General features: G+C 37.2%; 104 protein-coding genes, 2 tRNA genes and 1 riboswitch (2 of these 107 only partly in view). Of the genes, 58 read left to right on the plus strand and 48 right to left on the minus strand.

Annotation, left to right across the window (positions count from 1 at the left end; translation table 11 throughout):
- The 4 genes from WG904_RS02945 to WG904_RS02960 all read left to right on the plus strand — a co-directional run.
- On the plus strand, window positions 1-1,205 hold the 3' portion of the coding sequence (locus tag WG904_RS02945; RefSeq protein ID WP_339577789.1) for a TonB-dependent receptor. The gene continues 1,006 nt to the left of window position 1, outside the view; the window shows 1,205 of its 2,211 coding nt (coding positions 1,007-2,211); its start codon lies off the left edge, out of view; its stop codon occupies window positions 1,203-1,205.
- A 153-nt stretch (window positions 1,206-1,358) separates the two neighbouring features.
- Window positions 1,359-4,484 carry a SusC/RagA family TonB-linked outer membrane protein gene (locus tag WG904_RS02950; RefSeq protein ID WP_339577790.1) on the plus strand — a complete coding sequence of 1,042 codons (3,126 nt, stop codon included), beginning with the start codon at window positions 1,359-1,361 and terminating at the stop codon, window positions 4,482-4,484.
- 11 nt (window positions 4,485-4,495) lie between these two features.
- On the plus strand, window positions 4,496-5,941 hold the full coding sequence (locus WG904_RS02955) for a SusD/RagB family nutrient-binding outer membrane lipoprotein (protein ID WP_339577791.1): 1,446 nt from the start codon (window positions 4,496-4,498) through the stop codon (window positions 5,939-5,941).
- Window positions 5,942-6,030: 89 nt separating this feature from the next.
- Window positions 6,031-8,121, plus strand: coding sequence for a prolyl oligopeptidase family serine peptidase (locus tag WG904_RS02960; protein WP_339577792.1), 2,091 nt, complete (start codon window positions 6,031-6,033; stop codon window positions 8,119-8,121).
- 141 nt (window positions 8,122-8,262) lie between these two features.
- On the opposite strand, the gene WG904_RS02965 is transcribed toward WG904_RS02960, so the two are convergent.
- The 7 genes from WG904_RS02965 to WG904_RS02995 form a co-directional block, all read right to left on the minus strand.
- The gene (locus WG904_RS02965) at window positions 8,263-8,487 is read right to left on the minus strand and encodes a CDGSH iron-sulfur domain-containing protein (RefSeq protein WP_339577793.1); all 225 of its coding nucleotides are present in this window, start codon (window positions 8,485-8,487) and stop codon (window positions 8,263-8,265) included.
- Between the two features lie 104 nt (window positions 8,488-8,591).
- Window positions 8,592-9,080 (minus strand): acyl-CoA thioesterase, encoded by a 489-nt coding sequence (locus tag WG904_RS02970; RefSeq protein ID WP_339577794.1) that lies wholly within the window; start codon window positions 9,078-9,080, stop codon window positions 8,592-8,594.
- A 32-nt stretch (window positions 9,081-9,112) separates the two neighbouring features.
- Entirely contained in the window at window positions 9,113-9,709 is a 597-nt protein-coding gene (locus WG904_RS02975; RefSeq protein ID WP_339577795.1) for a TetR/AcrR family transcriptional regulator, read from the minus strand.
- A gap of 144 nt (window positions 9,710-9,853) precedes the next feature.
- Window positions 9,854-11,305 (minus strand): M14 family zinc carboxypeptidase, encoded by a 1,452-nt coding sequence (locus WG904_RS02980; RefSeq protein WP_339577796.1) that lies wholly within the window; start codon window positions 11,303-11,305, stop codon window positions 9,854-9,856.
- Between the two features lie 24 nt (window positions 11,306-11,329).
- Complete coding sequence (locus WG904_RS02985) at window positions 11,330-12,013, minus strand: GNAT family N-acetyltransferase (protein WP_339577797.1); 684 nt, start codon at window positions 12,011-12,013, stop codon at window positions 11,330-11,332.
- 7 nt (window positions 12,014-12,020) lie between these two features.
- Entirely contained in the window at window positions 12,021-13,055 is a 1,035-nt protein-coding gene (locus WG904_RS02990; RefSeq protein WP_339577798.1) for a glycoside hydrolase family 43 protein, read from the minus strand.
- Entirely contained in the window at window positions 13,048-14,442 is a 1,395-nt protein-coding gene (locus tag WG904_RS02995) for a sulfatase (RefSeq protein WP_339577799.1), read from the minus strand. Before WG904_RS02995 ends, WG904_RS02990 begins: the two co-directional genes overlap by 8 nt.
- Before the next feature lie 170 nt (window positions 14,443-14,612).
- Between WG904_RS02995 and WG904_RS03000 the strand changes: the two genes are divergently transcribed.
- Window positions 14,613-16,652 (plus strand): PAS domain S-box protein, encoded by a 2,040-nt coding sequence (locus tag WG904_RS03000; RefSeq protein ID WP_339577800.1) that lies wholly within the window; start codon window positions 14,613-14,615, stop codon window positions 16,650-16,652.
- On the opposite strand, the gene WG904_RS03005 is transcribed toward WG904_RS03000, so the two are convergent.
- From WG904_RS03005 to WG904_RS03050, 10 genes are all read right to left on the minus strand, one after another.
- Window positions 16,645-17,907, minus strand: coding sequence for a sensor histidine kinase (locus WG904_RS03005; RefSeq protein WP_339577801.1), 1,263 nt, complete (start codon window positions 17,905-17,907; stop codon window positions 16,645-16,647). The two genes, WG904_RS03000 and WG904_RS03005, sit on opposite strands and share 8 nt — an antisense overlap.
- Window positions 17,891-19,264: a sigma-54-dependent transcriptional regulator gene (locus tag WG904_RS03010; RefSeq protein ID WP_339577802.1), complete on the minus strand. Its 1,374-nt coding sequence runs from the start codon at window positions 19,262-19,264 to the stop codon at window positions 17,891-17,893. Before WG904_RS03010 ends, WG904_RS03005 begins: the two co-directional genes overlap by 17 nt.
- Window positions 19,265-19,284: 20 nt before the next feature.
- Window positions 19,285-20,469: an ABC transporter permease gene (locus tag WG904_RS03015; RefSeq protein ID WP_339577803.1), complete on the minus strand. Its 1,185-nt coding sequence runs from the start codon at window positions 20,467-20,469 to the stop codon at window positions 19,285-19,287.
- 16 nt (window positions 20,470-20,485) lie between these two features.
- A complete protein-coding gene (locus tag WG904_RS03020) occupies window positions 20,486-21,724 on the minus strand; it encodes an ABC transporter permease (RefSeq protein WP_339577804.1) in 1,239 nt (412 codons plus the stop codon).
- An 8-nt stretch (window positions 21,725-21,732) separates the two neighbouring features.
- Complete coding sequence (locus tag WG904_RS03025; protein WP_339577805.1) at window positions 21,733-22,398, minus strand: ABC transporter ATP-binding protein; 666 nt, start codon at window positions 22,396-22,398, stop codon at window positions 21,733-21,735.
- 17 nt (window positions 22,399-22,415) lie between these two features.
- Window positions 22,416-23,906, minus strand: a complete 1,491-nt coding sequence (locus tag WG904_RS03030) for a TolC family protein (RefSeq protein ID WP_339577806.1) — start codon at window positions 23,904-23,906, stop codon at window positions 22,416-22,418.
- Window positions 23,907-23,911: 5 nt separating this feature from the next.
- Window positions 23,912-25,159, minus strand: a complete 1,248-nt coding sequence (locus tag WG904_RS03035) for an efflux RND transporter periplasmic adaptor subunit (RefSeq protein ID WP_339577807.1) — start codon at window positions 25,157-25,159, stop codon at window positions 23,912-23,914.
- A 177-nt stretch (window positions 25,160-25,336) separates the two neighbouring features.
- On the minus strand, window positions 25,337-26,581 hold the full coding sequence (locus WG904_RS03040; RefSeq protein ID WP_339577808.1) for a hypothetical protein: 1,245 nt from the start codon (window positions 26,579-26,581) through the stop codon (window positions 25,337-25,339).
- A gap of 17 nt (window positions 26,582-26,598) precedes the next feature.
- Window positions 26,599-26,940, minus strand: coding sequence for a hypothetical protein (locus WG904_RS03045; RefSeq protein WP_339577809.1), 342 nt, complete (start codon window positions 26,938-26,940; stop codon window positions 26,599-26,601).
- A 20-nt stretch (window positions 26,941-26,960) separates the two neighbouring features.
- A complete protein-coding gene (locus WG904_RS03050; RefSeq protein WP_339577810.1) occupies window positions 26,961-28,295 on the minus strand; it encodes a serine hydrolase domain-containing protein in 1,335 nt (444 codons plus the stop codon).
- Window positions 28,296-29,093: 798 nt separating this feature from the next.
- Between WG904_RS03050 and WG904_RS03055 the strand changes: the two genes are divergently transcribed.
- From WG904_RS03055 to WG904_RS03090, 8 genes are all read left to right on the plus strand, one after another.
- Window positions 29,094-29,915, plus strand: a complete 822-nt coding sequence (locus WG904_RS03055) for a type IV toxin-antitoxin system AbiEi family antitoxin domain-containing protein (RefSeq protein WP_339577811.1) — start codon at window positions 29,094-29,096, stop codon at window positions 29,913-29,915.
- Complete coding sequence (locus WG904_RS03060; protein WP_339577812.1) at window positions 29,912-30,715, plus strand: nucleotidyl transferase AbiEii/AbiGii toxin family protein; 804 nt, start codon at window positions 29,912-29,914, stop codon at window positions 30,713-30,715. The genes WG904_RS03055 and WG904_RS03060 overlap by 4 nt, the downstream gene beginning before the upstream one ends.
- A gap of 7 nt (window positions 30,716-30,722) precedes the next feature.
- Complete coding sequence (gene hsdR, locus WG904_RS03065) at window positions 30,723-33,116, plus strand: EcoAI/FtnUII family type I restriction enzme subunit R (RefSeq protein ID WP_339577813.1); 2,394 nt, start codon at window positions 30,723-30,725, stop codon at window positions 33,114-33,116.
- Between the two features lie 4 nt (window positions 33,117-33,120).
- Window positions 33,121-34,539 (plus strand): class I SAM-dependent DNA methyltransferase, encoded by a 1,419-nt coding sequence (locus WG904_RS03070; protein WP_339577814.1) that lies wholly within the window; start codon window positions 33,121-33,123, stop codon window positions 34,537-34,539.
- A 1-nt stretch (window position 34,540) separates the two neighbouring features.
- Window positions 34,541-36,526 (plus strand): restriction endonuclease subunit S, encoded by a 1,986-nt coding sequence (locus WG904_RS03075; RefSeq protein WP_339577815.1) that lies wholly within the window; start codon window positions 34,541-34,543, stop codon window positions 36,524-36,526.
- A gap of 208 nt (window positions 36,527-36,734) precedes the next feature.
- Window positions 36,735-39,542, plus strand: coding sequence for an N-6 DNA methylase (locus WG904_RS03080; RefSeq protein WP_339577816.1), 2,808 nt, complete (start codon window positions 36,735-36,737; stop codon window positions 39,540-39,542).
- Window positions 39,535-40,404 (plus strand): response regulator, encoded by an 870-nt coding sequence (locus WG904_RS03085; RefSeq protein WP_339577817.1) that lies wholly within the window; start codon window positions 39,535-39,537, stop codon window positions 40,402-40,404. Before WG904_RS03080 ends, WG904_RS03085 begins: the two co-directional genes overlap by 8 nt.
- A 1-nt stretch (window position 40,405) precedes the next feature.
- Window positions 40,406-41,254 (plus strand): GIY-YIG nuclease family protein, encoded by an 849-nt coding sequence (locus WG904_RS03090; RefSeq protein WP_339577818.1) that lies wholly within the window; start codon window positions 40,406-40,408, stop codon window positions 41,252-41,254.
- 129 nt (window positions 41,255-41,383) lie between these two features.
- Here WG904_RS03090 and WG904_RS03095 read toward each other — a convergent pair whose 3' ends face one another.
- The 3 genes from WG904_RS03095 to WG904_RS03105 all read right to left on the minus strand — a co-directional run bounded on the left by WG904_RS03095 (window position 41,384) and on the right by WG904_RS03105 (window position 43,031).
- Entirely contained in the window at window positions 41,384-42,598 is a 1,215-nt protein-coding gene (locus WG904_RS03095) for a site-specific integrase (RefSeq protein ID WP_339577819.1), read from the minus strand.
- Between the two features lie 254 nt (window positions 42,599-42,852).
- A tRNA-Glu gene (locus tag WG904_RS03100) sits at window positions 42,853-42,924 on the minus strand.
- Between the two features lie 31 nt (window positions 42,925-42,955).
- Window positions 42,956-43,031 (minus strand) — tRNA-Met (locus WG904_RS03105).
- A 109-nt stretch (window positions 43,032-43,140) separates the two neighbouring features.
- Between WG904_RS03105 and era the strand changes: the two genes are divergently transcribed.
- The 3 genes from era (at window position 43,141) to der (ending at window position 46,064) form a co-directional block, all read left to right on the plus strand.
- The gene (gene era, locus WG904_RS03110) at window positions 43,141-44,031 is read left to right on the plus strand and encodes a GTPase Era (RefSeq protein WP_339577820.1); all 891 of its coding nucleotides are present in this window, start codon (window positions 43,141-43,143) and stop codon (window positions 44,029-44,031) included.
- 30 nt (window positions 44,032-44,061) lie between these two features.
- Window positions 44,062-44,574, plus strand: a complete 513-nt coding sequence (locus WG904_RS03115) for a TlpA family protein disulfide reductase (RefSeq protein WP_339577821.1) — start codon at window positions 44,062-44,064, stop codon at window positions 44,572-44,574.
- A 188-nt stretch (window positions 44,575-44,762) separates the two neighbouring features.
- Window positions 44,763-46,064: a ribosome biogenesis GTPase Der gene (gene der / locus WG904_RS03120; RefSeq protein WP_339577822.1), complete on the plus strand. Its 1,302-nt coding sequence runs from the start codon at window positions 44,763-44,765 to the stop codon at window positions 46,062-46,064.
- A 58-nt stretch (window positions 46,065-46,122) separates the two neighbouring features.
- On the opposite strand, the gene WG904_RS03125 is transcribed toward der, so the two are convergent.
- From WG904_RS03125 to WG904_RS03140, 4 genes are all read right to left on the minus strand, one after another.
- Window positions 46,123-46,320, minus strand: a complete 198-nt coding sequence (locus WG904_RS03125) for a hypothetical protein (protein ID WP_339577823.1) — start codon at window positions 46,318-46,320, stop codon at window positions 46,123-46,125.
- Window positions 46,321-46,383: 63 nt separating this feature from the next.
- A complete protein-coding gene (locus WG904_RS03130; protein WP_339577824.1) occupies window positions 46,384-47,694 on the minus strand; it encodes an ATP-binding protein in 1,311 nt (436 codons plus the stop codon).
- 81 nt (window positions 47,695-47,775) lie between these two features.
- Complete coding sequence (locus tag WG904_RS03135) at window positions 47,776-48,456, minus strand: response regulator transcription factor (RefSeq protein WP_339577825.1); 681 nt, start codon at window positions 48,454-48,456, stop codon at window positions 47,776-47,778.
- A gap of 9 nt (window positions 48,457-48,465) precedes the next feature.
- Window positions 48,466-50,073, minus strand: coding sequence for a S41 family peptidase (locus WG904_RS03140; RefSeq protein ID WP_339577826.1), 1,608 nt, complete (start codon window positions 50,071-50,073; stop codon window positions 48,466-48,468).
- 288 nt (window positions 50,074-50,361) lie between these two features.
- On the opposite strand from WG904_RS03140, the gene murQ reads away from it, so the two are divergent.
- The 9 genes from murQ to WG904_RS03185 all read left to right on the plus strand — a co-directional run bounded on the left by murQ (window position 50,362) and on the right by WG904_RS03185 (window position 59,883).
- Complete coding sequence (gene murQ, locus WG904_RS03145; RefSeq protein WP_339577827.1) at window positions 50,362-51,168, plus strand: N-acetylmuramic acid 6-phosphate etherase; 807 nt, start codon at window positions 50,362-50,364, stop codon at window positions 51,166-51,168.
- A gap of 152 nt (window positions 51,169-51,320) precedes the next feature.
- A complete protein-coding gene (locus WG904_RS03150; protein ID WP_339577828.1) occupies window positions 51,321-51,887 on the plus strand; it encodes a hypothetical protein in 567 nt (188 codons plus the stop codon).
- 35 nt (window positions 51,888-51,922) lie between these two features.
- The gene (locus tag WG904_RS03155; protein WP_339577829.1) at window positions 51,923-52,681 is read left to right on the plus strand and encodes a Bax inhibitor-1/YccA family protein; all 759 of its coding nucleotides are present in this window, start codon (window positions 51,923-51,925) and stop codon (window positions 52,679-52,681) included.
- A gap of 114 nt (window positions 52,682-52,795) precedes the next feature.
- Window positions 52,796-52,900, plus strand: a riboswitch (SAM riboswitch).
- A gap of 170 nt (window positions 52,901-53,070) precedes the next feature.
- The gene (metH, locus tag WG904_RS03160; RefSeq protein ID WP_339577830.1) at window positions 53,071-56,772 is read left to right on the plus strand and encodes a methionine synthase; all 3,702 of its coding nucleotides are present in this window, start codon (window positions 53,071-53,073) and stop codon (window positions 56,770-56,772) included.
- 84 nt (window positions 56,773-56,856) lie between these two features.
- Complete coding sequence (locus tag WG904_RS03165) at window positions 56,857-57,216, plus strand: four helix bundle protein (RefSeq protein ID WP_339577831.1); 360 nt, start codon at window positions 56,857-56,859, stop codon at window positions 57,214-57,216.
- Window positions 57,217-57,244: 28 nt separating this feature from the next.
- The gene (locus tag WG904_RS03170) at window positions 57,245-58,195 is read left to right on the plus strand and encodes a methylenetetrahydrofolate reductase (RefSeq protein ID WP_339577832.1); all 951 of its coding nucleotides are present in this window, start codon (window positions 57,245-57,247) and stop codon (window positions 58,193-58,195) included.
- A gap of 119 nt (window positions 58,196-58,314) precedes the next feature.
- Window positions 58,315-58,584 carry a hypothetical protein gene (locus tag WG904_RS03175; RefSeq protein ID WP_339577833.1) on the plus strand — a complete coding sequence of 90 codons (270 nt, stop codon included), beginning with the start codon at window positions 58,315-58,317 and terminating at the stop codon, window positions 58,582-58,584.
- 45 nt (window positions 58,585-58,629) lie between these two features.
- Complete coding sequence (locus WG904_RS03180) at window positions 58,630-59,043, plus strand: hypothetical protein (RefSeq protein ID WP_339577834.1); 414 nt, start codon at window positions 58,630-58,632, stop codon at window positions 59,041-59,043.
- 225 nt (window positions 59,044-59,268) lie between these two features.
- Window positions 59,269-59,883 carry a GIN domain-containing protein gene (locus WG904_RS03185; protein ID WP_339577835.1) on the plus strand — a complete coding sequence of 205 codons (615 nt, stop codon included), beginning with the start codon at window positions 59,269-59,271 and terminating at the stop codon, window positions 59,881-59,883.
- Window positions 59,884-59,904: 21 nt separating this feature from the next.
- On the opposite strand, the gene thrC is transcribed toward WG904_RS03185, so the two are convergent.
- From thrC to thrA, 3 genes are read right to left on the minus strand one after another with little or no spacing between them, the layout of a single operon-like run.
- On the minus strand, window positions 59,905-61,260 hold the full coding sequence (gene thrC / locus WG904_RS03190) for a threonine synthase (RefSeq protein WP_339577836.1): 1,356 nt from the start codon (window positions 61,258-61,260) through the stop codon (window positions 59,905-59,907).
- Between the two features lie 7 nt (window positions 61,261-61,267).
- Window positions 61,268-62,197, minus strand: a complete 930-nt coding sequence (locus tag WG904_RS03195; RefSeq protein ID WP_339577837.1) for a homoserine kinase — start codon at window positions 62,195-62,197, stop codon at window positions 61,268-61,270.
- Window positions 62,197-64,653: a bifunctional aspartate kinase/homoserine dehydrogenase I gene (thrA, locus tag WG904_RS03200; RefSeq protein ID WP_339577838.1), complete on the minus strand. Its 2,457-nt coding sequence runs from the start codon at window positions 64,651-64,653 to the stop codon at window positions 62,197-62,199. Before thrA ends, WG904_RS03195 begins: the two co-directional genes overlap by 1 nt.
- A 565-nt stretch (window positions 64,654-65,218) precedes the next feature.
- On the opposite strand from thrA, the gene rsgA reads away from it, so the two are divergent.
- The 3 genes from rsgA (at window position 65,219) to WG904_RS03215 (ending at window position 67,026) form a co-directional block, all read left to right on the plus strand.
- Window positions 65,219-66,139, plus strand: a complete 921-nt coding sequence (gene rsgA, locus WG904_RS03205) for a ribosome small subunit-dependent GTPase A (protein ID WP_339577839.1) — start codon at window positions 65,219-65,221, stop codon at window positions 66,137-66,139.
- 84 nt (window positions 66,140-66,223) lie between these two features.
- Entirely contained in the window at window positions 66,224-66,682 is a 459-nt protein-coding gene (gene dtd, locus WG904_RS03210; protein WP_339577840.1) for a D-aminoacyl-tRNA deacylase, read from the plus strand.
- 17 nt (window positions 66,683-66,699) lie between these two features.
- Complete coding sequence (locus tag WG904_RS03215) at window positions 66,700-67,026, plus strand: nucleotide pyrophosphohydrolase (RefSeq protein WP_339577841.1); 327 nt, start codon at window positions 66,700-66,702, stop codon at window positions 67,024-67,026.
- Between the two features lie 43 nt (window positions 67,027-67,069).
- On the opposite strand, the gene WG904_RS03220 is transcribed toward WG904_RS03215, so the two are convergent.
- Both WG904_RS03220 and greA read right to left on the minus strand, forming a co-directional pair.
- Complete coding sequence (locus WG904_RS03220; RefSeq protein WP_339577842.1) at window positions 67,070-67,459, minus strand: HIT family protein; 390 nt, start codon at window positions 67,457-67,459, stop codon at window positions 67,070-67,072.
- A gap of 106 nt (window positions 67,460-67,565) precedes the next feature.
- The gene (gene greA, locus WG904_RS03225) at window positions 67,566-68,039 is read right to left on the minus strand and encodes a transcription elongation factor GreA (RefSeq protein WP_339577843.1); all 474 of its coding nucleotides are present in this window, start codon (window positions 68,037-68,039) and stop codon (window positions 67,566-67,568) included.
- A 407-nt stretch (window positions 68,040-68,446) separates the two neighbouring features.
- Between greA and WG904_RS03230 the strand changes: the two genes are divergently transcribed.
- The gene (locus tag WG904_RS03230; RefSeq protein WP_339577844.1) at window positions 68,447-70,324 is read left to right on the plus strand and encodes a M1 family metallopeptidase; all 1,878 of its coding nucleotides are present in this window, start codon (window positions 68,447-68,449) and stop codon (window positions 70,322-70,324) included.
- A 4-nt stretch (window positions 70,325-70,328) separates the two neighbouring features.
- On the opposite strand, the gene WG904_RS03235 is transcribed toward WG904_RS03230, so the two are convergent.
- From WG904_RS03235 to rsmA, 4 genes are read right to left on the minus strand one after another with little or no spacing between them, the layout of a single operon-like run.
- Window positions 70,329-70,802: an OsmC family protein gene (locus tag WG904_RS03235; protein ID WP_339577845.1), complete on the minus strand. Its 474-nt coding sequence runs from the start codon at window positions 70,800-70,802 to the stop codon at window positions 70,329-70,331.
- A gap of 41 nt (window positions 70,803-70,843) precedes the next feature.
- Entirely contained in the window at window positions 70,844-71,773 is a 930-nt protein-coding gene (locus WG904_RS03240) for a 2-hydroxyacid dehydrogenase (protein WP_339577846.1), read from the minus strand.
- Window positions 71,773-72,933 carry a S41 family peptidase gene (locus WG904_RS03245; protein WP_339577847.1) on the minus strand — a complete coding sequence of 387 codons (1,161 nt, stop codon included), beginning with the start codon at window positions 72,931-72,933 and terminating at the stop codon, window positions 71,773-71,775. Before WG904_RS03245 ends, WG904_RS03240 begins: the two co-directional genes overlap by 1 nt.
- A 21-nt stretch (window positions 72,934-72,954) precedes the next feature.
- Window positions 72,955-73,740 (minus strand): 16S rRNA (adenine(1518)-N(6)/adenine(1519)-N(6))-dimethyltransferase RsmA, encoded by a 786-nt coding sequence (rsmA, locus tag WG904_RS03250; protein WP_339577848.1) that lies wholly within the window; start codon window positions 73,738-73,740, stop codon window positions 72,955-72,957.
- A gap of 180 nt (window positions 73,741-73,920) precedes the next feature.
- Here rsmA and pdxA point away from each other — a divergent pair, with 180 nt between their 5' ends.
- The 14 genes from pdxA to WG904_RS03320 all read left to right on the plus strand — a co-directional run bounded on the left by pdxA (window position 73,921) and on the right by WG904_RS03320 (window position 88,340).
- A complete protein-coding gene (gene pdxA, locus WG904_RS03255) occupies window positions 73,921-75,000 on the plus strand; it encodes a 4-hydroxythreonine-4-phosphate dehydrogenase PdxA (protein ID WP_339577849.1) in 1,080 nt (359 codons plus the stop codon).
- Entirely contained in the window at window positions 74,987-75,706 is a 720-nt protein-coding gene (locus WG904_RS03260; protein WP_339577850.1) for a DUF4412 domain-containing protein, read from the plus strand. Before pdxA ends, WG904_RS03260 begins: the two co-directional genes overlap by 14 nt.
- A gap of 77 nt (window positions 75,707-75,783) precedes the next feature.
- A complete protein-coding gene (locus tag WG904_RS03265) occupies window positions 75,784-76,308 on the plus strand; it encodes a YceD family protein (protein WP_339577851.1) in 525 nt (174 codons plus the stop codon).
- A 15-nt stretch (window positions 76,309-76,323) separates the two neighbouring features.
- On the plus strand, window positions 76,324-76,515 hold the full coding sequence (gene rpmF / locus WG904_RS03270; RefSeq protein WP_339577852.1) for a 50S ribosomal protein L32: 192 nt from the start codon (window positions 76,324-76,326) through the stop codon (window positions 76,513-76,515).
- A gap of 78 nt (window positions 76,516-76,593) precedes the next feature.
- A complete protein-coding gene (gene plsX, locus WG904_RS03275) occupies window positions 76,594-77,532 on the plus strand; it encodes a phosphate acyltransferase PlsX (RefSeq protein WP_339577853.1) in 939 nt (312 codons plus the stop codon).
- A gap of 15 nt (window positions 77,533-77,547) precedes the next feature.
- Entirely contained in the window at window positions 77,548-78,543 is a 996-nt protein-coding gene (locus WG904_RS03280; protein WP_339577854.1) for a beta-ketoacyl-ACP synthase III, read from the plus strand.
- 132 nt (window positions 78,544-78,675) lie between these two features.
- Complete coding sequence (gene accB / locus WG904_RS03285) at window positions 78,676-79,143, plus strand: acetyl-CoA carboxylase biotin carboxyl carrier protein (protein WP_339577855.1); 468 nt, start codon at window positions 78,676-78,678, stop codon at window positions 79,141-79,143.
- 56 nt (window positions 79,144-79,199) lie between these two features.
- Window positions 79,200-80,540: an acetyl-CoA carboxylase biotin carboxylase subunit gene (gene accC, locus WG904_RS03290; RefSeq protein WP_339577856.1), complete on the plus strand. Its 1,341-nt coding sequence runs from the start codon at window positions 79,200-79,202 to the stop codon at window positions 80,538-80,540.
- A 127-nt stretch (window positions 80,541-80,667) separates the two neighbouring features.
- On the plus strand, window positions 80,668-81,552 hold the full coding sequence (gene tatC / locus WG904_RS03295) for a twin-arginine translocase subunit TatC (protein WP_339577857.1): 885 nt from the start codon (window positions 80,668-80,670) through the stop codon (window positions 81,550-81,552).
- Window positions 81,553-81,604: 52 nt separating this feature from the next.
- A complete protein-coding gene (rpiB, locus tag WG904_RS03300) occupies window positions 81,605-82,045 on the plus strand; it encodes a ribose 5-phosphate isomerase B (RefSeq protein ID WP_339577858.1) in 441 nt (146 codons plus the stop codon).
- 23 nt (window positions 82,046-82,068) lie between these two features.
- Entirely contained in the window at window positions 82,069-83,718 is a 1,650-nt protein-coding gene (locus tag WG904_RS03305; RefSeq protein ID WP_339577859.1) for a M28 family peptidase, read from the plus strand.
- Between the two features lie 177 nt (window positions 83,719-83,895).
- Complete coding sequence (locus WG904_RS03310) at window positions 83,896-85,284, plus strand: LutB/LldF family L-lactate oxidation iron-sulfur protein (protein ID WP_339577860.1); 1,389 nt, start codon at window positions 83,896-83,898, stop codon at window positions 85,282-85,284.
- 60 nt (window positions 85,285-85,344) lie between these two features.
- A complete protein-coding gene (locus WG904_RS03315; protein WP_339577861.1) occupies window positions 85,345-87,321 on the plus strand; it encodes an alpha-ketoacid dehydrogenase subunit alpha/beta in 1,977 nt (658 codons plus the stop codon).
- A gap of 212 nt (window positions 87,322-87,533) precedes the next feature.
- A complete protein-coding gene (locus tag WG904_RS03320; protein ID WP_339577862.1) occupies window positions 87,534-88,340 on the plus strand; it encodes a hypothetical protein in 807 nt (268 codons plus the stop codon).
- Here the strand turns inward: WG904_RS03320 and WG904_RS03325 are convergent.
- The 6 genes from WG904_RS03325 to gcvH form a co-directional block, all read right to left on the minus strand.
- Complete coding sequence (locus tag WG904_RS03325; protein WP_339577863.1) at window positions 88,292-88,903, minus strand: SprT-like domain-containing protein; 612 nt, start codon at window positions 88,901-88,903, stop codon at window positions 88,292-88,294. The two genes, WG904_RS03320 and WG904_RS03325, sit on opposite strands and share 49 nt — an antisense overlap.
- 112 nt (window positions 88,904-89,015) lie before the next feature.
- Window positions 89,016-91,124, minus strand: a complete 2,109-nt coding sequence (gene feoB, locus WG904_RS03330) for a ferrous iron transport protein B (protein WP_431844417.1) — start codon at window positions 91,122-91,124, stop codon at window positions 89,016-89,018.
- 12 nt (window positions 91,125-91,136) lie between these two features.
- The gene (locus WG904_RS03335) at window positions 91,137-91,352 is read right to left on the minus strand and encodes a FeoA family protein (RefSeq protein ID WP_339577865.1); all 216 of its coding nucleotides are present in this window, start codon (window positions 91,350-91,352) and stop codon (window positions 91,137-91,139) included.
- A gap of 259 nt (window positions 91,353-91,611) precedes the next feature.
- Window positions 91,612-94,413: an outer membrane beta-barrel family protein gene (locus tag WG904_RS03340; RefSeq protein ID WP_339577866.1), complete on the minus strand. Its 2,802-nt coding sequence runs from the start codon at window positions 94,411-94,413 to the stop codon at window positions 91,612-91,614.
- A gap of 262 nt (window positions 94,414-94,675) precedes the next feature.
- Window positions 94,676-95,083 (minus strand): VanZ family protein, encoded by a 408-nt coding sequence (locus tag WG904_RS03345; RefSeq protein ID WP_339577867.1) that lies wholly within the window; start codon window positions 95,081-95,083, stop codon window positions 94,676-94,678.
- A 1-nt stretch (window position 95,084) separates the two neighbouring features.
- Window positions 95,085-95,465: a glycine cleavage system protein GcvH gene (gcvH, locus tag WG904_RS03350; RefSeq protein WP_339577868.1), complete on the minus strand. Its 381-nt coding sequence runs from the start codon at window positions 95,463-95,465 to the stop codon at window positions 95,085-95,087.
- Between the two features lie 282 nt (window positions 95,466-95,747).
- Between gcvH and WG904_RS03355 the strand changes: the two genes are divergently transcribed.
- From WG904_RS03355 to WG904_RS03365, 3 genes are all read left to right on the plus strand, one after another.
- Window positions 95,748-96,056 carry a hypothetical protein gene (locus WG904_RS03355; protein WP_339577869.1) on the plus strand — a complete coding sequence of 103 codons (309 nt, stop codon included), beginning with the start codon at window positions 95,748-95,750 and terminating at the stop codon, window positions 96,054-96,056.
- A 2-nt stretch (window positions 96,057-96,058) separates the two neighbouring features.
- Window positions 96,059-96,703, plus strand: coding sequence for a heavy metal-binding domain-containing protein (locus WG904_RS03360; RefSeq protein WP_339577870.1), 645 nt, complete (start codon window positions 96,059-96,061; stop codon window positions 96,701-96,703).
- Window positions 96,704-96,793: 90 nt separating this feature from the next.
- Window positions 96,794-97,540 (plus strand): hypothetical protein, encoded by a 747-nt coding sequence (locus WG904_RS03365; protein ID WP_339577871.1) that lies wholly within the window; start codon window positions 96,794-96,796, stop codon window positions 97,538-97,540.
- Window positions 97,541-97,664: 124 nt separating this feature from the next.
- Here the strand turns inward: WG904_RS03365 and WG904_RS03370 are convergent, their stop codons facing one another.
- On the minus strand, window positions 97,665-98,393 hold the full coding sequence (locus WG904_RS03370) for a hypothetical protein (protein WP_339577872.1): 729 nt from the start codon (window positions 98,391-98,393) through the stop codon (window positions 97,665-97,667).
- A 536-nt stretch (window positions 98,394-98,929) separates the two neighbouring features.
- Between WG904_RS03370 and WG904_RS03375 the strand changes: the two genes are divergently transcribed.
- The 3 genes from WG904_RS03375 (at window position 98,930) to WG904_RS03385 (ending at window position 100,146) form a co-directional block, all read left to right on the plus strand.
- A complete protein-coding gene (locus WG904_RS03375; protein ID WP_339577873.1) occupies window positions 98,930-99,628 on the plus strand; it encodes an SOS response-associated peptidase in 699 nt (232 codons plus the stop codon).
- Complete coding sequence (locus WG904_RS03380; protein WP_339577874.1) at window positions 99,628-99,837, plus strand: hypothetical protein; 210 nt, start codon at window positions 99,628-99,630, stop codon at window positions 99,835-99,837. Before WG904_RS03375 ends, WG904_RS03380 begins: the two co-directional genes overlap by 1 nt.
- A gap of 153 nt (window positions 99,838-99,990) precedes the next feature.
- Window positions 99,991-100,146 (plus strand): hypothetical protein, encoded by a 156-nt coding sequence (locus WG904_RS03385; RefSeq protein WP_339577875.1) that lies wholly within the window; start codon window positions 99,991-99,993, stop codon window positions 100,144-100,146.
- A gap of 181 nt (window positions 100,147-100,327) precedes the next feature.
- On the opposite strand, the gene WG904_RS03390 is transcribed toward WG904_RS03385, so the two are convergent.
- Both WG904_RS03390 and WG904_RS03395 read right to left on the minus strand, forming a co-directional pair.
- Window positions 100,328-101,443, minus strand: a complete 1,116-nt coding sequence (locus WG904_RS03390) for a hypothetical protein (protein WP_339577876.1) — start codon at window positions 101,441-101,443, stop codon at window positions 100,328-100,330.
- Window positions 101,444-101,446: 3 nt separating this feature from the next.
- A complete protein-coding gene (locus WG904_RS03395; protein ID WP_339577877.1) occupies window positions 101,447-101,665 on the minus strand; it encodes a hypothetical protein in 219 nt (72 codons plus the stop codon).
- A gap of 905 nt (window positions 101,666-102,570) precedes the next feature.
- Between WG904_RS03395 and WG904_RS03400 the strand changes: the two genes are divergently transcribed.
- Window positions 102,571-103,581: an IS110 family transposase gene (locus WG904_RS03400; RefSeq protein WP_339577878.1), complete on the plus strand. Its 1,011-nt coding sequence runs from the start codon at window positions 102,571-102,573 to the stop codon at window positions 103,579-103,581.
- 401 nt (window positions 103,582-103,982) lie between these two features.
- On the opposite strand, the gene WG904_RS03405 is transcribed toward WG904_RS03400, so the two are convergent.
- On the minus strand, window positions 103,983-104,129 hold the full coding sequence (locus WG904_RS03405; protein WP_339577879.1) for a hypothetical protein: 147 nt from the start codon (window positions 104,127-104,129) through the stop codon (window positions 103,983-103,985).
- Window positions 104,130-104,842: 713 nt separating this feature from the next.
- Here WG904_RS03405 and WG904_RS03410 point away from each other — a divergent pair.
- The 3 genes from WG904_RS03410 to WG904_RS03420 all read left to right on the plus strand — a co-directional run bounded on the left by WG904_RS03410 (window position 104,843) and on the right by WG904_RS03420 (window position 106,048).
- Window positions 104,843-105,208 carry a YopX family protein gene (locus WG904_RS03410; RefSeq protein WP_339577880.1) on the plus strand — a complete coding sequence of 122 codons (366 nt, stop codon included), beginning with the start codon at window positions 104,843-104,845 and terminating at the stop codon, window positions 105,206-105,208.
- Between the two features lie 71 nt (window positions 105,209-105,279).
- Window positions 105,280-105,567: a hypothetical protein gene (locus WG904_RS03415; RefSeq protein WP_339577881.1), complete on the plus strand. Its 288-nt coding sequence runs from the start codon at window positions 105,280-105,282 to the stop codon at window positions 105,565-105,567.
- A 61-nt stretch (window positions 105,568-105,628) separates the two neighbouring features.
- Window positions 105,629-106,048, plus strand: coding sequence for a hypothetical protein (locus WG904_RS03420; protein ID WP_339577882.1), 420 nt, complete (start codon window positions 105,629-105,631; stop codon window positions 106,046-106,048).
- Window positions 106,049-106,308: 260 nt separating this feature from the next.
- On the opposite strand, the gene WG904_RS03425 is transcribed toward WG904_RS03420, so the two are convergent.
- Together WG904_RS03425 and WG904_RS03430 are read right to left on the minus strand one after the other, a co-directional pair.
- Complete coding sequence (locus tag WG904_RS03425) at window positions 106,309-106,656, minus strand: hypothetical protein (protein ID WP_339577883.1); 348 nt, start codon at window positions 106,654-106,656, stop codon at window positions 106,309-106,311.
- A 695-nt stretch (window positions 106,657-107,351) separates the two neighbouring features.
- On the minus strand, window positions 107,352-108,944 hold the full coding sequence (locus tag WG904_RS03430) for a hypothetical protein (RefSeq protein WP_339577884.1): 1,593 nt from the start codon (window positions 108,942-108,944) through the stop codon (window positions 107,352-107,354).
- Between the two features lie 352 nt (window positions 108,945-109,296).
- On the opposite strand from WG904_RS03430, the gene WG904_RS03435 reads away from it, so the two are divergent.
- Together WG904_RS03435 and WG904_RS03440 are read left to right on the plus strand one after the other, a co-directional pair.
- Complete coding sequence (locus WG904_RS03435) at window positions 109,297-109,914, plus strand: hypothetical protein (protein ID WP_339577885.1); 618 nt, start codon at window positions 109,297-109,299, stop codon at window positions 109,912-109,914.
- Between the two features lie 89 nt (window positions 109,915-110,003).
- Window positions 110,004-110,699, plus strand: coding sequence for a hypothetical protein (locus WG904_RS03440; RefSeq protein WP_339577886.1), 696 nt, complete (start codon window positions 110,004-110,006; stop codon window positions 110,697-110,699).
- Window positions 110,700-110,702: 3 nt separating this feature from the next.
- Here the strand turns inward: WG904_RS03440 and WG904_RS03445 are convergent, their stop codons facing one another.
- The gene (locus WG904_RS03445; RefSeq protein WP_339577887.1) at window positions 110,703-111,116 is read right to left on the minus strand and encodes a hypothetical protein; all 414 of its coding nucleotides are present in this window, start codon (window positions 111,114-111,116) and stop codon (window positions 110,703-110,705) included.
- A 131-nt stretch (window positions 111,117-111,247) separates the two neighbouring features.
- Between WG904_RS03445 and WG904_RS03450 the strand changes: the two genes are divergently transcribed.
- Genes WG904_RS03450 through WG904_RS03460 form a run of 3 tightly spaced genes read left to right on the plus strand, consistent with a single transcriptional unit; the run spans window position 111,248 to window position 114,304 of the window.
- Complete coding sequence (locus WG904_RS03450; RefSeq protein WP_339577888.1) at window positions 111,248-111,505, plus strand: hypothetical protein; 258 nt, start codon at window positions 111,248-111,250, stop codon at window positions 111,503-111,505.
- Window positions 111,505-112,074 (plus strand): hypothetical protein, encoded by a 570-nt coding sequence (locus WG904_RS03455; protein ID WP_339577889.1) that lies wholly within the window; start codon window positions 111,505-111,507, stop codon window positions 112,072-112,074. Before WG904_RS03450 ends, WG904_RS03455 begins: the two co-directional genes overlap by 1 nt.
- Before the next feature lies 1 nt (window position 112,075).
- Window positions 112,076-114,304 carry a putative phage tail protein gene (locus WG904_RS03460; RefSeq protein ID WP_339577890.1) on the plus strand — a complete coding sequence of 743 codons (2,229 nt, stop codon included), beginning with the start codon at window positions 112,076-112,078 and terminating at the stop codon, window positions 114,302-114,304.
- Between the two features lie 235 nt (window positions 114,305-114,539).
- Here WG904_RS03460 and WG904_RS03465 read toward each other — a convergent pair whose 3' ends face one another.
- Window positions 114,540-114,878 carry a hypothetical protein gene (locus WG904_RS03465; protein ID WP_339577891.1) on the minus strand — a complete coding sequence of 113 codons (339 nt, stop codon included), beginning with the start codon at window positions 114,876-114,878 and terminating at the stop codon, window positions 114,540-114,542.
- Between the two features lie 7 nt (window positions 114,879-114,885).
- A protein-coding gene (gene dnaB / locus WG904_RS03470) for a replicative DNA helicase (protein WP_339577892.1) crosses the window boundary here: on the minus strand, window positions 114,886-115,343 show its 3' end. Its footprint extends 919 nt past the window's final position; only the last 458 of its 1,377 coding nucleotides appear in the window; the start codon falls outside the window, past its right edge — the gene reads right to left on this strand; it ends in the stop codon at window positions 114,886-114,888.

Genomic DNA, 115,343 nt, shown 5'->3' on the forward strand with positions numbered 1-115,343 from the left:
GAAATGGAAGTGCTTCGCATCCCTATTTCGAAGAAAATAAAACCGGTCGGTATAATAGTCAATTGGAATTAAAACATTATTTCAGTAATCAGCAAAAACTAACCATTCGAAATAGTTTGAGCTATTATGATCGTTCGATCGCACTTCCAAATTATCGCTTTTCTGGCGTACAGCTTTCTAGCTATAGCGAGTTAAATTATATAAAAGAGGGGGAAACAACCGATTGGGTAATGGGGTTAAACTTTCTAACCGAAGATTTTAAGGAAGATAAACAAGTTAATTTTCCCTCACGTAGTTATCAAAATAGTACCGTAGGCGGGTTTATCCAAAATACCTTTACCACTTCCGAAAAACTAACTTTCGAATCGGGAATAAGGGGTGATTATCATAGCGATTATGGTTTTCTATTCCTACCCAAGGTATCTTTGCTATGGAAAATGAATACGCAATTTACCTTCCGCATTGGAGGTGGTCTAGGGTATAAAGGCCCTTCCGTTTTTACCGAAGATGCAGAGCGCATTCAATTTAGAAATGTATTTCCTATTGATGTGAGTAAAACCAAGGCAGAGCGTTCGTATGGTGCTAATTTCGATATTAATTATAAAGCACCTCTATTCAACGATCAAGTAGGTTTTAGCATTAACCAACTGTTTTTTTATACGCGGATAAATGACCCTATTTTACTAGTGTCCGACTTTGGAAGCTCATCGTACTCGCTATCGAGTACACCGGCAAATTTTTACTATGTGCAACCCAATGGCGATTTAAATACCAAAGGGATAGAAACCAATATAAAATTAACCTTTAAGGATTTCAAACTATTTGTGGGCTATACCTATGCCGATGTTAACCAACATATTGGAACTGCTTTCGTGGACTACCCTTTGGTCTCGAAGCATCGCTTAAACAATGTATTAATGTACGAAGTGGAAGATAAGTGGAAAATTGGAGCAGAAGCCTATTATTTCAGTACACAGAAGCTAAACGATGGAACGCTTGGCAAGAGCTATTGGACACCAGGTCTTATGGTCGAAAAACTTTGGGAACGATGCTCAGTATTCATCAACTTCGAAAACTTTATCGATACGCGCCAAACTAGATTCGACAGCATTTATACAGGGAGTATAACAAATCCTACATTTAGAGATATTTACGCTCCAGTTGATGGTTTTGTGATTAATGGGGGAATAAAGATTAGGCTATAATGGACATAAAAGGGCATCCTCACCTTAGTTTGGGTGCCCTTTTCCTTTAAATTAATAATAAATTAAAATTTTTCTTAATACCATAATTTTTTAGGCCATTTTTTTTCTTAAATATTCATTATATTGCATATATCAACTTAACCTATATTAATTATGAGAAAAATTTTTACTCTACTTTTTCTTCCTTTTATTATACTTTTCAGCCTTTCCCTAAAGGCTCAAGAGCGAATGATAACCGGAAAAGTTATTGCGAGCGATACAGGTAAACCATTACCTGGGGTTGGCATTAAAGTTAAAGGAACCACAACGACAAAATTAACTGACGAACGTGGTACCTATTCCATTTCAGTTCCGAACAACACCTCCGTACTTGTATTTACCTATATTGGCTTTGTAATGCAAGAAGTTACTGTGGGTTCGAAGAGTACGGTTAATATAGAACTCGTTTCTGATGTTAACCAATTACAGGAAGTAGTTATAAATACAGGTCTCGGTATTACACGCCAAAGCAAATCGCTGGGTTATTCTGCACAGAGCGTTAATGGTGAAGATCTTAATGTTAACCACCAGTCTAACCTACTAAATGCACTTCAGGGCAAAATTGCCGGCGCTACAATTACCAGTGTAGGTGGTGGTCCTGGCCAAGGTACTGCAATCCGCATCCGTGGTGTAAACTCAATTGACGCTAACACATCTGGAGATCCTTTATACGTAATTGATGGAGTGCAGATCGATAATACGACTTCTACATTTGGAGCAACACAAAACGGAGGTCAGGGTTTCAGAGCTAGATCTGTGGGCAATCGAGCTTCGGATGTTAATCCAGAAGACATTGAAACCATTAATATCCTCAAAGGTGGTGCCGCTACCGCGTTATATGGCTTAAGAGGAGCAAATGGAGTTGTGGTTATTACCACTAAGAAAGGAAAGGGTACAGGCTTTCAAGTAAACGTTTCTAGCACCTACGGGCTCGATGAGATTAATAAAATCCCCGAAGTGCAAACTACCTATACTTCGGGCGTAGTTGGCGTTTATAACAATGGTTCTAACGGTATCGGACCAGCATGGGGGCCAACCATTGCAGAAGCAAAATTATTAGACCCTACCCATCCAGATAAGTTGTTTAACAATTATGAACGTGCTTACGAAACGGGCAATCAGTCTAAAACCAGTGTTTCAGTTGCTGGGGGCTCAGAAGCCATTCGATTCTATTCTTCAGCATCAACCTTATTTCAGCAAGGCATGATGCCAGGAACAGACTATAAAAATTTGTCTGCACGTTTAAATACCGACATTACGATTAGTCCGAAAATAAAAGCCGGTGTGAATATGAATTTTACCAATTCTGGGGGCTTTAGATATAGTCCAGATCGTTTTGGAGAATCATTAACTTACTGGGCACCGCGTGTAGATGTGGCCGACTACATTAAACCCGATGGAACCCAAAAATATGTTGGTACAAATAACCCAGTTTGGGGGGCTAAAAACAACAGGTTAAAGGATAATGTAAACCGTTTTATCGGAGGTGCTAACCTAAGTTATCAGCCGTTAACTTGGCTTAATTTAAGTTACCGCTTTGGTGTAGATACTTATTCCGATAACCGGGTTGCAAATTCACCTGCAGCACGTGGCGTACCCGGGGAAGTTACTTATGATAACTCAACTGGTCTAATTGGCGAATACAATACCGCTTTCAGAACATTGAACTCTACCTTTATCGCAACCTTATCTTCGAAGCTTACTAAAGATATAAATGGTACTTTACGTTTTGGACACGAACTTTATAACAGAAGATATAAAGAAGCAAGAACCGAGGGCACTCAGTTTAATATCTGGAACTTTTATAACCTTGCCAATGCGAAAGCACTTTCGGTAGGTCAATCGCTCACACAAAAAAGGCTTCAGGGTATTTTCGGCGAAGCAACGTTCGACTATAAAGACTACTTATTTTTAACGTTAACCGGCCGCAACGATATTACGTCTACACTTTCTAAATCGAATAGAAGCTTCTTCTACCCTTCAGCAAGTTTATCGTATGTATTTAGCGATCAATTAAAATTGCCAGAGTGGATTAACCAGTCTAAACTTCGGCTTTCGTATGCAAAACTCGGAAAAGATGCTAATGAATATTCAACATCTTACGGTTTTGGCACCTATACGCTTCCTGCTGGGTATACTGGCTTAAGTATTTCATCTAACCTTGGCAACCCCGATCTAAGGCCCGAGTTTACAAACACCTACGATGCCGGCTTAGAAATGTCGTTCTTAAAAAACCGCTTAGGTTTTGATTTTACGTTCTATTATTCACTAAGTAAAGATCAAATCGTTCAATCACAAATTTCATCAACTACTGGCTATGTTACAACATCGGTAAATGCTGGCGATATACGTAATAGAGGTATAGAGTTGGTATTAAAAGGGGTGCCTATAAAATCGAAAGACTTTTCGTGGGATGCGTTGTTAAACTTTTCTATGAATCGTAATAAGGTATTACGTATGCCAGGCGATGCTACGGAATATGTATATGGGACAGATATCAGTCGCTCATACGGAAGTGGTATTACCCAAAAAATTGTATTGGGCCAATCATATGGAAATATCTATGGAAATTACTTTATGCATTATGGACCGAACTCAGGAGATGAAAGCGCCCCATTGCTTATCGGTGCAAACGGCTACCCAGTTAGCTCAGGAAGTACTTTTAAACTATTGGGCAACTCACAACCCGATTGGATAGGCGGTATTACCAACAACTTCAGGTATAAAAAATTCACTCTTTCTACCTTAATTGATGCACGTTGGGGCTTCGAGAAGTATGATGGATTAGAAAACTTCTACTCTGCTTTTGGCTTACCAAAATATACTGAAGAAAGGCGTTCGTTCAAGGTGTTTGAAGGCGTATTAGCAAATGGAACCCCAAATACGAAATCGGTATGGATGGGGCAAGGTTTAGCACCAGATGGAGTAGTTTACAGTGCACAAGGTTATTATCGCGATGTTTATCGACTTCTTGCCGAGCCATTTGTTCAAGATGCCTCGTGGATTAAACTCAGATCAATAAGTTTAGGTTATTCAATTCCTACTGCTTGGCTGCCTAAAAATGCTATCCGCTCTGCCAGTCTTTCGGTTACTGCCAATAATATTTTATTACACACAAATTATTACGGGCTCGATCCCGAATCAAGTGCGTTTAACAGTGGAAGCAATATCGATGGATCAGCAGGATTTACCTATCCTGCGGCACGCTCCGTTTTATTTACACTTAATGTAGGCCTTTAAAACTTTAGATGATGCAAAAATTAACTAAATACACCATATATTCAGCCATAGCTGTTATACTTACTTTTCAAAGTTGTAAGGACGATTACTTTGAAGATGTTAACTTAAATCCAAATCAGGTTACAACGCCTACATTATCTTCACTACTGGCCACATCTACGTACAAGATTGCCCAGAATAGCGTAAGTGTTGCTAGCATTACCAATCCATTTGTACAATATACAGCAAGCCCATCTCCAAACGCCGCATCCGACATTTATGATACGAACGACCAAAGTGGAACATGGAATGCGCTTTATTATGCAATGGCAGATGCGAATGAATTAAAGAAACTTGCAATTCTGCAAAATTCAAACGAATACCTGGGCGCTGCGAATGTAATGCTTGCCTACAACCTTATCCTCGCCAATGATCTTTGGGGCAGCGTGCCTTTTTCGGAGGCGTTTGTAGCTACCACGCTAAAACCAAAATACGATGCCGATCAAGCAGTATATACCTCTGCAATGGCATTGATAGACGAGGCAATTGCTAATTTTACAGCCACCTCTACCGGAACATTGCTTCCTACTGGCGCTACCAATAGCGATCTTATTTATGGGAAAGTTAGTACCGCAGCTAATCCAAATAAGAACTACTGGAGAAAATTCGCCTATGCGTTAAAAGCACGCTTACTAAATAAAGTAAGTAAAACCGCTGGCTACAATCCAACTGCAGTTTTAACTGCAGTAGCGAATTCGTTTACCAGTACTGCCGATGATGCTGGAATGAATAATTTCTTGGTTCGCAATAACTGGGCTGGAGTGGCCGTTTCTAATGCTGCCCAGTCTCTTGGCGGATGGTTATCTGAGCAATTAGTTGATCATTTAAATGGAACCACTTATGGTATATTTGATCCGCGCATTGCAAAAATTACCGATAAAGCACCCGCAAATGGTCTTTACATAGGTACCACAAATGGCCAGGGTAATCGCCCTCCCGGCGGCAATACCACCAAAGACGAAGTATATATCGCTCAAAGTTCGCCATGGACTAGCGATACTGCACCAATATGGATTGTAACCTATGCAGAGCTCAAATTTATCGAAGCAGAGGCTGCACTTGCGGCAGGCCTAACTACGCAGGCAAACACCGCTTATCAGGCTGGAATAACCGCAAATTTCGATAAGCTGCAAGTTCCTGCAGGCGCCGAAAGAACGGCTTACCTAGCAGCCGCCTTCGTACCGGTAACGAAAGATTTGATTTTTAAAGAAAAATATGTGGCTACTTATCTAAATGCGGAAGCCTGGAACGATGCGCGCCGTTATGACTATGCATACAAGAATTTCACTTTACCTCTTGGAGCAGTGCTACCTACCTATATTCGCAGAATCGATTATGTAAAAGATGAAATCAACGAAAATAATTCCAATGTACCTGCTACAGTTCCTCGTACCACTAAACTGTGGTGGGATCAGTAAAATGCATTTACACTAATAAAAGGACCAAACATTTTTACAAACTTTATACGTCTGTCAAAGTGTTTGGTCTTTCTTTATACCCTTTCCTTATGATCAATCGTTTATCACTTATTGTTATCTCCTTTTTTTTTAGTCTTACCAGTTATTCCCAATCTTTTACCGTTAAATCTGTATTAAGTTATCCCTTTCCATCCGAGCTTACCTCTTCTACCAATGGATCGAAAATTGCTTGGGCGATGAATGAACAAGGTAAAAGAAACATTTATGTAGCTGAAGGCCCTTCGTTTAAGCCTATTAAAATAACCGATTATATTTACGATGACGGGCAAGAACTCACCAGTTTAAGTATATCTAACGATGGGAAATGGGTGGTTTTTGTACGTGGTGGCGATCATGGTTCGAGGGAGGGTACAAATCCTGTAAATGCAGCTTCGCTACCAATGGCCCCCAAAGTGCAGATCATGAGCGTACCCTTTAATGGCGGTAAAGTGAATGTAATTGGAGAGGGCGATAATCCGCTCATTGCACCAAACAGCATGCAAATTATTTTTGATCGGGGCGGGCAACTTATGACCAGTACGATTGATGGAAGTACAGCTTCAAAGAACCTATTTTATGCCAAAGGAACAAATGGTTCCCCTAGTTTTAGTCCGGATGGTTCGAAAATTGCGTTTGTTTCTTCGAGAGGCGATCATTCTTTTATCGGGATTTATACCAATGCCGAAACGCCTATACAATGGCTTTTACCTTCCTTTTCGAGGGATAATTCGCCAAGGTGGTCGCCCGATGGCAACGAAATTGCCTTTATTAGAAATCCTGGCATGGGCGGTGCACCCGATTCGATTTTGGCTAGAAAACATGTTCCCTGGGCCATTTGGCGAGTAAATATTCAAATTGGTGTAGGAAAACAGATTTGGAAAGCACCCGAAACACCGCAAGGTTCGCTGCCTTCGGTAGCGGGGGGTGCAAATTTACTTTGGGCCGCTGATCGATTAATTTTTACCTCATACGAGGATGGGTGGCCGCATTTATACTCGATTGCTACCGATGGCTCGCAACAAACTTTACTTACTCCAGGCGAATTCATGGTAGAACATGTGCAGTTGAGCACTGATAAAAAATGGGTAGTGTTTAGCGCAAATACCGGAAAGGATAAAGATGATATCGACCGAAAACATGTGTATAAAGTTTCGATAGATAAAGCCGATATGCAAGCGCTAACGAGCGGAAAAGGCTTAGAAAGCATGCCAGTTATTACAGGCGATCGAGCAAATATTGCTTACTTCAGTGCCACGGCACAGCAGCCGCTTTTGCCAGCTATTTTTAGCGAACAAAGTAAGCAGACTCAGTTGTTGTGTGCCGATTTAATTCCAGACGACTTCCCCTCCGCGCAATTGGTTACCCCTACTCATGTTACTTTTAAAGCTGCAGATGGGGTTACGGTGTATGGGCAATTGTTTACACCCACTGGCAGACCCCGAAAAAAAGGAGCAATTGTTTATGTGCATGGCGGACCGCAGCGACAAATGTTTTTAGGCTGGAACCACATGGATTATTATTCGATTGATTACGCTTTAAACCAGTACCTAGTGAGCTTGGGCTATGTGGTTTTATCGGTGAATTACAGACTGGGCATTGGTTACGGGTATGAATTCCACAAACCACTTTTTGCAGGAGCGCAAGGGGCGTCAGAATATCAAGATATTAAGGCGGCTGGGGAATGGTTGGCTAAACAATCTAATATCGATCCAAAGCGAATTGGCATTTATGGTGGGTCGTATGGGGGATATCTTGTGGCTTTAGCTCTTGGAAAAGATTCGAAATTATTTGCTGCAGGGGTTGATATTCATGGTGTAAATAGTCGATTTAATAGTACTGTTATTGAAAAAGAAACCGCACCAGATGCACAATTGGCAGCAGAAAAAGTAATTGCTTCTTCTCCACTAACCTATTTAAGCACCTGGACATCACCCACACTTCTTATCCATGCTGATGATGATCGGAATGTACCATTTAGTCAAAGTGTAGATTTAGCACGCCGTTTTGAGCTTAAAAAATTCGATTTCGAGTATTTAGCCATCCCAGACGATACACATCATTGGATGAAGTTTTCGAATGCAGTTAAAGTTTCGGAAGCAACAGCCAGTTTTTTACACCAGAAATTGGCAAAGAGGGAGTAATCTACTAACCACAGAGATTTTTATATATTAACCGCAAAGGCCAAAGTTTTTTTAACACAGAGCTCACAGCGTGATTTCGCCGAGCACACAGAGGTAGTGGTATGCACAAAAACTCTAATTTCTCTGTGTTAAACTATATAATTATGCCTTTTTCGGAGGAAGATCAAAAGCTACCGCTTCGTGTTCGAAATGCCCATTATGTGAGCCATCGCAAAAAGGCTTGTTCTGCGATAAGCCGCAGCGACAAATGGATAAAACTGTTCTGCCTTGTAAACCATAGGCATTTCCACTTCTATCTACGATTTCGAAATCGCCCTCTATCTTTACCGAACCGTTATTGTTAATTGTAAGTTTTGTTGTAGCCATTGCTTATATGTTTGATACAAAACTAGCTTAATGGATTGGAAATGCTTAAAATGATTTCAATTTAGAAACATTCTTGTTTTTAAGGAAGTTTCTCATAGTATTTATTAAGCAAGCGCTCTCATCTCTTTTAATAAAGATATAATCCTTTCCTTAATACTGCCTTCTGCAAAAGAATTTTCAAGTTCAATGCGCTTTGCAAATTCCATGAAATCGCTAGGATGGTTTTCTCGTTTTCCTGTTTTTACACTTATGGGAACAAAGCGCGTCCACATTATCGCCTTCAATTCAGTTTGTTCAGCGTTCATCATCAGCAGCTCTACTAAAAGATACTGGTCACTCGCCTTAACCAGCGAACTCTTAATTAACACTTTTTCATTGTATTTTGCAGGTTTAAGGTAATTTATTTCATGACTGCCCACCACCCAGCCAATTCCCTTATGGTAATAACTCGTCAAATCTAATTGATAATTATCCTTTAAATGATCTTCGCGAGCATTCAAAAAATAATCTAAATAACGTGCATTGTTTAAATGTCCGAATAAATCGCAATCGCTAAAGCGAACAGTATAAAAAGATTGAGGTTCTTTAATCATATTAAGTTTGTAGACCGATTGGTCCATTATTACTACTTTTTATAGTTCTTTATGTGCTTTTTAAGGTAAGAAAGCAAATCATTCAAGTATTTCGGCTCGTTGTTTAACCGACTCATCATCATTCCGCCTTCAATAACTGAAAAAATTAGATTTGCTTCGGCCTTAGCATCTACCTTTTTGCGAAATTCTTTAGTGGCAATACCTTTATTAATAATGTACTCTAGCGAGCCTAGCATTTTGTTCAAGGCCAACGCAGCCTTTTCTTTTAAGGCAGGAAAATTAAAATCAGCATCAACAGCAGTATTCAATACTGGGCATCCGCCTTCAATAGTAGGATAAATGCTATAATTATGGTAAAAATTAAAAATTGCCACCAATTTATCCTTTGCTGAAACTTCATTTCTAATCTTTTCAGACAATGCCGCAATTAAACGTTCATTGGCATATTCAAACGCCATTAGCGCAATCTCTTCCTTACTTTCGAAATTACCGTACAAACCACCTTTAGCAAGCCCGGTGGCATCTAAAATGTCGTTCATAGAGGTGGCTGCAAACCCCTTCTTATTAAAAATAGGTGCAGCTTTTTCTATGATAAATTTTTTCGTTTGTTCCGATTTTGTCAACATCATAACAAATATAGACCGTTCGGTCTAAAATAACAAATTTATTTTCATTCGATGAATATTGGCACAGGCTTCGATGCAATGACAATAGAAAATTCTTTCAAAACTTCACGGTTGAACATATAAAGACGTTCGAATTCGCATAACTTCCTAATATCCCATCGCGTTCATCACTGGTAGCGCATTCGATGATAAATCAATCACAAAACCATTAATCAACGCATATACAGGTTTTCTACCTTTTGCGAGTATAAAATTAGCGGGCTCGGCAACGCTTATTTCAGTAGATAGATCTGCGTTGGTTAAATTTAACAATCTATTTTGTATTGGGCCAACAGGAGATAATTCATTCTTCCATTTCACAAAAAGATAGCCTCTTTTAATTATTCGCATTTCCTTTTTTGGAGTAAGTTTTTCCCATTTTAACCTTTTTAAGATTTTGGTTTTTCCATCAACGATATGAAGTCCGTCGGCATTAACTTCTTGATAAGCAAAAGTGCTATCCAAATCTGCAACTTTGACGATAGTCCCTGCAAAATTCATCGTTAAAAAATCAGCACTTAAGCGTTGGTTTCGATTGATACCTAAATCGGTTTTACCATCTTTGAAATCTACTTTACGCACAATTACATCATGTAAATTTCTATTGTTATTGGGCAGTGCCCAATAATTTTCTACATTTTCATTGAGATAATTCTCTGAAGCAATAGCATCTAGAGCGGTAAGTATACTATAGAAATTTACTTTTCTAATAAATTGCTTGTCTGGATCATTTTGATAACCACCCGATTCGATTAAAACTGTAGAAATTCCCATGCCCTGAAAAGTATCGCCAAAGCAAGTTGAATCGTGGGTATCATTATACTTTGCTACTTGATTAGGGATTTTAGTTTGAATTGCTTTATTTACTGTTGCGATAACCTGAACGGCCTTTGTGCGTACAGCATTCATTTCTTTGGCTGTATTGTATGCTGGCGCCAAAAAAGAAATGGTTGCTGGATTTCTCGTGTTTTTGCCAGCGGCATATAATGTACTCTGATCGTGCAGGTTAAATCCGAACGCTGGATTTAACTGCTTGCCCAAGTGCATTAATGCTCTTGCTTCGGGCGTGGCCAAATTCTTTGCATCCCGATTTAAATCGATATTCATGCTGTTTCTACGCGTCCAAATTTGTGCACCATCGGGATTTAACATCGGCACAAAATGTAATTCAAGTTGGTTAAGTAGTTTATTTCTTAGCGGATTAAATTGATCGTTAGCAGATAAAAAGTTAAACAAATCGAACAAGGCCATCGTTGCTGTGGCTTCATCGCCATGCATTTGCGACCATAACAAAACCTTAGTCTTTCCTGTACCCGCTGTTAAATGATGGATGCTTCGTTTATTAACTGATTCGCCAATAATTTCATCTCTCAGGAGATTAGATTTAACCTGTTTTTCGATCAAAGGCAATAAATCGCTGTGCTTAAATAACCTGCTTTGTATTGACGCTTCTTGGTATTGAGTGTAGTTTTGCCAAATCTGTTCAATTTCGCTTTGCTGGCCGGTGCTTTTTAGCGATAAAAACAGAAGAAAAATTAATAGGTAGCTTTTACTTTTCATCTAACGTAGTATTTAAAAAATTACTTAACCAACTTTCCTTAAAACATATGCAAACATCTCGGTTCGAATAACAAAACCAAGTTTTTGATACAATTTAACCGCAGCTACATTATCATTTCGAACATGCAAAAAAGGAATTTGATTCTTGGCTAAAATTCGTTTTATCTGTTCACGCAATAAGATGTAGGCATAACCATTCCCCAAATGATCGGGATGGGTACACACTGCACTGATTTCGATATAGGGTATTGGATGAAACCTATGACCTGCCATTGAAACCAATTTCTCGTCTCGAAACACACCTGTATAATTCCCCAATAAAATAGTCTTACTTTTAAAAGGTCCGGGCTGGGTAAGCTTAACTAAAGCTATCATTTCTTCTACATGGCTTTCGTTCAAGTCTTCAAACGGCTTTTCATCGCCACTTGGCACCTGAGTAGGTTCATAAACTAGTTGAAACATATCGATATGCGAAACTAACTCCCAGTTTTTCGGGGTTTGGTAGGCCTTTGGAGTAAAGACTACGAATGTGCTTTCAGGAGGAGAATTTTCGTGCAACGCTTCGAAATTTTCTTTCGAGTTTTCTTTTAACCCGGCAAAAGGAGCAATATCTTCTTGATAATAGGTAGCCTCAGGCGTTCCTTTTGAAAACGCAAGATGCGCGGTACAAAGCGCATGGTAAATTGGATTATCTAAAATGTGGTTCATTAATGATTTAATTTTCGCCGGATGGCTTTTTAACTAACACACCCGCAGCAACTGGAATACCAAAAACAGGATCGCCATGTCTATCCCAAGAAAACTTTTGCAACCTTAAGTTTCGCTGCCAACCTGGTTTTTCGGCAATCTTTGAGTGGTAAAATATCCAATCTTCTTTATCATCTGGCGACTTGGTAAAACTCGCATGGCCTGTACCCAAAACCTGCGCTGTCCCTTCAAATACTGGCCCTTTCTTTACCCAGTTTTGCGCTTGCATAGGATCGCTGCCTTGTTTTAAGCGCAATTGCCCTAAACGATATTCTTTTAACCACGATTCGCGAGTAGAATAGATAATAAACACATCTTTATCGTGCTTTAGCACTTCTGGCCCCTCGTTTAGGTTTAAGGGGCCACCCGTTTCCCATGGTTCTTGAGGACTCGAAATTTTTACCCGCTCAGAACTGATGGTATAGGGGTTTTTCATTTTAGCAATATAAAGATGCTGACCCGTTTTATCGGTTTTTTTGTTCTCTTCCCATCCCGACCAAATGGCATACAGCTGCCCGCTAATCTCAGTTACGGTAAGATCAATGGCCCAAATGGTTTTGCAATAGTCGTTATCATCCTCACCTGTTTTTAGCACACCCTTATCAATATACTTACCTTGTGCATTATCAGATACCGATTCTAAAACTCCCGAACGCTGAAACGTATAAGGAGGCCCCGATTTGCCGGCAGCATAGTAGATGTACCATTTCCCATTTACGTGATGAATTTCAGGAGCCCATATGCAATTACTATTCCAGCCCTCTTTGGGAGCAACCCACACAACTTTACGTTCGCCAAGTTGGGTTAATGATTTCGATTTACTTATGGCGATAAAATTCTTACTGTTTTTTCCGGCGCCACTAAAAGAGGAATAGTAAAATCCATCCACTTTGGTAACCCAAGGATCAGCACCCTTGCCAATGGGATTGGTAAAATAAGCTGTTGGATCTTGTGCACTTATTAATAAAACGCTAACTAATAAAGCCTTAAAAACATTATTCATTCTTATTTGGGATTACAGGTAATTCGGCATTTACTTCCTTACGCCAGGTAGAAAGCTTATGCTTAAGTTCTTTTAACTTACCAGGCATTGTTTTGGAAAGATCTATTTTTTCGCCAATATCCTGTTCAATGTTATACAGTTCGAAACGATTTCCTTTATAAAAGTTAATCAATTTATAATCGCCCATCCTAACCGCACTCGCCATTCTATTTACCCATTTACCGGTTTCTGAGGGATAGTGCCAATATAAAGCATCTCTTGTTAATTTCGCACCTTGAGTTAGCAAGGGCAATAGATTTATGCCATCTAATTGTTCATTTGATTTTGGAGCTTGGTTAGCTGCACTTAAAAATGTTGGATAAAAATCGATACTACATACGGCTTCATTGCTAACGGTGCCTGCTTTTATAAAGTTTGGCCATTTCATAATTAACGGCTCTCGGATTCCGCCTTCGTATAACCAAGATTTACTTGCTCTGAGTACTCCATTATTCCCAGCATTGGGCGCACCGCCATTATCTGAAAAGAATACAAAAATGGTATTCTGATCTAATTTATTCGCTTTCAACGCCGCTAAAACATCGCCAACCCCGGCATCAATTCGCGCTAGCATAGCGGCTAAATAAGGATTATCAAGATGTGCCGATTCATGCCTAATATTCCCGGCACCAAAATATTTTTCGGCTTCACCAACGCCATACTTTTGGTCGAATTTTGCTTTGTATTTATTTACTAAAGCTTCTGGGGCATCCAATTTAGTATGTACGCTATAATAGGGCAAATATAAAAAAAAGGGTTTATCCTTATTTCGTTCAATAAATTTAACCGCTTCTTTACTCTGCCGATCTGTTAAATATTCGCCACTTTCGCCCTCAGCAAGTGTTGCAATTTTATCATATGGAAAAAAGTAATCGCCATCGGCAATATATTTAGTTTCAGAAGCGATTACTTCGTTAAAACCATGGGCTTGTGGACTACCTTTCATTGTCTGGTAATCGGTATCTAAGTGCCATTTACCAATGATTGCAGTTCGATATCCGGCATTAGACAAAGCCTCGTTTAAGGTATAATATTTTGCGGGATCTAACCACCTGTCAGTTTTAGCGGGCAAAAAATCGGTAATACCTGTTCGGGCAGGATATTGTCCGGTTAAAATACTTACGCGTGAGGGCGAGCAAATTGCAGCAGCAGCATAGGCTTGGGTAAACCTGATTCCTTCCTTCGCGAGATGGTCGAGATTTGGCGTTTCATTAAAAGTATTGCCATAGCAACCTAACTCTCCATATCCCAAATCATCAGCCATAACAAAAACGATGTTAGGTTTAGCTTTATTCTGAGCATGTAGGTTAATGCTAGACAACAAAAATAACAGTAATAGATATTTCATCTGTTTATAATTTTTGCTTTAATGTAAGACGTTCCTTGCCATGATTCATGGTGTATAAACGATAAAAGTACAATTTTACTAGCAGATTGGAATTGCAAATACCCATTAATTTTTATTAAATTCGGTTCCTTGTTTTTAATCAGCATAACGCATTTGAACCCTATCTGCTAATGAAAATACCTAATGGATTAGAAAATAACTTGTTGCCATTTTTAAAAGGCGGGGGAGAAATGGGCGAACTCATCCGTTCTATCAATTGGAAAACAAACCCATTAGGCGAACCTAAACAATGGCCCTTATCTTTAAAACACGCCGTAAGCATGATGCTCAGCACAACATTACCTGTGCTTATCTGTTGGGGTGAAGAATATATTCAATTATACAATGATGCGTTCAGGCCAATAAATGGCACAGCCAAGCATCCAAAGGCATTGGGTGGTTCGGCTAGAAATACCTATGCAGAAATATGGGATACCATTGGCCCGATGTTTAAAAATGTGATGGAAGGGGCTTCAGTAGGCTTTCCAAATTTTATGGTCCCAATAGATCGCAACGGATATGTAGAAGAGTGCTACTTTGATTTCTCTTATAGTCCAATAAGCGACGAAAACGGACATATTGGAGGGGTACTTGTTATTTGCGTAGAAACTACCGAAAAAGTAAAAAACTCGAAAGATTTATTGAGCATCAATGAGGAACTTGCGGCTTCTATCGAAGAACAAGCTGCTGCAAATGAGGAATATGCTGCAATTAATGAAGAGTTAGCAGCTACAAACGAAGAACTCATACAAACACAATACAATCTTCAGCAAAGCGAAAAGCTATTCAAATCTATTGCATTAAATATACCGAAATCCTTAATTATTGTTATCGACAAAAATCATCGCTTTATCACTATAGAAGGCGATATTATGGAAAAGATGGGTTACAACAGTGGCGATTACAAGGGGAAACATCCAACCGAAGTTGCTCCACCTGAGCGCTATGAGGCTACCAAACACCTCTATGAAAAGGTGCTGGCAGGAGAAAAATTTTCGACCGAAAGAAAGTCGTCTATGAGTGATGATACCTATATGGTTCATTTTATACCGCTCAAAAACGATGCTCAGGAGGTTGAGGCAGGATTAATTATCGCCTTAGAAATTACCGACATCAAACAAGGTGAGGAGAAAAGTGCAAAGTTAGCCGCAATTATCGAATCGTCTGATGATGCCATCATTAGTAAAACACTCGAAAGTGTAATAACGAGTTGGAATGAATCTGCCGTTCGCATGTTTGGCTACACTGCAGACGAAATTATAGGGGAAACCATTTACAAGCTTATTCCTTTAGATAGGCAAGACGAGGAACCAAAAATATTGGCTCGTTTAAAAAATGGAGATCGGGTAGAGCATTTTGAGACCAAAAGGCTTACCAAAAGTGGTAAATTGATTGATGTATCATTATCCATATCCCCAGTAAAAGACAAAAACGGTCAAATTATTGGGCTCTCGAAAATAATTAGGGATATTACGTTTAAAAAACAGGAAGAGCAACGTAAAAACGATTTTGTGGCCATGGTAAGTCATGAGCTTAAAACACCATTAACTACCATCCACTCTTATATTCAACTTTTATTAGCTAAATCTAAAAAGGAGGGCGATGATTTCCACATTAAAGCCCTTAGCCGAACAGAAGTACAAACGAAGCGTATGACGGCTATGATAAACGATTTTTTAAATGTGGCACGTCTGGAAGAGGGGGAAATGTCTATCCATAAAAAAAAGTTTGAATTTTCTTTATTAGCAACAGAAATTGCTCAAGATGTGCAATTTTTAACTTCAAAACATACCCTACAACTGGTTGGCTGCGATACAATCTTTATATATGGCGATCGAGATAAGCTCGGTCAGGTACTGAACAACCTACTTAGCAATGCTATAAAGTATGACCCTGATGGAGGAATCATTACCTTGGGTTGTGAAAAGCAAGGCAATAGTGTAAAAATATACGTGAAAGATAAAGGAGTTGGCATCAGACCTGAGGATCAAAAACGTCTTTTCGAACGATTTTATCGCGCCGAAGACGATAAGTTAAAAATGGTTTCGGGCTTTGGTATCGGCTTGTATTTGGTTTCTGAAATATTACGTCACCACGACAGCAAAATTGAGGTAGAGAGTAAAGAGGGTGAAGGGTCTACTTTTTATTTTAGTTTAGAAACGATTACTTAACCTCAATAATAAATTTTGTTACCTCGTTCTCTGTCCTTAAAAAGAAACCAAAGCTGTGGTTTACTAAAATTTCTCTCACTAGGGTTAATCCTATGCCCTGCCCATCTTTTTTTGTGCTAAAAAATGGACTGAACACCTCCTCATTATGTTCTTTATCGATTCCTTTTCCGTTATTGGCAATCACTATTTGATGAAGCATTGAATCGAGTTTAAAAGTAATCATTCCGGTTTTTTCAATAGCTTCTATTGCGTTTTTTACAATATTGATAAAAGCCTGTTCCAACTGTTGCTCATCGCCCAAAATAAAATATGGCTCATTCGGTAAGTCGAGCTCAAATTTAATTTCTTTCCCTTTCACAGAAAAGGCCATCAACTGTGCCACAGATTTAAGCAGGCTTACCAAATCTAATTCCTTTTTATTTGCTGCTGGAAGCTTAACCAAATCTGCAAAATTTCGCATAAAAATATTCAGATTTTGATTTCGATCTATCGCCACTTGTAAAGCGTTTTTTAGGAGCTGGTTCTTCTCGTTTGCCTGCTCTTCTTGTTGGCCTAACGCCAAATGAATAATTGAATTTACAGGCCCAATAGTATTGTTTACTTCATGAGCCATCATCCTAATCACTTTACTGTATATGTTCTTTTCTGCTTCGAAAATCTCTGAAGTTACATCTTCCAACAATATAAAAACCCGCTCAAACCCACGATCTATAAATTTTGATTTTTGGATTTTATACGTTTTTACCCCTCCTATTTTAACCATTTTTCCAACACCTATTTTCATGGGTGTAAGTTCACTTGATAAAAGTTCAGGGTAAAGATTTAAAATCTCTCTGGCTTGTGGATTAATTTGTTTGATTTCGCCATCATAGTCGAGAATAATAATTCCAGTGGGTGAAGTTTGAATGAGTTTATCGAGAAAAAAGTGTTGTTCTTGTTGTTTTGTACGCTCATTCCTCAACTCATCGATCATTCTATTATACACATCTACTAATTCGTCGACTTCTGTTTTACCCGTAACCAAAAACTTAACATTAAAGTCTTGGTCTTTTATTGCATTCACCCCTTGTTTCAAATACATCAACGGTGTAATGAGCTGTTTATATAAGCTCAACGAAATGAGAATGGAGAAAAGGATAAAGACTTCGGATAGTAAAAAGATGAGTTCATCCTTTTCGAAAATGAAATAGCTCATCACTAGGCAAACCAAGTGAATGGTAACAACAAATGTGATATACTTAGTCTTCAGTTTCATTAAAAGGGATCTGGTACTTTTCTAGGCGTCGATACAACGCATTTCTGGTAATTCCAAGAGAAGCTGCGGCTTTGGTGATCCGGTTTTTATGAAAATTCATAGCTTGTTTTACCATTTCGGCCTCCATTTGGTCGAGCGTCATGGTACCCACTCCTGGTAATTTAACTTTATCGTTCTTTAAGGGCGAAAGATGCAGTTGCGCCTGAAAATCATCAACTCCTAACTCGTTTTTATCGCTAATAAGTACGGTACGTTCTACCAAATTCTTCAACTGCCTAATGTTTCCTGGCAATGGTAATTGTTGTAACCAGCGCATAGCTGTTGCAGAAACGGTTAGATGGGGGCGATTATATATCTCTTTAAGGTTGGTAATAAAGAAGTTAACCAATAACGGGATGTCTCCTTTCCGTTCTCGAAGTGCAGGTAAATGAATGGTAACCAAATTAATTCGATATAATAAATCTTCTCGAAACGTAGCTACTTGTACCATTTCGTTTAAATTCTTATTGGTTGCACAAACCACTCGTATATCGACTGTTTTGGTTCGGCTACTGCCTAACACCTCATAGGTTCTATCTTGTAAAACGCGAAGTAATTTTACTTGATTGCTCGCCTCCAAATCGCCAATTTCATCTAAAAAAATAGTGCCTTTATGTGCCATTTCAAACCTGCCCATTCGGTCGAAACGCGCATCGGTAAAAGCCCCACGAACATGCCCAAACATCTCGCTTTCGAATAACGATGAAGAAATACCACCTAGATTAACTTTCACAAAGGGTTTGGCAGCTCTAGCACTATTTTCATGAATGGCTTCGGCAATCAGTTCTTTTCCTGTACCGCTTTCGCCCGTTATAAGTACGGATGCATTTGTTGCAGCTACCCTACCTATAATTTCTAAAATAGTTAATAATTCTGGATCCTCTCCTATGATTTGCTTAAGCTGATACTTTTTGTCAAGTTCTCTTCTATTTTTGGCTACTGGCTTTTTCCCGTTTAATTGCAGTAAAGTAGCTACAGATTGCAATACATAGTCGTTATTCCAAGGTTTATTAATAAAATCGTTTGCCCCTAATTTCATTCCTTTCACGGCTAGATCAATGCTCCCCCAGCCGGTTATCAGAATAATAGGCAATATAGCATCATGCGTTCTTATTTGTTGCAATAAACTCATGCCTTCATCGCCAGAGGTATCAATAGAAAAGTTCAAATCTAAAATAACAAGTTCAGGCTTTTGAGTTTGTATAATCTCAAAAGCCTGAAGGGCATTGTTTGCCGTAAGCACCTCATTACCTGCTCCTTTTAAAAGTAATGACAAGGAAGTTCTTACGGCAATATCATCATCAACAAGTAATATCATATGCGAAGTTAAGATAAGGATTATTCTTCATGTAATGCAACTGCTGGATGAATGGCTGCAGCTTGTTTACCCGGATATAAGGCACAAAGAAAAACTAATAGATAAATAAAAATTACAGTCAATACCATCGCTATGAGGTAAACACTAGAGGCTACATCAAAAACATTGAGCAGTGGGAACTGAACGGCAAAGAAACAGCCCACTACTAATGATAAAGTGGCTAAAAGTAATGCTTCTACAACCAACTGGTAAGAAACATTAGTTCCTGTGGCTCCAATTGCTCTTCGTAAACCAATTTCGCCCCTTCTTTTATTGATGTTATACCAGAGTACGCCGAATAAGCCCAAAGCCACATTGATGATTAAAAAGCTAGCGATGATGATAAAAATAATCATCGGGATAATCGTTACTTCATTTTTAGCATCGCGCATTTCGGTAAGATGCTCAATTCCCACGGTCGAATTCTTAAAAGTACTGGTCATGAACTTGTATAACTCGCTCTCGAAAGCAGCATTTGCATTTTCGCTTACTTTGACCAAAATATTGCGATTTTGTCGTAAATCTGAAGTATCTGCTCTATTGAACATTGCATTACCCGCTGGCCAATAATCGCCATTAGCTTTAATGTCTTGTACTACACCAATTACTTTCATGCTGTTCTTATCTTCAAAATCGCCTAGTAATTGTCCAACTGCGCTACGCTTACCAAATATGGCTGTCTGTAAGGTTTCATTGATAATGATGCTTTTATTTTTTGTCGCTTTATCATCTTCATTGAACCATCTGCCGGCGATGAGTTTTACATTCCAAACTTTTACATAATCTTCGGCATCGGCATAAACATTAACCCAGTTAAATCTCTTGCCGTTTTTATTTAAGGAAGTACTTATATTGCTGTTCGAGTATGGAAAATTCGTCCCAGAAAAGGTCACGGCTTCAATTTGTGGCATAGCTTTAAGTGAATTTTTCAAGTTGCGATAAAATATTTGTAGCGAGTCGGCATTCTTAGTTACGTGTTCATTATCATAGTTAATAGCCCAAACATGTTTGTACTCAAAGCCTAAAGGTTTTGTGTAATTTTGATAGTAAAAGGTGATAAAAGAAAATACGGCAAAGATGACTAAAAATGAAACAAGGATTTCGGACAAAAACAGGAAATTTTGCTTCCGTTTATTCCAAATTAATTTAAATAAATGTTTTAACATGATAATTTCTTTTAGGTTATTGTGCTTTTAAAGCTGTAACTACATTTAATTTAGACATGCGCCAAGCCGGATACACGCCAGATAGCAATCCGAAAAATAAGCAAGCGATGAAACTATACAACAGCACAGAAAAATTTATTTTCAAATAGACATTTTCGATTAGCTGTAAATCATTGATAAAATAAATCACAAACACCGAAAAAAATAGCCCAATTAGTCCACCGAAAAAGGTTAATATCATATTTTCTACAATGAACTGATAAACTAGTGTTTTAGAAGAAGCACCGAAAGCCTTTCGAACTCCGATTTCAGACAAACGCTCTAAAATACGTGTGATATTGATGTTTACTAAATTGATGGTTGGCAACAATAAAAATAGGAGCACGAAAAGACTAAGGACCCCGATAACAGTCGAAGTTCCTGAATCTTTTCCATCGCCTGCCAACCTTCTGGTTATACTGGTAAAATACGGATCAGCGTGACTGTATACGGCATCGAACTCTTTTGTAGAGATTGGGATTTTTTTCATCATCTGATCAAATTCTTCTTTCAGCTTTGAAACATCCGCCTTTGTTTTCGCTAGCAGCACTGCATTAAAGCCACCCATTAAGTCGGGCTTGTTATAGTTGTCTTTTGCCACGGTATATGGCAAGTACATATCACCTGCAAGGCTAAGAAGTGTTTTTGGAACATTATCTACTACCCCTATTACGCGATAGTTTATATTGTCTGCAGAAATGTATTTACCAACAACTTTTGCTTCATCTCCAAAATACTCTTTTTTTGTTTTAATAGATATTACAGCTACGTATTCACGATTGTCGATTTGACTTTGCGAGTAAGGTTTTCCTTCTAAAAAATGATATTCCAATACCCTCCAATAATCAGCGTTGGTATGCTTATAGTCTATCACAATTTTTTGGTTATTTACATAAGCATTAGACGATCTTGCGTTTGATGAAATTGCCATCATTTCTATATTTTTTAGTCGAGATACATAGTGGTCTAAAAAATAAAAAGAAACATCAGACCTACTTAACCACCCTTCTTTGGTGTTCGACATTTCCATTGTGGTTACATACAAGGATCGATCTCTTTTATAGTCTGGATAATCTGGGCTAATCACTTTGTCGAGAAAGGCAACGCCAACCATGAGTATCGTTAATGTAAAACTGATTCCGAATAAACTGATAAACGTGAAAAATTTTCTTCGCTTCAATACCGCAATGGCGATTTTAAAATAATTTTTTAGCATGGTGGTTTCTATTGAACTTGTGAACCATCAAAAAGACGGACTAATCTGTGTGTTTTATTCGCCATATTTTCATCGTGCGTAACCATTACAATGGTGGTGCCTTCATTTTTATTGAGATTGATGAGGATTTCCATAATCTCATTTCCCATCCCACTATCTAAATTTCCTGTGGGTTCATCGGCCAATATAATTTTTGGGTTGCCTACAATTGCTCGTGCAATGGCTACACGCTGACGTTGTCCACCCGATAATTGAGTAGGAAAGTGCCTTAATCTATTGCTTAATCCAACTTTTTCTAAAGCTTCGCTTGCCAACTGCTTTCGCTCTTTTGCAGTCGAATTGCGATAGAGTAGCGGCAACTCCACATTGTCTAAGACTTGCAAATCGTTAATTAAATGATAGCTCTGAAAGATAAAACCCAATTTTTCGTTTCTAAATTTAGCCAGTTGCTGATCTGAAAATCTACTAATGTCTTGCTCGTTGATGCTGATGCTTCCTTTAGAAGGCTCATCTAACAAGCCCATAATATTCAGTAAAGTGCTTTTTCCACAACCCGATGGGCCCATGATGGAAAGAAATTCGCCATTAGCAATGTTTAGGTTAATGCCATTTATGGCTAAGGTTTCGACGGTATCCGTACGGTAGACTTTCTCTATGTTTTGTAAGCGTATCATTTGGTATGATTTATAATTTATGAATAAGTGATTTTTTTATTGTTTTCGAAATCGTAGAGCGATAAATACCGAAGTTGATAGTAAGCAGCCCAAAAATCTCTGAGGGAGGAAACATAATCACGCTTTGCCCGATCGTTTTCTTGAAAAGCTATGCTTAAATCGGTAATACTGAGGTCTCCTAAAACGTAGCGTTCGCTTGCAATCTTATATTTTTCGGCAGCAATTTTCTCGGCGGCATCGGTTAATTGTATTTGTTCTTTCATCATATTAAACAAGGTAACCTGTGTCACAATTTGTTGCTTAAACGTTTGCTTGTCTTGCTCAACCGAATAGGCAATAAACTGTTCGTTTGCCAAAGCTGTTTTTGTACGTGATTTAGAACGTCCCCAATCCATAATTGGAATAGATAACTGTAGTTCAATTGCTTGTTGGTTTTTAGGCGATTGGTACACATCAAATATCCGTGAGCCTGCATTTGAATACCCTAAATTTGCTCTTAATGTAGCTGTTAATCCATTCTCACCCTTAGCTTTTGCTACATCTCTTTTAGCTTCTTCCAATCGGCGGATAAATGCAATAGCATCTGATCGATTATCAAAGGCTTCGGCAAGCACCTTGTCTGCTGCAACCGTCATTTTCTGCACTACTTCGGGCATACTTAGCTTAATCTTTCCATCGCCTTCTATCCCGGCATAGCTGCGTAGATTTAAAGTAGCAATCTCAACATCTCGCTTTGCTGTGCCTACCGCTTTTTGTGCATTTAGCACTTCTAATTGCAATTGTAGGATTTCATTCTTAGAAATCTTGCCCAATTCGAATTTTGTATTGGCAATCGTTAAAATTCGCTGCGTATTTGCAAAATTGGTTTCGGCAATGTTTAAGTTAACTTGAGCTAACAACAAATCAAAAAAATACTCGGTAACTACAATTGCAATCTTTTCCTGGCTTTCGATAAAGGCTTGTTTACTTTCGTTGAACTTTAAAGGCTCAATCTTTTTATCCCATTTTAGTTTATTAAATTGTAATAACGGCTGAGTGTAGCCAATACCATAGGGAATTCCATTGTAAAGTACATTATTCCTATCGAAATCATCAAAACGTTGTAGTTGTGTAGTTCCATAGATGGTACCCCCTGTAGCGGCAATGCTTTGACTAAAATTAAGTGTTAAAGAAGAATTATCGTTATGAACAGGCTGAAATAAAATTGCCCCATTAGGTTGTTGTACCTGCGTGTAGGTTTTGGTGTAGCCTGGCAAAATGCCTTGTAAAGAAAGTTGTGGCTGATAATTAGACCTGAAAGTTCGCCATTCCCAATATTTGGTTTCCTTAACAGTAACCGCCTGTTTTGCCGCAATAGCGTTCGATTTTGCCATAGCCACCACTTGAGGCAAAGTTAATTTTAACGTATCAATTTCTGCTGCATACGTAGTTAAACTGGCTATTATCAACCCAGAAGAAATTAAAATTTTCCATCTTACATTTTCCATCTTACCTCTTATATTTTCCATATCTTCTAGTTTCCAATGGTAATGGTTTTAACATTTTTATAGGCGCTCATATCTGAGGTAATTATTTCATCACCAGCTTTTAATCCAGTTATTATCTCTACATAATCGAAATTACTTAGGCCAGTTTTAACGGTTCTACGTTCGGCAACACCATTGCGGATTACAAAAACTTCTTGCAAGTTCGATCCGTTAAAAGCTGCGCCATTTGCCACGCGTAAAACCTCATTACGTGTATCTGTAATTAAAAACACGTCTACTTTTTGGTTGGGCCTTAATTCTTTACTACTCTTGTTGCTCAGCTGGATATCGAAAGAAATAAGACCATTATTTACAGCTGGAGAGATATTTGTAATCATTCCTCGAAGTAGTTTTTTGGCAACTCTAACAATTACAGGCATGCCCTTGTTAATCCGATCAAGCATATTGTCCGACATGGTACCAGCAACTTTAAAACCGCTCAAATCTGCTATACGTACCAACGCCTCTCCTTCACGAATGCTTGCACCGATATTTTTATTTACCCAAGTAATTACACCTGCTCTAGTAGCTACGATCTCTGCCAACTCTAGTTTTCTTTTCAGTGCATGTAGATCATTAGATTGTATAGCCAATGCAATTTCTGCCTCTCTAATCTCAATTTTCATGGTTTGTTGTTTGCTTTTAATCTCATTCTCCAATTGCAGTTTCTCGAGCTCGGCAACTTTTAAATCAAGTTCGGCATGTTCTACATCTTCCCTTGTTCCACCACCTGCATTCACTAATCTTTTTGCAGATACAACCGCATCTTTTAAATTACCAATGCGTAATTGTTTAATACTGTTGTTCGATTTAACATCAAAAAAACTTTTTTCTAGATCGAGCTTGAGCTTACGGATTTCATTTTCTTTCGATTCAATCTGGTATCGGAGTTTGTCGTATTCGCTTTGGGTAACCGATTTATCTAAAGTAAGGATAGATTGGCCCTTACTTATCTTGTTGCCAGCATCCATTAATACATTTTTGATAGAGGCATTAATCGGGCTGGTAACTATTTCTTCAAATTCGGGCAATACTTCACCAGTAGCATTAATGGTGTTTTCAATACTTCCTATCTCAACTTTTGAAGTGGTAAAATCAGCTGAAGTTAAAGTGGGTTTGAAGAAAAATCTTATTGACCAAATGGATACAATAAGTAGACTAATGATTAAGAGAACAATGAATGTTCTTTTTTTTCTTTTTTGTTTATTAACTTCCTCTTGTATAAGTGTATCCATTATTACTATTTAATCTTATCCCATTGGATGCAAGACTAATGCCATTATTAAAATACTCATTATCAAATAATTAAGAAATATTAATACAAAAAAAATGCCCGTTATCGAACATTATGTTTGATAACGGGCAGAAATATTTTTTAGACCGATCGGTCTAATTTAAAGGGGAGAGCTAGGTTACTTGAAGCCAAATAGAAATGGAAAAATAAAGGTTACTATAATTGTCCACAAGCAATAAAACGGCAGATACCAAGCAATAGATTTCCCAACTCCGTCTAGTTCCACTTTACTAAAAAAGCACTTAAACAATTTGTACGTTACCAATAACAAATTAATAAGGATAAGAACATTACTTCCTAAAACCGCAGCACGGTTAGGTGTAAAGCCCCACTCAGAAATACGAAAAACAATTGCAGATAATGCAATTCCGTTTACAAGAATAGTGACAATAGACAAGGCAAGCAATATACCAACTTGAGTCTTGTTTTTGGCTTCTGAAGATGTTCCGGCAACAGCAAAGAAAATGATAGCCATTACTCCGATAAGCAATCCATTAAAAATCGCCAAAAATTCGCGATCGTTGTAGGGATTCTTACCTGAATATAAAATCGCCCCTACATAAACGATAAGCATCACTAATACCAGCGGACTGAAAATTTTGGCGATTACTGGTGAAACTTTACCTACTAATTGTGGATTAGTTTGTGTAAGATATGTACCTAGAATTGGGGCAGCAGCCAAACCGAATACACCAACATTCTGCATATAAATTTCTGCGATATCATAGCCTATTAATTTGAAAAGGCCAATGGTTACTGCACTCATTATTCCACCAGCTAATACAATTAATGTAGTCATCACCACTAGATCGCCATTGTATTTTAGAAAGTTTAAACGTTTTTCATTATCATTTCTTACCGTACCAACAAATGCAATACCGAGTGCCGACCATAAAAATAAAACGAGGTGTACACATGATAAAATAAGGGTATCACTTTGTTTCACATTTGGAAATAGATTGATAAACATCAGTCCTATGAGTAGTGCTCCAGCCAGCCAAACTATTTTACCAGGGGCCAATTTGTTCTTCCATGCAAAAAAAGCCAAGAGTGCAGGAAACACTACAAATCCGATATTTCTTGGGTAGAAAAAATCTTCATTAATCGAAAATAATGCTGGTAATTTTGCAATCAGTCCGGCAATAATCGACACAACGATTACAAAAATCAAGTCGTTACGCGTTCCCCAAGAGATTTCATTGTTAGTGTAATTAAGGCGTTCATTCCAGTATCCTGCAAGTGCAAAATCTTTAATCTCAGGGTAGATTGCAATAAACTCACGTTTAAATGCTACTTTATTCGCCCTATATAAGCTTTCAAGCTGTTTTGGATCATTTAAATGTTCCATTATTTTTTCTTTCATGATTTGGTTATTTAAATTTAGTTCCAAAGTGTCCCAGCACATCCTAAAACGGTACCTAACCAAATTGAGATTACGAAACCGATTATACTTAATACAATTGAGATAATTTTGCTCCAGCCGCCTTGATAACCTAATAGGTATTCCATGAAGTAAGTACCTAAACCACCAGCGGCACCAAAGATTGGCACAACAAGTAACGGTCTGATCATCCAAAATTTTCCCCATTCAGGATTAGGATGGTTAGCAGAGGTTACGAGCAAGGTAATAAGAATTAAACCAATTCCTGCACCAATTAGCATTCTTCTGATTAGCGATGGTCTATTTATTGGTCGTGAGGTGAAGTTGTTTGTAGTTGTCATGATTTATTAAATTTATGAGTTCAATTTTCTTTTGTAAATATTCTTTCGCCATTTGGGCGTTTCATAATCAATTGTTTTTTATTAGAATCGAATTCAATCGTTAGGCCATTGACGCCTTCTATTCTGAATTTATTTTGCGCGGTTGCTTCCAGCGGTGCTGCCGATTCTCTTATGGGTTGAATGTATAGAATGTTGTCTTTTCTCATTACGGTGAACTTTATTGGAGCTTCGCTAGTTGCATAAATACCAGTATAGCTGTCTAATATAGCTGTACTTATAGCAATTGATTCGAAGGTTGGAAGTTCGTATGATTTGTTATAGTAGCTGTTCATAATGCCTTTCATCATCTCTCCTACTGGGTATACCTTTGCATTAGTTGTATAAGCAATTGTCAGTTTTTCTTCGGGCATACACATCAGCCATGCACCATAATTGTCGGCTCCGCCAGTGTGGCCGTAAAATTTTTTTCCTGCAAATTCAAAGGCTTCCATTCCAAAACCTTCACCATCCTTTATTGTTTTCATTAGTGAAAGATGATCCTCAGAAATAAGTTTATGATTAAATAAAGCATCGATAAATGTAATCATCTCAGTTGGTGTAGAAATCATAAAACCTCCACCGAAAAGGTTACTTGGATGGGTTTCAATTTCCTGTTTCCAGCTACCGTTGTATCTATAGGTGAGCGCTTCATTTTGAGTTACGTTAATATTTTGAGTTGCGATGTAAGTGTTTTTAAGCCCTAACTTTGAGCTGATCTTTTGTCTAAGCACTTCTTCGTATGGTTTACCCGTTACTTTTTCGATAATAAGCCCCAATACGGCGTATCCAGAGTTACTGTAAGCATGTTTAGTCCCTGGTTCAAAATCTGAACTCGCTTTCGAGATAAGGGTTACAATCTCGTCTTTTGTTATGGGGCTTGTTTTAGGCTTGCTTCTTAAATTTGGATCAATGAGTGCATCGTGAATGCCACTGCTGTGAGAAAGAATTTGAGCAATGGTGATTTTATCGGCACTGGCAATTTGCGGATAGAATTTACTAAGTACATCTGTAAGCTTTAATTTCCCCTCTTCAACGAGTTGAAAAATTAATACTGCGGTATACATTTTGGTAATTGAAGCGATTCTATATCTAGTATTAAGAGTAAGCGGATTTTTTAGGGTCTCATTAATTTCGCTGTAACCAATAGATCTGGAGTATATAAGATTGCCATCTTTAGCAATTACCAAACTTCCCATTGCCTTATTATTCTCGGCAAGACGATCAAAAAACTGATCAAGTTTAGCTTTATCAACTGTTTGGGCATTTCCTATTGTGTGTAATAGGCCGACGAGGAATAAGGTATAAAGTAGTTTCATTATTTTAAATTTAAAAGTGCTTTGGAAAGCAAAGTTACATAAAAGTACTTTGAAATTCAAAGTGAAAAATAAAAATAAATTTATATGTGGCTTAAACTCGTCAAAAATTGGTTTTTTTTAAGGATTATCGTACGAAGCGACTTTCGAGATTAACAGTAATTTTAACAAAATTACAGACGAAACGGTTGTTAACTGGGGGTTATCTAAGAAGTGTGTATTCTCCTGAAATAGGCTTAAAAAACAAAGAATTGATAGAAAAAGCGGCTAGTATTACCGTTCTTCCTCTAAAGGTAACCAAGGGGAATCGAACCAAAATCTACATTTAAAGTACTTATAAGAAGAGTGAATTCCCATTAAAAACAAAAATCCCGCTCTACTTATCGTAAAGCGGGATCGTAGCCCGTAGGGGAATCGAACCATTGACGTAACTCACTCTCTTTCAGAGGCTTTATTTTAACATTAACCCAGTGCCACGAATGACGCTACTTGATTTTGGGTGATTTTGAAAAGAACTGTATAGCATTATCAAAGCTATTTGCCTGCATCATAATTTTCACATCATGTTTAACAACAATAGCATTTCCGTATCAATGCAAATTTAATCAATAACTAGAAAATATGCAATGATAAATGTCGCAACAGTGTGCGTAAGGGCAGCAATAATAATGTGGTTTCATAGTTGATTAGTCAGGCTAATCCTGACTAATCAACTACTAAAGAAAATTAATTAATCAAAAATTATTAGAAGAGAATGATATTTCATATCATTGTAGTCAGGTTTAACCTGACCAAATGACTATGAGGAAGAAGTACATCTCTACACAATCAAACGAACTTTTATCCTATTTCATCGAACGGGATAGGTTTTGCTTTGGTTATGGAGAGGCTTTTATAGCATTACCGGAATCAAGTGAAAGTGCAGTAAAAGAATTGCTAAGCGATATGACCAAAAGGGGTCTTTTAATGCGCTTAAAAGAGGGTGTTTATTATATCATACCCTATGAACAGGATGCGGAATCATTTATGCCGGACTGGCATTTGATACCAGAATTCATTGTTAAAGATGCCAAATACTATATCGGTTACTATTCAGCCCTGCAGATTCATAATCTTATTACACAGCCCTCATTGAAAGAACAGATTGTTGTTTCTAAACAGCTCCGGCCATCTGTAATTAAAATAAAAAACATCCCTTTTCAATTTATATACCATAATCCAGACCACTTCTTTGGTATGAAAAAAATTTGGATCGATAATTTCCATAAGGTACAATGCTCAGATCTTGAAAAGACGATTATTGACTGCTTATTTAAGCCGGATTATGCAGGCGGAATTGTTGAGATTGCAAAGGCAATCAGCACTTCTGCAAACCAAATTAAATTTGACAAGCTATTGGAATACGCAAAAAGGTTTAAGTCACAGGCAGTAATTAAAAGGCTTGGCTTTCTCTTGGAACTGTTAGAGATAAATAACCCGATCATAGAAAAATTATTAGCAGAGAAAACAGCATCCTATGTTTTATTAGATACTGAATTACCGAAGTCAGGGAAAATGATAAGCAGGTGGGGCATTCATCAAAATCTGGAAACTGAAACTATTAAATCAGCCATTTACACATGATTAAACCTGGAGAAATACAGCAAAAGGCAAGAGAGGTCGGAGTTCGAGACCAGCAGATAGAAAAGGACTATATGCTGTCATGGATATTGAAAGGTGTATCTCAACATGAACAGCTTTCCAAGATCATCGTGTTTAAAGGCGGAACAGTTTTAAAAAAAATCTATTTTGAAGACTACCGTTTTTCGGAAGATCTTGATTTTACTTTACTGGATAATTCTATCACTAACGAGGAAATATTTGCATGGTTTAGAGAAACTTTTGAATATATTAGGGATGAAGCAAATATTCCGCTTGATATAATCGACAATAACGAGCATGAAGATGGCGGAATAAACTTTTATATCAGTTATGTAGGGCCATTGGGTGGGCAAGGCAATAATAAACGTGTAAAAGTAGATATTTCAAGAAGTGAAAAGCTGCAATTTGAGCCTGTTTTAAGCCCGGCTTTCATTGATTATAGTGATTTAGACGATTACGATCTTTTATGTTATCCATTGGAAGAGGTATTAATTGAAAAGCTACGTGCTGTAATGCAGCGCATGGCAGCAAGAGATTTCTATGATATCTGGTATCTATTGGTAGAGCATGGAATGGAAGCAGAATTTTACTTAGATGAGTTCAGGAAGAAATGTGCAAGCAAGGGATTAGATGCTGCAGATTTTCATAAAAAACTGGCAGAAAGATTACCACAATATAAAGGCCGTTGGAAAAGCTCTATGAGTGAACAGATACGGGATCTCCCTGCTTTTGATAGAGTGGAACGAGAGGCGCTTAGAAAACTAAAACAAATTAAGCTGTGATAATATCATGAACAAAAAGACTTTATCAGAAAGAGATATTTGTACCAAGTTTATTACCCCTGCGTTGGAAAATGCAGGTTGGGACAAACAGTTGCAGGTTTTAGAGGAAGTATCTTTTACTGATGGGAAAATATACGTTAGAGGTAAAATTACAGCAAGAGGATCAAGAAAGCGAGCCGACTACATTCTGTATTACAAACCAAACATCCCTATTGCTATCATTGAAGCCAAAGACAACAACCAATCAGTAAGGGCAGGTATTCAGCAAGGACTTGACTATGCAAGAATCCTTGACATTCCTTGTGTATTCAGCAGCAACGGTGACGGTTTTTTATTCCACGACCGAACAGCGATAGATGAGAACATTGAAAGAGAAATTGGTTTAGATGAGTTTCCAACTCCCGAACAACTTTGGGAGAAATACAAAAAGTATAAAGGCATTGAATCATGCGAAGCAGAGAAAATTGCTTCACAAGATTACTACTTTGACGGAACTAACCGCAAACCAAGATACTACCAACAAATTGCGGTAAACAGAACGGTTGAAGCCATAGCCAACGGACAGAACAGAATTCTGCTAGTTATGGCAACAGGAACAGGAAAAACTTATACTGCTTTTCAAATCATCCACCGACTTTGGAAAAGCGGAGCTAAAAAACGGATCCTTTTTTTAGCTGATCGTAACGCTCTAATTGACCAAACTCGAAGAGGCGACTTCAAACACTTCAAGGATAAAATGACTGTGGTAAAACATAGGCAGATTGACAAGAGTTTTGAAATTTACTTGGCTCTTTATCAAGGGCTTTCTGGAACAGACGAAGCAGCCAATGTTTACAAACAATTTTCAAGAGATTTCTTTGACCTGATTGTAATTGACGAGTGCCACAGAGGAAGTGCAAAAGATGACAGCAGTTGGAGGGAGATTTTAACCTATTTTCAAAATGCTACGCATATAGGCTTGACCGCGACACCAAAGGAAACGAATGAAGCGAGCAATTCAGAATATTTTGGAGACCCTATTTACACCTATTCACTAAAACAAGGAATCGATGACGGTTTCTTAGCGCCTTATCGTGTAGTGCGTATTGCCTTAAATGTCGATGCAGAAGGCTGGCGACCAGAGCAAGGCAAAACAGATAAAGACGGAAACGAAATTGAAGACCGCATTTACAATCGCAGGGATTTTGACAAAAACTTGGTAATTGAAGAACGAACTGATGCCGTTGCAAAAAAACTAAGTGAGTTTTTGAAAGGTTATGACCGCTTTGCAAAAACCATTGTATTTTGCATGGACATTGACCACGCTGAACGTATGCGAACCGCATTATCAAGACATAATGCTGACTTGGTTGCTGAGAATTACAAATATGTAATGCAGATTACTGGTGACAATGACGAAGGCAAACGAGAGTTGGACAATTTCATTAATCCCGAAGAAAAATATCCGGTCATTGCCACTACTTCTGAGCTAATGACTACAGGTGTAGATGCTCAAACGTGCAAAGTCATTGTATTGGATTCGAACATTAATTCCATGACCAAGTTCAAACAGATTATCGGAAGAGGCACAAGAATAAATGAGGAATACGGAAAACTTTATTTTACAATTTTGGATTTCAGAAATGCAACAGACCTTTTTGCTGACCCTCAATTTGACGGCGACCCAATAAGAATTAAACCTGTTACTGAAGCAATAGACTTAGGAGATATTATTAACGAAGAAGAAGAAAACAGGGAACCGATCATTGACATAGAAACAGGAGAAGAAATCGAAATAACTCCGCCGGAAATCCGTAATCCTGAACAAGAATTTCCGCCATCAACTGTAAATGAACCAAGGCGAAAAGTCTATGTGAATGGTGTTGATGTTTCGGTTTTGATTAGCCGGGAATTGCATTTTGACCAACATGGAAAACCAATTACCACAAGTCTGAAAGACCATACTAAAGAAATCATCAAAGAACAGTTTGCTTCTCTAGATGATTTTCTAAACAAGTGGAAAGGTTCTGACCGCAAGGAAGCTATTATAGCTGAATTAGTGGAACAAGGTGTTATGGTGGAAGCTTTATATGAAGCCGTGGACAAACAAGTGGATTTATTTGATTTGGTATGCCACGTTGCTTATGATCAACCACCAATGACAAGAAAGGAAAGAGCAAACAATGTGAAGAAACGCAACTACTTCACCAAGTATGGCGACCAAGCTCGAAAAGTATTAGAAGCATTACTAGATAAATACGCTGATCAAGGCATAGAAAACATTGAGAACATTCAAATCTTGACTGTTCCACCCATTAATGAATTTGGGTCGGTAACAGAAATAATCAAAGCATTTGGCAGTCGTGAAGAATACGAAAATGCCATAAGAGAATTAGAAAACGAATTATATAAAGTAGCATAGACAAATGAGCAATATAGGTGGCGTAATAAAATCAATCAGAGATATTTTCCGAAAAGACCCAGGTTTGAGCGGTGATGCACAACGCATTGAACAATTGGGTTGGATGATATTTTTAAAACTCTTTGACGACAAAGACAAGGAAAAAGAAATTATCAATCCAAAATACAAATCTCCAATTCCAACCAAATTGCAATGGCGGAATTGGGCTGAAGATGATGAAGGAATGACAGGTGATGAGCTTATCACTTTTGTGAACAATGAGCTTTTCCCTCAACTGAAAAATCTAACTATTGGGTTAGATGATAAATTAGGCGTTATTATCCGCAACATTTTCGACGGCACCAACAACTATATGAAAAGCGGAACAACCTTTCGCCAGGCCATTAACAAACTCAACGAGATTGATTTTAACAGCAGCAAGGAGCATCATATTTTCAATGCCATTTACGAAGACATATTGCAAGGACTTGCCACAAAAAAAGATACAGGCGAGTTTTATACTCCAAGAGCAGTAACCCAGTTTATTGTGGACATGGTTAATCCAAAATTGGGCGAGAAAATTAGTGACCCGGCTTGTGGTACAGCAGGATTTTTGGTTTGTGCAATTGAACATTTGCGAAAACAAGTGAAAAACATTGACAACCGAAAAACTTTAGAGGAAACTATCACGGGAACGGAGCTAAAACCCTTGCCGTTTATGCTGAGTGTAGTAAACCTGATTACTCACGATATCGAAGTACCACAAATTGTAAACACGGATGCACTCAGTCGGGAATATACTTCCATAAAACAGGCTGACCGTGTAGATATTATTGTTGCCAATCCACCCTTTGGTGGTGTAGTGGGTGATGGAATGGAAACCAATTTTCCTTTGAATTACCGCACAAAAGAAAGTGCCGACCTCTTTTTGATTCTGTTTATCCAAATGTTGAAAGATGGCGGCCGGGCAGGAATTGTCTTGCCGGACGGCAGTTTAACAGGCGAAGGCGTGAAACAACGGGTAAGGAGAAAACTGTTGGAAGATTGCAATGTACATACCATTGTGCGATTGCCCCAGTCGGTATTTGCACCTTATGCCACAGTAAACACCAATCTGATTTTTTTCGAAAAAGGCAAATCAACAAAAGAGATTTGGTATTACGAACACACTTTGCCAGAAGGAGCCAAAGCATACAACAAAACCAACCCTATTCGTATTGAAGAATTTAATTCAATTAAGAAGTGGTGGGAGAAAAGAAAGGAAAGCGGGGTATGTTGGAAGGCTTCCATAGATACAATTATTGAACGCAACTATGATTTAGACATTAAAAACCCAAATAAAAAAGTTGAAGAAGTCGTATATGACAGAAAAGCCATTATAACCGACCTTGAAAAATCATTCAAAGAATCCATTTTATTATTAAATGAATTAAAAGCTGAATAAAATGGGCTGGACAAAAATGAAACTTGGAGAGGTATTAATAAACCGAGAAGGTCGTTACAAACCAAATGATCCAACAATCGCAAATCTCAAACGAATTGACAAAATAAATTTTTCAGGTCAAATTTTCATATCTAATAAAGGATCAAATACAGATATGATTCTTGTTAAAAAAGGAGACTTGGTAATTTCAGGAATTAATGTTGAAAAAGGAGCAATTACTGTCTATGAGGGCGAAGAAGATATTACAGCAACTATTCATTATTCATCCTACATCTTCAATATAGATAAAATTGACATAGAGTTTTTAAAGGTCTTTTTAAGAAGTCCTGATTTTATTCAGCTATTAAAAGAACAAGTGCCAGGTGGTATAAAAACAGAAATAAAACCCAAGCATATTTTACCATTGGAGGTCTTCTTTCCTGACAAAATCGAGAAGCAGAAGGAAATTGCAAAACACTTTTTTGAAAAGGAACGTAAATTTAATGAGCTAGATGAGCACCTAAAATACCAACTTTACCAACTCAAAAACCTAAACCAAGCCATTTTACAAGAAGCCGTGCAGGGCAAGTTAGTAACGCAAAACCCCAAAGAGGAATCTGCCAGCGAACTACACATGCGCATCAGAGATGAGAAAGTAAAATCGGGCAAAAAAGAAAAACCATTACCCCCCATCAAACCTGAAGAAATTCCGTTTGACATTCCAGGAAATTGGATGTGGTGCAGGTTGGGAGAAATAGCATACGTTACAAGTGGAAGCACTCCTTCCAAAGAGGCTTTTGTTGATGAGGGAATACCTTATCTGAAAATGTATAATTTGCGAAATCAAGAAATTGATTTTCATTACAAAACACAGTACATAAAAGAAGAAATTCATAATGGTCAATTAAAAAGATGCCGTGCATATCCAGGTGATATTCTAATGAATATTGTTGGTCCACCATTAGGTAAAATTGCTATTATTCCTGAAAGCTTACCTGAATGTAATTTTAATCAAGCAGCCGTTTTAATTAGACCGATGATTAACGATTGCAACAAATACATTTTTTGGTTTTTAAATGAAATGTCTGAGATCAATGCAATTGATACAAAAGGTGTTGCAGGTCAAGACAATATTTCGGTTACACAATCCCAATTAATCAAAATACCTCTTCCTCCACTCTCCGAACAAAAACGCATTGTAACGGAAATAGAAAAGCAACTCACTAAAACCAAACAATTAAAAGAACACATTATCGCCAACCAGCAAGCCACTGAGCAACTACTTAAAGCATTACTGCATCAGGCGTTTGAAGTAAAAGAGAATAAAGCAAAAAAAGTTCAGCAGACGAGAGGAAAGGTTGCTGAATGGAATAGCAGTACTCCAAATTGGGATAACCTGGTAGCAGAGCCCTTCGAAAAATACGCAGTTCATCCGGTAAATAATATACAAGATATTGATTGGGAAATGGCAATGATGGTTGCCTGTATGAAAAATAAATTGGGTGTTACCTATGGAGATGTGGGATTGCAGAAAAACGTTTACAATACCAATAATTTACAATCTATCTTTTCAAAACAGTATGCTTTTGCCAATTCAAACTTTGGCACATATTGTCACGAGCTAAAAGAAGATTTAAAGCGAAACCCTTATCTCATTGCTCAAAAAGTTGCAAATAACAAAGAGGTATATGCTGTCAACCCAAAATATAGTAAACAAGTTTTAGATAAGCTATCCGCAACGGAAAACCAGGAGTTTGTACAAGCTATAAACAGAATGCTGAGCATCTATGAGCATTCTTTTATCAATAAGGAAACAGACAAAATAGAGCTATACAACACTGTTTTGAAAGTGGCCTTGGATAAAAACACCCGGGATATTGACAGCATCTATCAAGGAATGGAAGATTGGAAGATCAATCAAACTAAATACAAAACAAAAGCCGAAAAATTTAGTAAGCTCGATGCCGAAAGAATGTTGAAATTATTAATGGGAAAAAAGATATTATAGGCTGAGGACAATGCATGCGGAATAATCGCATCATAGAAAACTCACCATAGCCATAGAACCAATTCAGAACTTTTATCTGAGGTGTGATCGTAAACAGCAGTATAAGGAAGTGCAAGTTGCAGAAAGACTACAATAGTTACGAGCACGCCATATGGAGTCAAGAGGTTTTGGGAAGTAATTAAGAAAGCGAAGCTTAAAAAAATATTTTATGACTTTACACGAAGCAATACAGACTGTATTAAAGGAAAACAATCGCCCGATGAGGGCAAAGGATATTGCTTTAGCAATAAACCAAAAGGGATACTATACTCGTAACGATCGTGAGCCCCTGCAGACTAATCAAATATATCTTCGTATCAAAAACTATCCCTCATTATTTCAAAATATAAACGGGCATATTGTTCTAATTAATGATCCTGCTTGGAAAAGCATACTAACCAGCTACGAGTATTTGACCCATACTCTGAAAGGCATCTTTATCCAAGCAGACATACAGTTTATTATTGCTGTTCTTTTTTATTATAAAAGACTGTTAGATATTAATCACTATTCAGGCCGTAGATATCCTTTGTCCTTTGATAAAAAGATCATTATTCCATTAGATCAGTTAATAGATGGAGGACAGTCTTTGATTGAAGGTTTAAAGTCCTTAGATGAATATCATATTGCACCTGAAGGAGTCTTTGAAGAATGCTCACGGCTACTTGCAAAGCTTGATAGGCACAAAGTTCAGGAAATATGGTCTGTTATTAAAGAAATTGAGACAGCGAATTTAAATGACCAGGAGTTTGGAAACGTATATGAACACCTCATTACTCTTGTTTCTTTAGACAGTACCAGGTCACCTATCCATCATACACCTTTTAGTTTGCGACAGCTTATGGTTGAATTGCTTGATGCCCAAGAGGAAAGTAGTGTTTATGATCCAGTGGCTGGTATAGGAAGCTTGCTTATTGAATCTTTTCTAAACTCAAATAGGAATATTCACACTTATGGTTCGGAGATCAACCGCCGCATAGCTCAGCTTGGCAACATGAATATATTTATGCATGGTATTTCTCATATGCGTATAGATGCAGAAGATTGCTTTCATCAAATAAATATCGAAAGAAAATATGATAATATAATCGCAGACTTGCCAGCAAATGGAATTACTAGCTCTGTTGAGTATCTGATGCTCTATAGTCAGTATGGTCTCACAGTACCAAAATCAGGCAAGAGTTTTGGTGCTCTAGTTCTTTTTGCTCTTTCTAAATTAAAAACTCACGGAAAAGCTGTGTTAACAGTTTCTGATGGTTTTTTAGCAAAAAAAGGCAAAGAACAAGAAATCAGAGAGTTATTAATAAAAAAAGATGTTATTGAAACTGTAATTAGCCTTCCTCATGGAACTTTAAGACCTTTTACTGATGCCAAAGCATCCATACTTGTACTTAATAATAATAAAACTGATCTTTTAAAGAATCATATTCATTTTATCCTAGGGAATATTAATGATCAAACGCCAAAATCCTTAGTTTTAAATAATGAAGATATTCTTCGTTTATATGTAGAGAAAGAAATTTCCGGAAAGAATGCACAAATCGTACAAATCAAAGATTTAAGGCCTGATGCATCTTTATTAGCAGAATCCTATGATGCCCAGTTTCTCCTTGCCAACAATATGTTGAAAGAAGGAAGCGCAAAGTACCTAACAGATTTAGTACAAATAAAATCAGGAATAAGTCCAGAAAAGGCAATACTTCATACAGATGCTGAAATCCCCTTAATTAAAGTGGAGAAGCTCTCAAAGGATATATTGGATATTGGTTTAACTATTCAAAATAGTGAAGGCATTCATGACGACTATATATATGAACGATATGTAATTGCAGAAGAATGCATATTAGTAGCTCGGATCGGAGAAAACCTGAAGGCAACTATTTTCAGGCCAAGCAATCAAGCCCCGAAGATTCTTCCTCACAGCAATGTATATGCTTTAATTCCAAATGGAAAATTAGATTTAAATATTGAGTACTTATACTATCAATTACATTCTACCTTTATTCAAGACCAAATTGAGAAACGCAGACTGGGAGCTGTTATGCCCTATATCAGTATCACTGGTCTGAAAGAGACAGTTATACCCTATATGAGTATAGAAGCACAACATGAATTTGTGCAATCACAAAAGGCCAACCTCATATCAGACGAACGCAATAGGGTTGAAGAGCGAATTAAAGCACTAGGCTATCAGGAAGAAACAAAACAAGCAGAGGCTGATGTGATTAAGATCTTAACTCATCAGTTACGTCCTACCTTTTCAGGGTTGAATGGGGTTACTAAGCGTATAGCAAGAATTATAGAACGTGAACATATTGGAAGACTGAAAGAATACGAAAAAATTGAATTAAATGTTGACCCTGAAATTGAGAATCAAATAGCACCTCCTGATAATTACTCCCTAACTCAGCTAATAGATAAGCTTTCTAATGAGACACAGCATTTAAATGATATTCTTACTAATGTTGATAAAGTAATGAACTTTAAACTGTTACCGGAGGACTTGACAGAAACGAATATCTTAGATTTTCTAAACGAATATAAAATGCAAAAGGCTGTTGAACAAAATGGTAAGTACAGCATAGAAATAAAAGGTGATTCGGTTTCAGTTCCGTTGCACAAAGCATCTTTTAAAGAACTGCTGGATCAGTTGCTTATTAATGCGGAAAGGCATGCATTTAATGGCACTAGTACTCACAAAACCAATAAAGTAACATTTACTGTCCGCCACCTAAGTAAAAGGAATATTGTTTCGATTGAATATGGGAACAATGGAAAACCCTACGAATTAACGCAGAAAGATTTTACAACTGCATTTGAAAAAGGAAACAAAAGTAAAGGTTCAGGGATTGGAGGAAATTATATAAACAGGATCGTAGAAGCACATAAAGGGAAACTGGTTGTGGAAGAAAAGAACAAAAAAGGATTCTCGTTAACAATTGAATTACCAATAACTAATGATAAAATTTATGAATAGCATTATTTTAGTAGACGATAATCAGGATTACATTAAGGATTTTACTAACCAGGCCTTTGCAAAAGGCATAACAGTTGCTCCCGCGAACAGTCTTGAGGGTTTGCAAATATTATTGCCCAAATATGCACATAGGTATGCAGCAGTGGTTTTAGATATTAAGTGTCTTCTAAAAGATGACCAATCTAAAGAAGATGCATCCTTCTTAAATGTTGCACTTAAATATCTAGATTCTTCTATTCCGGGATTTCCAAGATTTATTTTGACAGGGGACGAATCTGAATTTACCAAGCTCAAACCGTATTATACTGATGAGAAAATGTTCATCAAAAAACCTGATGACGAGGAGAGGCTTTTAAATGAACTGTTGTATTACATTCAGAATGCGGAAACATTAAAAATTAAAAGAGAATATCAGAGCGTTTTTGAAATTTTCCAATCAGGTAAGATGAATGATGCTGCAGAACAACAGCTTCTAAAAATACTTACTGGCGGTCTGATTGAAAAAGATTTTGGCAATTTTAAAGGGATACTAGCTGATGTAAGAAGTTTTCAAGAAGCCATTTACAAATCTATTAATAGCAGAGCCAAAGTTGTTGTTCCTGATAATATGTTCAGAGCAAATGGGATGATTAAGTTTAACGATCTTATGAAACATCTTTCAGGAGGTGTATTACCTCCTGCGGTTCCAATTTCAACTGTTTATCAGGTTCCCACAATATATTACCTAGCAAATACAATTTATTGGCCTTCCGGCGAATATATCCATGAAGATCCTAACAGAAATTACTTCATTAGCGAGTATACTATCAAAGCATTAGTTAATAATTTACTCGAATTGATTATTTGGTCAAAGCAATACTAACATGAATATTTTCGGAAAAACTATACGCCTCTTTCTTGTTGATGGAACAACTAATGGCCTTATTACTGCTGAACTCAGCAATTGGACTGGAATTGGAGTTAAAGTGCCGCGTATTAAAATTAAAGAATATAGCACCCGTCCAGAATTTCAAAAACCAGGTGTTTACATTCTCATAGGTAAGGGTGAAAACAACGAAGGTACTGCCTATATTGGTGAAGCGGAGGTGATAGCAGATCGTTTGTTCCAACAAATCTCTAATAAAGAGTTCTGGAATGAAGCTATCTTTTTTGGTAGTAAGGATAAATATCTTAACAAAGCGAGTGTGAAATATCTGGAAAATCGGCTACATGAATTAGCTTTAAAAGCCGAACGCTATACAATTAATCAGAATATTCCTACACGCTCTGAATTATCAGAAGCAGAACAAGCGGAACTAGAGGAATTTTTAGCTCATATAAAAGTCCTGACTGCTACTTTAGGCTATAAGGTATTTGAAGCGTTGGAAGAAACCATAGAAAATAAGGAAATCCAAGACCAAATATTTTATTGTCGAAATGGAGCGGGAGCTGATAGCAAAGGTAGCCCTTCAACGGAAGGCTTTGTTGTGTATAAAGATTCTTTATTTATAATCCAGAAACAGCCTTCTTTAGCTGATGGTATTTGCCTTGAAAGAGAGAAGATGCTAAATGACGGAACGTTGAAAATTGATGGTACATTTTATCGACTTACGAAAGATTATGTGTTTACGTCATCATCTAGAGCTGCGGCCGCAACACTTGCTAGATCTGCGAGTGGGCCTTTAGAATGGAAAACAATTGAAGGCATTCAATTAAAATCTTTTGAGATCTAGCTTATGAATGCTAGGACTTACCAGTAGATTTAAAATTGCATCATTTATCGTCTATTTTTTTTTAATTACCAACTATTGAATTTATAATAGGGAATAAATTATCCCCTATTGCAAACAGAAACTCAATCATTATAATTTCAAATTATCTCTTAAAACCTGCATATCACTACTAATTTTTCCATCCAGAATCTTCGCATAGTGCTGAGTCTGAGCTAAGGATTTGTGCCCTAGCATTTTCGACACGGTTTCAATTGGCACTCCGTTGTTTAAGGTTACAGTTGTAGCGAAAGTATGTCGAGCTAGATGAAAGGTTAGGTTCTTCTTAATTCCACAAACATCCGCTATCTCCTTCAGATAAGCATTCATTTTTTGATTGGTCAGTACGGGCAGAACATTGTTCTGTGTAATGCATCTCGCATGATCCTTATACTTTTCTAGGATGGCTAAGGGGATCGGTAACAATGGTAACTTGGATGAAGTTCCGGTCTTTTGTCTTCTAATCGTTATCCATGGAGAGCCGTCTATGCCGGTAGTGATATGCTCTTGCTTTAGGCTGTTTACGTCCACATATGCCAGGCCGGTGTAGCAGCAGAATACAAAGATGTCTTTTACGATATCTAGCCGTTCTATCGTAAACTCTTTCGATATGATTGCATGCAATTCTTCTTTTGTTAATGCGGTTCTTATTACGTCATCTTTTGTGGCTTTAAATTCAATGAATGGATTATTTTTCAACCAGCTTTTTCTTACTGCATCAGTTATAATTCCTTTTAAATTACCCACATACTTAGCAACTGAGTTATTTCCGCAGTCCTTGTAAGACCTTAGCCAGAAAGCAAAATCAGATATGAATTCATAGTTCAGGTCACGGATGTTAATATCCGTCACTTCATATCTCCATTTAATGAAGTCTCTTATATGGTTACAGATCGTCTTATAACGCTTAAGCGTTGCCAGACTATAGCCTTTACCGATAAGGGCCTGGATTCTCTTTTGACGGATGCCTATAAGCTGAAGCAAAGTTTGATCTTCGCCACAACCAATAATGTAGTTTTTTAAGGATTGAGCTGTTATTTTTCTTTCTGTTTCAAGCAGGTTTAATTTTGCCTGGTAGATTTTGGCAGAAAGTGTTTCAATGTATGTGTTCAGATTTTTCGCATCTTCATTCGTGCCTACAGCCTTACCTAAAGATTGATTCCATCTAGTGGTGGGCCAGCGCCTCTTGATAGATAGTTCTCTGGCTTCGCCATTTACGGTAATTCTTAGATAGACGTACCTGCAGTCATTTTTCTTTGTTTTAGATTGCTTTAAGAAAAAGAACAATCCGAAAGTTTTTTCCAACATGGTTTATAGGTTTAGTTAAACAATGCAGGAAAATAGGAAGAGAAAGTCTGTTAGATGTAGCGTCTTTTTTCTAAAGAAAAAACGCTTAAAAATACGCTAGTAAAATTGATATATTTTAAGATTATTGCCTCGAACAATATTATTAGAAAGGCGATTTTAGTATAGTAGAGGGCATTTTTGATATTGCAAAATCAAGGTTCGGATTCCCTTAAAACAAAAATAACTTGCTGATAATCAGCAAGTTATTTTTTCAGTAGCCCGTAGGGGAATCGAACCCCTGTTTCCAGAATGAAAATCTGGCGTCCTCACCCCTAGACGAACGGGCCAAAAAATAAAGAAGTGTCTTTCAACTTCCTTTGGTAGCGGGGACCAGACTCGAACTGATGACCTTCGGGTTATGAGCCCGACGAGCTACCAACTGCTCCACCCCGCACGCTATACAATTTGAAGGCTTTGTTAAATCCTTAACACTTCCCCCGAATTGGAATGCAAAGATATAATTCGTTTCTTTGCATTACAAATTTATTTTAAAAAATATTTTTATGTCGCATAAAGCAGGTTTTGTAAGCATCATCGGTAAACCAAACGTAGGTAAATCTACCCTAATGAATGCCCTAGTAGGCGAAAAGCTTTCCATTATCACCCCTAAAGCTCAAACTACACGTCACAGAATTCTTGGTATTGTAAACGAAGAAGGGTTCCAAATTGTTTTTTCAGATACACCCGGTATCATAAAACCGCTGTATGGACTGCAAGATTCAATGATGACTGCCGTAAATGGCGCACTTAGCGATGCCGACTTAATCCTCTTTGTGACAGACATTCACGAGAAACACGATGAAAACGATGTGCTCGAAAAAATAATCAACACAGAAATCCCTTTGGTGGTACTGTTAAATAAAATTGATAATGCTACCCAAGAACAAGTAGACGAGAAATTTGCGTATTGGCAAGAAAAATTAAACCCCAAGCACATCTATGCCATCTCGGCGCTACACAAATACAACTTAGAAGGCATATTACCAATGATTTTAGAAAACATACCAGAGCATCCGGCTTATTACGATAAAGAAGAATTAACCGATCGTAGTCAACGTTTCTTTGTTTCTGAAATTATCCGCGAAAAAATATTCTTCAACTATAAAAAGGAAATTCCCTATAGCACGGAGGTAATCGTTACTTCTTTTAAAGAAGAACAAAGCAAAGGCGGGCCAATGGTACGCATTACTGCTGAAATCGTGGTAGAGCGCGACTCACAAAAAAACATTCTCATCGGCACAGGCGGCGCAATGCTTAAAAAAGTAGGCATGGAAGCCAGAAAAGACATCGAAAAGTTCCTAGATACCAAAGTATTCCTCGAAACATTTGTTAAGGTACTGCCCGATTGGAGAAGCAAAAAGAACTACTTGAAGAGTTTTGGGTATGATAATTAAATTGCAATTTAGGCTACATACATTCATATCATGAAAAAAATCGTATTAATTCTTATTGCAGTTATAAGCACAAATTTCGCATTTGGACAGGAAATCAATAACGACAAAAAGCTTTGGGCAAAATCGGTTCTAAATGAAAAAGCGCCTAAAATAGAAGTAGAAAAATGGCTCTCTATAAAACCAGACACCACAAAAGGCAAATTTACGCTAATTGATTTTTGGGCAACATGGTGTGGGCCCTGCAGAGTTTATATTCCAATGCTTAACGATTTCCATAAAAAATTTAGCGATAGGTTAAATGTAATCGGAATTTCTGATGAACCAGAAGAAAAAGTTAAAAGCTTCAACAATCCAAAAATAAATTACTTTGAAGCTGTAGACCCTAAAAAAAGAATGCATAAACAACTTGAAGTTAAAGCTATTCCACATGTGATAATTGTTAGCCCTAAAGGCATTGTAATATGGGAAGGCTTCCCATTATTGGCCAATTTTCAGCTTACCGAAAAGGTTCTGACAGACTTGATGGAAAAGTACAAAAACTAATTTTTTATACTTTTAAGATAATTTACCGTACCTTTGCACTCCTTTTCAGTATGTTAATACTTTAAAGCAAAGAGAGTTACTATTGGTTAATAGTGGGTGATTAATAACCTGAATGCCTAATGCGAAGTGCTTATGCATCCAAGCTATAGGCCATTAGCCATAATCCATTAGCCAAAAATACCAATACAATGAGCAATATCATCGCAATCGTCGGAAGACCAAACGTAGGCAAATCTACCCTTTTTAACCGCTTAACCGAAAGTCGCAAAGCTATTGTAGATGATTTTAGCGGCGTAACACGTGATAGGCACTATGGTAAAGCCGAGTGGACCAACCGTGAGTTTACCGTAATCGACACAGGTGGTTATGTGGCCAATTCTGAAGATGTTTTCGAAGCTGCTATCCGCGAACAAGTTGTAATTGCCATCGAAGAAGCCACTGTGCTTTTGTTCATGGTTGATGTAACCACAGGAATTACTGATTTAGACGATGAAATTGCACAGCTTTTACGCCGTAGTAAAAAACCTGTTTTTGTGGTGGTTAATAAAGTAGATAACCATCAGTTAGAAAACGACGCAACGGTGTTTTATGGTTTCGGGTTAGGCGAAATTTATACCATCTCATCGATGACTGGCTCTGGAACTGGCGATTTGCTAGACCAAGTGATCACTCACTTTGAAGACATTCCAGAAGAAGAAAATTCTTTGCCTAAAATTACCATTGTTGGTCGCCCAAACGTTGGTAAATCATCCTTAATTAATGCACTAATTGGTAAAGATAGAAACATTGTTACCCCAATCGCCGGTACTACTCGCGATTCCATTCATATCCACTACAAGCAGTTTGGTCACGAATTTATGTTTATCGACACCGCCGGTCTACGTAAAAAAACAAAGGTAAAAGAGAACATCGAATTTTATTCGGTAATGCGTACCATTAAGGCACTAGAAGAAGCCGATGTGGTGATGCTGATGATCGATGCAGAAGATGGATTAGAGTCGCAAGACGTAAACATTTTTCACCTGGCCGAAAAAAACAAAAAAGGAATTGTGATCTTAGTGAACAAATGGGATTTAATTGAGAAAAACAATAAAACCATTCAAGAATTCGAAAATCAGATCCGCACTAAACTGCAACCATTTACCGATGTACCAATCGTATTTATTTCGGTATTGAACAAACAACGTATTTTTAAAACCATAGAAACTGCTTTAGAGGTAAATAAAAACCGTAGCAAGAAAATTCCTACATCGAAATTGAATGATGTAATGCTGCCTATTATTGAAAACTATCCCCCACCAGCTCTAAAGGGAAAATATATTAAGGTAAAATATATCACACAGATTAATGCCACCTCACCAATGTTTGCTTTTTTCTGTAACCTTCCTCAATACATCAAAGAACCTTATAAGCGCTTTATAGAGAACAAATTGCGCGAACACTTTGATTTTAGCGGAGTACCGATACAGATCTACTTTAGACAGAAATAAAAAATCCCCAGCAAATTTTGCTGAGGACTTCATCAAACCTAATTTAAACTTTACTCAATTATCCTTTTTTAGGAGCTGGAGTTTTAACTACAGATTTTGTAGCTTCTTTTTTAACCTCTGCTTTTTTTGCTTCTTTTTTAGCTTTATGAGCTGCTTTTTTTTCTGTTTTTACTTCTGTTTTTTTTGCTGCTGGAGTTTGTGCAAATGCGCCAAATGATGTAGCAACGATGGCTAATGATAAAATGAACTTTTTCATAATTATTTATGTGATTAAATTGTTAGCTCAAAGTTGCATCACTAATATGAAGAAATGATGAAGTTATTTTAGGAATTTTAAGAAGACCGTGGTACCTGCTCCGACTACAGAATTTACCGCTATTTGTATACCATGAAAATCGGCGATGTGCTTAACAATAGACAAACCTAAACCATGGCCATCTTCTTCGCCATGGTTTAATTGTTCGAAACGGTTAAAAATTTGTTTCAATTGGGCTTCTGCTATCCCTATACCCGTATCGCTAATCTGTAAATCGAAATGCTGTGCATTCGTATTCGCAGTAATGCGGATTTCACCATTCTGAACATTGTATTTTATCGCATTGCTTACGAGGTTAGTAATTAGAATATTAATTAACGATGCATTGCCTGTAAAAACAAAATCTTTGGATAAATTAATTTCGATCGATAGGTTTTTCATCAACAAGCGATGATCCAACTCATTCACCACATCGGCAATCACCTCCTTAATCGAAATTTCATCAGCCCTGCTGTACTGCTGATGTTCTATTTTAGAAATCATAAGCAAACTATTAATGATTGATTTTAATCTATTTAACGTCTTTAAATTTGCAAAAACCTTATTTTCACCATCAGTTGATAGATTTTCTTCGTTCAGCAAATTCTCCATCCTTACCATTAATATAGAAATGGGGGTTAGCAATTCGTGCGAAACATTGGCAATAAACTCCTTTTCGGTTAAGATAAACGTCCGAAATTTATTCATCAACATGCTTATACTTTCATCGAGCAGCACAAAATCTGTCGTAGTAGTTTTAATAGGAACGTAGTTAAAATGAATAGGATCGTTTACCTTATTTATTTTTTCGTCCACAATTTTATAAAAAGGAGAAAGCAAATATTTAGAAAAAAAAAGATCAGTAACTAAAGTAATTATGGCCGAGGCCGCCAAAATGAGCAAGGTGAACTTTAAGATGGTTTTTTCGAGCAAATCTACCGTAGTTAAGGCTTCTCCAAGCTCTAGTCGATAAAGTTGGCCATTATGCTTAAAATCTTGCAACAAAATTTCATAGGTAAGCTGTCCGCCCTCAATTGTTCTTTCTTCGGTTGTGAATTTTACCTTGCTATTTTCTATTTTCGAGATGTTGCTAAGCGTAAAATATTCTTCCTTCAGCAAGTTATAATCTGTATAATTGCCCTGCTGTGCCAAAAAATCTTTTATTTCAGGAGCAGATAAATGACCGATAATCTTTGTCCGTTTCTCCTTTAATCGTGCTTGAATATGGTTTATTGATATATTTTTAATGAAAACAATAATCAAAACCCCCAAAAGAACAATAATTGCTGCTTTGGTTAAGGTATTGTATAAGGCCAGCTTAAATTGAAGCTTCATATGTAGATTACAATATTTTTTTATGGCCACATGGTCTACGCCATGTATTTTATTTGCTGTTCGTTAGGGTACATGGCTAGTTCATTGATAATTTATTCTATATCCAATGCTCCGTACCGTTTCAAACCAACCAATATCTTCAAATGCAGCCAGTTTCTTTCTAAGATTTTTCACATGCACATCTACAAAATTAGAATCGCTGTTTACTTCTAAAATATCACCCCAAACCCGTTCGGTAAGATTAATTCTAGAAATTACCCTATTCTTATTTAATACCAAATAATTAAAAATTTCGAATTCTTTATGGGTAAGATTAAGCCGCTGGCCGCCATAACTAAGTTGATGATTTTTAATGTCCAACACAAATCCATGAACATTCACCTCATTTTTTTCGAGTTTATGTTTCCTCCGTATGATGGCATGCATTCTAGCTAACAATTCAGTAAGCGAAAAGGGTTTTGCCAAATAATCATCCGCTCCCGCCTCTAACCCACCTATGCGATCGTCCACATCACCCCTAGCCGTTAAAATTATAACCGCATCATCTCTATCCTTAATGCGTTTCAGTTGCGCTAGTAACGCCAGGCCGTCGCCATCAGGCAAACCAAGGTCGAGCAAGATGAAATCGTAAGTATTGATAAATATTTTTTCAGAAGCTGATGCATATTTCCAAGCATGTTCGATTACATAGCCTTCCTTGCCTAAAAAATCGGCCATTTCTAGGGCAAGTGCCTTTTCGTTTTCAACAATAAGTATATTCATGGAGCACAGTTACTGCAAGCTTGCTAATGCCACTTTTACCACGGGATCTGTTAAATTACTTGCCTTATAATAACCAATATCGCCCAAATGGTACCTGCATAACATTACTTTTACATCATTATAGATGGTTGATTTTGATATCGCCAATTGCTTAGGATCAATTTTAATTTTCTTCGATTGGATATAGCTTAATAAATCCTTAAAATCGGCATCACTGATGGCAAAACTGCCTAAATTTTGCGACAAATAAGTGGGTGTATAACGTTCTGCCAATACATTAAACACAAAATCAATCAATATTTTTTTATTCACCAAATCGGCATAAAGCTTAGTATATCCTAAAGTATCGAGCTTTACATAAATATCGGGCTGAATGCCCCCTCCACTAAACACCTTTTTACCTGAAGCCGTTATAAAGGCCGTACCTTTTTGCAAACTATCTTTAGCTTTCACGTTTCGAGCGGTTAACTCACCATCATTTAATCGATCTTCGATTTCATGCTGATACGCGGTATATCCTTTTTTGTACGATTTCTGGATACTTCTACCAAGCGGGGTATAATAACGTGCAATGGTTAAATTTAGGGCAGACCCATCTTCGAATGGGAATTGCTCTTGTACTAAGCCTTTACCAAACGATCGTCTGCCCACAATAATTCCACGATCTAAATCTTGCATCGCCCCAGCAAAAATCTCACTAGCAGATGCTGAGTTTTCGTTTATCAGCACCGCTAATTTCCCTTGCTCAAACTCGCCACCCCCAGTTGTAAAATAATCGGTACGTGGTTCATGCTTGCCTTCAGTATATACAATTAATTTATCTTCTTGCAAAAACTGATTGGCTAAACCCGTTGCAGCACTTACATAGCCTCCTCCATTATCACGCAAATCTAAAACCAATTTACGCATCCCCTTGGTTTTTAATCCCCTCACAACATCTACAAAATCCTTATCGGTATTTGCACCGAACTTGCTAATGCGGATGTATGCCGTTTCGAAGTTAAGCATATAGCCTACATCGATGCTACTTACATCTACCCTACCCCTTTTTATGGTTAATAAAGTAGGTGCTGTTAGGCCTTGGCGAGCAATCATTAACTGAACTGAAGTGCCTTTCTTTCCTTTAATTTTACCAATCATTTCAGACCGAGGTAAAGATCTTCCACTCACTATTGTAGTGTCGATTTTTAGAATTTTATCGCCCTGCCTTAAACCGCCATAATAAGCAGGCCCATCTTTTAGCACATTAGTTACCAATAACGTATCATTTAAAATATAATACTCAACCCCAATGCCCTCGAAATTACCTTCTAAAGTTTCGGCTAATTCATAAGCCTTTGTAGGCGGCAAATAAATACTATGCGGGTCCAATTGATGCAACAAACTATCAATCGGCAAATGCTGTAAACTGTCGGCATTAACATCATCAACATAATTCTTATTGATGATATGGATAATGTCTTCAACTTTTTGATCGCTGTTATCGGCGTAGCGACTTTTACTTTCAATTTTAAAGCCCTCTTCTTTTAAGAATTTATAACCCAAAACCATTCCACCTACCAACACAATTGAGTAGGTTAAAGCAATAAGGATATTATTTAGGGTATTTTTTTTCATCTAGAATAGGCCTTACAAAGTTATGAATTTTAGGCTGTTAATTAAATGAAGACCTAGTTTTTTCAATAATTTTGTGTAATTATTTGGAGAGGCGTAATCTTCTCTCTAAAATTGCATTGATTTATTCGTAATATTTCTAGTTTTAGCAGAAATTAACGAACTTTAACACAAACCAAGTCTATCTAGTAAATACCCCACAGATGAAATTGCCATATTTCAGAAACACACAAATACAAATGAAGATATATGGCGTATTCCATATGACAAAAAAAACAATATAATCTACATATGAATAGAATAACCGAGCAGGAATCTAAGTACAACGATATCGACAAAATGTCTGTTATGGAGATTCTACAAGGAATAAATGCCGAAGACAAACTTGTTCCCCTAGCGGTAGAAAAAGCACTACCCCAGATAGAAAAATTAGCATCAGCCGTTGCTGAAAGAATGAAAAAAGGTGGCAGATTGTTTTATATTGGTGCCGGAACAAGTGGCCGTTTAGGTGTTGTTGATGCTTCGGAATGCCCCCCAACCTTTGGCGTAACCTTCGATCGGGTTGTAGGCATCATTGCAGGTGGCGATACCGCTATTAGAAAAGCCGTCGAATTTGCCGAAGATGATGCAGCACAAGCCTGGATCGATCTACAAGAATACAACATCAACGAAAAAGATTCGCTAGTGGGTTTAGCGGCTTCGGGCACTACACCCTATGTTATTGGCGGTCTTAATACAGCCCGCAAACATGGGGTCTTAACAGGATGTATCGTATGCAATTATGGCGGACCAATTGTTGCCGAGTCAGATTATCCTGTAGAGGTAGTTGCTGGACCAGAGTTTTTAACGGGTTCAACACGCATGAAATCAGGAACTGCCCAAAAACTAGTACTTAATATGTTAAGTACAACTGTGATGATTAGATTAGGCCGCGTAAAAGGCAATAAAATGGTAGATATGCAGTTAACAAACCATAAATTGGTAGATAGAGGCACTCAGATGGTGATGGATGAGTTAAATATAGATCACGATCTTGCTGCCGATTTATTAAACAAATATGGAAGTGTACGTAAGGCGGTAGAAGCGAGCAAAGGATAGTTGCGAATTGTAAGTTGTGAGTTGCGAGGCTAACCGCCTAACCTATTCCAGTACCTAAAATATTTTAATAACTTTTTGTTAACCGCTTACAAAACTCGCTATTCTTAAACACCCAAACCCGCAACACACAACCCACAACACGCAACACAATTATGCACGAAATCGAACCCTTTTATCTTTGGAGAGATGATTATATAGCTGCTGAAGATGAACGGTCGCCTTTTTATAATACTGAATACTCTGAATTTTATTTTGATAAACAACTCTACAACTACCTCATTCACCCTCAATGGGATGTATTTGGGTCAAATACACTGTACATAAAAGTTTTATATACTGATTACGACAGACAATACACCATTATCGAGCTCATGGGCGAATGGAATGATGCGATTAACAACGACATCATGTTTTTAAAGCGCGAAATTATAGAGCTGATGATCGATGAAGGCATTAACAAATTTATCCTCCTCGGCGAAAATGTATTGAACTATCACTCCTCAGATGATAGTTACTATGAAGAGTGGTTTCAGGATGTGGAAGAAGGATGGATTGCAGGCGTAAACTTTAACGAACATGTAATTCGTGAGTTCAGAGAAAGCAGCATCGATTATTATATTAATTTTGGTGGTGAGCTAGATGATCTGCACTGGCGTAAGCTAAAACCCACGCAGTTCTACAAAAAAGTTGAAGAACTGCTGACAAAAAGATTAAATTAATTGCTTATTTTTATATCGTATTTTACAAATCAAATATGGAACAACAAAATTATCAATATCAAGACAATAGCGTTTTTGTAATGGAAGAAGGCGCCGTTGCTAAAAAATTTTTCGCAAACGTTTTTTTATGGATGTTTGTGGCATTGAGTCTTTCTACCTTAGCGGCTTATTTATTTGGAAGTAATAAGGAATTAATGTCCTATTTAGTAACAATTAATCCTAACACAGGAAAAGTAGGGATGTCTATTCTAGGTTATGTTGCTATGTTTTCCCCTTTAGCTTTGGTGTTAACAATGAGCTTTGGGTTAAGCAAGTTATCTTATCCTGCTTTACTTGGTATATTCATTTTATATGCTGTTTTAACGGGTGTAAGCTTAAGCTTTATCTTATTAACATATACCTCTGGCTCAGTAGTAAGCTGTTTTGCTGGTGCTGCAGCTATATTTGGCGTGATGGCATTTTTAGGCTATACTACGGATGTAGATTTAAGTAAATTCGGCCCTATTTTAATCGTGGGTGTTGTCGTGTTAATTATTGCGAGTGTGATCAATATGTTTGTTCAAAGCGAGCAATTCAGTTTATTTATGGCTTTCATTGGAATAGCAATTTTTACCGCCTTAACCGCCTATGATGTGCAAAAAATTAAAAGAATTGGACAGGGCATTGAAGCAAGTGGCGAAGAAGTATTACAGGTAGAATCTAAAAAGATGGCTATTGTAGCTGCCTTGTCTTTGTACTTAGACTTCTTAAACATTTTCTTATACCTACTTCGTATTTTCGGAAGCAGAAAATAAGCTTAAGCAAAATTTTATACCGAAGGCCGTGCAGAATTGCGTGGCCTTTGTAATTTTATTTGGTAATTACCCCCTTTTTTTTGGAATTGACAAGCCTTTGTTGCATTTTTGTATCGCTTATAAAGAAAGGCGGAGGGATTAGACCCAACGATGTCTTAGCAACCTGTGCCAACAAGGTGCTACATTCTATTCCAACGATAAGTCGGGAAAAGATAAGTTTAAAGAAGAATAATCTATTCTAACTTTTGAGTAAGCCTTTTAAGTATCAGTTATAAAGTATCGAGTAGCAAGAACCAAGCTAGGTGCATATTTGAATTTTACTGATACAAATAGCTTGTACTCTTTTCAAGAAATCTTGACACTTGATACTCGCTACTTGCTATAAAAAAATGGACATTAGAGAAGAACTAAAAAAACGTATTTTAATTATAGACGGTGCCATGGGCACTATGATTCAGCGCTATACTTTAACTGAACAAGATTTTAGAGGCGAACGCTTTAAAAATCATCCTTGCGATGTAAAAGGAAATAACGATTTACTGAACATTACCCGTCCCGACATTATTAAAACCATCCACCTCGAATACCTCGAGGCTGGAGCGGATATTATAGAAACCAATACCTTTAGTACCCAACGCATTTCGATGGCCGACTACCAGATGGAAGACCTTTCGTACGAAATGAGCTACGAAGGTGCCAAAATAGCAAAACAAGCCGTTACAGAATTTATGGCAGCCCATCCAGAGCGGAAATGTTTTGTAGCGGGAGCAGTCGGACCCACCAATCGTACGCTTTCCATGTCGCCCGACGTTAACGACCCTGGTTTTAGAGCTATATATTTCGACGAACTCGAAGCAGCTTATTACGAGCAAGTACGCGGCCTAGTTGATGGTGGTGCCGATGTAATTTTAATCGAAACCATTTTCGATACCTTAAACGCAAAAGTGGCCATTGTTGCCATTAAAAAATATGAAGAAGTAATTGGTAGAAAGCTAGAGATCATGATTTCGGGCACCATAACCGATGCTTCCGGCCGAACATTATCTGGCCAAACCGCCGAAGCCTTTCTAAATTCGGTAATGCACGCTAAACCTTTAAGCATCGGCTTCAACTGTGCATTGGGTGCCAAAGAAATGCGCCCACATATAGAAGAATTAGCTGCAAAAGCTGGATGCTACATCTCTGCTTATCCAAACGCCGGTTTGCCAAATGAATTTGGCGCATATGATGAAATGCCACACGAAACAGCACATCTGGTTGATGATTTTATCAGCTCGGGCTTCGTAAATATTGTAGGTGGGTGTTGTGGCACTACTCCCGAACATATTGGTTGCATCGCCGAAAAAGCAAGAAACGCTAAACCTAGAGAAGTGCCAATAGTTGAGCATTATTTACGTTTAAGTGGACTTGAGCCGGTTACCATTACCCCAGAAAGTATTTTTGTGAATGTTGGCGAGCGAACCAACATCACCGGTTCCCCTAAATTTTCGAAACTTATTCTAGGCGGCGATTACGAAGCTGCATTAGCCATCGCCTTGCAACAGGTAGAAGGAGGTGCCCAAATTATCGACGTAAACATGGACGAGGGCATGCTCGATTCGGAAGCCGCCATGACAAAATTTCTGAATTTAATAGCCTCAGAACCCGATATTGCAAAACTACCTATCATGGTCGATTCGTCTAAATGGAGCGTCATCGAAAATGGTTTGAAATGCATGCAAGGTAAAGGAATAGTAAATTCCATTTCCTTAAAAGAAGGCGAAGAAAAATTTAGAGAAAGTGCTCGCAAAATTATGCAATATGGTGCTGCCGTAGTAGTAATGGCATTTGACGAAAAAGGCCAAGCCGATAATTTTGAACGCAGAACCGAAATCTGCAAAAGAAGCTACGATATTTTAGTGAATGAAATCGGCTTCCCTGCCGAGGATATTATTTTCGACCCCAACATTTTAACCGTTGCAACGGGATTAGAAGAGCATAATAACTATGCAGTCGATTTTATAAACGCTACGCGTTGGATAAAAGAAAACTTGCCCTACGCAAAGGTAAGTGGTGGGGTTTCGAATATCTCGTTCTCTTTTAGAGGAAATAATACGGTTCGCGAGGCGATGCATTCTGCCTTTTTATACCATGCTATCCAAGCAGGATTAGATATGGGGATTGTAAATGCAGGGATGCTTGAAGTCTATCAAGAAATTCCGCCCGAGCTATTAGAACGCGTAGAAGATGTATTGCTAAATCGTAGAGACGATGCTACCGAACGTTTGGTAGAATATGCAGATACCATAAAAAGTAAAGGAAAAGAAATTGTAAGAGACGAAGAATGGCGCAAGGGAACGGTTGAAGAAAGATTATCTCATTCTTTGGTAAAAGGAATTGTCGAGTATTTGGACGACGATGTAGAGGAAGCCAGACAAATATATGCACGTCCTATTCAAGTTATCGAAGGCCCATTAATGGATGGGATGAACATTGTGGGCGATCTTTTTGGCGCTGGCAAAATGTTCTTACCTCAAGTCGTAAAATCGGCCAGGGTGATGAAAAAAGCAGTGGCTTATCTACTTCCATTCATTGAACAGGAAAAATTAGCCAACCCAGATCAAGATCAAAATTCATCAGCGGGTAGGGTGTTAATGGCCACAGTAAAAGGCGATGTGCATGATATTGGAAAAAACATTGTAGGCGTAGTTTTAGCCTGCAACAATTTCGAAATTATTGATATGGGTGTAATGGTTCCCGCCCAAGATATTATAAAAAAAGCAAAAGAAATTAATGCTGATATTATTGGTTTAAGTGGATTAATTACCCCTTCGCTCGATGAAATGGTGCATTTTGCCAAAGAAATGGAACGCGAAGGCTTTACCATTCCGCTGATTATTGGCGGTGCTACTACCTCTCGTATACATGCCGCCGTTAAAGTTGCACCTAACTATTCCGGACCTGCCATTCATGTTTTAGATGCATCGAGAAGTGTAACTGTATGTAGTACATTAATGAATCCAGAAACAAAGGATGAATATGTTGCCGGGATCAGAGCTGAATACGATAAAGCTCGTGAAGCACATCTAAATAAGCGATCCGACAAACGATTTAAAACCATAGAAGAAGCAAGGGAAAATAAATTTGAATTGGATCTAACTCGGGTGGCACCTGCCCCAAGCTTTACCGGAACAAAGGTCTTTGAAGATTTTCCATTAACCGAGCTTGTTCCCTACATAGACTGGACACCTTTCTTCCATACTTGGGAGCTACGTGGTAGTTATCCAAAAATCTTTGATGATAAATTCGTTGGCGAAGAGGCAAAAAAATTATTTGAAGATGCTCAAATACTTTTAAAGCGCATAGTCGACGAAAAATTATTAACTGCTAAAGCGGTATTCGGCTTCTGGCCAGCAAGTGCTATTGGCGATGATATAGAGCTCGAAGTAGAAAGTTGCTCTCTTAAAGCGGATAAAAAGCTAAAAAACGGCACCGCAGCTAAGGTAAGAATCCACACGTTGCGCCAACAAGCCGAAAAAACCGATGGACAACCCTACTATGCATTGTCTGATTTTATTGCACCAAAAGATAGTGGTGTGCACGATCATTTTGGAGGTTTTGCAGTAACCACTGGTATAGGCTGCGATGAATTGGTTGCCGAATTCGAAAAAAACTACGATGACTATAATAGTATTATGGTAAAAGCCTTGGCCGATAGATTGGCAGAAGCTTTTGCCGAAAAACTGCATGAAATTGTACGTAAAGATTATTGGGGCTATGCAAAAGAAGAGCAGCTAACCAATGAAGAGCTGATAAGTGAAAAATACCAAGGTATTCGTCCTGCTCCAGGCTATCCCGCCTGTCCTGAACACACTGAAAAGGGAACGTTGTTCGCTCTTTTAGATGCAGAAGAGAAGATTGGTCTTCGAATTACCGAAAGCTATGCAATGTACCCTACCGCAGCAGTTAGTGGTTTCTATTTTTCTCATCCAGATTCGCGCTACTTTGGCCTAGGGAAAATTACGAAAGACCAAGTAGAAGAGTATGCAATTAGAAAAGGAATGAGTTTGAAAGAGGCGGAGAGATGGTTATCGCCAAACTTGGCTTACTAGTTAGTCGTTAGTACATAGTATAAAGTAGTTAGACTGGGCGCATATCAGAAATGGCTCAAAGAATATAATTGATAAATTAAAAAGATGCACAATTTTAGAGAGCTAAAGGTTTGGAAGATGGGTATAGAAATTTCTAAATTGATTTTTCAAATTACTCGTGGTTTCCCTGTTGAAGAAAGGTATTCATTAACATCCCAGTTAACTCGATCGGCCATTTCCATTCCTTCAAATATAGCTGAGGGCTGTGGAAGAAAATCAGATAAAGAGCTTAGTCACTTTATAAGTATCAGTTTAGGCTCAGCATTTGAGTTAGAAACACAAATAATACTCGCGAATGAATTTGGCTATATTGAAAAGCAAACCTTGGATAACATAATATTACAAATTAACGAACTCCAAAAGATGATTGGTGGATTACAAAAGAGTTTAAGCACCCAATCATGATACTAACGACTATATACTATGTACTAAAATGAAAATCACCCAACATATCCAAGAATCCAAAAAAACCCTATTCTCTTTCGAACTGCTGCCTCCAATAAAAGGACAGAGTATTCAATGGATTTACGACGCCATTGATCCGCTTTTGGAATTCAACCCCCCTTTTATAGACGTAACTTCATTAAGAGAAGACTACATTTACAAAGATCAGGGAAATGGATTGTTGCAAAAGGTTTCGTACCGTAAACGCCCAGGTACCATTGCTATTTGTGCGGCAATTATCCATAAATATAAAATTGATGCCGTTCCACATTTAATTTGTGGTGGGTTTACTAAAGAGGAAACAGAGAACGCATTAATTGATTTACAATTCCTAGGAATTGATAACGTGCTAGCCTTAAGAGGAGATGCACGCGCGGCCGATAGTTCTTTCATTCCCACTGTAGGTGGGCATTGCTATGCAACAGACTTAATTCAACATATAAAAAACCATAACGAAGGCAAATTTTTGCACGAAGACATAGAAACGTTTAAAAGTGATTTTTGTATCGGTGTAGCAGGCTATCCTGAAAAGCATTTCGAAGCCCCCAACCTAAATGCAGATTTCAAATTCCTTAAGCAAAAGATAGACATGGGTGCCGAATTTATTGTTACCCAAATGTTCTTCGACAATCAGAAATACTTCGACTTTGTTAAAAAATGTAGAGAAAACGGCATAAATGTACCAATTATACCAGGATTAAAGCCCATTAGTACCCTTTCTCAATTAAATGTATTACCTAAAATATTTCATATCGATTTGCCAGACGAATTATCAGAGGCCTTATCGCATGCCAAAAACAATGCGGAAGCCAAAGAGATAGGAACAGCAGCCATGATTAAACAATGCAAAGAATTAATTGAATTTGGCGCTCCGGTTTTACATTTTTATACGATGGGCAGACCTGAGCAAACCAAGCAAATTGCAAGAGCAATTTTTTAAAACCCCAATTAGTTATTGCTGTTATTACCTAGAAATGGCTATAAAGCATCTTTAAAATTTTAAATTTGCATGGTATGAAAGAATTAAAAACAAGAAAATTCTGGTTTTTACTGCTATATATGAGCATTTTCATAAGTGTGGGTGCTTTTACCGTGCTTAATACACTTTCCTCATCATCGAGAGCCTACGCCGAAAATTTTTCTGAAAAGAGTCAAGAAAGCGATGAAAAATCTAGTGAACCATTTAATTCTCCGTTTATTCATGAATTAGCACTTGAATTGTTACTACCTGTTCGTGATGATTTACTCAAGAGTTTAACACCCGTTCAGTTTTCATTATCCCTATTCTGCCCATCCCCAAATACCCCACCCCCTGATTTAAGCGAATAACCAATACCCAAAAATCTTAAATTACATAAAATAACTACTTTTAACATGAACAGAACAATTATGCTTATAGCTACGGCTATAATTGGCATTACTATGCAAGTTAATGCACAAATTATTAAACAAACCAAAATCACTCCCATCAAAAGCTCATTAGCAACCCTTGTTAAGTTAGATCCAGTAACTTTTAGCTATGATAAAAATTGGCTAGACAAGCTTAGCTTAAAACCGACACATAGTGGATTTAATGTTGAAGAGCTACTAAAAATTAATCAACAACTTATCGTTAATCAACAATTGACCTATAATGCAGGAAAAAACAATACTAAAACTGCAATAATTCAAAAGGTTGATTATGAAATGTTAATCCCGATGCTGGTAGGGAGCATAAAAGAACAGCAACAACAAATCGATGCGTTGAAAGCTGAAATTACCAATTTAAAAGGCAAGAACGCTAAATAGCGTTATTTTTCCGGTCGGTGTTGCTACCGACCAGAATTTCTTTCTGTTTTGTTAATGCCCGTTGGTCGAAATATTACTGGCGTTGGTCGAGTGTTAGCCCCTGATGGTATAATACAAGCATATTCATTGCAACCTTTTGCTGTTTATGGCGTCTTATATACGAAACCAGCCTGATAACGGGCGGTAACCACAAACAAAAAATAAAGAAATTAAAATAAAAATAGTATGACAACTTCTATTAAAAACCTAATCACAGCAACATTAACATTCGTAGTATTAACAAGCACTACCATCGTTGCCAAAGCAGATAACAACAACAATACGGTAACCGTTTTATCTGATGTTAAAAAAGTAAATAAAGTTACCGTATCAGGAAATGTAGAAGTAATCTTAGTTCAAAGTGAAGACGAAAGTGTAAAGGTATATGACAACTATTACGCAAAAAACGCCTTGGTGCAACAGAAAAATGGTGAATTAAGAATTAGCTCTTACGAAAAAGAAAAATTAACAGTTGTAGTGTATGTAACTAACTTGAGTGCAATCACTGCTTCAGATAACGCTAGTGTTAGAACACACGGTGCTTTTAGCGCTTTAGATTTAGAGGTTAACCTTAAAGATAACGCAACCGCAAATTTAAATACCAAAACCATTAGCTTAAGTTCAGATGTGAAAGATAATAGCAGTTTAAATTTAACTGGTTCTACTATAGATTATTTTAGTGTAGTAAATAGTTTATCTAAAGTTAACATGAATACATTTGTGGCCGAAAATTCAAACATTCGTTCTCAAAATTTAACTGCAGCAACAGTAAAAGCAATTGATTTTTCAATAACCGAATAATACACACAATCCATCATAAATTTAGTTTAGTTTTAGTTTTAGTTTAAAAAATGCGGATGGATGTCCGCATTTTTTTTTTAACAAATACGTTTTAAAACTTTCAAAATCTTTCCCCAATTCAGCGTAAACTTCTTCTCGTTCATGAAGCTTGCTTACTTGAACTGGCAATACTGCAGCCAACCCTTCATCAGTTGATAGATAATTAGGAAATTTACACGAATGGGCAGTAGACAAAAATACGTTTGCAAAATCAGAACTTCGATTTTCCGTAGCAAATGCTTTCACCGCCAAATAGGCAATAGCGGTATGCGGACAAGCTACATAATTATACTTCGCATAAATCTCTTTAATCCCTACCAGTGTTTCTTCATCCGTAAAACGGTAGGCCTTTACCAATTCCTGAATAACTAATCGATCTTCTTCAAACAAATCCATAATACGTACCCAATTGCTTGGCGCACCAACATCCATCGCATTTGCAAAAGTTTGAACGGAAGGTTTAGTTTCGTAAATACCACTTTCCAAAAAACGAGGTACAGTATCGTTCGCATTAGTTGCTGCAATAAATCGTTGTACCGGCAAGCCCATTTTATAGGCCAATAAGCCTGCGCCTATATTACCAAAATTGCCACTTGGAACCGAGAATACTACGTTTTTAAACCCTTCTCGCTTTAATTGCGCATAGGCATTGAAATAATAAAAAGTTTGCGGAATTAATCGCGCAATATTGATAGAGTTTGCAGAAGTTAATCTAAACTTGTTATTCAATTCTTTATCAGCAAATGCTTGCTTCACCAGTGATTGGCAATCGTCAAATGTACCCTCAACAGCAATAGCTCTTATATTTTGTCCATTGGTTGTTAATTGTAAGCGTTGTATATCACTTACCTTTCCTTTAGGAAATAAAATGGTAACACGCGTATTAGGAACCCCTAAAAACCCCAATGCCACTGCGCCCCCAGTATCGCCTGAGGTGGCTACCAAAACATCTAGCAACTGTTCGCCATCCCTTAAAAAATAAGCCATTACCCTACTCATAAAACGAGCACCAAAATCTTTGAATGCTAACGACGGACCATGGAATAATTCGAGTACAAAAGTGTGCTCATCTAACTTCACTACAGGAGCTTCAAAATTTACTGCATCATCAATTAATGCCCGTAAATCGTTTTCAGGAATTTCATCTGCTAACAAAGTTGATGCAATTTTAAAGGCAATTTCTGGTAAAGAATAGTGCTCAATAGTATCGATAAATGCTTGATCGAGCCGAGGAATGTGAACCGGCATATACAAGCCCTTGTCTTGTGGCATACTATTAAAAACGGCTTCTTTAAAAGAAACTCGTAAATCGTTATTGTTGGTACTGTATAACTTCATCTTCCTATTACATTACCCTAGGCCCCTCGGCATTAACCGACGATACATAGGCATTACTATTAATATTTAATTTACTTAAATGGCGTTGCTGCGCATCTGTTATTTTCCTTGCAGTAGATTCATCTTTTGTTAAAGCAAAAACCGACGGACCAGAGCCTGAAATCCCAAAACCTACCGCACCATTCTCCATGGCCAACGACCTCAAAATTTCAAAATCGGGAATCAATATCGAACGTACAGGCTCAATTAGCACATCTTTCATGCTTCGTCCAACTAAATCAATATCATTTAAGAACAAGCCACTCACTAAACCTGCAACATTTCCCCATTGCACTACAGCATCTTTAAGTAACACTTTCGCACGAATCATTTGTCGAGCATCCTTAGTGGGTACATCTACCTCAGGATAGACAATAGCTGCAAACAAATTTGAAGGAGTTGGTAGTGATATTACATCTAAAGGATCGTAACTTCGGATCAATACAAACCCACCCAATAACGCAGGTGCAACATTGTCGGCGTGACCATAACCACAGGCTAATTCTTCGCCTTTCATGGCAAATGGGACAAGTTCTTTAGCCGATAATAGATTGCCCATTAACTGGTTAATGGCAAACAAACCCGCCACAGTACTTGCAGAACTTGAGCCTAAGCCACTTCCAATTGGCATTTTTTTATGCAGTTCAATCTCAACACCAACATCGAGCCTGTTTAAATGGCTTAAATAATGTTGCACACTTGCACTTACCGTGTTCTTAGCAGAGTCTAAAGGAAGTCGCCCATCATCTCCCGTAATTCTTAATAAGCGCACACCAGGCTCATCAACCAACCGCATCGTAACTTCATCTCCAGGCTCATTTACAGCAAATCCTAGGACATCAAAACCACAAACCACATTGGCAACGGTGGCAGGAGCGAAAACTTTTATTTCTTTCATTATCCCTTTTCCCCACCTACGTTTATGATATCCGAAAACACGCCAGCAGCAGTAACTTCTGCGCCTGCTCCGGGTCCTTTTACTACTAACGGACGGTCTTTATACCGATCAGTAGTAAACGAGATAATATTATCACTGCCCGAAAGCATATAAAAAGGATGGTTTTCATCAACCATTTGCAAGGTAATCGACGCTTTTCCATCAGCTAACTTCCCAATGTAACGAAGCACCTTTTTCTGACTGGCCGCCTCCTCTTTTAAGGCGGTAAAATAGGCAGCATTAAGTTCAAGTTGTTTATAAAATTCTTCAACCGTAGGCGCTTGCAAACAGGGTTCAGGGAGCATACTTTCTATGCTTACATCCTTTTCTTCAAACTCATAACCTGCATCGCGCGCTAAAATTAGCATTTTACGCATAAAATCTTTCCCGTTTAAATCGTCGCGAGGATCGGGTTCGGTATACCCCTTTTCTTGTGCCTCTTTCACAATTTCGTGAAATGCCGTATCACCTTTAAAATGGTTAAAGATGTAAGAAATCGTACCCGATAAAATCGCTTCAATTCTAGCCACTTTATCGCCACTCATCATTAAATCTTTTAAAGTTCTGATAATTGGCAAACCTGCACCCACATTGGTTTCGTAGTAAAAATCTACGCCATATTTCCGCGCCGTATCTTTAAAAGTTTTATACTGTTCGAAACTTGCCGAATTGCCAATTTTGTTACAGGTAACTACCGAAATACTGGCTTCGAAAATACCTTGGTAAAAAGGTATGGGAAGCGCACTTGCGGTATTGTCTACAAACACACAATTCGGCAAATTCATGGCTTTCATATTCGCCACAAAATCATTTAGATTTGCCTCTTCTCCTTCGGTAGTTAAGGTTTCTTCCCAATGTTCTAAAGAAATGCCGTTAGGCGATAAAAGCATTTTTCGAGTATTGCTAATTCCCATAACTTTTACCTGCAAATCGTTATTCTTTGCTAAAAAAGGCCTTTGAATCAACAATTGTTTAAATAAGGTTTTGCCAATGTTTCCGGTACCCAAGCAAAAAATATGCAATGTTTTATTCAATTCGGCGTAAAAAGCATCATGAACTGCGTTTATGGCTTTCGATAAGTCGGTTTTAGTGATAATTACCGAAATGTTATATTCTGAAGAACCTTGTGCAATTGCATGAACATTTACTCCATTCCGACCAAGTGCATGAAACAGTTTCCCAGAAATACCAGGCGTACGTTTCATGTTTTCGCCCACTATAGCTAAAACAGCAAGCCCGTTTTCTACTTCAGGTACTTCCAGCTTTTTAGCTTGTAATTCGAGATCGAATTCTTTAGCAATTAAAGCAACCGCTTTTATGGCATCATCGGGCTTAACCGCAAAGGTAATACTATGCTCTGAAGATGATTGTGTAATTAAAACAATATTAATTTGCTCGCGAGATAATAAAGAGAACAATCGGCCACTAAATCCAGCCTTTCCTACCATGCCGCTTCCAGCCAAGTTAATAATGCTAATTTCATCAATCGATGAAATCCCTTTAATGGGCAAGGCAGATGGTTTCGCCCCATGGCGGATGTAAGTGCCCTCAAAATCAACATCAAATGTATTTTTAATTACGATGGGGATTTTCTTTAAAAAAGCAGGTGTCATGGTTGGTGGATAAATTACTTTTGCACCAAAATAAGATAGTTCCATCGCTTCGATATAACTTAACTCGGGCAAAGAAAATGCTTTTTTAACCATCCGTGGATCTGCTGTCATCATCCCATTCACATCTGTCCAAATTTGGATTTCGCTGGCATTTAACGCCGACCCTAAAATAGCAGCCGTATAATCGCTACCCCCCCTACCTAAAGTAGTTACCCGTTGGGCATCGTTACTGGCAATAAAACCTGTTACAAAAAGCATTTTACCAATGTGGGTTTGATAAAAATCCTTCACCAAAAAATCGGTTAATTGCATATCTACTTTAGCTTGACCAAAATTGCTATCCGTTTTAATAAACTGAACAGCATCTGCAAAAACCGATTCTGGAAATTGTTGCTTCGCAATATGGCAGATCATAAAGGTAGAACAACGTTCGCCATAACTCAAAACTAAATCTTTTGCTTGTAAGCTTAATTCTTGCAAATTAAAAATGGCCTGCAAAAGCTCTTCCAACTCATTAAAATAGAGCTTAAGCTTAGTAAGCACAGGGTTTTGAGCTGCAGCAGGTAATAATGCTCTAACCACTTCAAAATGCCGATCTTCGATTGTCTTTAACTCTTCGTTATAATCTTTACCTATGGCGGCCTTTTCGGCCATTGCCGTAAGGAGGTTGGTAACCCCACTCATAGCCGACAATACAATTACAGGTCTTTCTGCTTGTTGTTGCTCCTTTTCTAAAATGCTCAATAAGGCGCTGATGCTCTCAATTGAACCTACCGAAGTTCCACCAAATTTTAAAATATTCATAGTCGTATATTATTGCTTTTTATTGTAAATGGAATACATGATCCGGTTAATGATGTTAATTGACCAATCAAGAATTCATGGTATTATCTTAAAAAAAAAGCGCTCCCGATTTTGTCGGAAGCGCTTTTGTATGTTGTGTTTCAATTATACCACTAGCGTTTCCCCATCAGGCCGATGCCTGTTGTTGATGTAATAATGGTAATAATGGTGTAATTAAAAATCATTTCGTTCTTAGTGTAACTTTTACACCGCTAAGTAGGCGATTATTTTTTACAATGTCAAGTATTATTTGAAAATAATTAAAAATTTTTATTGAAAAAGTGATAATAGTATCAATTTACGAATCAATATCCATTAAGCTTGTAATTTTTTCAACACTTATAACCGGCAAAACGGATAGCGCTACTTTTTGAAAATGACAAATAGCAGTGAAATAGTGAACCACATCTTCAATATCAACCGTTTGCATTACAGAGATACTAATAAAGGCGTCAATCGCATAAGCACGTGATAATTTTTAGACGCTTTAATCTGTGTAATCATATTACTACCTTTACCTCCCTATATGCAAGGATTAGTTATCAAATCAACCGGGAGCTGGTATCAGGTTTATGCCGAAGACGGTAAAAATTATGATTGCCGAATAAAAGGTAAATTTCGTATTCAGGGCATCCAAACTACCAACCCCATTGCAGTTGGCGACAAAGTAGGCTTTGAATTAGAGCCTAATGCCCAGACTGGCATAATAGACACGCTACACGACCGTAAAAACTACATTATTCGAAAATCGATTAACCTTTCGAAGCAGGCTCAGATTATTGCGGCTAATTTAGACCAGGCTTTTTTAATTGTTACGTTAGCCTCCCCAAGAACATCTTTGGGTTTTATTGATCGTTTTTTGGTAACTTCAGAAGCCTATAGTATACCAACCTCCTTGGTATTTAATAAATTAGATTTGTTTAGCAAGCAAGGGCTTGAGATTTTGGCCGAATATAAAGCTATCTACGAAAAAATAGGCTACCCTTGCTATGAAGTTTCTGCCCTAAAGGGAACAAATATAGACCAGATCAAAGCGTTATTAAAAGATAAAACGACCTTATTTTCTGGACATTCTGGCGTTGGCAAATCGAGTTTAATTAATGCTTTATTGCCAGGTTTCGAAATCAAAACTGGTGAAATTTCCGATTGGAGCGATAAAGGTCAACACACCACCACCTTTGCCGAAATGCATGCCTTGCCTTTTGGAGGCTATTTGATCGATACTCCAGGCATTCGCGAGTTAGGGATTTTCGACATTAAACCTGAAGAGTTAAGTCACTATTTCGTAGAAATGCGTGATCGCCTAAACCAATGTAGATTTAACAATTGCCGACACGTAAATGAGCCCGGTTGCGCAATAATTAAAGCGGTAGAAAACAATGAAATTGAAGTAAGTAGATACGAAAGTTATTTAAGCATGTACCATGGAAATGATACGAGAGCATAACAGCCGGGCGTCGTTAGTCTTAAGTCTGGAGTTAAATCCAGTAATCGACTCAAAACTGCAGACTCAGTACTAAAGACTAAAAAGATGAGAGCAATATTACAACGCGTAACACAAGCATGCTGTACAGTAGATCAGGTAATTACTGGCGAAATACATGATGGCTTTTTGGTGCTCTTAGGCATTGAAGATGCGGATACGCAGGAAGATATAGTTTGGCTGGCACAAAAAATTGCTAATATGCGTGTTTTTAACGACGAAAATGGGCTCATGAATAAATCCTTGGCGGATATTAATGGCAACATTTTATTAATTAGTCAATTTACCTTGTTTGCCGCTACAAAAAAAGGCAATCGCCCAGGATTCACGAGAGCGGCACGCCCTGATAAAGCCATTCCGATGTACGAGGAAATGATTAAGCAACTAGCAACCTTAATTAACAAAGAAATACAATGTGGTATTTTTGGAGCGGACATGAAAATTAGCCTATTAAACGATGGGCCGGTAACGATAGTGATGGATACGAAAGATAAGGATAATCATTAGGTAGAAAACCCAAAAAAATGACTTTAGAACAAGCACAACAACAGGTAGATGAGTGGATAAAGACCACTGGTGTACGTTACTTTAATGAACTAACCAATACTGCTATATTAATGGAAGAAGTGGGCGAAGTTGCCCGCATCATGTCGCGAAAATATGGCGAACAATCATTTAAAAAAAGCGACGAAGCCGTAAATTTAGCCGACGAAATGGCGGATGTGCTATTTGTCCTCATCTGCCTAGCCAATCAAACAGGTATAGATTTAAATGCGGCTTTTATCAAAAATCTAGAAAAGAAAACCAATAGAGATTCAGAGCGGCACAAGAATAATGAGAAATTGAAATAGTAGACGCAATACCGTTACACACACGGCAGACAACCCGCAACAACTAAAGTTCCGCTTTAATCTTAGCAGCAGCTTCTGCCAACTCCTCCTGACTTGGCTTTAATTTTTCTTTCGCAAAATTCATATCACTTACCGTATTCATCGGTATTAAATGAATGTGTGCATGCGGAACTTCTAAACCTATGACTGCAACACCCACCTTTCGACACGGAAATGCTTTTTTTAGGCCTTTTGCTACAATTTTCGCAAAAAGGGTAATGCCAAAATAGCTTTCATCATCCATATCAAAGATATAATCGATTTCTTTCTTAGGGATAACCAATACGTGCCCCATTGCCAATGGATTAACATCTAAAAAAGCTAAAAAATCTGCCGTTTCTGCTACGATATGTGCTGAAATTTCTCCGCTTACAATTTTTGAAAAAATGCTCATTTTACTTTGTGTTACGAGTTGTGGGTGGTGAGTTGCAAGTTTAAGAGCTTTACATAACATATGTAGGGATATGCCTAGCCCTGCAACTCACAACCTGCAACACTATTTATCTAGAAATTTCTAATATTTCAAATTCAACTTTGCCAGCTGGCACTTGGATTTCAGTTGTATCGCCAACAGATTTACCCAATAAACCTTGTGCAATAGGCGATTTTACGGAGATTTTTCCGGTTTTTAGATCCGCCTCACTTTCGGCCACTAGCTGATAGCTCATGGTTGCTCCATTTTTAAGATTTTTTATCTTAACAATAGATAAGGCTAAGACTTTTGTTAAATCTAACTTCGATTCATCAATTAAACGAGCACTAGATAGCGTAGCTTCGAGCTTTGAAATTTTTGCCTCATGCAACCCTTGCGCCTCTTTCGCCGCGTCGTATTCGGCATTCTCAGAAAGATCGCCTTTATCTCTAGCCTCGGCAATTGCCTTCGAAATTAACTGACGCCCCGTTGTTTTTAAATAATGTACTTCCTCTTTTAATTTATCTAACCCTTCTTGGGTATAGTATGTTATCTCTGTCATCGCTCAACTATTTTATACTAATCCTATAAAAAACAAACAAGACTACATCGGCAATTAGCCTACATAGTCTTGCTTCAACTAAAACGAAGATATAAGGCTATTCTTACAAAAGCAAATATTTGTTAGAAAATTACTGTTTAAGTATAAAGACTAGATAGTTTGGCGGAGCATGCAGAGCAGAGAGCGTTTTGCATGCCTAGAAAATTTAGTTTAAAAACTCCACGCTAAGCGCTCTTTGAAAATCCCAGTTAAATCTGCGTTAAAACCGCAAAACGAAAGAATATGAATGATCTAAGTAAAAATGAAGTTATAAAAATTCTAAAGTGCTCGTAATACCTTATTTTTACATACCAATTAAAAAGTCATGGTAAGGAACATCTTACCACAAAAACAAAAATTATAAACAGATGAAAAGAATTTTTCTACTCATAATTCTATGTATCAGTGTTACAACACTTTTGGCGCAAGAACTTTATATGCCTCGAAATATTAAAGCTGCATTTGAAAAAGGAACTCGCTCAATGGATGGCAAGCCAGGTAAAAATTACTGGCAAAACCATGGTAAATATACTATGGAAATTACCGTAAATCCAGACACCAAGATAGTAAGCGGAACAGAAAATATAGATTATACCAACAATAGTAAAGATACACTGAAATCAATTACCATCCGCTTTGTAAACAACTTACATAAACCAAGTTCACCTAGAGGTGGCGAGGTAAGTGATGATTTTCTTTCTGCGGGATTAACCATTACCTCCTTTGCTGTAAATGAGGTGAAATATAGTCAAGTTACCGGTAAAGGTTGGGGCACAACGGGAGAAGTAAGGTTAAAAACCCCAATTTTGCCTGGTCAAAAAACAAAATTAAACATCGAATGGAACTATCCTTTGTCTAAAGAAAGTGGACGTGAAGGACAAATTAATGCAACAACAATGTATGTTGCCTATAGCTATCCCCGGGTATCCGTTTACGACGATTACAATGGCTGGGACAGATTACCACATACAGACCGTCAAGAGTTCTATAACGATTTTAACGATTATGAATTTTCGATAAAAGCACCAAAAAACTATGTAGTGTATGCCACAGGCGATTTATTAAACCCTGATGAAGTGTTACAGGCAGAATTTGCAGCTAGACTTAAAAAATCGTATAGCAGCGATGAGGTGATTCATATTGCGAACGAACAAGAAATGAAAGATGGTAAAGTGACTGCGCAAAACGAATGGAATACTTGGAAATTCACTGCAAACAATATTGTTGACGTTTGCTTTGCATTAAGCAGTACCTATTTATGGGATGCAGGTAGCACTATCGTAGATGCAAAAACCAACCGAAGGGTGAGTACTCAAGCAGCTTATGATATAAAAGGAACAGACTTTGTTAATTCGGTTAAAAACAACAATTATGCTTTAGCCTGGTTCTCTAACAATTGGCCAGGAGTTCCTTATCCATTTTCTAAAATGACTGCTTTTCAAGGGTTCGCAGATATGGAATATCCAATGATGGTTAATGATTCCCAAGTTGGCAATTTAACATTTGCACAATTAGTGCAGGATCATGAGATTGCTCATACCTATTTTCCTTTTTATATGGGCATAAATGAAACCCGATACGCCTTTATGGATGAAGGCTGGGCTACAACCCTAGAATATTTAATTGGGATTGCAGAACATGGGAAAGAAGCTGCAGATAAATTTTATAAATCTTTTAGGGTTCAACGTTACATTAATGATAAATCTACAGAGGAAGATCAGCCCATCATCTCTATGTCTACTCAATTATCGGGTAGTGGATATGGCAATAATTCCTATGGCAAAGCATCGTTGTCGTATTTAGCTTTAAAAGATATGCTGGGCGATGAACTCTTTAGAACAGCATTACATCAATATATGGATAACTGGAACGGCAAACATCCCATTCCATGGGATTATTTTAATTCGATGAATGCTGGAGCTAAACAAAACCTTAACTGGTTCTTCAACAACTGGTTTTTTAGCAATAACTACATCGATATTGCGGTTTCGAAGGTTACTTCATCTGCCGGAAAAAATACAATCGCTATTAAAAATGAGGGCGGCTTTGCGATACCATTTGATGTGGTAATTACCTATAATGATGCTACAAAACAAACTTTGCATCAAAGTCCAGCCATTTGGAAAACCAACCAGAAAGCTGCTTTGATCAATTTTACAAATAAGAAAAAAATAAAATCAGTTGAGCTAGATGGCGGCATTTTTATGGATGCTACACCAAAAGACAATACTTGGAAAACGCCGTAAATTATTAATTAATCGCCTTGCAGCTTGGAACGTGCTTAATTGGAAAATTTAACGAATTTGCAATAAAGCACATTTTATTCGCTTCTTCATGCAAAGCATTGGCTTGGTCAATTTGCGCTGCATTCGAAATTAGCACTTCGGGCTGAAGGAGAACTTCTTTAAATTGACCGCTGCCATCTGCATTTTCTACCATTGTTCCAATGGCATTATCTTTATATTCCATTACCACAATATCGTTTTTTGAGCAAAGATGCAGATACCACAGCATGTGGCAGGATGAAATAGACGAGAGTAATAAATCTTCTGGGTTATATTTTGTCTTATCGCCTAAAAAAACAGAATCAGATGAGCCTGAAATGGGTTGTTTATTCTCAATAGACACCACAAAATCTCGATCATACGAGCGATAATCCATCGTGCCAGATCCTTTATTACCTGCCCAAACTAAGTTGGTTTTATATTGATGTTCTTTTGCCATATTCAGTTGTGGGTTATGAATTTTAACTGCAATTTATGGAATTATAATTTTAAATCCACTAGCTTTTGCGCCAAAACTTCAGAAATTTTGCGATACGAATCAAAGGTCCACCCCGCAATATGCGGCGTAAGGATAACCTGTCCATTTTCTTTCAATTCTTCGAACCAAGCTTGAGCTCCGAGCGATGGAAATTTCTCGATTTCGAGCACATCTAAACCAGCTCCTAAAATTTTTCCTGTTTTTAGCTGAGAAAGTACAGCCATAGTATCTACAATTTCACCTCTAGCGGTATTGATAAAAAATATCGGCTTTTTGAAATGGAAAAAATACTCCTCATTTACCATTTTTTTGGTTTCTTTTGTTAAAGGAATATGCAAACTAAGTACATCGCTATGTTTTACAATCTCTTCCATGCTTACTTCTCGAACATGATCATCAGAAAAACCAGTTTTATACTTGTCGTAAGCCATAATTTTAACATCAAAGCCTGCTAATTTCTTGGCAAAACTTTTCCCCATAAAACCGTAGCCAATTATACCCACTGTTTTGCCCCTTAGTTCGTAACCCCTGTTCCCTTCTCTATTCCAAATTCCGTTACGGATTTCTGCATCCGCCTTGCGCAAATTATTCATGAGGGATAGCAATAAACCAAGTGCATGTTCGCCAACGGCATCACAATTGCCTTCAGGCGCATTAATTAATTGAATATTTCTTTCTTTTGCCTCAATTTCATCAATGTTATCGAGACCTGCCCCTGCCCTTGCTACAAATTTCAAGTTCGTTGCCGCATCAAATAGCCCTTTATCTATTCGAAATTTAGTACGAACAGCAATTCCAACATAGCTTGCTACACTAGCTAAGGTTTCTTCTCTAGTGATTAATGGTCTATCATCAACTTCAAATCCTAAGGCTCTTGCTTGCTCGGCAAATGCCGGATGGAGATCATCAACAATTAATATTTTCTTCTGCATTACATCTTTCTCTTTATATATTCCTTTACCTGAATAATCCAATCACCACCACGATTATCCAATTTCACATCGGGATCTACACCAATATTTTCATATTTTAACTCTTCTGCTCTCCCGTTCATATCGGTTGGGTAAAACAGAAAGCGACCGCTCGGCAATGCGATTGTTTTACCATAATTACTACCATAGGTAATCATTCCTTTGGTTGTCTCGCCTAATGTTGTGATGTTTTTTCGGCCCCTCAAACGGATCAAAAATTGCTCGGCATTACTTACACTAAACCCATTCTGTAGGATATAAACATGACCTTTGTAGCTTTTCAAAAAGTTAATAAACTGCTGTGACGTTTTATAGGCACCCCCACCGTTATTTCGCACGTCGACGATTAAATTTGAGGCCACAATTTGCGACTTCGTTTCATTGAAAAAATCGGTTGCCTTCTTTACATTATCGTTGTTGGCAGAGAAACTGCTTAACCTCAAATACCCGATGTCTTCCCCCAAATCTTTGTACTCAAAATTCCCAATCCCCTTCTGCAGTTCATTAAAACTTTCGCCTTGCACTTTGCGATAGCCTAAGTCATCAATTCGCCCATTTCTAAACCTTACATTTCTGTAAAGCAGGTAAGGAACCGGTGGATTTAAAAATCGGATGCCTTCAAATCGGGTGGGATCTGTCTGATTTAGAATCGCTTCGACAACTCCCGTGTTTAGATTTTGTAAATAAAAAATTTTGGGCCACTGTTCATAAATAATCGCCTTATTTTTGCCGTTGAGCGAATAATATACGCCAACAATGCTATCGATAGGTTTAGTGGCATATTTTTTTTCCAACTCCACGCTGTTAATTGCCGGTTTTAAATAATTAAACTTATACGAAGAATCTGGCTTACGATAAAAACCTAAATGATTGTCTTTTAAAGGATAAATTAATTTCAATAATTGTTGATAAACAACGAAATCATCTGAAGATTTTAAGTCCTTCCGAAGATTTTCATAAAGTTTTCGGTAAGAATAATCGTTTTTAAGCTGCGCCTTATAAGAAGGCGTGAGCTGAATGGCCTGATAGAGTGCATCTAAATCGGCAATGTTTTGTTGTTCTTGCGCATGCAACTTGGCAACACCTAGCAATAGCAATACTAAAATTAATTTTCTCATCATTTATAGACGAAATTAAACCAGTTAAGGTTGCATCAAAAAACTTAAATGCTGCGTCAAGGCAATAAAATCGGAAACCGATAATTGTTCGGCCCGCTTATCAAAAAAAGGATGGCTATCCATTTTATCCTTTGGAATAGTACCCGATAAGGCATTTCTAAGCGTTTTACGTCGCTGGTTAAATCCACCTTTAACCGTCCGCCAAAACAATTTCTCATCGCAGGGCAAATTTTCCATTTTATTTCTGCTCAAGCGAATAACCCCAGAATTTACCTTTGGAGGGGGATTAAAGGTACCCGGTTTAACCGTAAATAAATATTCAATATCGTAATAAGCTTGAATTAACACACTTAAAATGCCGTATTCCTTCGATCCTTCTCTCGAAGCACAACGCTCGGCCACTTCTTTCTGAAACATACCAACCATTTCTACAACTTGGTCTTTATGCTCTAGGATCTTAAACAAAATTTGTGATGAAATATTGTAAGGAAAATTACCAATTACAGCGAATTTGCCTTGAAATATAGAGTTTAGGTTCAGTTTTAAGAAATCACCACTAATGAGACGCTCGCCCAACTGAGGATATTTTGAAGCCAAAAAAGCTACAGATTCTACATCAATATCAATTAAAAACGTTTCTAAATCTTTTCGTTCTAGTAAAATATCAGAAAGAATACCCATACCTGGCCCCACTTCTAACACCTGATGATAGTGTTCGGTGTGAATAAGGCCATTCACGATCTTCTCGGCAATTTTCTTGTCGGTTAAAAAATGTTGACCTAAATGTTTTTTGGCTTTAACTAAACTCATTAGGGCAAAGTTAAGGTTTTATTTAATGATTTGTTTTTTAACACAGAGAACGCTGAGATTGGCCCAGAGTATTATGAATTAAAATGCTTCCTCTCGCTGTGAAATAACTCTGTGCCCTCGGTGGTAAAACTTTTTTTTCACTCATTTATTCACTAATTTGCGCCAAATTCTTCATTTAGTATGAGCGATAAAGTTAAAATAGGGATAAGCATAGGCGATATAAATGGTATTGGTTTAGAGGTAATTTTAAAAACATTATCCGAAAACAAGGTTCTAGATTATTGTACACCCATTGTTTATGGCAATACAAAGGTTTCTTCATACCACAGAAAGGCATTAGGCTTAAGCGATTTTATGTTTAATGTAATTCCATCAGCGGAGCAGGCTCATGCGCGAAAAGCAAACCTAATTAATTGCTGGGATGAAGATGTAAAAATTGAACTGGGTACAAGTACAGAAATTGGAGGGAAATATGCGCTGCTTTCGTTAGAAAAAGCAACCGACGATCTGGTAAGTGGTGCCATTGATGCCTTAGTTACCGCACCCATTAACAAACAAAATATACAATCCGATACCTTTAAATTCCCAGGACATACCGAATACTTACAAGAACGTAGCGGAAGTAGAGATGTGCTCATGTTTTTGATTAGCGAATCACTACGTGTAGGAGTTGTTACCGGGCATATTCCAATGTTGGACGTTCCTAAATCAATCACCAAAGAAAAAATTGTCAAAAAAATACAGCTTATTAACGACAGCTTAAAGAAAGATTTTTGGATCGAAAAACCCAAAATTGCGGTGCTGGGCCTAAATCCTCATGCCAGCGACAATGGTCTTTTAGGTGCTGAAGAATCAGAAATTATTAGTCCAGCTATACAAGAGGCATTCGATAAAGGCATTATTTGTTTTGGCCCTTACTCGGCCGATGGTTTCTTCGGGAATGGAACATACAAACAATTTGATGCAGTTTTAGCCATGTATCACGATCAAGGACTTATCCCCTTCAAAACCATTGCATTCGAAACGGGAGTAAATTATACAGCAGGATTAAAATTTGTGCGTACCTCGCCTGATCACGGAACTGGATACGACATTGCAGGTAAAGGCAAAGCCGATCCTACCTCTTTTATGGAAGCCTTGTTTGCTGCTGTACACATTGTAAAGTATCGCAGAGAGCAAGAGTTTCTACTTGGCAACCAACTTCGCTCTGGCGGAAAAATTATAGAAACCGCCGCCGATGTTAAGGATGATGCGAATTAAAGCCCTACTTATTAGCCTATTCTTTGTTTGCACTCTCGCAAAAAATTCGACTGCAGAAGATAGGTATGCCTATTATTCAACAAAAGATCAGAGCGGAAGAGCAATAGATATCAAGATGTATGCGAAGAATGGCGATGCTAGAATGGAATTAATCACCGATATGGCAGGGATGAACATAACGATAACAAGCTTAGTGCTTAAAAAGAATCCCGATGAAATAATCACGCTCAATTCATTTTCCAAATCCTATTCAAAAAGAGTAAAACCAAAAATGAAACCAACTACAAAAAGCTATACGATTACTATAGTAGGCAAGGAAAAAGTTGGAATATATAATTGCACACGCGTACGAATAAAGAGCGACGATAAATCTTTTGATACCTGGTATACTAAAGATTTGCCTACGCTTCATTTACCTATTGAAACCAACCAAGCCAACCTAGACAAAAAGTTAATAGATGAACTTGAAAGGAAAGGTATTTCGGGCATGATGGTAAAAACGGTTTATTTTAACCCTGGCACTACTACACCAAAGCTAACGATGCAACTTATGAAGTATGAGACAAAGCCTTTAAGCGCTTCACTGTTTACGGTTCCGGCAGACTACAAAGAAACCAAGGGCAATCCATACACGAACATTAGCCCCGAAAAAAAGAAAGAGATGATGAAGCAAATGATGGAACAGCTAAAAAAGAAACAACACTAATAGAGTCCATTTTTTCTAAAATTTATTTCATTTTAATAAATTTATTCTTACCTTTGCAGGCTAAAATTTAGTTACAATTGAAGGCATTAAAACAATTTTCAATCCCGTTTACAGGCTTAAAATTGGGCAAACATCAATTTGAGTTTGAGATTGATAAAAGCTTTTTTAATGCATTTGAGTACTCTTTGGTAAAAGACGGTGTGCTTAAAGCGATGGTCGAACTTGATAAGCAAGAAACCATGTTAATTTTGCACTTCGAAATTGAAGGTACGATTCAATTGAACTGCGACAAATGTTTGGCTGAGTTTTCTCAACCACTTGAAATTAAAGAGAGGCAGATTGTAAAGTTTGCTGAAGACAATTTAGAAAGCGATGATTTAGAAATTATCGTGCTAAGTAAAAAGGAAAGTGCTTTAGATGTTTCGGAGTTAATTTACGAATTCATTACAGTAGCAGTACCCTATATTAATAGATGCGAACAAGTTGGCAAAGCGTGCGACCAAGAAATGATGGCCACCTTAACGAAATTAGCCAGCGGAAGCGCAGAAGAAGAAGAACAACCTGACGACCCTCGGTGGGCGGCATTAAAAAAATTAAAATAATAATCAAATAAAGCAATGGCACATCCAAAACGCAAGATTTCGAAACAAAGAAGAGATAAAAGAAGAACGCACTATAAAGCAGTAGCTCCTTCTTTGGCAACTTGCCAAACTACTGGCGCTGTACATGTTCCTCATCATGCATACAATGTTGACGGTAACCTATACTACAACGGTAAATTAGTTATAGAAAACACTTCACTAGGATAATTTTCTACTAAAATTTTTGTGTTTCCATTGGTTTAAGTTTAACTTCGAACCTACCTTTATACACGAAAGATTTTTACTATGAAAATAGGTCTCGATATAATGGGCGGAGACTATGCTCCTAAAGCAAATGTTTTAGGAGCAATAGCTGCTCATCAATCTCTTACTCCAAACGAGCAAATCGTTCTTATTGGAGATACCCAGCAGATTAAACCTCTTCTTTTGGAGCAGGGATTCAATCCCGATCACTTCGAAATTCACCATACCGAAGAAGTAATCGGAATGGGCGAACACGCCACAAAAGCAATTCTTCAAAAGCCAAATTCAAGCATTGCTATTGGTTTTCAACTTTTAAAAGCAGGAAAAATAGATTCTTTTGCAAGCGCCGGAAATTCTGGAGCCATGCTTGTAGGCGCAGTATTTAGCGTAAAACCAATTGCAGGTATTTCTCGCCCTTGTTTATGCACCATAGTACCTAAATTAAAAGGAGGTGCTGGTTTACTATTAGACGTGGGTGCCAATGCCGATTGCAAGCCAGATAACCTATTAGAATTTGGAGTTTTAGGGAGCCTATACGCAGAAAATATCATGCAGATTGAAAACCCAAAGGTGGCATTAATGAATATTGGCGAGGAAGACGAAAAAGGAAATATGCTTGCATTGGCCAGTCACCGCTTGATGAAAGAAAAAACTCTCTTTAATTTTGTTGGTAATGTAGAAGGTAGAGATTTATTTAATGATAAAGCTGATGTAATTGTTTGCGACGGTTTTACAGGAAATGTGATGCTTAAATTAGCCGAATCATTTTATGTATTAACCATTAAAAAAGGATTAAAAGACGAATTTTTCGATCGCTTCAACTATGAGAACTATGGTGGAAGTCCAGTATTAGGTGTAAATGCTCCCGTTTTAATCGGACACGGAATATCCAGTCCAACAGCCATAAAAAATATGATTTTCCAGTCTAGAGACATGATTAACACCAGATTGGTAAGTAAAATACAAGCCGCATTCCAATAATTAAAATCAAATAAAATGAACAAAATTCACGCTGCTATTACTGCAGTTCATGGTTATGTCCCAGATTATATCATGACGAATAAAGAGATGGAAACCTTTGTCGACACATCAGACGAGTGGATTACTTCCAGAACTGGCATTAAGGAGCGAAGAATATTAAAGGGAGAAGGTTTAGGCACATCAGATATGGCGGTAGAAGCTGTAAATGGATTACTTAAAAAAAGAGGCATCGGCGCAGAAGAAATCGAATTGATTATTTTTTGTACCACTACACCCGACTATCCATTTCCGGCATCAGCTAACATTTTGGCCGACAAAATAGGTGCTAAAAATGCATGGGGTTACGATTTACAAGCAGCCTGTTCGGGCTTCATATTCGGGTTATCAACCGGCGCACAATTTATCGAATCGGGCAAACATAAAAAAGTACTGGTTGTTGGGGGCGATAAAATGTCGTCGATAATCAATTATCAAGATCGTACCACGTGCATCATTTTTGGTGATGGCTGCGGAGCCGTTTTATTAGAACCCAATGAGGAAGGCTTAGGCGTACAAGATTCTATTTTACGTAGCGATGGTTCTGGAAGAAATTATTTAGGTCAAAAAGCAGGTGGCTCAGCGCGTCCGGCAAGTGCCGAAACCGTAGCCAATAACGAACATGTAGTGCACCAAGAAGGTCAGGCTGTATTCAAATTTGCAGTAACCAATATGGCCGATGTAGCTGCAGAAATCATGGAACGTAACCAATTGACCTCTGATGACGTAACCTGGTTAGTCCCTCATCAAGCTAACAAACGCATAATTGACGCCACTGCTTCGAGAATGGGATTAGACTCTGATAAAGTAATGATAAATATAGAACGTTACGGCAATACCACCAATGGAACCATTCCACTTTGCTTATGGGAATGGGAAGACAAGCTTAAAAAAGGAGATAATTTAATTTTAGCCGCGTTTGGCGGAGGTTTTACCTGGGGATCAGTTTACTTGAAGTGGGCTTACAATAGTTAATTGGTTCATTTGCTCATCGGTTCATTGGGATGTATTGCGCCTAATGAACAATTGAACTAATGAACAATTAAAAAAAAATAATAACTTAGTTAATTCAAAAGACACCAATTTTTTTAACATAACATCAAAAGAATGGATATCAAACAAATTCAGGAACTCATTAAATTTGTTTCTCGGTCGGGCGTAAATGAAGTTGCTATTGAGCAAGAAAACTTCAAGATCACCATTAAAACGAACCAGGCACCAGTTTATGTAAATGCAGCCTTGCCTGCACCAATAGCAGCTCAACCTGCACCACAGGCAGCAGCTCCAGCAGTAGAAACCAAAACTGCTGCTCCAGAAACTGAAGATACTTCAAAATATATCACCATTAAATCGCCAATGATTGGCACATTTTATCGCTCTTCTAGTCCAGATAAACCTTCATTTGCAAACGTAGGCGATGAAATTGCTACCGGTAAAGTTATCTGTATTATCGAAGCCATGAAATTATTTAACGAAATCGAAAGTGAAGTTTCGGGACGTATCGTTAAAGTATTGGTAGATAATGCATCACCAGTAGAATACGACCAACCTTTATTCTTAGTAGAACCTATCTAGTTAGTCGATAGTCTTTAGTCATAAGTCTTTAGCCTAATTACTAATTAAAAACACATATGTTTAAGAAAATATTAATTGCTAACAGGGGCGAAATCGCTTTGCGTATCATCCGTACCTGTAAAGAAATGGGCATTAAAACGGTAGCCGTTTATTCTACCGCCGATAGGGAGAGTTTACACGTACGTTTTGCTGATGAGGCGGTTTGTATAGGCCCCCCTCCTAGTAAAGATTCGTATCTAAGTATCCCAAATATTATTTCAGCAGCCGAATTAACCAATGCCGATGCCATTCATCCTGGCTATGGTTTCCTTTCAGAAAACGCGAAGTTTTCGTCGGTTTGTCGCGATTATGGAATTAAATTTATTGGGGCAACACCTGAGCAAATTAATGGCATGGGCGATAAGGCTTCGGCTAAAGAAACCATGAAAATTGCCGGTGTACCTACCATCCCCGGATCTGAAGGCTTGTTAGAAAACGTAAAACAAGGGTTAAAAATTGCCAATGAAATGGGCTATCCTGTTATCCTAAAGGCAACAGCAGGTGGCGGTGGCCGAGGTATGCGAATTGTTTGGAAAGACGAAGAGTTTGAAAATGCCTGGGATAGCGCACGTCAGGAATCGGGGGCTGCTTTTGGTAACGACGGACTTTATTTAGAAAAATACATCGAAGATCCCCGTCACATCGAAATCCAAATCATTGGAGATCAATATGGAAAAGCTTGTCACCTTTCAGAAAGAGATTGCTCTATTCAACGTCGTCATCAGAAACTAGTAGAAGAAGCGCCATCTCCATTTATGACTCCAGAGTTAAGAGAAAAAATGGGTATTGCAGCCATTAAGGGCGCACTTGCCGTTAACTACGAAGGTGCAGGTACAGTTGAGTTTTTGGTAGATAAGCATCGTAACTTCTATTTTATGGAGATGAATACGCGTATTCAGGTAGAGCATCCAGTAACTGAAGAAGTAATCAATTTCGATTTAATTAAAGAACAAATAAAAGTAGCAGCAGGTATTCCAATTTCTGGAAATAATTACCTGCCAAATATGCATGCGATCGAATGCCGTATCAATGCAGAAGATCCTTTTAACAATTTCAGACCTTCACCAGGAAAGATTACAAATTTCCATTCTCCTGGAGGCCATGGCGTGCGCGTTGATACACATGTATATGCAGGTTATCAAATCCCTGCGAACTACGATTCGATGATTGCAAAATTGATTTGTGTAGCGCAAACGCGTGAAGAAGCTATATGTACTATGGAACGTGCCTTGAGTGAGTTTGTAATTGAAGGCGTTAAAACCACTATTCCTTTCCATTTAAAACTGATGAAAGATCCAAACTTCAGAGCAGGGAACTTTACCACCAAGTTTATGGAAACGTTCGAATTTTCAGAATAAATTACTGGCAAAGCCGATACACTTCGCAGGTACCTGCGAGGTGTATAAAAAATCGATTTTAAGATTTTTATCGTAAATAGATACGAAACACTTTGTGTTTCGTATTTTTGTTTACTAACAAATTTCAATGAGCGACAATAAAGCAAAGGATCTGATCGATTCTATCAAGAAAAAAGGAAAAACACTAGAGGCAGAAATGTCTTTTTTCGACCATATCGATATTTTAAGGAAGCATTTATTAAGAACCTTAGCGGTAGTTACTGTTTTTGTTTGTGCCGCTTTCTATTTCTCAGAATTTATATGGGGAAATATTATCATGGGCCCAAAAAAGGCAGATTTTTGGACGTATAGGATGATGTGTAAACTGGTGGACACATTTCCATCAATCATTCCAAAAGAATTTTGCATTCAAGTTATCGATGCCAAACTCATCAATACAGAAATGTCGGGTCAGTTTACTTTATTGATGAATTCTTGTATTACTGCAGGTCTTATACTAGGTGTTCCTTACTTATTATTTGAGATCTGGTTATTTATTAAACCCGCACTATTAGAAAATGAACGAAAATCGGCTCGGGGCTTTGTTTTTTTCGCATCCGTATTATTTTTTATTGGTGTGCTGTTTGGCTATTATGTTATCTCCCCATTGTCTATTAATTTCCTACTTACGTTTACCGTAGATCCAAGTATTAACAATACCATTACCATCGACTCTTACCTCTCGCTTATTTTAACCTTAGCATTAGGGTCGGGTATTATTTTCCAATTACCCGTAGTTATTTTTATTCTTTCGAAACTTGGCGTAATGACACCGCAGTTTATGCGGAAAAGCAGACGATATGCAGCGGTATTAATCTTAGTGGCAGCAGCAGTGGTAACTCCTACTCCAGATCCTTATACCATGTTAATTGTTGCTTTCCCACTTTTCTTATTGTACGAAGCAAGTATCATGATTTCGGCGAACATTCAAAAGAAAAAGTTAATTGCAGAGAAAGAGTTTTATAAGAATTAAGCGCAACAAAAACTTTACGCATAATCTTCATTATTCTACATAAATTTGAGAAATGTCTATAGATAAAAAGTATAAGATTGCAATTGGTGCAGACCATGCCGGATTTGAGTATAAAGAATTGCTAAAAAATCACTTAGCCGCCAATGAGGTTAAGGACTTTGGAACACATTCTTTGGATTCAGTTGATTACCCAGATTTTGCCCATCCTGTAGCCTTGGCTGTAGAAAGCAAAGAATTTGATTTTGGTGTTTTGGTTTGTGGAAGCGCTAATGGAGTAGCCATTACTGCAAATAAACATCAGCACATTAGAGCCGCAATTTGCTGGCAAAATGAACTTGCCTCTTTAGCCAGACAACATAACAATGCGAATATTATCTGTATCCCCGCGCGTTTTGTTTCTGAATACTTAGCTAAAGAAATGGTTGATACTTTTTTAAGCACCGCTTTTGAAGGTGGAAGACATGAAAATAGAGTGAATAAAATATCTTGCTAACTTATACCCTTATATAACCAATAATGAAAAAACAATTTTTATACACCGGCTTGGCAGTAATGCTGAGTTTTGGCGCAATAGCGCAACAAAATCCAGATGCCGTTAAATTTGCGCAATCTATTAATAAACAAAGAGGCTATGACCACCTTTCAATATTGGCTTCAGATGAATATGAAGGAAGAGAGACTGGTAAAAAAGGTGCTTGGATGGCGGCCGAATACATTAAAAAACAATTTCAAAGCTTCGGTTTAAAAGGACCGGTAAAAGATGGTAATGACCCGTATTTTCAGAAAATTGGGTATGCTTCAATGAGCGTTTCAAAAGCAACCTTTTCACTGAATGGCCAAGCGAAGGAAAACTTCAAAGACTTTTATTTCACTCCCACAGCTGTAGGTGCAAAAGGTTTCGACGTTAAAGGAAATTCAATCCTATTTGCGGGTTACGGATTAAATAAGGATGGATTTGATGATTATGAAGGCCAGGATGTTTCAGGTAAAATCGTGATGATTTTTTCAAATGGTGACCCAACGGCTAAGCCAGAACCTGCTCCAGCACCCGGAACAAGAAGAAGACCATCTGCTGTTGGCATTCTACAAACGAAAATTAAGTACTTGGTAGATCATAAAGCTGCGGGAATATTAGTGATTAGTCCACAAGTTGACAACATTTCTCCTCAAATGAGAGCTGCTTTAGAAGTAAGTAATCCGTATTTAAAAACAGAGGCCAGATTACAATCTATGGCCGCTTCGGCTGCGGTACCTACGGTAAACATTGGTTCTGCTTTAGCAAACCAAATTTTAGCAGGTGCAAATACAACCTTAGACGACGTGAAGAAAAAAATTGCTGAAACGTTAAAACCTTCTACAATGATGATTAATATGCCCGTTGCATTTAGTGCAATGAGCAAAGAAACCGATGTAAGAGCAGAAAATGTTTTAGGTTTCTTAGAAGGTTCAGACCCGAAGTTAAAAAATGAAGTATTGGTAGTAACCGGCCACTACGACCACATTGGTTTGGTTAGAGATCCTAATGCTACGGATAAGGTAAACAATGGTGCTGATGATGATGGTTCTGGAACAACAGGAGTATTATTGTTAGCTGAAGCTTTTTCCAAAGCAAAAAAAGCTGGGAAAGGACCTAAAAGAAGTATTTTGTTTATGACCGTTGTGGGTGAAGAAAAAGGACTATTAGGTTCTGAATGGTATTCTGAACATCCTGTTTTCCCTGTAGAAAATACAATTGCAGATTTAAATACGGATATGATTGGTCGTATCGGCGAAGAATATTTAGGTAAACCAGATAGTGCTAACTACATCTATTCGGTTGGCTCTTATATGTTAAGCACCGAACTTGGGAAATTAAGCGAGAGTGTAAATGATACGTATACCAAAATGAAGTTAGATTATAAATATGACGATCCAAAAGATACGCAACGCATTTATTATCGTTCAGATCACTATAACTTCGCAAAATTAGGTATCCCCGTTATTTTCTATTACGACGGCATGCTTCAGCAAGATTATCACAGACCGGGTGATGAGGTAAGCAAAATTAACTTTGATTTATTAGCGAAAAGAGCTCATTTAACATATTATACGGCTTGGGAATTAGCAAACAGAGCTAACCGTCCGCTAGTTGATAAAAATGCAGACGGTACACCTAAAGCTAAATAGTAGCAAGATTTAAGCATCTAGTATCAAGGATGAGATCTAAAAAAAACCCGATAGCATTATGTTATCGGGTTTTTTGTTTAAATTCTAAATGCGCTTATATCTTGCTACTGCATACTTTTTAAGCGCTACATCGTACTTTAATCTTTGCGCTCCACACATTTTGTACTATCTTTGAGTATGACTACAATTGCAGAAGAATTCTTGGTAAAAGCCGATGAAAAAGCATTTGACATGCCTCATCGTAAAACCATTAACCATAACATTGGAAAATATAACGCTGCAGTAGAAAGAGGCTTATCTAAATTCGAAAATCTAGAGGCTTCAAAGAAAAAGGCCCACGTTACCAAATGGAGAGTGATGGAGAATTTAGATAAATTTCTACCTGAATTTGAAGCGAATTTCATCAAAAGAGGAGGTAAAGTAATTTGGGCAAATGATGCAGAAGAAGCCCAACGCGAAATCCTAAACATCATCCAAAAAAGAAACGGGAAAACGGTAATTAAATCGAAATCGATGACTACCGAAGAAATTCACCTTAACGAATTCCTCGAGAAAAACGAGGTCGAATCATTAGAAAGTGATTTGGGCGAATACATTGTTCAGCTTCTAGGCCAAAAACCTTATCATATTGTAACACCAGCAATGCACCTCAGCAAGGAGGAAATTGCGCAGCTCTTTCACGAAAAATTTGGCACTCCCGCTGATGCAACGCCTCCACAATTAGTTCAAAAAGCAAGGGAATTATTGCGCCAAAAATACCTGGATGCCGATATCGGTATTTCTGGAGGGAACTTTTTAATTGCCGATACGGGCAGTATTGCTTTAACTGAAAATGAAGGCAATGCGCGATTATGTACAACGTTCCCTAAAGTGCACATCGCCATTGTAGGCATCGAAAAAATCATTCCGTCTATCGCTGATCTTGATTTATTTTGGCCACTTTTAGCTAGCCATGGGACTGGGCAAAATTTAACGGTTTACAATTCAGTATTAAGCGGTCCACGCCAACCTAACGAAACCGATGGACCCGAAGAAATGTATGTAATCCTACTCGATAACGGTCGCACCAATTTATTAGCTCAAAAAGACCAACGTCAAGCTTTATATTGCATCCGTTGCGGCTCCTGTTTAAATGCTTGTCCGGTTTATAAGAACATCGGCGGCCACACCTACAATACAACGTACAGTGGACCAATTGGATCTATTATCACTCCGCATTTTAAAGGCATGCAAGAGTTTAAGCACCTCAGTTATGCGTCTAGCTTATGTGGAAAATGCTCAGAGGTTTGCCCTGTAAAAATAGACATTCATAAAATGTTGCTGCTAAACAGACGAGACGCCGCTGGCGCACACGAAAACTCCAAAATGGAAGAAATTGGCTGGAGCTTGTGGAAAAAGGGAATGCAAAAGCGCTCTTTAATGGATTTTTTTGGCGGAAAAACGAAAAATTTTTTCCTTAAAAAATTCTTCAAAAAAACGTGGGGAAAATACCGTTCTATGCCACAAATTGCGCCAAAATCTTTCGCCAAACAATGGGAAGAAGGGAAGAATAGTCAGGAGTCGTAAGTCTAAAGTCCAGAGTCGAATCAGTCTAAATACTAAATACTATTTACTAAATACTTGAAAATGAAATTCGACAGAAAAGATAAAGACGATCAATTTTTATTAGATCTCTATAAAAAGCTGCTTTATCCTCGAATGGTTGAAGAGAAGATGCTCATTCTTTTACGTCAGGGTAGAATTGGAAAATGGTTTTCGGGTATAGGGCAAGAAGCCATTGCAGTGGGTAGTACTTTAGCCATGCAGGCGGATGAATACATCCTACCGATGCACCGTAACCTGGGGGTATTTACAAGTAGAAATATTCCATTAAAAAAGTTAATGGCCCAGTGGCAAGGGAAAGTATCGGGCTTTACTAAAGGCCGTGATCGTTCTTTCCATTTTGGAACACAGGATTATAAAATTATCGGCATGATTTCGCATTTAGGTCCCCAAATGGCTTTAGCCGATGGGATTGCCTTGGCCGATTTAGTTGCAAATAAGCAAAAAGCAACTTTAGTTTTTACTGGCGAAGGTGCTACCAGTGAGGGCGATTTTCACGAAGCCATAAATGTGGCCTCAGTTTGGAACTTACCAGTAATCTTTTTGATAGAGAATAATGGTTATGGTTTATCTACCCCAACAAACGAACAATACAATTGTAAACATTTAGTAGATCGGGCGCTTGGTTATGGAATTGAAGGGCACCAAATAGACGGTAATAATATTCTTGAAGTTTACGATACACTAGATCGTTTAGCCAAAGATATACGAATTAATCCCCGTCCCGTTTTGGTAGAGTGCTTAACCTTTAGAATGCGAGGCCACGAAGAGGCTTCAGGCATTAAATATGTACCTCAACAGCTCTTGGATGAATGGTCAGTGAAAGACCCCGTTAAAACGTTCGAAGCGTATCTTTTGGCGCAAAATATTCTTAACGAAGATCTTATCCCCCAATTAAAAACCGAGATTAAAAAAGAAATCGAATGGGAAGTTGAAGCTGCTTTTGACGAAGAAGAACCTATGGCCAACCAAACCACTGAAGTGGCGGATATGTACTTTCCCTATCAACAAGAGGTGGTACACCCTTCTGATGAGCAAACTGAAAAACGATATTTAGATGCCATTACCGAAGGTTTGCGAGAAGGAATGAAACATTTTGATAATTTGGTGATAATGGGGCAAGATATTGCCGAATATGGTGGTGCCTTTAAAATTACGGATGGCTTTGTAGACGAGTTTGGTAAGGCAAGAGTACGTAACACCCCTATTTGCGAATCGGCCATTGTAGGTGCAGCTTTAGGCCTATCGATTAACGGTTATAAAGCGGTAATGGAAATGCAATTTGCCGATTTTGTAACCTGCGGATTTAATCAAATCGTAAATAATTTAGCTAAAACTCATTATCGTTGGGGCGAAAAGGCCGATGTAGTAATAAGGATGCCTACTGGGGCTGGTACAGGTGCAGGACCATTTCACTCTCAAAGCAATGAAGCTTGGTTTACCAAAACACCTGGGTTAAAAGTAGTGTATCCAGCCTTTCCACACGATGCTAAGGGCTTACTAATCGCCGCCATCGAAGATCCAAACCCAGTGATGTATTTTGAACATAAGTATTTATACCGTAGCTTATCGGGCCCTGTTCCAGAAGGGTATTACACGGTAGAGATTGGAAAAGCCAATGTATTAAAAACGGGCAATCAACTTAGCATCATCACCTATGGCTTAGGTGTGCATTGGGCTATAACTTATTTAAAAGAAAATCCAGAAGTATCGGCAACCTTGGTCGACCTTGTAAGCTTGCAACCGTGGGACAAAGAAACCGTAAAGGAAGCTGTAAAAGCAACTGGAAGAGTCCTTATTCTCCACGAAGACACCCTTAGCAGTGGGTTTGGTGCAGAATTGGCTGCATGGATTGGCGAACATTGCTTTGCGCAGCTGGATGCACCGGTGATGCGTTGTGCTAGCTTAGATACAGCCATACCTATGAGTAAGGTTTTGGAAGACGACTTCTTGGCGAAGAAGCGGTTAGGAGAGATGATAGAAAAGTTAATGACCTATTAGTCCATTCACGCAAACATATGGCACTTCCGTTGCTAATAGCTGGTTACTATAAAAGTGTAGGTTGTCGATAGATATTTGCCACAAAATCGGTTATTTCGTTTTGAGATAATTTTTGGTGATGTATTTTAGCGCAAAACTCGAACAACAAGCTTTTTTCCTTGGCACGATAATAGCCTTAATTTAAATAAGATACAGAATTTTTAATTAAGGCTATGAAAGTGTTCGGTTTTTTACTATTTGGGCTTATTTTTACTACACTAGTGGGCTGTAATCGATTTAAAGCCGATCATCCGCAAGCTAACCTGAGCGACGAAAACAAGACTACCGACCTTACAGCACAATCTATTCTTGTTTTTAAAGATTCTATTGATAAAAACTTGTCCCAATTTGATAAAAAGCAGAGTTTAGTGTTCATGTTAGGGGATTTATCATTTTATGTTGAGCAATATGGCGATTCGCTCTTTGTAGAGCACGCTTATAACGGAGCCGAAAGTAATAGCATAAAAAGATATTATTTCCGAAACGATAGTTTAATCTTATATCAAACAGGCAACGAATTGGTAAATGAAGATGGAGTAGTTTTTAAAGAAGAGCGTACCTATCTACGCAATCATACCGTATTTAGAAAAGATGGACGCACTGCCACGTCGGCGGCCGCACTCAAAAGCTTACCTTATATCGATATCTCATTAAGTGAAAATGCAGACCCAGATAAAAGTTACCTAGATAATGTAAACTCGCTAAAAAGTGTGCTCAACGGAGTTGATAAATTTGACATGGTATTCGAGAGCATCCGTACTTACCCCGATTCGAGATACATTACGTTGAGAAGTAAAGAACCTAACAGCTATACCGCTAGCATTCTAGTAAAAGAGCGAGACAACTTTATCGACAGCCTGTTAAATTATCCTATTTTATTTAAGGATAAAAAATTAAACTTTAATTGGGAAGTAGTAGATCGCGAAGCGGTTTACGTACCTGTTTCAAGCAACACTTCTGCTAGTGGGTTAAACAAATAAACATTTCCATTATCCAAACATACACATCGGTAACGCTTCCGTATACGCTCTCCCTTTTTAAACTTACGGCCATCTTTTAAGGTAAAAATAGCATTTGAAGGTAATTCTTCAATGCGAGTGGTATGTAGCGTTAAGTCGTATTTTTTTAATGCTCTTGCCAAACTTAAATCGGTACAGCTTGATGCTGCAGGATTGTTGAGATAGTTAACAATGGTCTGTTGAATTTCTGGGGGGAACACATGTAGGTCGAAAAAAGGCTTCATCATTCGCTTAAAATTCTGCTTCCACTCTGTGCCATGTGGCTTTGCCTTATTTCTATGGTCGTTCCATGTTAACAAATGCGCAAATTCATGCACTGTGGTCACCAAAAAAGCGTAAGGATTTAAATTGTTATTTACAGAGATCTTATGACCATTCTCTTTAAAAGGATGCCGATAATCGCCTAATTTGGTGCTTCTGCTTTTAGAAATCTTAAATTCGCACTGAAAATAATCGATCCACTTTGCAATGATCGGAGCTGCTGGCTCAGGCATATATTGTGCTAAGATGTTGGTTTTATCCATATGCTAATGTATCGTCATTGCGAGGCAATGACGGAAGGCTCCACGCAATGACGCTATACAAAAATAGATATTTTTGAAGATATGCGCCCATCTCAATACTCAATACTCAATACTATTTTAACAACTGATAGGCCACCAAACTTGCCAAGTAAGCCAAAGCCGTCATGTACACCAACTGGATCATTGGCCACTTCCATGATTTGGTTTCGCGATACACCACCGCTACCGTACTCATACACTGCATGGCAAAGGCATAAAATAGCATCAACGAAAGTGAAGTGGCAAAAGTAAATACGGGCAAGCCAGTTTCAGGGTTCTTAGCGGCCGACATTTTCGCACGTATAGTGGTACTTTCTTCTTCACCACTATCTACACTGTAAATGGTAGACATTGTACCAACAAAGGCTTCTCGTGCAGCAAATGAGGTGATTAATGCAATACCGATCTTCCAATCGAAACCTAATGGCTTTATAGCAGGCTCAATGGTTTTCCCCAAAACCCCTGCGTACGAATTCTCCAATTTTTCGGCAGACTTATCGCGTTCTAACGCAGCTAACTGCACGCTATCTTTAGCGTTTTGTTCAATAACTGCATATTTCTGATCTATTTTTGCAAAGCGATTGCCTGGCCCGTAGGTAGCCAAAACCCATAATACAATAGAAATGGCAATAATTACTTTACCCGCTTCTACCACAAAGGTTTTTGATTTCTCGTACATGGTGTAAATCACATTTTTCCACCTTGGCATGCGATAAACGGGCAACTCCATAATAAAATAAGACTTCTCCTTGGCTTTGATGATGAATTTCATCACCCAGGCTACCAAAACTGCAGCAACAATACTAATTACATACATCACCATCAATGTAAGCCCTTGGAGGCTAAAAATGCCCAAGAACGACCGTTGAGGAACAACCAAAGAAATCAATAAGGTATACACGGGTAATCGGGCAGAGCAGCTCACCAAAGGTGTAACCATGATGGTAATGATGCGGTCTTTCCAACTTTCAATGTTGCGTGCACTCATAATGGAAGGCACTGCACAGGCAATACCCCCAATCATTGGCACTACCGATTTACCACTTAAACCAAATTTACTCATTATTTTATCCATCATAAAGGTAACTCTTGCCATGTAACCCGTATCTTCTAGGATAGAAATCAATGCAAATAAAATAGCAATTTGAGGAATAAAGATCACCACCCCCCCTAATCCGGCTAATACTCCATCTAGCACCAGATTGGTGAGTAAACCTGGGGGTAAATGGGCATGACCAAGGTCGGTTAATGCCGCAAAACTGCTTTCAATTAATCCCATCGGGTACGACGACCACGAGAAGATAGCATTAAAAACGAAAAAAAGAATGGCTATAAAAATGGCAAAACCCCAAACTTTATGGGTTAAGATCGAGTCGAGTTTATCAGTTACGATGAATTTCTTTTCGGCACCCAAATCAACCACTACATCGCTCAGTACCGTACTTAAATGGCGATATCGGGCAATGGTTTCAGCAGCTTGTAAGGAGTTGCTATCAAATTCATATTTTCTTTTAATAGCGGCTATTTGTTCTTGTTGCTTTCCCGTAAAAAAACCCAAGTATTGGTGCTGATGCAATACCTGCAAAGCATAATAATCGCTATCACTTTTGAATTCGTGTCTAATTGCCGCAATAGCTTCGGCGGCCAAAATAGTTACATCTACACTTTTTAATTGTGTGCTAATGAGGGTTACATGAGACAGTGCTGCTCTTAATTTTTCGATGCCATTACTTTCCCTTGCCGAAATGGCTACGACTTGCACACCCAAACGCTTGGCAAGTTTATCTACATTGATATTTATACCTTCCTTCTTTGCTAAGTCGGCCATGTTTAACACCAGTAACATGGGTAAACCTAAATCGGCCACTTGCGAATACAATAAAAGGTTACGACGTAAATTAGTGGCATCGGCCACGATAACGACTACGTCGGGGTGACTTGCGTTAAGCTTATCGGCCAAGACCTGAAAAACAATACTTTCGTCTTTACTTTTCGGATATAAACTATAGGTACCTGGTAAATCTACAATTTCTGCAATTTTTCCCGAATTGAGGGTACAGTAGCCGATTTTTTTATCGACCGTTATGCCAGGAAAATTGCCAATTTTTTGATTTAACCCAGTTAATAGGTTAAAGAGGGTAGATTTTCCGGTATTGGGATTACCAACTAATGCAACTCTAATATCGGCCAACGTTTATTGAATTAAAATCACCGCAGCTTCGTTTTTACGTAAGCAAAGCTGATAACCTGCAACGCGGATCGCCATTGGGTCGCCCAGTGGAGCAAAACGCTCTACCTCTACCACCTCGCCTGGCAAACAGCCCATTTCCATCAGTTTTACCGACATTTCTAAGTCTGTAAAGGCGACTATGGTACCTTGTTCTCCGGGTTTCAATTGCGATAACTTCATCAGCAGGTTAATTTATGGCGCAATTTACCCTTTATTTATATTAAATCCAAATAGTAAGGGATGCGTTATTGCTTCGTAACTCGCAATGACGCTTGTTCATTAATTAAATATCACTACTCCAAAAGGACTTGGTGTAGGCTTAGCCGTAAGCTAAACTTTACTTAAATAATTTGAACAAGTCTATATATAAATAAAAAAACACCATCAAAATGTCGATGGTGTTTTTTTGGCTAGCAGTAAGCCAACCTATATGCTAACCCTACATTCCCATTCCACCCATTCTCATTCGCTGACCCTGGCCACCAGCAGGGGCACCCATAATCTTGCCCCCAACCTTATTTAATGAATAGGTAAACGATAACATATAGTAACGTTTTAATACATTAAATTGAGAATCAACAAGGGTATTCCCATCTGCGCTACGGCTAATACCCGTATTCTCATTCAATAAATCGTTAACTGAGAATTTAAAAGTTCCTCTATTTTTAAAGAACTGACGACTGATATATGCATTTACCACTTTATAGTCGCTATTGGCTGTTCCTCTTCCAGTTAATCTATTGTACGTTAAATCAGATTGAATACGGATATTCCCTGGCAATAAATAACTGATATCAATGTTCGGCGCTAAAGTATAGTACCTAATATTACTATTAGGTGTCGCAGAATAAGTAGCACGATCCATTCTTCCGCTAATACCCGCTATAAGGTCTAATTTATTTAAGTTAGATACCAATTTATAACTGTTGGTAAGGCCCAAAGTATGTGTAATGTTTTCCAAGCTGTTGCTAAATCCTTTAGACTTGCCAAATGATGCACCAGCACCTATCGTAAGAGTTAATTTGTTCCCTTTAATAATTGGCTGACTTAGGTTACCGAAAAGATTTGCATTAAAGTTGCCATCAACGTTTACGGGAGTTGTTGCTATCTTCCCATAATTTACACTTGTTGGATCAGTTATCAATACTTGATTATTGGTGAATGCATTAAATTGTTGGTTTAAAAACATTCCCAAAAATACACTACGGAAACTTGCGAAATCGAAGTTATTGTAAAAGACATTCAAGCTATTCGTGAACGACGGTTTCAAATTTGGATTTCCCAATGCAATGGTCTGCGTGTTTGTATTATCTGGAATTGGTTGAATTTGACTTATACTTGGCTGCTGAGTATTACCTCTATATCTAATATTTAAGCGCTTACTATTGCTAAAGTTATATCTAAATTGTGCAGATGGTGTAAGGTTGGTAAAATTTTGATTAAATACAGCTCCATTACTTACGTTCACATTTTTACGGTCTGTATTTTGTACGGCTAAACCCACATTCCAATTATATTTTTTCTCTGTTTTGTTGAAACTGAAACCTACTGCATTCGTTAATGTAGTATTTTCGTATTCATTTGTAAACGTTGCATCTCTTAAATCGTACTTTTGAGTTACAGGATTATAATTATAAACCAAACGATCTTGATTGTCAAAATTGAAACTATTGTTATAATTTAATTCTACGCTCAAGGTTTTATTCAACGGCTCCGTAAATACTAATCTTGCATTGTTACCAAACTGTTTAGCATTCTGATCATTTAGCTGATTAATTACTCTTACACTTGGCACATTCCCAATCGTTACATTATCGGTAATCTCGTTGTAGTTATCTGCATCGCTGCTATTAAAACTTGTATTTACGTTCAATGATAACGTACGACCTCTACGTTGAAACTTCTTACGCAGCAATATGTTGTTACTAAAAGACGGAGAGGTTGAATTTGAAATATATTCTTGCATCCCGTCTGTAGTATTGCCTAATACCAAGCGAGTATACTTACTAGTACTGTTACCTTGATTATCTGAATAGCTGAAATTTGGTTGGATTCTAAATGAAATCGACGAATCTATCTTCGTATCTAAAGTAAAGTTAATCCTATGGTTAATACGCTCTGTTTTACTAACTGCTTCGTTATTATTAGTTGTAGTGGTATTACCTAAGAAATTCTGCGTAAAACTAGTGCTTGTGTTATACAAAGAGGTCTTGTTCACATTGTAGCTACCATTAAACTGCGTTCCACTTTTATATACATCAGCATAGTTAATACCGCCCATGTTAGTTGTGGTAATGCCCGGTTGTTGACCGGAAGCACCGCCACCAAATCCTCCACGACCACCGCCGAAACCTCCTATACCCCCACCAAAGTTCTGTTTGTTAACGTTGTTAAACTGGCCAATAATAGACATCTGCTCATCATTTTTAAACTTGTTAACGTTCACGTTTACATCATAACGATCTTCATTATCACTATCTTGTCCGTAACCAACTGTACTGTTTCCAAAGAACCCGTTCTTTTTATCCTGACGCGTGGTGATATTGATGATTTTTTCTCTGTTCCCATCATCTACACCACTAAATTTCGATTGATCAGACATGTCGTCGATAATTTGAATTTTATCGATCATATCTGCAGGTAAATTTCTGGTTGCCAATAAAGGATCGCTCCCCATAAAATCTTTCCCATCTACCCTTACTTTTTTAATCGTTTCGCCTTGTGAGGTAATGGTACCATCTTTGGCCACATCTACACCTGGAAGCTTCTTTAAAACATCTTCTACTACAGCATTTTCTTTCACTTTAAAAGCAGCAGCATTAAATTCCAAAGTATCCTTTTTAACTTTTACAGGAGGTATATCTCCTTTTACTTCCACCGTTTGAAGGTCAACCCCCGTATCTTCCATGGTCAGGTTGCCGAAGTCGATACCCGGAGCAGCTGCAGTTAATTCGAAATCTTTATTAATCGATTTTAGACCCAAATAGGCTACAAATAATCTGTATTTCCCTGGGGTTAAGCCGGTGATTGAAAATGTACCGGTTTTATTTGTAGTGCCCACGCCAGCAACAGCTGAATCGCCAAATAATCTTTTAACTGCTACAGACGCATAGTCTAGCGGCATTTTATCCTTACCATTTAATACTTTTCCGCTTGCTGTACCTGCTTTTGTTTGTGCAGCTACGGTATAACTTATAAATAACAACGCAATAAGTATTGATTTTTGTAGTAATGTCTTCATTTTTAAAATTAATAATTTTGTAAAGTTACCCTATCAGACTACAGCACCGCCAAAAAGTTTGTTAAGGGATGTTAAAATATGGGTAACAATTTAAATACAACTAACTTTGTCGTTACAAGCCGGTTGCGTGAATTAGAGTTTAAGGGTAAAAAATGGCTTTGATACCGTTTAAAAGAGGATTTTTTTGCCCTCGTATTAACGACAACAATTTTAACAGTGCCGCGTACACTGCCCAAATTAAGGGATTAAAATCAGTAGTAAATTAAACCTTTTGTGGAGTGTAGTTCGATTTATGCAATAAGATATAACTAAATATGCCCATTCCAGTGCCAATCATATCGCAACTAAAATCCCACCACTCTGCCGATCTATAGGTAAAAACCTTCCATTGCAAAAGTTCTATTGCACCACCTAAAGCCGCAGAAATAAGCACAATCTTAAAAACCGTTAATGATCTAAAGCTATAGTTGTGCTGATAATTTATTTTTCCGTAAAACAATAACACAGCTAACACATAGAAAAACCCCAAGTGTACCATCTTATCAAAGCCTGTGAAGAAAAAACTTTCTTTATCGTCGAGATCAGCTATTGGCATATTGCAAAGCACTAAAATCACGACAGACCAGATGATGGCCCAGGTTTGGTATTTTAGCACCTTAAAATTAATCATCTTATGCGCCCACCAAAGCTTTATAGTCTTCTGCGCTTAATAATCCGTCTACTTCTGCCGCATCAGCTAAAGTAACTTTAACCATCCATCCTTCACCATACGGATCGGTATTTACCAATTCTGGTTTGTCGTTCAGTGCAGCGTTAATTTCAGTAACTGTTGCTGTTAAAGGCATAAATAGATCAGAAACCGTTTTAACCGCTTCTACGGTACCAAAAACTTCCTCTTTTGCTACTTCACTTCCGACGCTATTAATATCAATATAAACAATGTCGCCCAACTCGCGTTGCGCAAAATCAGTAATACCAATTGTAGCGTTGCTGCCTTCAACTTTAACCCACTCGTGGTCTTTGGTGTATTTTAATTCTGATGGAAAATTCATATTTCTATAACTATTTGATTATCAATTTAATATTGTTATTTTTTAATCTGTATTGAACACATAATTGCAAACATTGCTCTTTCTTGAGTGCAAATTTACTATTATTTACAGTCATTTTACAATGTTAAATAAATTGCTGCGATAGTGATTTTTGTTTATAACTTTTTGGGAATAATTACTATCCCAAAGCCATTTCGGTTTCAAGTACCGCAGCAATTAAAATAATTACTTCAATTGAGAATGTATTCACTAACTTGGAGGTTAAACTAAATTAAAACTCCTATGAAAAGAATAATTTTAACGCTACTGGCTTTGTTGCCGTTAGTTTCCTTCGGGCAGGCTTATAGTGAACCAGGCAATTCAACCGCGGGCAGTATCGTGGTATTCCTTATTGGGATTGGTATATGTATTGCTATCTTTCTCGTATTAAGGCAATTATTTCTTTGGTACTGGAAGGTCGAAGTAATTATTAAAAAGCAGGATGAGCAAACCCAATTATTAAGGAGCATATATAACTCCCTTGAAGAAAATAACAGGCTCACACAATCACAAATTGAGGTAGTTATAGGAAAAGATACTAATACGCTTTAATTATGGAATTAAAAACATGTCCTAATTGTGGGGACAAACTTAATGGCTTAATGTCTACTAAGATTATTGTAGATGATAAAACGAGGGATTTTATTAACCTATTTATTGAAAATAAATCCGAAGCATATTGCTCAGGTTGCGCACCAAAATCGATAGGTAAATTCGTAAGTAATGCTATAGAAGAGAAAGATGCGCTAGTGAAAGAGCTGCAGCTGCTAATTAGGATTGTACCAATAATTACCGCCCACAGTCCCTTAAATTGGGATTACGAAGTGATTGAAATGGTTAGCTCTCAATCAGTCGCAGGTACTGGCTTATTCACGGAATTATCCTCTAGTTGGGCAGATTTTCTAGGAACCCAATCAAATTCGTTAAATGCGAAGTTGTCAGGTGGTGAACTAAATTGTAAAAACCAATTGCGCTACAAAGCAGCTATGCTCGGAGGTAATGGTATTATACCAACTGATATTGAATATGCCGAAGTAGGAGGGGCGAAAGCAATGCTAATGGTTTGTATGGCAGGGACCGCGGTAAGGATTAAAAATCAAGATGAAGTCTTTAAAAATAATGCCGTTAATTTCATAAGGATAAATGAGATTATAAAAAGAATTGGTTTTTTAAACAATCTAAAATACACATCCTACTAATTGAACCTACAAATTGTAACTGGACAGCGAAAATGGCGTGTTCCGTAATGTGAACCAAGAATTATGACTCGATTTTTCTATATTAGTTAAATGAAAGAAAATCGCACTCCTTGGATTATAACCACTGCTGTAAGATCATTAAGAATAGAAATCTTAATACTATTTATTATTTCTTTTGGTTCTGTACTATTAATTGAGCTTTTATTGAAAAACTGGCCAGCTCCAAATCAAAGTCTTTATGCCGTTGGTGATATATACTTGAAACTTTGCTACTCATTTACAGCCAGCATCATATTTTTCTTCATTAATGTTCAATACCCAAAGGAAATAAAAAGAGTAAAAGCTTTTTCACTTATACGGAATCCAACAGGTAATATCCAAAGGGATATCAATATACTAATGTCAACCTTATTCCCGCACACAGAATTGCGAGATAAAGATGCGAAGCCGCTATTGCCGGGTTATGAGAGATTTAAAGAGGCGATGGCAGCTATCAACCCACTGGACAAGCCAAAGTTCTTCCCAAAAGCTATTGTATTGTACGGAGAATTCTCCAATTACTTTCAGGTGTATGCGGTATTGATTGAACGGATCGAAGAAAATGCAAAACTGGCATTAACCTTTCATGATTTAATGGACAATGACCTCATACAGGCTTTTGAGCAAATAATCACATCAACTTCAATAATAAAATCTACTATAACAGTACCAGGATACTGGGCAGCCGTGACCCCAATGTCGGTCGAAAACCTACATCGCATTTACATTAAATTTGATCAGATATTGGATAAAAAATATAAACATATCTATGGTCAGGCTTCCAAGTTAGATAAGTAATAAAATAGCTTAGGCTTTTTGTCGTTCAGAACTGGATTAGTTAAGCCTCCCTTTTAAATTGGAATTTCGCTCATTCTGCTTTTTCGGGATAAGATCCTATAATCCAAAGTGCGAGCTATTGCCGTTACCATTCACTTTCTGGTAATGGATCATTCAGGGTAATAAAATCCATTAACTCTCGACCTAAAAAGTCAACTCCAAACCCAACACCTGCGCCTTTAAAATCCATCATATCGGTGATTACCAATTTTCTAATCATTAAATCTCTACGGATGTAATCAAAAAGTTTTGGATCTTCAGCTAACTCAGGATGGCTTGAAAACAAGAGTTCTTTCCCTCCCTTCTCAAATTCTTTGGATACTCCTGCGCCTTGGTCATACCTTACTAAAAAATCCTTGTGTGCAGCTAGCGATCTGGTGTCTATAAATTTTAGGATAATTAGATGCCACACGGTTAGTTCATTAATCAAGTTCAAAACTAGATGAGAAATCGATTCGTTTGGACCTATGCCTATTGCAGCATTAATTATACAGTTTTTAAATGCGGCAATCTTTTCCTTCTGGCTGGTTCGGGTTGCGAAATTTATTGCCAACAAAATAGTATCAAGGAATTTCTCATTCTTAGATAATTGAGATAGGTCGATTGTGCCTTTGTCATTTAACCTAATTAAGTCGGCTTGGATATCTAAAATGATTTGATCCCGTCGTTTTGCGAGCGGAGAAGTTACAAGCATATCGAAAACTTCCATTGTGTATGGGCCGAAGAATGGAAGAGAACCGAAGGTTGCCGCAAGGGTCCCTCTTAATGCAGCGTGAGCCGTGTCTTCAGAAGATGGTATTCGAAAATCTTGCATTAAGTCCAAGTTAATTCCAGTAGTAAAGTTAAGCAATTTACTACTGCTTTCTAATATTCTGAGGTAGCTAGAAATAATGATGGTAAACCAATTTATAATGTTGTTTGCGAATTAGTGGAATATTAAGCCCTTGGAGTCAACCCTATGTTAGTAAGTCGATTTTACTTTAATCCAAAGTCATTGCATTTTTGTCTCCATGGATATCAAATTTATAGGCTCATTTTTAGAAGGTGATAAGAACGTCAGTTTAAAATTAATGTAAGGTGGAACTGTATATCAGATTATGGTTGACAATTACTTTTGGGGTATGGTTGTATATTACTATAACGGATGGAAAGTTTCCCTTATTGACCTCGAGTCTACTATTGAGGATCAACATGCTATATTAGATATGATCGATATTAAATTAAAGAACAGGTTTAAATACAACGTATATGTTCCTAACTGAATTATAGAGAGAAATAAAATCAAAAAAATCCATAGATAATGAAAACACATATATAAAATCTTTAATTTAGAATAAAAGAATTTTAAATATGTGTTACCATGCGTCCGTAAAAGCTAAAGGAAATCAGATTGCAATTAAGTATAATGCGCCTTTTCCAGATGAAGCAAAGCATCAGCCTTTCTATCATGCAAACGGGTTCGCTCATCCAAATATGGCAGTCTTATCTGTAGACAATGGCAAGTCAATAAATCTTTATAGTTGGGGATTAATTCCATTTTGGGTTAAAACCTGGGAGGACGCAAAGAAACTGAGAAACCAAACATTAAATGCAAAATCAGAGGAAATATTTGCCAAACCATCGTTTCGTGATTCGATAATGAAACGCAGATGCATTGTGCCCGTAACAGGTTTTTTTGAATGGAAGCACGAGGGCAGTGTAAAAGTGCCACATTACATCCATCCAAAGGAAAGCGAGTTCTTTAATCTTGCCGGCGTGTACTCTCATTGGATAGATCCTGCAACCCGAGATCAACATACTACTTTTTCCATCATTACTACTGAAGCCAATACACTAATGGCAGATATTCACAATAGTGCCAAAAGAATGCCGTTGATGATTGACAATAACAATATTGATGCTTGGCTATCAAATGATTTGCCAAAATCATCTATTCAAGAATTAATGCATGGTTGTGATGACAGTGATATGGCAGCACATCAAGTTTCAAACATCTTAAGCAGTAAAACTGTTGATAGTAACATACCCGAAATAATCGAAGCAATATAATGGAATCATTTAATGTAAACTTAGGAGGTGAAACCTATACCATAACCACATTGAAAGATAAAATAGACTACCAGGTTGCTAAAGGAACTGAGGTATTAGGGTCAATAACTCCAATTTCTGGTCACTCAGGCATCAAGTGGACCGGTATGGCAATTACTAATGACTTAGCTCAACAAATAGGCGAATTGATTGAAGAGCATGAGATGTGATTTCATTATACCAATCTGTTAATGATGTAACTATTTGAAACACCCTCATAAAAACTCATTATAAGTATTGGTTATATTTGCATTAAGCAAATTTCAATTATAAATAAGATATCAAGTAGACAAGTAACTTATGAGTTTTCGGGAGTGCCCTTAATGGCTGGGGATTTAATAGAATTCCGCCGTACTGATTTCGTAGATAAAAGTATTTTTGATGATGACTATTTTGAGAATAAATTTAACGAATTTAGAGAGGCATTACAGCACTACGCCAAGTACAACACTTCTGATCCTTTCGATAAAAACTCTTGAGGTGTATTATCGTTATTGAGGAAATCCTTAGGCCAGGTGTATTTGTTAAGCAATATATGTCCCTGGATCCTGCACAACTAGTTTTGAAATAGCCTTTATAATACCTATTTCTCGAAAACAACTTCAAGAAGGGATTAGCCCCAAAATAATTGAGATTAACTAACAGTACTAGAAGTATTTATCACTCTCCTGTATCATCTTTATGAGGTGTGTCGATCGCAATGACAATTACTGCAATTACCGTTGTAATTAGCGGTATCCAAAAATTCAAATTATCGGCAACGTACCTGATCCATAAATATGCCGATAAAATAAATAAAGCTGTCCCCACAACTCGAAACATCGTCATCGGCTTTCGAATAAAGCCACAAAGTATTCTAAATTGTAATAGTCCAAAAAACGCCCAAAACGCATAAAAAAACTTCGCTTTTGCAGTTATTATACCAAAATCAGATAAATCAAAAAATAGTGAAATAAGTATTGCTAAAAGCGAAATAAAGAATATTATATTGACCACAAATGCAATTACTCCTCTAAGGGTTTTGACCGTCTCATCTTCGTAATAATAACGGAGATTTATATTGATGATATTTTTATTGGGTATACAAAACAATGTGCCCGGGATTGAAATTTTCTTTTCTTCATCCTGGTCCTCATAATCCAAAACGTTTGTCTCGGTTAAAAATATATTTTCTAAGGCATTATCATCCCTGTTTATTGTGTATTGTGAAACGATACCCGAAAATATTTTTATCTTCCCAGAAAACTCGCATAATACGTCAGCTTGCGCGAAAGCAAACTTTTTGTCAGAAGTATTTTTAAAAAGGATTTTACCGCCATGGAAAAAGTAATACCAATAATTTTTAAAACGAACTAACTGAAACCTCGCGTCTAGTTTCAGAACTCTAACTAGCCAGTGAAGCATATAACCGAAAAAACATGAAAAGAAGTAAATTGACGCTACTATCAATATAATGTCTTCGTACGATTGCTTCATAACATCCCTCGCCGGCATGTTATTTTTTGCTAATGCATCAGTTATATTTTTAATATTTTCATAGCTAATTGATTCCAGTACGTTAGTCCCAAATGCCGTTTTGAAAAGGTATAGTGAGGAAATAGTAAATGCTATGGTTACAAAACTAAAAAAGATATTCCAAAGAAGCTTGTCTATCTGATTGGACTGGTAAAATTGTTTTGTGAACTCGCCTCTATAGTAGAATTTACGAAAGAGAAAACCTGGGAATATTGCCATCATCACTGCAATCAGCGTATTAAAAGCAACATTTAATTCCACGAACTATGATTCTACGAAATAAATATGCTCTTTACCATTAAGTGTAATCGTAACTGGCCCATTTTTTGGATGCTTTAGAGCTTCGATGAGTTGTACCCGACTTTCCTCGTTGTTAAGAATTTCCTTTGTTTCATCGCTAATTAGAGGTTCATCAGTACTAAATTGAGAAAGCATGTCTGACGCAACTCTAATAAGGTTTTGTAAAATTATATTGTTACTCATAGTCTGTTATTAGGGGGGTCGCAAAATTATAACATCTTTCTAATATATCAATATACATTAAAAAATATGTGTAAAACACAAATGCACTGATCGCAATCACTTTAAGTAACAATTAAATTATAACAAAATTTTGAATATTCCAAATATCTCACCTGCCGAATCACGGTCTAGACCAAGTTTGAAAAGTGTATATACAGAAATCAATTTGCGAATAACCCTCAAATTTTGGTTTAAACCTAATTTTTATTGTTAATAGCAATAAAATATATTTTAAAAATAATTGTTAAATATATTTTATTTTTTTGTGGTGAGGGATAAAATCGGCGATTCAAATAGTTTGCGAGGTAATTACTTAGCATTATATAAGTAATTACTTAACTGATAAAAGGTAATTACTAAAGTTGATTTGCAAACACGGCTAAGTGTAAATATTTTACCCATCCAACTCCTTCAATACCTCCCAAATCTAATCCCCAGCATCCTTAGTTTTACCGCCTACAATTTGTAATCAAAGATGGAAGAATAGAGCCAGAATTTTTTGATTCGAACAATTTTTACGATGTGCAGAGCTTGTTTTCAAGTGGAGTTGAAAGACGTTGCTGGATATCAAAAAATATATTTTGCGATCATTGCTATATTTATTTAAAGGACAAAATCCAGGATGATTTGAATTAAGAAACTTTGTGATGGAGTATTTGTTTTAAACTATGAACCTCGATTTTAATTTTTAATATATTTTTAAGAGAGACTAACGGATATGGCTAGGTAAGACCTATAAGTTGAACTAAGAGCTTAGATTTATATTGAACAATTAAAAGCAGGCAGGTGGATTAAGTACCGTTCGAGGAGTTAGACCTAATGACTGAAAGAATAACCTGTCTGCAGAGGTTAATTTAAGAAATTTTATGAAATCGAAAAAGTACTCATTTTACATTGGGATTGATGTATCTAAGGTTAGCTTAGACTTTGTATTACTTAAGGGTACCAAGCAGTTGTTACATAATAAGATAGGTAATACAAATATCGAAATCACGCAATTGATCGACAAATACAAAAATTTAGAGGGTTTTCACATTCCAAATGCAATATTTGGTATGGAAAATACGGGTGTCTACTGCAATCCATTGATAGAAACATTGACCAAGATTAAGGCTAATTTTGTTGTAGAGAATGCCTACCACATTAAAAATTCATTAGGAGGTATTAGGGGCAAGACAGATGAGATTGACGCCGGAAGGATTGCTTTATACATCTATAAGTCTAGAGACATTCTAAATTTTTGGAAAGGTAAGCGAGATATTATTGAGCAGCTAAGAAATTTAACAACGTTAAGAACACGATTAGTATCACTTAATTTAGCCTTAAGTAATCCTTTAAAAGAAAATGTAGGGTTTATTAAGACGGGTTTAATTAAGGAAAGCAATCGGTTGTGCTCAAGAAGCATGATCGCTTTGAAAATTGACATTGCAGATATTGAAGCCTCCATTCGGGCAACTTGGTTATCTGACGAAAGATTAAAGCGCATCATGGAGCAGATAATTTCCGTTCCTTGTGTTGGCGAAGTTACGGCCTTGCAAATTTTAATAACAACAAATGAATTTAAAAATATCTCAAATCCAAAGAAATTTGCTTGTTATTCAGGCGTTGCCCCCTTTCCACAAGAATCAGGAACATCGATGAAAAAGCCCGCAAAAACATCCCATTTAGCAAACAAGCAAATGAAGGCATTGCTTCATACGTGTGCCGTATTAGCAAAACGATTCGTACCCGATATCAAAGAATATTACCATCGCAAAACAGAGGTCGAAGGGAAAAATAAAATGTTAGTCTTAAATGCAATCAGGTTTAAGCTTATTTTAAGAATATTTGCCTGCGTAAATGAAGATAGATTGTACGAATCAAATCGTAAAACCTAAAAAGTACATTTGACAATGCCCTGTAAGTACACCCTTTAACCACTCTTAAGGCATCCAATAATTCACAATTTCTCCTTGGTACGATGAGATTTCCTCAGATTTACAGAGCTATAGTTGATATATATTTCTAGATTGAAATGTTAATTTAAGACATATAGCTGACAGGCTCATTAGTAAATAGAAAATAGCTTGTTGGGTAGAGTAAGGTAATTAATGGCAATTTGAAATAAAACAATTCCTAATTTTTACGACCTGGCAATCCGCGCCAATGGTGTTCTTATTTCTGCCACGGTAATTGATAATTTTAAAACCCACTAATGAACCTATAATCAAAAATTCTATTAAATATCTAGGCTTAGACCGTTCATAAGCCCAATACTTTAATTATTTTATCCAAAGACTTAATAATATATATTATTCAATTTACGATTGTAAAGCTCATTCAGGCGCTCTGATGTAAATAAATCTACTTCCAGCTTTACGGCCGAACCGCATCCTGACCATTCGATATACACTACAAATATACCAAAAAGAATAAAAGCACCCATTATTATAATTTAAGATGTACAAAGAATAACCATAAAGATTTCGTTCTTATTTCTGCCAAAAGGTTTTCAAATAATTATTGCCACCTCTTTTTAATCTCTACACTACCTATTAAAGCATCTAGTTTTGTTTCGAAATTCCCAGGATCAAATTATTCATTAAGACTCTGGTTAGCTTCTATAAGCTGCAGCAGTTTTTTCTTTTGCTCTTATGATTATATGCTATAATCTTTGTTTGCGGTTAGCAAAATAATTGCGGCGGTAAGTAAATACCTCGAGAGTTCAATTTCTTTATTTGACTTTTAATGAAACTGCTCAAAAGATTGACAGAAAAATAAATTATATATTACATTCCTGTCAAATAAATTGGAATTCTAAGGCAAAGAGGCTTAAACACCTGATTATGTGCGATTACATGAATAGTAAATATCACATGCATTATTATCGGATAACAATTGTTATAATTATATAAACACAGTTTATAATTATTTGACTATCAATTAATTAACTTAAATTTTATTGAAAATAATTTGCATTATTCATTTATTGTTCCGTACTTAGCTGATGCAAACAGAGGTGAGGGTTTCCCCCTTATTTCAAAACATATTAAAAACCTAATACGCGTTCCGGCATACCGGTGCGAGTCCGGAAACGAAAACGATTAACCTCGTCTCTGTTTGCGGTGACTGGACGCGTACTATTAAAACTTTACTCAAATGCAAACAGAGAAAACCACGACCGCACCAATTACTTTATTAGTAATTACTAGCCAAAGCAAAAAAAGCGCTAAACAAAAAACTGGATTTTTTATTCCTGAAATTATTGAAATAAACGGAGTAAAAGTTCCATCTACACCCTATAAAGATAAATATGGTAATCCTATATTTCTGGGAGATGTGATTAAAACCGAATTTGATGGTGATTTTGAAACAACCGTAATTAATATGATTGAGGGTACCTATGTAAGTTGCTGCAGAGGCAATAGGACAATAACACCCTTATATGTTCTAGAACAACCTGAAATTACCATACTGGGAAACTCAATTAAAAATCCTGAACTACTTAAAAAACTAACTAAATAATTACTAATCATTTTAAAGCAAATCAGGCTCAAGACTTAATACCTTGAGCCTTTAAATTTAAAACCTGTATCGTGGAAATAGATTTATTAACGAAAAAAGACCTCGAAATATTCGAAAAAAGGCTATTTTGGCACCTTAATGAGCTATCTAAACTCATAACCAATAGACCAATTGAGAAGAGCGAAACGATGACAATCGAAGACATAAATCGTGAGTATGGAATTAGTCCCTATACTCAAAGGGTTGCCAGAAGCAAAGGCGATCTATCATATGAAAAACTCGGGCTTAGAGATATTACCTACAGAAGAACCGATGTTGAAGCATGGATTAATAAAAAAACAATAAAATCGCAACTTTAAAGGGCATCTATGTATTAATTTAACCAATGTGATTTTAGTATAAAAATACGTAGTTTTATAAATGCTCGAAATTATAGGTGTACTATTGGCTGTTATAGCCTTGTGGTTAGGTTTTAAAACTTACAACAAAGAACACATCGCTCCACATTCCGAAAAACTAAAATATCTTGAAGATAGATTCATCTGGGGGCAAAAGGTCACCGAAGAATCTTTAGCTAGGATAACATCCTTATATGAAAGCAGGGGTAACATTATGTTCGGCGATGTACCATTAAAGGACTACAGTGACAGAATGAAACAGATGAATGAAGTAGCCTTCAACGATCATAATTTATCCTTAATCCGCAGAAGCACCAAATGGACGTTATACCACGATAGTGTAATGAACAATATTGAACTTGCCATTGAGACAATATACTCTACGAATACAATGCTAGAAGAAATGTTACTGATAGCAAAAGTGAACCGAAACAACGCTTAAAGCTTGAGTTTACTTTATCATATTCAATTTAAAGGGCATTACTTTTTTTATTTTCCAATTTATGATTTTTGAGATTAAGTTTGAATCGCATTATTAAACAACTACCACATTCTATAAAACAAAAAATTAAAAGACTGTACTAAAGTTTATTGCTGCTCAAATTTCGACAATAATATCTTACAGCATTTTTAAGGTGTAATAGGCATCCCGTGAAAGGGTATAGCTTTAAAAATTTAGAAATATTGAATTCGATTCAAAATTTATAGAGTCACAGGCTTGTGTTGTTTTAAACCATTAACTATATTTTGTAATAACTCCCCCAACACCATCGTCTTATCTTTACCCGTTAAGGTAATTGCATAATCTATTAAGTTTACTCTTACACCAATGTTAGTGACTCGTTTCGTAGGATAAGAATTAATGAGTCCAAGTTCTAATAAAATAGCAATTACCTTTTTTATCAGAGGAGTACTTAAACCATATGTATCGGCTATATTAGTTTGTAAACATCGTCGATAATTTAGTAAGTGAAAAAGTGTTATACTTGTGGCTCTAGCACAATGAAGATTGTTGAATCTATAATTGAACACTTTTTTAAATTCTTTCAATCTTATTGAATAAAATGGCCCAACATAACCAAAGCTATATATGGGTAACGAATTTTGTGGCTGCGGGTGTTGATGGCGCTTACTGTCTAGTTCGATGAGCATATAAACATAAAAATACAAATTATTCAGGAATTATTATACTTCTTATTTCTCACAATACGCTGTTAATCAATCGAAATGGTGCGTATTGTGGTGCGTGTGTTTGTCAAGCGCTTATAGAAAGCCATCCCATGAGCTGTACGGCAAGCATGTGATTTGTGTGTTGAATCCTTGCAGGATTGCAATGTGATTAGATTTGAAATTAGTTGGCGCATATTAGTATGTAATTAGTTAATTGATTGAATTGGATTGGCTGTTTGTTTTTCCGATGGATCGAAGCCACCCGGGTCGGATAATTGCGATTCCGGTAGACTTTTCTTATGCCCATGGCCCCTATAGTAACTGTGTGAATGCAGATGCATAAAAAAATAAGCTGGCAACTGCACCCACCCCCTACGAATAGAGTAAAACCAAATTAATGAATTCAATAGTTCAAGTTATAGGCTCAAAAAAAATTAAAAAAATTAAAAAAATTGAGGCGACAGTAGTACATTGTGTGGTTCAGGTAGTAGTTTAAGATATTATGCCAAATTGGTTTTTTAAAATTGATTTGTTTTGAAATTAATTGTTTTGGGTTATTTAGAATTTTCAACATTCTAGCTAATTTTATAGACATCTAGATACCACTGTAGTTCCTCAACTATATTTTGCGGATAGCTTAAGGGCATGTTTTCCAATTTGGCCCAGCTGAAACTTCTTGCACCTTTTTTTCGTATGCAAAAAGCATCTAAAGCATCCCAGACAGAAATATTTTTAGATTGATCATTAAGCCGGAAAACTAACGATTCTAACTCTTCAATCTGAAGGATTATCAATGGCTTTATATTTAAACCCGATGACCGTTTTCTTATTTCTTCCCATTTTTTATCAAAGGTTATTTTCATAAAGCCAAAATCGTAAATTTTGTCATTGAACACGCAAATAGGATAAATTGTTAAATGTCTTCCCACTTCGAGCTTTGGATCAAAGTGCATTTGAAGAATTTTTAGGTTATTGATTGAATCCTCCAACTGTCTTAAACAATCATAAAAATTTACTTCGCCTTTGGCATATAAGCCATCAACATTACCTGAGTATCGTTCCTCATCACTTAGGTTGCCCAACTTGATTTCGGCAAACACTAGTTTTCTGTTTTGTCTAGCATAGAAATCTGCAAATTCATTGTCTCCTTTAATGTTCTTATAGTTTAGTTCAGATAGTCCTATGGGGATGGGATGTTTGGTAAATTGAAAGAGTTGTTTCAACAATTCTACAGTATAATTTTCAAAGAATTTACCTATCCAACCAAAATAGGTTTTCACGGATATGCTATTTATTTTGACACAGTTAAACCAAAATTCGTAAATGAACTGGTAATACATTTTGCCTAGAAACAGAGATTTATCTAGAATTATAAAATTGTTTTTACTTACCTGATACACTGGAGAAATTCTTACGGAAGACAGCCTTTGAGTTTCGGCTTTATCCATTTTATATTGAGATAATCGTTTAAAAATCGTGTATTCTGTTTGATCCTCATCAATAATAATATTTGTTCCGCTTTCCCCCCAACGTAGAAAGAATCCAATGTACTGATTCACTGTGCAATTATATTCATCTAGTATATATGTGCTCAACAAATTTTTATATACTGGATCACTTAACATCTTTTTAAAAAGTCTTACTCCCTTAATAAATAAGGTGATTGAATTATATCGTGGAATATTATTAACTGGAAGGATTGAAGCATTGAGCTGTTCGATAGTAACGTCGCCTTCCAATTTTCGAGATTTAATGTACCTTTCATTTAAACAAAGTAGATAACAAAACAAAGACTTTGTGAGCTCCTGATCACCTTTTACTACTTCGGGGCAATCTTCCAAGTTCGATTGAAGTATCTCCTCCATCCCATATAAAATAGTATCTCTAGAGTAGATTAGTCGATGTGCTCCACCAAGATCCTCTATACAACTTAGAGTACGTATCGATATTTCCTCTGGCAGATTAAAAAGAGCCAAAAATTCCCTATGTGTCTCAATACTACTGCTTTTAACCACCGCATTCAAATAGCTATTTGACTTTCCAATCAAAAAGGCCAGATGGGCCATAAGAAGATTTTTCGGAAACTTGGTAATAAGGGCGAAATAATCTCCTGGTGCTTCTTTTGCGAATACATCTTTAAAAGTCAGCGGAATAAAAAATTTCATCATAACATTTAAATATACGAACAAACCATACGGCACTCAGCAAATAAAATCTTATTACTCAGCGGGTATGTTCTTTATCCTCTACAAGCCTACAAATACAACTGGTAAATTATTCCGATTGTATTTCTGAACTCTGCAGAAGGCTGCGCGAAATTGATGAACATAAAGCTACTGTGATAGATTTGTGATCAGAACTATACTGAAAAAGAATTGACAGGATATCAATGTTAAAAGGAACACTGAAAATAAAATTGATAAAGTCGCCTATATTAAGAGTAATTAGTTAATTGTTTAAAATACCCCAAAAATTGTCTAAATTTAATGTTCTTACTTCAGTTGTAGGTTCTCAATAATCATGGATAAGGAAACATTAAAAAATGCCTATGGATTTTTCGCTCTATTGGCCATAATACTTCTATGGGCATGGCTTTGGACGTTTCTTTACAACGACGTTTTCGAAATAAATTTTTGGTACCATGGGCGGGAGAATGTTCAGGATTTTTTAGGTCTATTAGCGGCTATATTAAGCACTATTGTAATAGTAGCTCCAATATCATTAATTGATAAGCTTTACAGAACGTATAATGCTAGAAAAAATATTGTTAAAGGTAAAGTTGAAGAGGATATAAATGACGTTTCAAGTACAGGTCTATTTGAACAAAATAATGTTAAAGTAATTCCAGAGTTTTTAGAGGCAAAAACTATTTCTAACATGAAGGATCTGGAAGCTAAATCCATTCTAGCTACATTAGTCGCTAAGAAATTAGCGAAGATGAATCCGCAGGAAGCTCAGGAGTTTCGGGACGATCAAAAACCACAACCGAACAAAAAGTTAAGCGATCAAAACAGGGCAAAGCTAACTCTCTCAATACTAACAGCCAAGTCAATAGCCAGAATGACGGACGAACAAGCGAAGGAAATTCTGGAATCACAGAAACTTCAGTCAACGGAGACACAGCCGGAACAACCGTAAATGAAGAAGTAACGGGAACAAATATTGCTCCTAATGCAGAGGTACAATCTGGAACTGAGCAAAGTATCGGGGCCGACGAAAATAACTCCTTGCAATCCTCCGTTGACACTTCAACAAGTGAAGGAAAGGTTAAAATAGACAAAGCCCAATCAAAGCTTAATGAAAAACAGCTAGAAGTTACCACACTCCAAACAGAGGTTAATCGTCTTTCTGAAAAATTAGCTAAGAACCTGCGAGACAATCAGGCTGATTTATTTGGTAATAATAAAACACAGTCATTATTTGACGATAAAGCTGACCAGCAGAAAATATTTGATGATAAAGTAAGTGAGCTATGCGAAGCCCAGAAAGATTTAGTTAAAGCTAAACAAGAGCTTGCCGACCTCAAAGAAACCGAAGGCCAGGTTGAATTAACAATGCCAGAATCAAAAGTTGAGATCGACTGCAATGAAACCGATCTTTCTAAAACAGATGAAGATACAGATGCCAAAATAATTTCTCAATCAATATTCAATCCACTTAAACTTATATCAGAGGCTCAGAAATTTATAGATAGAACAGAAAATAGATTTACAGAAAAATTTGTCCCAAAGGTAACTGATTATGTTGCTGAGAAATTAAAAGCTTGGAGACAATCTAAATCTACCGCCAAGCAATATGCTTCTTCCTATGCTTCAAGCATATTTGGCGGTATCGACCGCACTTCAAAGAATATTGATGTTAAACTAGGATTGATCTCGGTAAAAAGGAATTGGCTGAAATTCAGAAAAAACTTAATGATTTAACTGTTAAATACGATAGGATACTGAAACAATAAGTGAATTAATTATTTGCGGAAATACTGGCCATTCTCCAATTAACCCAAAATTGCTCTTAAAATCATTAATAATTTTATTGTTATATAGGAAAGTAACACGTCCATTAGCTTCGTTAAGCGAAGTTCCTTTTTTTAGGTTGGTTTGAATGGATATTTGCAGAATATCTCCTTTATTGACTATAGCGGTATTGACAACATCATTGTTTCCTACATTTTTCGCATTTACAACAACTGTATTATTCTGGTCCGTAATGTAGATGTTTATTTTTGTGTTATCATTAAATTCAGATATCCTAACATTTAAGTCTCCTGAAATATTTTCTTCTTTCTTTTTACAGGAGTAAATGATAGAAATCAAAAGAAAACCTATTAATAACCTTCTCATTCGCATATCTTTCCTCAAATCTGATTATTATATCGGCAATTCAAAATTTAACAGGAACTATATTTCATACGCTTTAAAGAGCAATAGGCTAGGCTATTAGGTATTTTTGATAAGTTCATTAATCCCTAAATATGTCGCAGTTTCCAGAATATGTTTTTGATGGTTCTACTGATTACAATGCGGTCGAAACTACCGTACTAGAAATGGTGAGCTATCTAGATGAACAATCTAATTGTTCAGCTTGTAACGAACAAACCGAAAGGGCATTAAATAAGATTTCATTCAAATTATTGGCGATGCAGATTAATTCGCCAAATGATCAAAATAATGTTGAAAGGTGGAAAAAATCAGTTGAAGTTTGCTATAAACTCCTTTATCCTTTCACTTGATGGCATTTCCTAACCAAATATTGGAAGATGTTCAAAGGGGCAAATCGTATTATTCCTTAATTGATTTTAATGATAATACGGACAGGGCTAGTGGATTTAAAAATTTACCATGTAATTTCCAATGTTTAGGAAAAATCTTAAGAGATTTAAACCACAAAATTAATTCTAATAATTACGATGAAATTTCCTATGGGCTTTATACCCAAATGATGGAAATTATTGGAGGCCCAGTTTATATTCCAATTGTTCAGGGTAATATATTTTATGGAACCGGATCGCCAAGTAATCTTGATGAAATAACTTCCGGCACCCCATTCACCTATGTTCCTGGGGAAGAAATTATAGTTCCCTTTAATAATAACAATGAATTACTAAGAAATTTCGTAGCGATACCAGATACAGGTCCAATTCCAAATCATTTTGAAGACATTGATTTTCCAATGAATCAAGGAGGAATGGGCGGCCCTGATTTATTATTTGGCGCTTTCATCCCAATATCAGGGTATCGAGTTTTTATAACTAATTGGCCTACTATATTGAACAGTTCTTTACGCTTAACGACAACTTAAGATGGCTTTAGGTGTACTTTACGATAATCTTGAAACTTCCTCACCAAAAGTACTGGACAACAAAAATGGTATTTTTGAAGGAGGTATTTGGCGACCATATAATACTTTAGGAGAGTATACTACTAGGTACCCTTTTCTACCTTCAAGAGCAGAAACTCAAATTATATTTGTTCGATCAACTTTGAATAATGATCGAGCTGATCTATATATAATCGATAAAAACAAAGTACCTTTTAAATTAGTGCCCGATATTGACTTAAGCCCATATCGAACAAGTATTGCACAAGATACAATAGATGACGAGCTAAATAGCAAAATACTTACTGCACAAGCTACAGCAGATGTAGCTCAAGAAGATATTGAACAAGAAATAACCGATCGTACTGCAGCAGATGCGGCGTTACTGTTACTTATAGAGGAAAATAAAGGACTTAAAACATTAACAATAGCAGAAGTACGTGCTTTATCGAGTGTAGATCCCATACCTATTTTATATACTACAAATAATGGACAAGAGGGCCTTTGGGAATATGACTCTACAGACACAACATCAGTAGACAACTTAGGTACTGTTTTAGTTGACACATTAGGCAGAAGATATAAAAGAGTTTTAGATGAGCCTAATACATTCAATGTAACTTGGTTCGGAGCCATTGGAGATGCTTTTACTGATAATACACCTGCTATACAAGCAACAATTAATGTTGCAAGAGCTGATCAAAATCAAGGAGGTACTGTTTTAGTACCTAATGGTTTTTTTGATTTTTATGATACATTAATTGTAGGTGCCCTTGGAGAAGTACCATCTACTACTGCTGTAAGTATAAGAGGTATGGGTTCTTCAACTACCTTTTTAAGATGGAGAGGTGCTTCGGATAAAACTGCTATATTTTTACGACAAAATAAATATTTCAAATTTGAGGGTTTTTATTTAGTAAACCAAACAGGGGTAAGAGGAACAACAGTAGGTCTGCATCAAGGGGGTTTTGGAGGTATTGGAACAGAATGTCTAGGTGGATTATTTGAAAGAATTATTATAGTAGGTTTTCACAAGGGAATGCAAGTAGGAGGTTCTTCAGATGGTGAGCCTAGTGTAGCAGCTTCTGATAATTTATATCATTTGATAGAGATACACAACTGTGATTACGGATGGATTAATAATGACTTAAATACACTTAACCATGTGTTTACGCAGATGAATGTTGGGGGCTGTATAGTTGGAATGAAAGTTCAAGTCGGTAATGTTTTTTGGAGAGGCGGTTCTACTTATTCTAATAGTAGAGCAGATATTGAAGCAGACTGCGACTTGCTCCATATTAGTGATATTAGATCAGAGGTACTAGGTAGGTTTATATTAGCAGGTAATGTAGGTAACTTATCAGTCGACCATTGCGATACTGTTCCAGCAGGAGTATTAGACGGTATTCATATACAGGTCGGTGATCCTGACAGAGCGCCATATAATGCTTCAATTACAAACTGTTTATTACAGGGCAAGGTAGCTGTTACTCCGTATCCGAGTATTAGAAATCTATACATGGCAAACAACAAGTGGGCATTTGGAATTACCGATAAGCCATTCGATCTTCAACCCGTTGTTGGTGGGGTTGGGGGTATCTTCAATTATACGTGTCTAAATAATGATCTATTTCCTGATGTAATAGGGGGGCGTATGGCTATGCCCGGAACTTACTTATCAGAGCCGTTTTTTGTTGATAATTTAAAAATAGTTAAAAATAGCAATAGAGACTTTTTTACAGATGTCCATCTTCAAAGAACCCCATGTTTATCACCTATTAAAATAGCAGGTAAAAACATGAGGCTGCAAAGGCAGTTTGAAGGTGATAGTGAATTAGCTGTATTATTTGTTAGAGATGTATTAATAAATAGTGTTAACACCCCACCTTTTCCGAAAAAAGAAATTGTTGGTGGTGGAATATATCCGTCTGATTTAGGTAGTGTAACAACTGTAGGCCCGTATACTTCACATATTTATAAAATAGATATAGATAATAATCATATTTATTCGCTTAACCCCGAAGTACCTCCTCCTTATAATAATGTTCCTGCTACTATAGGAGAAAACGAACCTGATGAGCATTATTTAGCTATAGCAACTGGTGATGCCGAAGAAGTATTTTGGATTACAAATAAAACAGCAACAGGATTTACAGTAAATAGTTCAAATCCAACATCTACAGCTATGGTAGATATATTGATTATACGATAATACAGGCGCAGAAAGGATTTTTAAATAAACAGAATATAATAGCAAGTTGATTTCATGGAGTATTTTAGGAGGATTCTCCATATAATTGTTATCGTAGCACCCTAAGCTAAGTCGAATTGCTACTGTCATGCTACGTCACGTTAGGAAAATACCCATATAAAGTGTAACTATTGACTGTTCGGGGATAATCACTAAATATAATTATTCAAGACGTTAATATTAATATGACCGGGGGCTAACCTTCCCGCCACATAAAGATTGATATATTAATAAGCCTAATAGCTTCTAGTTTATGATTTGTTGTTTGTTTTTTGAATTGGTGGCCGAAGGAGAAGTTTTGGAAACCCATAGTTTTTATAAACCTTCTTGTCTTTCTCCCAAAGTTTGTTCGTTCAAAGGCATGTCCGTAAAATTCATTTATGTCACCACCTTTTTTTATGGCATTCAACCAATCGTCAAATGTGACGATGTTAGCCACTATTAGCTTGTATGGGGTAAGATGCTTTCCTTTTGTGATTGGGTTGCTAGAAAACAGTTCTAATGCTTCCTGATCGGTTATTTTCTTTTGTTTCATATTTATTTTATAAATCGGTGAATTTCATTAATGCTCCGTTGAAAGAAAGTTCTGCAGTATCAAGCGCTCCACTCCTGTTCTTTGCAAAGATGATCTCAGTTAGCCCAATTAATGCTCGGCCATTATCATCTTCAGTAATGCCATAGTACTCTGGCCTAAATAGGAAAACAACTTGGTCTGCATCCTGCTCGATCGATCCCGACTCACGTAAATCAGATAACATAGGGCGCTTCCCGTTCACCCCTGGTCTTGATTCGGAATTTCTACTCAATTGCGAGAGTGCGATTACGGGAATATCAAGTTCCTTTGCTAATGCTTTTAAACCCCGGCTAATTGCTGAAATTTCTTGCTCCCGGGTGCCCTTAGCGTTTTTATCTCCAGACAGTAACTGTAGGTAGTCTACAACGATCAAACCGATATCTACTTTGTGCTTCAGCCTAATCGCTTTTGCCCTTAAAGATTGAA

This window comes from Pedobacter anseongensis, assembly GCF_037482965.1.
GTDB classification, from domain to species: Bacteria; Bacteroidota; Bacteroidia; order Sphingobacteriales; family Sphingobacteriaceae; genus Pedobacter; species Pedobacter anseongensis.

Bases quoted from the DNA above. Each gene is read 5' to 3' on its own strand.
- WG904_RS03230 (WP_339577844.1), top strand. From the start codon at position 68,447: ATGAAAAGAATTTTTCTACTCATAATTCTATGTATCAGTGTTACAACA.
- WG904_RS02980 (WP_339577796.1), bottom strand. From the start codon at position 11,305: ATGAAAAGTAAAAGCTACCTATTAATTTTTCTTCTGTTTTTATCGCTA.
- WG904_RS03310 (WP_339577860.1), top strand. From the start codon at position 83,896: ATGACTACAATTGCAGAAGAATTCTTGGTAAAAGCCGATGAAAAAGCA.
- WG904_RS03420 (WP_339577882.1), top strand. From the start codon at position 105,629: ATGCTCGAAATTATAGGTGTACTATTGGCTGTTATAGCCTTGTGGTTA.
- rsgA (WP_339577839.1), top strand. From the start codon at position 65,219: ATGCAAGGATTAGTTATCAAATCAACCGGGAGCTGGTATCAGGTTTAT.
- WG904_RS03360 (WP_339577870.1), top strand. From the start codon at position 96,059: ATGGAATTAAAAACATGTCCTAATTGTGGGGACAAACTTAATGGCTTA.
- WG904_RS03175 (WP_339577833.1), top strand. From the start codon at position 58,315: ATGAGCATTTTCATAAGTGTGGGTGCTTTTACCGTGCTTAATACACTT.
- WG904_RS03180 (WP_339577834.1), top strand. From the start codon at position 58,630: ATGAACAGAACAATTATGCTTATAGCTACGGCTATAATTGGCATTACT.
- WG904_RS03195 (WP_339577837.1), bottom strand. From the start codon at position 62,197: ATGAAAGAAATAAAAGTTTTCGCTCCTGCCACCGTTGCCAATGTGGTT.
- WG904_RS02995 (WP_339577799.1), bottom strand. From the start codon at position 14,442: ATGAAATATCTATTACTGTTATTTTTGTTGTCTAGCATTAACCTACAT.
- WG904_RS03130 (WP_339577824.1), bottom strand. From the start codon at position 47,694: ATGAAGCTTCAATTTAAGCTGGCCTTATACAATACCTTAACCAAAGCA.
- der (WP_339577822.1), top strand. From the start codon at position 44,763: ATGAGCAATATCATCGCAATCGTCGGAAGACCAAACGTAGGCAAATCT.
- WG904_RS03125 (WP_339577823.1), bottom strand. From the start codon at position 46,320: ATGAAAAAGTTCATTTTATCATTAGCCATCGTTGCTACATCATTTGGC.
- WG904_RS03240 (WP_339577846.1), bottom strand. From the start codon at position 71,773: ATGCAGAAGAAAATATTAATTGTTGATGATCTCCATCCGGCATTTGCC.
- WG904_RS03320 (WP_339577862.1), top strand. From the start codon at position 87,534: ATGAAAGTGTTCGGTTTTTTACTATTTGGGCTTATTTTTACTACACTA.
- WG904_RS03430 (WP_339577884.1), bottom strand. From the start codon at position 108,944: ATGATGAAATTTTTTATTCCGCTGACTTTTAAAGATGTATTCGCAAAA.
- WG904_RS03435 (WP_339577885.1), top strand. From the start codon at position 109,297: ATGGATAAGGAAACATTAAAAAATGCCTATGGATTTTTCGCTCTATTG.
- WG904_RS02975 (WP_339577795.1), bottom strand. From the start codon at position 9,709: ATGATGTTGACAAAATCGGAACAAACGAAAAAATTTATCATAGAAAAA.
- WG904_RS03030 (WP_339577806.1), bottom strand. From the start codon at position 23,906: ATGGAAAATATAAGAGGTAAGATGGAAAATGTAAGATGGAAAATTTTA.
- WG904_RS03115 (WP_339577821.1), top strand. From the start codon at position 44,062: ATGAAAAAAATCGTATTAATTCTTATTGCAGTTATAAGCACAAATTTC.
- WG904_RS03060 (WP_339577812.1), top strand. From the start codon at position 29,912: ATGATTAAACCTGGAGAAATACAGCAAAAGGCAAGAGAGGTCGGAGTT.
- hsdR (WP_339577813.1), top strand. From the start codon at position 30,723: ATGAACAAAAAGACTTTATCAGAAAGAGATATTTGTACCAAGTTTATT.
- WG904_RS03405 (WP_339577879.1), bottom strand. From the start codon at position 104,129: ATGGGTGCTTTTATTCTTTTTGGTATATTTGTAGTGTATATCGAATGG.
- WG904_RS03260 (WP_339577850.1), top strand. From the start codon at position 74,987: ATGATGCGAATTAAAGCCCTACTTATTAGCCTATTCTTTGTTTGCACT.
- WG904_RS03385 (WP_339577875.1), top strand. From the start codon at position 99,991: ATGGCTGGGGATTTAATAGAATTCCGCCGTACTGATTTCGTAGATAAA.
- WG904_RS03280 (WP_339577854.1), top strand. From the start codon at position 77,548: ATGAACAAAATTCACGCTGCTATTACTGCAGTTCATGGTTATGTCCCA.
- WG904_RS03345 (WP_339577867.1), bottom strand. From the start codon at position 95,083: ATGATTAATTTTAAGGTGCTAAAATACCAAACCTGGGCCATCATCTGG.
- WG904_RS03460 (WP_339577890.1), top strand. From the start codon at position 112,076: ATGGCTTTAGGTGTACTTTACGATAATCTTGAAACTTCCTCACCAAAA.
- plsX (WP_339577853.1), top strand. From the start codon at position 76,594: ATGAAAATAGGTCTCGATATAATGGGCGGAGACTATGCTCCTAAAGCA.
- WG904_RS03025 (WP_339577805.1), bottom strand. From the start codon at position 22,398: ATGATACGCTTACAAAACATAGAGAAAGTCTACCGTACGGATACCGTC.
- thrA (WP_339577838.1), bottom strand. From the start codon at position 64,653: ATGAATATTTTAAAATTTGGTGGAACTTCGGTAGGTTCAATTGAGAGC.
- gcvH (WP_339577868.1), bottom strand. From the start codon at position 95,465: ATGAATTTTCCATCAGAATTAAAATACACCAAAGACCACGAGTGGGTT.
- pdxA (WP_339577849.1), top strand. From the start codon at position 73,921: ATGAGCGATAAAGTTAAAATAGGGATAAGCATAGGCGATATAAATGGT.
- WG904_RS02950 (WP_339577790.1), top strand. From the start codon at position 1,359: ATGAGAAAAATTTTTACTCTACTTTTTCTTCCTTTTATTATACTTTTC.
- WG904_RS03395 (WP_339577877.1), bottom strand. From the start codon at position 101,665: ATGAGTAACAATATAATTTTACAAAACCTTATTAGAGTTGCGTCAGAC.
- WG904_RS03005 (WP_339577801.1), bottom strand. From the start codon at position 17,907: ATGAAACTGAAGACTAAGTATATCACATTTGTTGTTACCATTCACTTG.
- rpmF (WP_339577852.1), top strand. From the start codon at position 76,324: ATGGCACATCCAAAACGCAAGATTTCGAAACAAAGAAGAGATAAAAGA.
- WG904_RS03455 (WP_339577889.1), top strand. From the start codon at position 111,505: ATGGCATTTCCTAACCAAATATTGGAAGATGTTCAAAGGGGCAAATCG.
- WG904_RS03045 (WP_339577809.1), bottom strand. From the start codon at position 26,940: ATGACAACTACAAACAACTTCACCTCACGACCAATAAATAGACCATCG.
- greA (WP_339577843.1), bottom strand. From the start codon at position 68,039: ATGACAGAGATAACATACTATACCCAAGAAGGGTTAGATAAATTAAAA.
- murQ (WP_339577827.1), top strand. From the start codon at position 50,362: ATGAATAGAATAACCGAGCAGGAATCTAAGTACAACGATATCGACAAA.
- WG904_RS03465 (WP_339577891.1), bottom strand. From the start codon at position 114,878: ATGAAACAAAAGAAAATAACCGATCAGGAAGCATTAGAACTGTTTTCT.
- WG904_RS03080 (WP_339577816.1), top strand. From the start codon at position 36,735: ATGACTTTACACGAAGCAATACAGACTGTATTAAAGGAAAACAATCGC.
- WG904_RS03370 (WP_339577872.1), bottom strand. From the start codon at position 98,393: ATGCAAGATTTTCGAATACCATCTTCTGAAGACACGGCTCACGCTGCA.
- WG904_RS03305 (WP_339577859.1), top strand. From the start codon at position 82,069: ATGAAAAAACAATTTTTATACACCGGCTTGGCAGTAATGCTGAGTTTT.
- WG904_RS03355 (WP_339577869.1), top strand. From the start codon at position 95,748: ATGAAAAGAATAATTTTAACGCTACTGGCTTTGTTGCCGTTAGTTTCC.
- WG904_RS03050 (WP_339577810.1), bottom strand. From the start codon at position 28,295: ATGAAACTACTTTATACCTTATTCCTCGTCGGCCTATTACACACAATA.
- WG904_RS03070 (WP_339577814.1), top strand. From the start codon at position 33,121: ATGAGCAATATAGGTGGCGTAATAAAATCAATCAGAGATATTTTCCGA.
- WG904_RS03165 (WP_339577831.1), top strand. From the start codon at position 56,857: ATGCACAATTTTAGAGAGCTAAAGGTTTGGAAGATGGGTATAGAAATT.
- WG904_RS03365 (WP_339577871.1), top strand. From the start codon at position 96,794: ATGAAAGAAAATCGCACTCCTTGGATTATAACCACTGCTGTAAGATCA.
- WG904_RS02965 (WP_339577793.1), bottom strand. From the start codon at position 8,487: ATGGCTACAACAAAACTTACAATTAACAATAACGGTTCGGTAAAGATA.
- WG904_RS03085 (WP_339577817.1), top strand. From the start codon at position 39,535: ATGAATAGCATTATTTTAGTAGACGATAATCAGGATTACATTAAGGAT.
- WG904_RS03040 (WP_339577808.1), bottom strand. From the start codon at position 26,581: ATGAAAGAAAAAATAATGGAACATTTAAATGATCCAAAACAGCTTGAA.
- WG904_RS03155 (WP_339577829.1), top strand. From the start codon at position 51,923: ATGGAACAACAAAATTATCAATATCAAGACAATAGCGTTTTTGTAATG.
- WG904_RS03035 (WP_339577807.1), bottom strand. From the start codon at position 25,159: ATGGATACACTTATACAAGAGGAAGTTAATAAACAAAAAAGAAAAAAA.
- WG904_RS03020 (WP_339577804.1), bottom strand. From the start codon at position 21,724: ATGCTAAAAAATTATTTTAAAATCGCCATTGCGGTATTGAAGCGAAGA.
- WG904_RS03010 (WP_339577802.1), bottom strand. From the start codon at position 19,264: ATGATATTACTTGTTGATGATGATATTGCCGTAAGAACTTCCTTGTCA.
- WG904_RS03140 (WP_339577826.1), bottom strand. From the start codon at position 50,073: ATGAAAAAAAATACCCTAAATAATATCCTTATTGCTTTAACCTACTCA.
- rsmA (WP_339577848.1), bottom strand. From the start codon at position 73,740: ATGAGTTTAGTTAAAGCCAAAAAACATTTAGGTCAACATTTTTTAACC.
- rpiB (WP_339577858.1), top strand. From the start codon at position 81,605: ATGTCTATAGATAAAAAGTATAAGATTGCAATTGGTGCAGACCATGCC.
- WG904_RS03000 (WP_339577800.1), top strand. From the start codon at position 14,613: ATGAAAATACCTAATGGATTAGAAAATAACTTGTTGCCATTTTTAAAA.
- metH (WP_339577830.1), top strand. From the start codon at position 53,071: ATGGACATTAGAGAAGAACTAAAAAAACGTATTTTAATTATAGACGGT.
- WG904_RS03215 (WP_339577841.1), top strand. From the start codon at position 66,700: ATGACTTTAGAACAAGCACAACAACAGGTAGATGAGTGGATAAAGACC.
- WG904_RS03090 (WP_339577818.1), top strand. From the start codon at position 40,406: ATGAATATTTTCGGAAAAACTATACGCCTCTTTCTTGTTGATGGAACA.
- WG904_RS02955 (WP_339577791.1), top strand. From the start codon at position 4,496: ATGCAAAAATTAACTAAATACACCATATATTCAGCCATAGCTGTTATA.
- WG904_RS02970 (WP_339577794.1), bottom strand. From the start codon at position 9,080: ATGATTAAAGAACCTCAATCTTTTTATACTGTTCGCTTTAGCGATTGC.
- accB (WP_339577855.1), top strand. From the start codon at position 78,676: ATGGATATCAAACAAATTCAGGAACTCATTAAATTTGTTTCTCGGTCG.
- WG904_RS03375 (WP_339577873.1), top strand. From the start codon at position 98,930: ATGTGTTACCATGCGTCCGTAAAAGCTAAAGGAAATCAGATTGCAATT.
- WG904_RS03075 (WP_339577815.1), top strand. From the start codon at position 34,541: ATGGGCTGGACAAAAATGAAACTTGGAGAGGTATTAATAAACCGAGAA.
- WG904_RS03340 (WP_339577866.1), bottom strand. From the start codon at position 94,413: ATGAAGACATTACTACAAAAATCAATACTTATTGCGTTGTTATTTATA.
- WG904_RS03445 (WP_339577887.1), bottom strand. From the start codon at position 111,116: ATGAGAAGGTTATTAATAGGTTTTCTTTTGATTTCTATCATTTACTCC.
- WG904_RS03170 (WP_339577832.1), top strand. From the start codon at position 57,245: ATGAAAATCACCCAACATATCCAAGAATCCAAAAAAACCCTATTCTCT.
- WG904_RS03235 (WP_339577845.1), bottom strand. From the start codon at position 70,802: ATGGCAAAAGAACATCAATATAAAACCAACTTAGTTTGGGCAGGTAAT.
- WG904_RS03055 (WP_339577811.1), top strand. From the start codon at position 29,094: ATGAGGAAGAAGTACATCTCTACACAATCAAACGAACTTTTATCCTAT.
- WG904_RS03150 (WP_339577828.1), top strand. From the start codon at position 51,321: ATGCACGAAATCGAACCCTTTTATCTTTGGAGAGATGATTATATAGCT.
- WG904_RS03410 (WP_339577880.1), top strand. From the start codon at position 104,843: ATGCAAACAGAGAAAACCACGACCGCACCAATTACTTTATTAGTAATT.
- dtd (WP_339577840.1), top strand. From the start codon at position 66,224: ATGAGAGCAATATTACAACGCGTAACACAAGCATGCTGTACAGTAGAT.
- WG904_RS02960 (WP_339577792.1), top strand. From the start codon at position 6,031: ATGATCAATCGTTTATCACTTATTGTTATCTCCTTTTTTTTTAGTCTT.
- WG904_RS03095 (WP_339577819.1), bottom strand. From the start codon at position 42,598: ATGTTGGAAAAAACTTTCGGATTGTTCTTTTTCTTAAAGCAATCTAAA.
- WG904_RS03335 (WP_339577865.1), bottom strand. From the start codon at position 91,352: ATGAAGTTATCGCAATTGAAACCCGGAGAACAAGGTACCATAGTCGCC.
- WG904_RS03380 (WP_339577874.1), top strand. From the start codon at position 99,628: ATGGAATCATTTAATGTAAACTTAGGAGGTGAAACCTATACCATAACC.
- WG904_RS03245 (WP_339577847.1), bottom strand. From the start codon at position 72,933: ATGATGAGAAAATTAATTTTAGTATTGCTATTGCTAGGTGTTGCCAAG.
- accC (WP_339577856.1), top strand. From the start codon at position 79,200: ATGTTTAAGAAAATATTAATTGCTAACAGGGGCGAAATCGCTTTGCGT.
- WG904_RS03135 (WP_339577825.1), bottom strand. From the start codon at position 48,456: ATGAATATACTTATTGTTGAAAACGAAAAGGCACTTGCCCTAGAAATG.
- WG904_RS03325 (WP_339577863.1), bottom strand. From the start codon at position 88,903: ATGGATAAAACCAACATCTTAGCACAATATATGCCTGAGCCAGCAGCT.
- era (WP_339577820.1), top strand. From the start codon at position 43,141: ATGTCGCATAAAGCAGGTTTTGTAAGCATCATCGGTAAACCAAACGTA.
- WG904_RS03315 (WP_339577861.1), top strand. From the start codon at position 85,345: ATGAAATTCGACAGAAAAGATAAAGACGATCAATTTTTATTAGATCTC.
- WG904_RS02990 (WP_339577798.1), bottom strand. From the start codon at position 13,055: ATGAATAATGTTTTTAAGGCTTTATTAGTTAGCGTTTTATTAATAAGT.
- WG904_RS03220 (WP_339577842.1), bottom strand. From the start codon at position 67,459: ATGAGCATTTTTTCAAAAATTGTAAGCGGAGAAATTTCAGCACATATC.
- WG904_RS03185 (WP_339577835.1), top strand. From the start codon at position 59,269: ATGACAACTTCTATTAAAAACCTAATCACAGCAACATTAACATTCGTA.
- WG904_RS02985 (WP_339577797.1), bottom strand. From the start codon at position 12,013: ATGAACCACATTTTAGATAATCCAATTTACCATGCGCTTTGTACCGCG.
- WG904_RS03450 (WP_339577888.1), top strand. From the start codon at position 111,248: ATGTCGCAGTTTCCAGAATATGTTTTTGATGGTTCTACTGATTACAAT.
- WG904_RS03400 (WP_339577878.1), top strand. From the start codon at position 102,571: ATGAAATCGAAAAAGTACTCATTTTACATTGGGATTGATGTATCTAAG.
- tatC (WP_339577857.1), top strand. From the start codon at position 80,668: ATGAGCGACAATAAAGCAAAGGATCTGATCGATTCTATCAAGAAAAAA.
- thrC (WP_339577836.1), bottom strand. From the start codon at position 61,260: ATGAAGTTATACAGTACCAACAATAACGATTTACGAGTTTCTTTTAAA.
- WG904_RS03015 (WP_339577803.1), bottom strand. From the start codon at position 20,469: ATGTTAAAACATTTATTTAAATTAATTTGGAATAAACGGAAGCAAAAT.